At 60.0% G+C, this 114,255-nt stretch carries 102 protein-coding genes, 1 pseudogene and 4 riboswitches (1 of these 107 only partly in view); of the genes and pseudogenes, 52 read left to right on the plus strand and 51 right to left on the minus strand.

The features are described from left to right. Positions 1–175: 175 nt before the first annotated feature. Positions 176–508, minus strand: a pseudogene (locus tag B9Z45_RS05045) (carboxymuconolactone decarboxylase family protein); the annotation flags it as partial. 56 nt (positions 509–564) lie between these two features. Between B9Z45_RS05045 and B9Z45_RS05050 the strand changes: the two are divergent. Continuing rightward, positions 565–1,173: a peroxidase-related enzyme gene (locus B9Z45_RS05050; RefSeq protein ID WP_108406148.1), complete on the plus strand. Its 609-nt coding sequence runs from the start codon at positions 565–567 to the stop codon at positions 1,171–1,173. 84 nt (positions 1,174–1,257) lie between these two features. Continuing rightward, the gene (locus B9Z45_RS05055; RefSeq protein ID WP_108406149.1) at positions 1,258–2,169 is read left to right on the plus strand and encodes a metal-dependent hydrolase; all 912 of its coding nucleotides are present in this window, start codon (positions 1,258–1,260) and stop codon (positions 2,167–2,169) included. On the opposite strand, the gene B9Z45_RS05060 is transcribed toward B9Z45_RS05055, so the two are convergent. After that, entirely contained in the window at positions 2,170–2,592 is a 423-nt protein-coding gene (locus B9Z45_RS05060) for a thioesterase family protein (protein ID WP_108406244.1), read from the minus strand. 10 nt (positions 2,593–2,602) lie between these two features. Further along, a complete protein-coding gene (locus B9Z45_RS05065) occupies positions 2,603–3,385 on the minus strand; it encodes an SDR family oxidoreductase (RefSeq protein WP_108406245.1) in 783 nt (260 codons plus the stop codon). A 153-nt stretch (positions 3,386–3,538) separates the two neighbouring features. Between B9Z45_RS05065 and B9Z45_RS05070 the strand changes: the two genes are divergently transcribed. The 11 genes from B9Z45_RS05070 (at position 3,539) to B9Z45_RS05120 (ending at position 17,872) form a co-directional block, all read left to right on the plus strand. Then, complete coding sequence (locus B9Z45_RS05070; RefSeq protein WP_108406150.1) at positions 3,539–5,230, plus strand: electron transfer flavoprotein-ubiquinone oxidoreductase; 1,692 nt, start codon at positions 3,539–3,541, stop codon at positions 5,228–5,230. 196 nt (positions 5,231–5,426) lie between these two features. Further along, positions 5,427–6,398: a TRAP transporter substrate-binding protein gene (locus B9Z45_RS05075; RefSeq protein WP_108406151.1), complete on the plus strand. Its 972-nt coding sequence runs from the start codon at positions 5,427–5,429 to the stop codon at positions 6,396–6,398. Positions 6,399–6,470: 72 nt separating this feature from the next. Next, positions 6,471–6,965 (plus strand): TRAP transporter small permease, encoded by a 495-nt coding sequence (locus B9Z45_RS05080; protein ID WP_108406152.1) that lies wholly within the window; start codon positions 6,471–6,473, stop codon positions 6,963–6,965. After that, positions 6,962–8,239 (plus strand): TRAP transporter large permease, encoded by a 1,278-nt coding sequence (locus B9Z45_RS05085; RefSeq protein WP_108406153.1) that lies wholly within the window; start codon positions 6,962–6,964, stop codon positions 8,237–8,239. Before B9Z45_RS05080 ends, B9Z45_RS05085 begins: the two co-directional genes overlap by 4 nt. A 9-nt stretch (positions 8,240–8,248) precedes the next feature. Further along, positions 8,249–8,366: riboswitch (glycine riboswitch) on the plus strand. An 11-nt stretch (positions 8,367–8,377) separates the two neighbouring features. Beyond that, positions 8,378–8,506: riboswitch (glycine riboswitch) on the plus strand. Positions 8,507–8,513: 7 nt separating this feature from the next. After that, positions 8,514–9,689 (plus strand): glycine cleavage system aminomethyltransferase GcvT, encoded by a 1,176-nt coding sequence (gene gcvT, locus B9Z45_RS05090; RefSeq protein WP_370445808.1) that lies wholly within the window; start codon positions 8,514–8,516, stop codon positions 9,687–9,689. 96 nt (positions 9,690–9,785) lie between these two features. Continuing rightward, a complete protein-coding gene (gene gcvH / locus B9Z45_RS05095) occupies positions 9,786–10,151 on the plus strand; it encodes a glycine cleavage system protein GcvH (protein WP_108406154.1) in 366 nt (121 codons plus the stop codon). Positions 10,152–10,190: 39 nt separating this feature from the next. Next, positions 10,191–13,109, plus strand: coding sequence for an aminomethyl-transferring glycine dehydrogenase (gene gcvP, locus B9Z45_RS05100; protein ID WP_108406155.1), 2,919 nt, complete (start codon positions 10,191–10,193; stop codon positions 13,107–13,109). A gap of 92 nt (positions 13,110–13,201) precedes the next feature. Continuing rightward, positions 13,202–13,294: riboswitch (glycine riboswitch) on the plus strand. A gap of 22 nt (positions 13,295–13,316) precedes the next feature. Continuing rightward, a riboswitch (glycine riboswitch) is annotated at positions 13,317–13,423 on the plus strand. A 62-nt stretch (positions 13,424–13,485) separates the two neighbouring features. Further along, on the plus strand, positions 13,486–14,760 hold the full coding sequence (locus B9Z45_RS05105; protein ID WP_108406156.1) for a D-amino acid dehydrogenase: 1,275 nt from the start codon (positions 13,486–13,488) through the stop codon (positions 14,758–14,760). 26 nt (positions 14,761–14,786) lie between these two features. Further along, positions 14,787–16,178 (plus strand): L-serine ammonia-lyase, encoded by a 1,392-nt coding sequence (locus B9Z45_RS05110; protein ID WP_108406157.1) that lies wholly within the window; start codon positions 14,787–14,789, stop codon positions 16,176–16,178. Positions 16,179–16,242: 64 nt separating this feature from the next. Beyond that, the gene (locus B9Z45_RS05115; protein ID WP_108406247.1) at positions 16,243–17,298 is read left to right on the plus strand and encodes a low specificity L-threonine aldolase; all 1,056 of its coding nucleotides are present in this window, start codon (positions 16,243–16,245) and stop codon (positions 17,296–17,298) included. Positions 17,299–17,389: 91 nt separating this feature from the next. Further along, positions 17,390–17,872, plus strand: coding sequence for a GNAT family N-acetyltransferase (locus B9Z45_RS05120; RefSeq protein WP_108406158.1), 483 nt, complete (start codon positions 17,390–17,392; stop codon positions 17,870–17,872). Here the strand turns inward: B9Z45_RS05120 and B9Z45_RS05125 are convergent. Further along, entirely contained in the window at positions 17,853–19,010 is a 1,158-nt protein-coding gene (locus B9Z45_RS05125; RefSeq protein ID WP_108406159.1) for a J domain-containing protein, read from the minus strand. The two genes, B9Z45_RS05120 and B9Z45_RS05125, sit on opposite strands and share 20 nt — an antisense overlap. A gap of 118 nt (positions 19,011–19,128) precedes the next feature. Between B9Z45_RS05125 and B9Z45_RS05130 the strand changes: the two genes are divergently transcribed. Next, positions 19,129–21,054, plus strand: coding sequence for a radical SAM protein (locus tag B9Z45_RS05130; RefSeq protein ID WP_108406160.1), 1,926 nt, complete (start codon positions 19,129–19,131; stop codon positions 21,052–21,054). A 26-nt stretch (positions 21,055–21,080) separates the two neighbouring features. On the opposite strand, the gene B9Z45_RS05135 is transcribed toward B9Z45_RS05130, so the two are convergent. The 9 genes from B9Z45_RS05135 to B9Z45_RS05175 all read right to left on the minus strand — a co-directional run bounded on the left by B9Z45_RS05135 (position 21,081) and on the right by B9Z45_RS05175 (position 28,096). Beyond that, positions 21,081–21,779: a short-chain dehydrogenase gene (locus B9Z45_RS05135; RefSeq protein ID WP_370445809.1), complete on the minus strand. Its 699-nt coding sequence runs from the start codon at positions 21,777–21,779 to the stop codon at positions 21,081–21,083. Beyond that, positions 21,776–22,501 (minus strand): SUMF1/EgtB/PvdO family nonheme iron enzyme, encoded by a 726-nt coding sequence (locus tag B9Z45_RS05140; protein ID WP_233252082.1) that lies wholly within the window; start codon positions 22,499–22,501, stop codon positions 21,776–21,778. Before B9Z45_RS05140 ends, B9Z45_RS05135 begins: the two co-directional genes overlap by 4 nt. Before the next feature lie 50 nt (positions 22,502–22,551). Further along, the gene (locus B9Z45_RS05145) at positions 22,552–22,959 is read right to left on the minus strand and encodes a thiol-disulfide oxidoreductase DCC family protein (protein ID WP_108406161.1); all 408 of its coding nucleotides are present in this window, start codon (positions 22,957–22,959) and stop codon (positions 22,552–22,554) included. Continuing rightward, entirely contained in the window at positions 22,956–23,573 is a 618-nt protein-coding gene (locus B9Z45_RS05150) for a histidine phosphatase family protein (RefSeq protein WP_233252083.1), read from the minus strand. Before B9Z45_RS05150 ends, B9Z45_RS05145 begins: the two co-directional genes overlap by 4 nt. A 16-nt stretch (positions 23,574–23,589) precedes the next feature. After that, on the minus strand, positions 23,590–24,246 hold the full coding sequence (locus B9Z45_RS05155; protein WP_108406162.1) for a DsbA family oxidoreductase: 657 nt from the start codon (positions 24,244–24,246) through the stop codon (positions 23,590–23,592). A gap of 114 nt (positions 24,247–24,360) precedes the next feature. Further along, positions 24,361–25,248 carry an alpha/beta fold hydrolase gene (locus B9Z45_RS05160; RefSeq protein WP_233252084.1) on the minus strand — a complete coding sequence of 296 codons (888 nt, stop codon included), beginning with the start codon at positions 25,246–25,248 and terminating at the stop codon, positions 24,361–24,363. 51 nt (positions 25,249–25,299) lie between these two features. Next, positions 25,300–26,481 (minus strand): MFS transporter, encoded by a 1,182-nt coding sequence (locus B9Z45_RS05165; protein WP_108406163.1) that lies wholly within the window; start codon positions 26,479–26,481, stop codon positions 25,300–25,302. Between the two features lie 3 nt (positions 26,482–26,484). Next, positions 26,485–27,582, minus strand: coding sequence for a chorismate synthase (gene aroC, locus B9Z45_RS05170; RefSeq protein WP_108406164.1), 1,098 nt, complete (start codon positions 27,580–27,582; stop codon positions 26,485–26,487). Between the two features lie 46 nt (positions 27,583–27,628). Further along, positions 27,629–28,096 carry a CBS domain-containing protein gene (locus tag B9Z45_RS05175; protein WP_108406165.1) on the minus strand — a complete coding sequence of 156 codons (468 nt, stop codon included), beginning with the start codon at positions 28,094–28,096 and terminating at the stop codon, positions 27,629–27,631. Between the two features lie 116 nt (positions 28,097–28,212). Between B9Z45_RS05175 and B9Z45_RS05180 the strand changes: the two genes are divergently transcribed. The 3 genes from B9Z45_RS05180 to B9Z45_RS05190 are packed head-to-tail and all read left to right on the plus strand — an operon-like array spanning position 28,213 to position 31,642. After that, positions 28,213–29,511: an O-acetylhomoserine aminocarboxypropyltransferase gene (locus B9Z45_RS05180; RefSeq protein ID WP_108406166.1), complete on the plus strand. Its 1,299-nt coding sequence runs from the start codon at positions 28,213–28,215 to the stop codon at positions 29,509–29,511. Beyond that, complete coding sequence (locus B9Z45_RS05185; protein ID WP_108406167.1) at positions 29,508–30,326, plus strand: alpha/beta fold hydrolase; 819 nt, start codon at positions 29,508–29,510, stop codon at positions 30,324–30,326. Before B9Z45_RS05180 ends, B9Z45_RS05185 begins: the two co-directional genes overlap by 4 nt. Continuing rightward, positions 30,323–31,642, plus strand: a complete 1,320-nt coding sequence (locus B9Z45_RS05190; protein WP_108406168.1) for a cytochrome P450 — start codon at positions 30,323–30,325, stop codon at positions 31,640–31,642. Before B9Z45_RS05185 ends, B9Z45_RS05190 begins: the two co-directional genes overlap by 4 nt. Before the next feature lie 56 nt (positions 31,643–31,698). Here the strand turns inward: B9Z45_RS05190 and B9Z45_RS05195 are convergent, their stop codons facing one another. Further along, positions 31,699–32,958, minus strand: a complete 1,260-nt coding sequence (locus tag B9Z45_RS05195) for a YihY family inner membrane protein (RefSeq protein ID WP_108406169.1) — start codon at positions 32,956–32,958, stop codon at positions 31,699–31,701. 21 nt (positions 32,959–32,979) lie between these two features. Between B9Z45_RS05195 and B9Z45_RS05200 the strand changes: the two genes are divergently transcribed. Then, the gene (locus B9Z45_RS05200; RefSeq protein WP_108406170.1) at positions 32,980–33,387 is read left to right on the plus strand and encodes a DUF2069 domain-containing protein; all 408 of its coding nucleotides are present in this window, start codon (positions 32,980–32,982) and stop codon (positions 33,385–33,387) included. 54 nt (positions 33,388–33,441) lie between these two features. Then, positions 33,442–34,884: an FAD-binding oxidoreductase gene (locus B9Z45_RS05205; RefSeq protein ID WP_108406171.1), complete on the plus strand. Its 1,443-nt coding sequence runs from the start codon at positions 33,442–33,444 to the stop codon at positions 34,882–34,884. Between the two features lie 18 nt (positions 34,885–34,902). Here the strand turns inward: B9Z45_RS05205 and B9Z45_RS05210 are convergent, their stop codons facing one another. Beyond that, a complete protein-coding gene (locus B9Z45_RS05210) occupies positions 34,903–35,709 on the minus strand; it encodes a peptidylprolyl isomerase (RefSeq protein WP_108406172.1) in 807 nt (268 codons plus the stop codon). Positions 35,710–36,004: 295 nt separating this feature from the next. On the opposite strand from B9Z45_RS05210, the gene B9Z45_RS05215 reads away from it, so the two are divergent. Genes B9Z45_RS05215 through xth form a run of 4 tightly spaced genes read left to right on the plus strand, consistent with a single transcriptional unit; the run spans position 36,005 to position 38,777 of the window. After that, positions 36,005–36,844: a thymidylate synthase gene (locus tag B9Z45_RS05215; RefSeq protein WP_108406173.1), complete on the plus strand. Its 840-nt coding sequence runs from the start codon at positions 36,005–36,007 to the stop codon at positions 36,842–36,844. 42 nt (positions 36,845–36,886) lie between these two features. After that, a complete protein-coding gene (locus B9Z45_RS05220) occupies positions 36,887–37,375 on the plus strand; it encodes a dihydrofolate reductase (protein ID WP_108406174.1) in 489 nt (162 codons plus the stop codon). Between the two features lie 12 nt (positions 37,376–37,387). Beyond that, positions 37,388–37,963 (plus strand): DUF4337 domain-containing protein, encoded by a 576-nt coding sequence (locus B9Z45_RS05225; RefSeq protein ID WP_108406175.1) that lies wholly within the window; start codon positions 37,388–37,390, stop codon positions 37,961–37,963. Positions 37,964–37,985: 22 nt separating this feature from the next. Continuing rightward, positions 37,986–38,777 (plus strand): exodeoxyribonuclease III, encoded by a 792-nt coding sequence (gene xth / locus B9Z45_RS05230; protein WP_108406176.1) that lies wholly within the window; start codon positions 37,986–37,988, stop codon positions 38,775–38,777. Between the two features lies 1 nt (position 38,778). Here the strand turns inward: xth and B9Z45_RS05235 are convergent, their stop codons facing one another. Genes B9Z45_RS05235 through B9Z45_RS05245 form a run of 3 tightly spaced genes read right to left on the minus strand, consistent with a single transcriptional unit; the run spans position 38,779 to position 43,884 of the window. Next, positions 38,779–39,756 (minus strand): alpha-E domain-containing protein, encoded by a 978-nt coding sequence (locus B9Z45_RS05235; protein WP_108406177.1) that lies wholly within the window; start codon positions 39,754–39,756, stop codon positions 38,779–38,781. An 11-nt stretch (positions 39,757–39,767) separates the two neighbouring features. Continuing rightward, complete coding sequence (locus B9Z45_RS05240) at positions 39,768–41,234, minus strand: circularly permuted type 2 ATP-grasp protein (protein ID WP_108406178.1); 1,467 nt, start codon at positions 41,232–41,234, stop codon at positions 39,768–39,770. 58 nt (positions 41,235–41,292) lie between these two features. Beyond that, positions 41,293–43,884 carry a DNA internalization-related competence protein ComEC/Rec2 gene (locus tag B9Z45_RS05245; protein ID WP_108406179.1) on the minus strand — a complete coding sequence of 864 codons (2,592 nt, stop codon included), beginning with the start codon at positions 43,882–43,884 and terminating at the stop codon, positions 41,293–41,295. Between the two features lie 263 nt (positions 43,885–44,147). Between B9Z45_RS05245 and B9Z45_RS05250 the strand changes: the two genes are divergently transcribed. The 5 genes from B9Z45_RS05250 (at position 44,148) to B9Z45_RS05270 (ending at position 52,377) form a co-directional block, all read left to right on the plus strand. Continuing rightward, a complete protein-coding gene (locus tag B9Z45_RS05250) occupies positions 44,148–47,537 on the plus strand; it encodes a DUF2126 domain-containing protein (protein ID WP_108406180.1) in 3,390 nt (1,129 codons plus the stop codon). Positions 47,538–47,554: 17 nt separating this feature from the next. Next, a complete protein-coding gene (locus tag B9Z45_RS05255) occupies positions 47,555–50,260 on the plus strand; it encodes a circularly permuted type 2 ATP-grasp protein (RefSeq protein WP_108406181.1) in 2,706 nt (901 codons plus the stop codon). A gap of 17 nt (positions 50,261–50,277) precedes the next feature. Next, a complete protein-coding gene (locus tag B9Z45_RS05260; RefSeq protein WP_108406182.1) occupies positions 50,278–51,186 on the plus strand; it encodes a transglutaminase family protein in 909 nt (302 codons plus the stop codon). Positions 51,187–51,361: 175 nt separating this feature from the next. After that, positions 51,362–51,820: a RidA family protein gene (locus B9Z45_RS05265; protein WP_108406183.1), complete on the plus strand. Its 459-nt coding sequence runs from the start codon at positions 51,362–51,364 to the stop codon at positions 51,818–51,820. A 41-nt stretch (positions 51,821–51,861) separates the two neighbouring features. Then, positions 51,862–52,377: a DUF1993 family protein gene (locus tag B9Z45_RS05270; RefSeq protein WP_108406184.1), complete on the plus strand. Its 516-nt coding sequence runs from the start codon at positions 51,862–51,864 to the stop codon at positions 52,375–52,377. 21 nt (positions 52,378–52,398) lie between these two features. Here the strand turns inward: B9Z45_RS05270 and parC are convergent, their stop codons facing one another. From parC to B9Z45_RS05295, 5 genes are read right to left on the minus strand one after another with little or no spacing between them, the layout of a single operon-like run. Further along, positions 52,399–54,780: a DNA topoisomerase IV subunit A gene (gene parC / locus B9Z45_RS05275; RefSeq protein WP_108406185.1), complete on the minus strand. Its 2,382-nt coding sequence runs from the start codon at positions 54,778–54,780 to the stop codon at positions 52,399–52,401. Continuing rightward, on the minus strand, positions 54,777–55,652 hold the full coding sequence (locus B9Z45_RS05280; protein ID WP_108406186.1) for a BRO family protein: 876 nt from the start codon (positions 55,650–55,652) through the stop codon (positions 54,777–54,779). Before B9Z45_RS05280 ends, parC begins: the two co-directional genes overlap by 4 nt. A gap of 54 nt (positions 55,653–55,706) precedes the next feature. After that, positions 55,707–59,423: a restriction endonuclease subunit S gene (locus B9Z45_RS05285; RefSeq protein ID WP_108406187.1), complete on the minus strand. Its 3,717-nt coding sequence runs from the start codon at positions 59,421–59,423 to the stop codon at positions 55,707–55,709. Between the two features lie 43 nt (positions 59,424–59,466). Next, positions 59,467–60,060 carry a plasmid pRiA4b ORF-3 family protein gene (locus B9Z45_RS05290; protein ID WP_108406188.1) on the minus strand — a complete coding sequence of 198 codons (594 nt, stop codon included), beginning with the start codon at positions 60,058–60,060 and terminating at the stop codon, positions 59,467–59,469. A 25-nt stretch (positions 60,061–60,085) separates the two neighbouring features. Then, complete coding sequence (locus B9Z45_RS05295; protein WP_108406189.1) at positions 60,086–62,068, minus strand: DNA topoisomerase IV subunit B; 1,983 nt, start codon at positions 62,066–62,068, stop codon at positions 60,086–60,088. 123 nt (positions 62,069–62,191) lie between these two features. Here B9Z45_RS05295 and B9Z45_RS05300 point away from each other — a divergent pair, with 123 nt between their 5' ends. From B9Z45_RS05300 to bamC, 4 genes are all read left to right on the plus strand, one after another. Further along, a complete protein-coding gene (locus tag B9Z45_RS05300; RefSeq protein ID WP_108406190.1) occupies positions 62,192–63,403 on the plus strand; it encodes an MFS transporter in 1,212 nt (403 codons plus the stop codon). Between the two features lie 137 nt (positions 63,404–63,540). Further along, entirely contained in the window at positions 63,541–64,086 is a 546-nt protein-coding gene (locus B9Z45_RS05305; protein ID WP_108406191.1) for a bifunctional 2-polyprenyl-6-hydroxyphenol methylase/3-demethylubiquinol 3-O-methyltransferase UbiG, read from the plus strand. A 108-nt stretch (positions 64,087–64,194) separates the two neighbouring features. After that, positions 64,195–65,091, plus strand: coding sequence for a 4-hydroxy-tetrahydrodipicolinate synthase (gene dapA, locus B9Z45_RS05310; protein WP_108406192.1), 897 nt, complete (start codon positions 64,195–64,197; stop codon positions 65,089–65,091). Between the two features lie 41 nt (positions 65,092–65,132). After that, positions 65,133–66,230, plus strand: a complete 1,098-nt coding sequence (gene bamC, locus B9Z45_RS05315) for an outer membrane protein assembly factor BamC (RefSeq protein ID WP_108406252.1) — start codon at positions 65,133–65,135, stop codon at positions 66,228–66,230. Between the two features lie 117 nt (positions 66,231–66,347). Here bamC and B9Z45_RS05320 read toward each other — a convergent pair whose 3' ends face one another. Further along, positions 66,348–66,542: a hypothetical protein gene (locus tag B9Z45_RS05320; protein ID WP_108406193.1), complete on the minus strand. Its 195-nt coding sequence runs from the start codon at positions 66,540–66,542 to the stop codon at positions 66,348–66,350. A gap of 182 nt (positions 66,543–66,724) precedes the next feature. Further along, positions 66,725–67,864 (minus strand): JmjC domain-containing protein, encoded by a 1,140-nt coding sequence (locus tag B9Z45_RS05325; RefSeq protein ID WP_108406194.1) that lies wholly within the window; start codon positions 67,862–67,864, stop codon positions 66,725–66,727. A gap of 97 nt (positions 67,865–67,961) precedes the next feature. Here B9Z45_RS05325 and B9Z45_RS05330 point away from each other — a divergent pair, with 97 nt between their 5' ends. Further along, positions 67,962–68,495, plus strand: a complete 534-nt coding sequence (locus B9Z45_RS05330) for a peptidylprolyl isomerase (RefSeq protein ID WP_108406195.1) — start codon at positions 67,962–67,964, stop codon at positions 68,493–68,495. A gap of 20 nt (positions 68,496–68,515) precedes the next feature. Here B9Z45_RS05330 and dut read toward each other — a convergent pair whose 3' ends face one another. After that, the gene (dut, locus tag B9Z45_RS05335; RefSeq protein WP_108406196.1) at positions 68,516–68,965 is read right to left on the minus strand and encodes a dUTP diphosphatase; all 450 of its coding nucleotides are present in this window, start codon (positions 68,963–68,965) and stop codon (positions 68,516–68,518) included. A 46-nt stretch (positions 68,966–69,011) separates the two neighbouring features. Further along, complete coding sequence (gene coaBC / locus B9Z45_RS05340; protein ID WP_108406197.1) at positions 69,012–70,223, minus strand: bifunctional phosphopantothenoylcysteine decarboxylase/phosphopantothenate--cysteine ligase CoaBC; 1,212 nt, start codon at positions 70,221–70,223, stop codon at positions 69,012–69,014. 270 nt (positions 70,224–70,493) lie between these two features. Between coaBC and B9Z45_RS05345 the strand changes: the two genes are divergently transcribed. The 6 genes from B9Z45_RS05345 to B9Z45_RS05370 are packed head-to-tail and all read left to right on the plus strand — an operon-like array spanning position 70,494 to position 75,496. After that, positions 70,494–72,140 carry a CTP synthase gene (locus tag B9Z45_RS05345; RefSeq protein ID WP_108406198.1) on the plus strand — a complete coding sequence of 549 codons (1,647 nt, stop codon included), beginning with the start codon at positions 70,494–70,496 and terminating at the stop codon, positions 72,138–72,140. 23 nt (positions 72,141–72,163) lie between these two features. Continuing rightward, a complete protein-coding gene (kdsA, locus tag B9Z45_RS05350) occupies positions 72,164–73,018 on the plus strand; it encodes a 3-deoxy-8-phosphooctulonate synthase (RefSeq protein ID WP_108406199.1) in 855 nt (284 codons plus the stop codon). Further along, positions 73,015–73,302 carry a DUF1330 domain-containing protein gene (locus tag B9Z45_RS05355; RefSeq protein WP_108406200.1) on the plus strand — a complete coding sequence of 96 codons (288 nt, stop codon included), beginning with the start codon at positions 73,015–73,017 and terminating at the stop codon, positions 73,300–73,302. The genes kdsA and B9Z45_RS05355 overlap by 4 nt, the downstream gene beginning before the upstream one ends. A gap of 51 nt (positions 73,303–73,353) precedes the next feature. Next, positions 73,354–74,637, plus strand: a complete 1,284-nt coding sequence (eno, locus tag B9Z45_RS05360; protein ID WP_108406201.1) for a phosphopyruvate hydratase — start codon at positions 73,354–73,356, stop codon at positions 74,635–74,637. Positions 74,638–74,646: 9 nt separating this feature from the next. Then, positions 74,647–74,922 carry a cell division protein FtsB gene (gene ftsB, locus B9Z45_RS05365; RefSeq protein WP_108406202.1) on the plus strand — a complete coding sequence of 92 codons (276 nt, stop codon included), beginning with the start codon at positions 74,647–74,649 and terminating at the stop codon, positions 74,920–74,922. 34 nt (positions 74,923–74,956) lie between these two features. Continuing rightward, on the plus strand, positions 74,957–75,496 hold the full coding sequence (locus B9Z45_RS05370) for a hypothetical protein (protein WP_108406203.1): 540 nt from the start codon (positions 74,957–74,959) through the stop codon (positions 75,494–75,496). A 9-nt stretch (positions 75,497–75,505) separates the two neighbouring features. On the opposite strand, the gene B9Z45_RS05375 is transcribed toward B9Z45_RS05370, so the two are convergent. Together B9Z45_RS05375 and B9Z45_RS05380 are read right to left on the minus strand one after the other, a co-directional pair. Further along, complete coding sequence (locus tag B9Z45_RS05375) at positions 75,506–76,492, minus strand: Hsp33 family molecular chaperone HslO (RefSeq protein ID WP_108406204.1); 987 nt, start codon at positions 76,490–76,492, stop codon at positions 75,506–75,508. A 79-nt stretch (positions 76,493–76,571) separates the two neighbouring features. Further along, positions 76,572–77,096: a gamma carbonic anhydrase family protein gene (locus B9Z45_RS05380; RefSeq protein ID WP_108406205.1), complete on the minus strand. Its 525-nt coding sequence runs from the start codon at positions 77,094–77,096 to the stop codon at positions 76,572–76,574. Between the two features lie 88 nt (positions 77,097–77,184). Here B9Z45_RS05380 and B9Z45_RS05385 point away from each other — a divergent pair, with 88 nt between their 5' ends. Further along, a complete protein-coding gene (locus B9Z45_RS05385; protein WP_108406206.1) occupies positions 77,185–77,961 on the plus strand; it encodes a ferritin-like domain-containing protein in 777 nt (258 codons plus the stop codon). Positions 77,962–78,054: 93 nt separating this feature from the next. Here the strand turns inward: B9Z45_RS05385 and xerD are convergent, their stop codons facing one another. Both xerD and B9Z45_RS05395 read right to left on the minus strand, forming a co-directional pair. Next, entirely contained in the window at positions 78,055–78,963 is a 909-nt protein-coding gene (xerD, locus tag B9Z45_RS05390; protein WP_108406207.1) for a site-specific tyrosine recombinase XerD, read from the minus strand. Between the two features lie 9 nt (positions 78,964–78,972). Beyond that, complete coding sequence (locus B9Z45_RS05395) at positions 78,973–79,947, minus strand: tripartite tricarboxylate transporter substrate binding protein BugE (protein ID WP_108406208.1); 975 nt, start codon at positions 79,945–79,947, stop codon at positions 78,973–78,975. A gap of 150 nt (positions 79,948–80,097) precedes the next feature. Between B9Z45_RS05395 and B9Z45_RS05400 the strand changes: the two genes are divergently transcribed. Then, positions 80,098–81,003 (plus strand): AEC family transporter, encoded by a 906-nt coding sequence (locus tag B9Z45_RS05400; protein WP_108406209.1) that lies wholly within the window; start codon positions 80,098–80,100, stop codon positions 81,001–81,003. 3 nt (positions 81,004–81,006) lie between these two features. Here the strand turns inward: B9Z45_RS05400 and queG are convergent, their stop codons facing one another. Then, complete coding sequence (gene queG, locus B9Z45_RS05405; RefSeq protein ID WP_370445812.1) at positions 81,007–82,086, minus strand: tRNA epoxyqueuosine(34) reductase QueG; 1,080 nt, start codon at positions 82,084–82,086, stop codon at positions 81,007–81,009. A 57-nt stretch (positions 82,087–82,143) separates the two neighbouring features. Between queG and tsaE the strand changes: the two genes are divergently transcribed. Continuing rightward, positions 82,144–82,668, plus strand: a complete 525-nt coding sequence (tsaE, locus tag B9Z45_RS05410; protein ID WP_108406253.1) for a tRNA (adenosine(37)-N6)-threonylcarbamoyltransferase complex ATPase subunit type 1 TsaE — start codon at positions 82,144–82,146, stop codon at positions 82,666–82,668. Next, a complete protein-coding gene (locus B9Z45_RS05415) occupies positions 82,658–84,061 on the plus strand; it encodes an N-acetylmuramoyl-L-alanine amidase (protein ID WP_108406210.1) in 1,404 nt (467 codons plus the stop codon). Before tsaE ends, B9Z45_RS05415 begins: the two co-directional genes overlap by 11 nt. 30 nt (positions 84,062–84,091) lie before the next feature. On the opposite strand, the gene B9Z45_RS05420 is transcribed toward B9Z45_RS05415, so the two are convergent. The 4 genes from B9Z45_RS05420 to B9Z45_RS05435 are packed head-to-tail and all read right to left on the minus strand — an operon-like array spanning position 84,092 to position 87,245. After that, positions 84,092–84,763, minus strand: coding sequence for a transaldolase family protein (locus B9Z45_RS05420; RefSeq protein ID WP_108406211.1), 672 nt, complete (start codon positions 84,761–84,763; stop codon positions 84,092–84,094). After that, a complete protein-coding gene (locus B9Z45_RS05425) occupies positions 84,760–85,983 on the minus strand; it encodes an ROK family transcriptional regulator (RefSeq protein WP_108406212.1) in 1,224 nt (407 codons plus the stop codon). Before B9Z45_RS05425 ends, B9Z45_RS05420 begins: the two co-directional genes overlap by 4 nt. 18 nt (positions 85,984–86,001) lie before the next feature. Continuing rightward, positions 86,002–86,442, minus strand: a complete 441-nt coding sequence (locus B9Z45_RS05430) for an RbsD/FucU family protein (protein ID WP_108406213.1) — start codon at positions 86,440–86,442, stop codon at positions 86,002–86,004. After that, positions 86,436–87,245: an ATP-binding cassette domain-containing protein gene (locus B9Z45_RS05435; RefSeq protein WP_233252085.1), complete on the minus strand. Its 810-nt coding sequence runs from the start codon at positions 87,243–87,245 to the stop codon at positions 86,436–86,438. The genes B9Z45_RS05430 and B9Z45_RS05435 overlap by 7 nt, the downstream gene beginning before the upstream one ends. Positions 87,246–87,411: 166 nt before the next feature. Here B9Z45_RS05435 and B9Z45_RS05440 point away from each other — a divergent pair, with 166 nt between their 5' ends. From B9Z45_RS05440 to B9Z45_RS05450, 3 genes are all read left to right on the plus strand, one after another. Then, positions 87,412–88,413 (plus strand): sugar ABC transporter substrate-binding protein, encoded by a 1,002-nt coding sequence (locus B9Z45_RS05440; RefSeq protein ID WP_108406215.1) that lies wholly within the window; start codon positions 87,412–87,414, stop codon positions 88,411–88,413. Between the two features lie 68 nt (positions 88,414–88,481). Next, the gene (locus B9Z45_RS05445; RefSeq protein ID WP_108406216.1) at positions 88,482–89,426 is read left to right on the plus strand and encodes an ABC transporter permease; all 945 of its coding nucleotides are present in this window, start codon (positions 88,482–88,484) and stop codon (positions 89,424–89,426) included. 91 nt (positions 89,427–89,517) lie between these two features. Further along, entirely contained in the window at positions 89,518–90,468 is a 951-nt protein-coding gene (locus tag B9Z45_RS05450) for a PfkB family carbohydrate kinase (protein WP_158270382.1), read from the plus strand. Between the two features lie 140 nt (positions 90,469–90,608). Here B9Z45_RS05450 and B9Z45_RS05455 read toward each other — a convergent pair whose 3' ends face one another. After that, the gene (locus B9Z45_RS05455) at positions 90,609–91,247 is read right to left on the minus strand and encodes a DedA family protein (RefSeq protein WP_108406218.1); all 639 of its coding nucleotides are present in this window, start codon (positions 91,245–91,247) and stop codon (positions 90,609–90,611) included. 108 nt (positions 91,248–91,355) lie between these two features. On the opposite strand from B9Z45_RS05455, the gene mutL reads away from it, so the two are divergent. From mutL to B9Z45_RS05480, 5 genes are read left to right on the plus strand one after another with little or no spacing between them, the layout of a single operon-like run. After that, positions 91,356–93,365: a DNA mismatch repair endonuclease MutL gene (gene mutL / locus B9Z45_RS05460; RefSeq protein ID WP_108406219.1), complete on the plus strand. Its 2,010-nt coding sequence runs from the start codon at positions 91,356–91,358 to the stop codon at positions 93,363–93,365. An 8-nt stretch (positions 93,366–93,373) separates the two neighbouring features. After that, positions 93,374–94,588, plus strand: a complete 1,215-nt coding sequence (locus tag B9Z45_RS05465) for a multidrug effflux MFS transporter (protein ID WP_108406255.1) — start codon at positions 93,374–93,376, stop codon at positions 94,586–94,588. Position 94,589: 1 nt separating this feature from the next. Then, positions 94,590–95,579 carry a tRNA (adenosine(37)-N6)-dimethylallyltransferase MiaA gene (miaA, locus tag B9Z45_RS05470; RefSeq protein WP_108406220.1) on the plus strand — a complete coding sequence of 330 codons (990 nt, stop codon included), beginning with the start codon at positions 94,590–94,592 and terminating at the stop codon, positions 95,577–95,579. 2 nt (positions 95,580–95,581) lie between these two features. Next, a complete protein-coding gene (locus tag B9Z45_RS05475) occupies positions 95,582–96,991 on the plus strand; it encodes a hypothetical protein (RefSeq protein ID WP_108406221.1) in 1,410 nt (469 codons plus the stop codon). Next, positions 96,988–98,940, plus strand: a complete 1,953-nt coding sequence (locus tag B9Z45_RS05480) for an acyltransferase family protein (protein ID WP_108406222.1) — start codon at positions 96,988–96,990, stop codon at positions 98,938–98,940. Before B9Z45_RS05475 ends, B9Z45_RS05480 begins: the two co-directional genes overlap by 4 nt. Before the next feature lie 12 nt (positions 98,941–98,952). Here the strand turns inward: B9Z45_RS05480 and flgJ are convergent, their stop codons facing one another. Next, complete coding sequence (gene flgJ / locus B9Z45_RS05485) at positions 98,953–100,068, minus strand: flagellar assembly peptidoglycan hydrolase FlgJ (RefSeq protein WP_108406223.1); 1,116 nt, start codon at positions 100,066–100,068, stop codon at positions 98,953–98,955. A 163-nt stretch (positions 100,069–100,231) separates the two neighbouring features. Between flgJ and B9Z45_RS05490 the strand changes: the two genes are divergently transcribed. Beyond that, positions 100,232–101,509, plus strand: a complete 1,278-nt coding sequence (locus B9Z45_RS05490; RefSeq protein ID WP_108406224.1) for a GDSL-type esterase/lipase family protein — start codon at positions 100,232–100,234, stop codon at positions 101,507–101,509. Between the two features lie 30 nt (positions 101,510–101,539). Here B9Z45_RS05490 and arfB read toward each other — a convergent pair whose 3' ends face one another. The 13 genes from arfB to nuoF form a co-directional block, all read right to left on the minus strand. Beyond that, positions 101,540–101,947, minus strand: a complete 408-nt coding sequence (gene arfB, locus B9Z45_RS05495) for an alternative ribosome rescue aminoacyl-tRNA hydrolase ArfB (protein WP_199221849.1) — start codon at positions 101,945–101,947, stop codon at positions 101,540–101,542. Positions 101,948–102,030: 83 nt separating this feature from the next. Beyond that, entirely contained in the window at positions 102,031–102,570 is a 540-nt protein-coding gene (locus tag B9Z45_RS05500) for a DUF1178 family protein (RefSeq protein WP_108406225.1), read from the minus strand. 11 nt (positions 102,571–102,581) lie between these two features. Further along, positions 102,582–103,166 carry an NUDIX domain-containing protein gene (locus tag B9Z45_RS05505; RefSeq protein ID WP_199221850.1) on the minus strand — a complete coding sequence of 195 codons (585 nt, stop codon included), beginning with the start codon at positions 103,164–103,166 and terminating at the stop codon, positions 102,582–102,584. Between the two features lie 27 nt (positions 103,167–103,193). Next, a complete protein-coding gene (locus tag B9Z45_RS05510; protein ID WP_108406227.1) occupies positions 103,194–103,496 on the minus strand; it encodes a DUF2818 family protein in 303 nt (100 codons plus the stop codon). Positions 103,497–103,512: 16 nt separating this feature from the next. After that, positions 103,513–105,000, minus strand: a complete 1,488-nt coding sequence (gene nuoN, locus B9Z45_RS05515; protein ID WP_108406228.1) for an NADH-quinone oxidoreductase subunit NuoN — start codon at positions 104,998–105,000, stop codon at positions 103,513–103,515. 50 nt (positions 105,001–105,050) lie between these two features. Further along, the gene (locus B9Z45_RS05520; RefSeq protein ID WP_108406229.1) at positions 105,051–106,526 is read right to left on the minus strand and encodes an NADH-quinone oxidoreductase subunit M; all 1,476 of its coding nucleotides are present in this window, start codon (positions 106,524–106,526) and stop codon (positions 105,051–105,053) included. A gap of 22 nt (positions 106,527–106,548) precedes the next feature. Next, complete coding sequence (nuoL, locus tag B9Z45_RS05525) at positions 106,549–108,579, minus strand: NADH-quinone oxidoreductase subunit L (protein WP_108406230.1); 2,031 nt, start codon at positions 108,577–108,579, stop codon at positions 106,549–106,551. A gap of 7 nt (positions 108,580–108,586) precedes the next feature. Beyond that, entirely contained in the window at positions 108,587–108,895 is a 309-nt protein-coding gene (nuoK, locus tag B9Z45_RS05530; RefSeq protein ID WP_108406257.1) for an NADH-quinone oxidoreductase subunit NuoK, read from the minus strand. Then, a complete protein-coding gene (locus tag B9Z45_RS05535) occupies positions 108,895–109,533 on the minus strand; it encodes an NADH-quinone oxidoreductase subunit J (protein WP_108406231.1) in 639 nt (212 codons plus the stop codon). The genes nuoK and B9Z45_RS05535 overlap by 1 nt, the downstream gene beginning before the upstream one ends. Positions 109,534–109,570: 37 nt before the next feature. Then, the gene (nuoI, locus tag B9Z45_RS05540) at positions 109,571–110,071 is read right to left on the minus strand and encodes an NADH-quinone oxidoreductase subunit NuoI (protein WP_370445810.1); all 501 of its coding nucleotides are present in this window, start codon (positions 110,069–110,071) and stop codon (positions 109,571–109,573) included. 22 nt (positions 110,072–110,093) lie between these two features. Continuing rightward, positions 110,094–111,176 (minus strand): NADH-quinone oxidoreductase subunit NuoH, encoded by a 1,083-nt coding sequence (gene nuoH, locus B9Z45_RS05545; protein ID WP_108406232.1) that lies wholly within the window; start codon positions 111,174–111,176, stop codon positions 110,094–110,096. After that, complete coding sequence (nuoG, locus tag B9Z45_RS05550) at positions 111,173–113,281, minus strand: NADH-quinone oxidoreductase subunit NuoG (RefSeq protein WP_108406233.1); 2,109 nt, start codon at positions 113,279–113,281, stop codon at positions 111,173–111,175. Before nuoG ends, nuoH begins: the two co-directional genes overlap by 4 nt. Next, positions 113,274–114,255: the 3' portion of an NADH-quinone oxidoreductase subunit NuoF gene (gene nuoF / locus B9Z45_RS05555; protein WP_108406234.1), read on the minus strand. 395 nt of this gene lie beyond the right edge of the window; only the last 982 of its 1,377 coding nucleotides appear in the window; the start codon falls outside the window, past its right edge — the gene reads right to left on this strand; the stop codon is at positions 113,274–113,276. The genes nuoG and nuoF overlap by 8 nt, the downstream gene beginning before the upstream one ends.

Here is a 114,255-nt window from a genome sequence, read left to right on the forward strand (position 1 = left end):
CCATACTCCTGGGCGATTTGATTGATGGTCTTCATCCCGCCGAGCGCCTCCAGCCCCACCTTGGCCTTGAACTCCGGCGGATGAACTCTGCGTTTTTTTGATTCAGTCATTGGTAACCCGTTTTTTTGGATAGTGTCCCACTTAAACACCTGTCCCAAATTCGGGGTCCACTTCACAGCATCAGTTCACGAATTTCTTCGGGGGTCGCGCCATTGGTCAGTGCGCCACGAATATGGGCTTTCAGCTCTTGCTGCTTGCCTTGCGCGGTCAGCATGGCCACGGTGATCAGGCTGCGGGTTTTCAGGTCCAGGCCGGGGCGTTGCCACACGTTGCCCCAGGCGTTGCGGGTGATGAATTCCTGCATGGGCTGGGTGAATTCGGTGGCGGCGCCCAAGGCCCGGTCCACATAGTCGGCACCCATCACCTGGTTGCGGGTGGTCAGGCCGTTTTGAAAGGCCTCATCGGTGGGCCAGGCTTGGGGCGATGCAGGGGCTTTGGGTGCGGACATGGGCAACTTTCAAGTTGATGGAGAATAGCCAAAGCATAAACACTTCGAGACACGCCATGAGCACACCCACCAAGCCCCGTTACCCCGCCCCCGACATCATGGACTTGCCCGACGACATCAAAGCCAAAGTGCTCGAAGTGCAGGAAAAAGCCGGTTTTGTGCCCAACGTGTTTTTGGCTTTTGCCCGCCGGCCGGCCGAGTGGCGAGCCTTTTTTGCCTACCACGATGCTTTGATGGTGCCCGAGTCGGTGGGGCGCAGCAGCGGCCTGACCAAGGGCGATCGCGAGATGATCGTGACCGCCACCAGCGCCGCCAACAAGTGCCTGTATTGCGTGGTCGCCCACGGCGCCATTTTGCGCATCTACGAGAAAAAGCCTTTGGTGGCCGATCAGGTGGCCATCAACCACCGCAAGGCGGACATCACGCCCCGCCAGCGCGCCATGCTCGACTTTGCGCTCAAGGTCTGCCAGCACTCGGATGAGGTGGAAGAAGCCGACTTTGTGGCGCTGCATGCCCACGGCTTTGACGACGAGGACATCTGGGACATCGCGGCCATTACCGCTTTCTTTGGCTTGAGTAACCGCATGGCCAGCTTCAGCGGCATGATGCCCAACCCCGAGTTCTACCTGATGGGCCGCGCGCCCAAGACCCAGCCCGCTGCGTGATTTTTAAGTGGCCTTTTGCACGGTCTTTTAAAAACCTGAACAATACAGTTTGGTAACAAAATTGGTTATCTCTCACCCACCACCATGAACACCCACCCCGCTGCCCCTTCTGAACTGACCATACGCCGTTTGAGCGTGGACCTGAGCCAGGGGTTTTCGCGCCACTGGAACGGCGGCGATGCGTTTTTGACAGCTTATGCCAACGCCTTGTCGATGAGCTTTCCGGTGGGCGAACAGTCTTTCATGGATGCGGTGAAAGCCGGGGCCACACACCTGCCCGAGACACCCGAGAATGCCGAGCTCAAACAGCTTGCCAAGGGCTTCATTGGCCAGGAAGCCACGCATCGCCACTTGCACGGCCTGTACAACGCACACCTTGAAAAGCAGGGCCTGGTCAACCGTTGGGGCCCCCGTGCCGAGCGCCGCCTGAAAAAAGGGCGTGAAGAATTCTTCAGTAAAAGCGACAAGGGCTATTTGCACGAATTGGCCATCACCGCCGCCTTTGAGCACTACACCTCCATTTTTGGCGACATCACGCTCGAGCGCATGGACCAGCCCGGCGATTGGTTTGCCCATGCCGAAAAGCCGCTGCAAACCTTGTGGCGCTGGCATGCTGCCGAAGAGTCTGAACACAAGTGCGTGGCCTTTGACCTGTACCAACGCCTGGGCGGCAACCACACCTGGCGCATGCGCTGGTTCTGGTTCGTGACCATCCAGTTCATCACCGATGTTGTGCGCCAGACAGTCAACAATCTGTGGCACGACAAGACGCTTTTCAAGCCTTCAACCTGGTGGTCTGCCGCCAAGTTTTTGGTCGGTCGCCACGGCTTGGTCTGGCGCGTGGCCAAACCCATTTGGGCTTACACGCGCAAAGACTTTCACCCCATGCAGGTCGGGCACCCCACCCAATCGCAAGACTGGCTGCAAAGCCATGCCAACCAGTGGCGCGCTGTGGGCCAAGCCCAGGCCAGCGTGCAGGCCCCTGCACAAGCCTGATCAGGGCGTGACCAGCGCCTTGACCCAATCGGGCAAGGGAACAGATTTTTGCTTGGGAAAGTCGACCCAGATCGTGGTGGCGCCGCCAGCGGCAAACACCTCGCCGGGCTGGTCGGTGCGCTCCAGCGTGCACCAGCTTTCAAACGTGGTGCGGCCCGGGTCACTCACATACATGGTGGCCAGGATGTCCCCGGGGTATTCGAACTGTTTGTAAAAGTTACAAAACGCGTTCACGATCACCGGCCCTTCGCCTTGCGGGTTCAGGTCGAAGCCGATGTGGTCAAACCAGTCGATGCGGATGGTTTCAAGGTAGCGAAAGTAAACCGTGTTGTTGACATGGCCCATGGCGTCCATGTCGCCCCAGCGGATGGGGATGACCAATTGGTGCACCTGCTTTTTGATCTCGGGCAAAACGTACTTCATGCCTGGCCCCTCAAACGGCAAAACCATCGTCGGCAGCGATCACCGCGCCATTGATGAAATGGCTCTGGTCGCTGGCCAGCAGCATGAGCAGCGCATCCAGATCCTGGGGCTGCCCGACACGCTTGCGGGGCAGCATGCTGATGAGCTTTTGGCCCTGCTCGGTTTGCCAGTGGTGGTGGTTGATTTCAGTGTCGATGTAGCCGGGGCAAATCGCGTTGACGTTGATGCCGAATCTGCCCCATTCCACCGCAAAGGCCTTGGTCATCTGCACCACAGCGGCCTTGCTCATGCAATACACCCCGATTTGCGGCAGCACCTTCAGCCCGGCCATCGAGGCGATGTTGATGATGCGCCCGCCCGTGAAGCTGCCGGGGGCCGCCCCCTTGGCGCGTGCCAGCATGCGCTTGCCCACCTCTTGCGCGACAAAAAATGCACCTCGCACATTGGTGTCAAAGACGAAGTCATAGTCCTCTTCGGTCACATCTTGAATGCGCTGGGTGGTGCTCACGCCCGAGTTGTTCACCAAAATGTCGATACTGCCCATCTCGGTTTCGGCGTGCGCCACGGCGGCCGCAATGCTATGACGGTCGGTCACATCGAGCTCGACCACATGCGCATCGCCGCCTGCAGCCTCGATCTCGGCGCGCAGGTCTTTGAGTTTCTCGACCCGGCGGCTGGCCAGCACCACGCCCGCACCGGCTGCGGCCAGGGTTTTGGCAAATTGGGCGCCCAGGCCACTTGAAGCACCGGTGACAAAGGCCACGCGGCCAGACAGATCGATTTCGTACGCCATGACAATTCCTTCCAGGGGTTCGTGTTTGCTGCTGAAAACAGCTATCCCCATTGTGCGGGGGAATGGCCCTCAAGACGCATAAAATGAGTCGCCCGCCCGACACGCTGTGTGCACGAGGCCCCAAGCATTCACAACTTCCCAAAAGAGACGTTCATGAGCCCCGAAGAAATTCTCAGCACCTACGGCCCCCGCGAATCCATGCCCTACGACGTGGTCGTGGTGGGTGGTGGCCCCGCTGGCCTGTCGACCGCGATCCGCCTGAAGCAACTGGCCGCCGAAAAAGGCACCGATGTGTCGGTGGTCGTGCTTGAAAAAGGCGGTGAGCCTGGCGCCCACATTTTGTCGGGCGCCATCATGGACCCCAAGGCCCTGAGCGAACTCTTTCCCGACTGGAAAGCCATGGGCGCTCCGCTCAACCAGCCCGTTACCGGTGAAAACTGGAGTTTCCTAAGCGAGACCGGTGCCACCCGCACACCCGACATCTTCTTGCCAGAGTTTGCACAAAACCACGGCAACTACATCATCAGCCTGAGCAATTTCACGCGCTGGTTGGCTCAGCAGGCTGAGAACCTGGGGGTCGAAATTTTCCCTGGCTTTACCGCCGCAGAGGTGCTGTACAACGACGACGGCAGCGTCAAAGGTATTGCCACAGGCAATCTGGGCATTGGCAAGGATGGGGAGCCCACCGAAAACTTCCAGCTCGGCATGGAACTGCACGGCAAGTACACCGTGTTCGCCGAAGGCGCACGCGGTCACCTGGGCAAACAGCTGATCGCCAAGTACAAGCTCGACGAAGGCCGTGATCCGCAAACCTATGGCATAGGCATCAAGGAAGTCTGGGAGATCGACCCTGCCCGCCACACGCCCGGGTTTGTCATGCACACCGCTGGCTGGCCCATGAACAACGACACCTATGGCGGCGCTTTCATGTACCACATGGAAGACAACAAAGTGGCGATTGGCTACGTGGTCGGACTGGACTACGCCAACCCTTGGCTCAGCCCGTTTGAAGAGTTTCAGCGCTGGAAGACCCACGCCAACATCAAGTGGTACTTCACCAACGACAAGGGTGAGGTCAACGCCAAACGCATTGGTTACGGTGCCCGCGCGATCACCGCAGGCGGCCTGATGAGCCTGCCGAAAACCGTGTTCCCGGGTGGCGCCTTGGTCGGCTGCGATGCCGGTTACCTGAACGTGAGCCGCATCAAGGGTAGCCACGCCGCCATCAAGACCGGCATGCTGGCGGCCGAAGCGGCGTATGACGCCATCGTGGCGGGTCGCGAGCACGACGAGCTGAGCGCATACCCCGAGGCTTTCGAGGCCAGCTGGCTGCACACCGAGCTGAACAAGTCACGCAACTTCAAGGCCTGGTTCAAGAAGGGCCTGACGGTGGCCACCTTGATGAATGGCTTTGAGCAGTTTGTGCTGCGCGGTCATATCCCCTGGACGCTGCGCCGTGACAAGCCGGACCACGTCTACCTCAAGCCTGCCGCCGAGTGCGAACAAATTGTCTACCCCAAGCCCGATGGCAAGTTGACGTTTGACCGACTCTCCAGCGTGTTCATCAGCAACACCAACCACGAAGAAAACCAGCCGGCGCATCTGACTTTGAAAGACGCCTCGGTGCCCGTGGGCATCAACCTGGCGAAGTTTGGCGGCCCCGAAAGCCGTTACTGCCCGGCCGGTGTTTACGAGTACGTGAAGAACGAGGACAACAGTGATCGCCTGCAGATCAACGCGCAAAACTGCGTTCACTGCAAAACCTGCGACATCAAGGACCCGACGCAAAACATCGTCTGGGTCACGCCCGAAGGCGGTGGTGGCCCGAACTACACGGGCATGTAACTGCCACTAAGATATTAAAAGAGGCTCACAGAGCCTCTTTTTTAGCCCATTGGGTTCGGCATGACCAGGTCGCCATGGCATCTGCACCCCCGCGAAAACCCGTAGTCAAACCACCCTCACTGCACCCCATAATCAAACTTGTATGACAAATTGATTCCCGATTTGCCATCGTCCATTGATCCACGAGGAGCTACAAATGAAATTGAGCAAACTGATGTTGGGCCTGAGCTTGGCCCTGGGTGTGATGACCATGGCTTCTGCGCAAATCACCATGCGCAACAGCATTTCGATAGGACAGAACTCCCACCAGGGTGAAGCCATCGACACGCTGGCCAAAGAAGTTGAAAAGCGCACCAACGGGCGCATCAAGATCCAGAACTTCTACTCTGGCTCCTTGGGCGGCGAGCGCGAGTCGATCGAATCGGTTCAACTGGGCACCCAGGAACTGGCCACTTCTTCGACAGGCCCCGTGCCCAACTTTGTGCCAGAAGCCCGGATTCTTGACGTGCCTTTCCTGTTTCGTGACAAGGCGCACGCACGTGCCGTACTCGACGGCCCCATCGGCCAGGAGTTGCTGACCAAGTTCGATTCCAAAGGCTTCAAGGCTCTGGCTTGGGGCGAGAACGGTGTGCGCCACATGACCAACAGCAAGCGCTCGGTGAACGAACCTGGCGACCTGAAGGGTCTGAAAATGCGCACCATGGAAAACCCCGTGCACGTGGCCGCCTACAAAGGCCTGGGCATCGTGACCACGCCCATGGCCTTTCCTGAAGTGTTCACCGCCTTGCAACAAGGCACTGTGGACGGTCAGGAAAACCCCCTGTCGGTGATCATGGCAGCCAACTTTGACCAGGTGCAAAAGCACCTGTCGCTCACAGGCCACGTGTACTCACCCGCCATCATCTTGATGAACAAGGCCAGTTACGACAAGTTGAGTGCCGCTGACAAGCAAATCTTCCTGGATGCCGCCAAAGAAGCCGTCAAGGTCAACCGTGCGCGTGTGGACAAGGACGATGCCAACGGTGTGGCCGAATTGCGCAAAAAGGGCATGAACGTGGTCGAGAACGTGGACAAGTCCAAGTTTGTTGCCACTTTGGGCCCCATCAACGCCGAGTTTGAAAAGCAGTTTGGCAAAGCCAACCTGGACCGCATTCGCAACTACAAGTGATCTGATCCCTCTGGCAACGCCCGACCGGTTTAGGCTGGCGGGCGTTTTTCAATTCAGCAATGTGACGGGCCGATGAAACAACTTTTTTTACGCTTTGAGCACTGGACCACCTCATTTTCGATGATGGTCGCCTGCCTCATGATGGCCTTGGCCTCCGGCTTTGGCATCCACCAGATCGTGACCCGATTCATCCTCGAATCCCCCGCTGAATGGACCGAAGTGCTGATCCGATTCAGTTTGATCTGGATGGTGTTTCTGGGCATCCCCACCGCTTTTCGGCAAGGCGCCATGGTGAGCGTGGACATGCTATACCGCATGAGCGGTGAACGCATGCGCCGCGTTCTGGACAGCGTTGTAGCCATCGCGGCCCTGACGCTTTGCGGCATCATTTTGTGGTGGGGCTGGGACTATGCCCACCGGGGCAGCGTGCAGTCGATGATCGGCCTCGAGGGCGTGTCCATGTTCTGGGCTTATTTGTCCATGCCGGTGGGTGCGGTGTTCAGCATCATCGGCATCATCGGTTTTTGGCTCGACCCCATCCGCATGGAAATGGAGACTGCACAATGAGCTTCGTCATGCTTTTCACGATGCTGCTGTGCTTTGCACTCACCATCTCGGTGGCCGTGTCCATTGGTTTGTCGGCGGTGGTCGGCATTCAGGTAGGCAACGCCAACATGCTCATTTCCGTGAAGGAAATGTTCAACTCGATCAACAAATTTCCGCTCGCCGCCATCCCGTTTTTCATCTTGGCGGGCAACCTGATGGAAACCGGTGGCATCTCTCGCCGACTGGTGGAGTTTGCCAAGAGCATCGTCGGCGGCGTGCAAGGTGGCTTGCCCATGACTTGCGTGTTGACCTGCATGATCTTTGCGGCGGTCTCCGGCTCTTCGGTGGCCACAACCTTCGCCATTGGCGCGATCCTGATTCCGGCCCTCATCAAACACGGCTACCCAAGACCATGGGCCACGGCCTTGCAAGCGACCTCTGCGGAGTTGGGGGTGATCATTCCCCCCTCCATTCCCATGATCTTGTTTGGCGTCAGCGCCGAAGTCTCGATTGGTGAACTCTTCGTTGCTGGCGTGGGACCTGGCCTGCTGATTGGTTGCGCCCTCATGCTCTTTGTCTGGCTTTATGCCAAATTCAGAGGCTGGGGCAAGAACGATGGCGATGGCCGTCTGAGTTTTGGCAAAGCCACTTGGCAAGCGGGGTGGGCCTTGATGATGCCCGTCGTTGTGTTGGGCGGTATCTACGGCGGGATATTCACGCCCACCGAAGCTGCGGCCGTGGCGGTGTTTTATTCCTTCATCGTCGGCACCTTGATCTACCGGGAGATCGGATTTCGGGACATGTACAACATTCTGCGCAAATCGGTCATTTCGAGCGCAGTGATCATGTTCATCATCGCCAATGCGGGCTTGTTCGCCTTCTTGATCACCCGTGCTGGCGTGCCTGCGGCCATTGGCCTGTGGCTGGAGGATGTGTTGAAGTCGCCCATCTATTTCCTGCTGGGCATCAACGCGGCCTTGTTCATCATCGGCATGTTCATCGAAACGGGCGCAGCCATCATCGTGCTGGCCCCGATCCTGGTGCCGGTAGCCGTGCACTTCGGGATCGACCCGGTCCACTTTGGTATGGTGATGGTGGTGAACCTGGCCTTGGGCATGATCACCCCGCCCTTCGGCGTGAACCTGTTTGCCGCCTGCACGGTGGCCAAAATTTCGCTCGACCGGATCATCAAAGACCTGATCCCTTTCATCTGCGTGATCCTGGCATGCCTGATGCTGATCAGTTATGTGCCTGAGATTTCCCTGGCTTTGCGCGATCTGGTTTACAACAAATAAAGTTAGAATTTGCATATGTCAGGAGAGCGCCCGACCTGCTTCATCCCCATGAAACAGGTCTGGCCGCCGAAGGCGCAGGCGGTTTGAAAGCTGCTGAACGCTCAGGCAAAAGGACTGACAAAACGTCTTTCTTGAAGGCGTTACCTCACTGGAGAGAGGTGCCGGGCCATCGGGCCACGGCATCCACCGAAGGAGCAACCCGCAGAACGCCCTAGCATACAAGGCTTCCCGGCGAATCTCTCAGGTAAAGCGGACAGCGAGGGCAAGCCACAGCATGTGCTGTGGTTTTTCATTGCCCTTGGAGTTTTTTGTGAACGCTACCGACGACTTGCTCACCACCCCCTTGAACGCCCTGCACATCGAACTGGGCGCGCGCATGGTGCCCTTTGCGGGTTACAGCATGCCGGTGCAATACCCGGCCGGCCTGATGGCCGAACACCACCACACACGCACTGCCGCCGGCCTGTTTGATGTCTCGCACATGGGTCAACTCAGCCTGTCGGGACCTGGGGCAGCGGCCGCTTTGGAGAGCCTGATACCCGTTGACGTGATGGGCCTGGGCATTCACAAACAGCGCTACGGCCTGCTGCTCAACGACGAGGGCTGCATCATCGACGACCTGATGTTTGTGAACCGGGATGTGTCGAATGGGGGTGACTTTTTCGTGATCGTCAATGGCGCCTGCAAGCAAGGCGATCTGGCGCACATCCAGCAACGCATCGGCAGCCGCTGCACCCTTGAGCCGCAATTTGACCGCGCCCTGCTGGCCCTGCAAGGCCCGCAAGCGGTGACCGCCTTGCAGCGCCTCTTGCCCGGCGTCGAAAAGCTGGTGTTCATGACCGGCGCAGGCTTTGAAGTGGGCGGTGCTGACTTGTACGTGACCCGCAGCGGCTACACCGGCGAAGACGGTTTTGAAATCTCGCTGCCCGCGCACGCCGCTGAAGCCTTCGCGCGCCTCCTGCTGGCCCAGCCCGAAGTCAAACCGGTGGGCTTGGGTGCCCGCAACTCGTTGCGCCTCGAGGCCGGACTGTGCCTTTACGGCAACGACATTGACACCACCACCACCCCGGTCGAAGCAGGCTTGAACTGGGCCCTGCAAAAAGTGCGTCGCACGGGCGGTGCCCGGGCGGGTGGGTTCCCGGGTGCGGCCAAAATATTGGCGCAACTTGACGGCACGGCCCCACCACAGCGCCTGCGGGTCGGTCTGGTTGGCCTGGAGCGCATACCAGTTCGCGAACACGTGGCCTTGCACAACGAGCAAGGCCAAATGGTGGGCGAGGTCACCAGCGGACTGCTGGCCCCCACTGCCGACAAACCCATCGCCCTGGCCTATGTGCAGGCAGATCATTCGGCCTTGGGCACACGCCTGAACGCCATGGTGCGCGGCAAAGCCGTCCCCATGGCCGTCAGCCCACTGCCCTTCGTGCCCAACCGCTACCACCGCGGCTAAAAATTAATCGGGGTCAGATCCCAATTAACCCCACTCATTTCCCAAACAATCGGGATCTGACTCCAATTCAAATACCAACCCTCCAGGAGCCCTGACATGATCAAGTACACCGAAGACCACGAATGGTTGCAAATTGACGGCGACACCGCCGTTGTCGGCATCACACACCACGCGCAGGACGCGCTGGGCGATGTGGTGTTTGTTGACCTGCCCGAGGTGGGCAAAAGCTTTGCGGCCAAAGAAGTGGCCGGGGTGGTCGAGTCCGTCAAGGCGGCCGCCGATGTTTACATGCCTGTGGACGGCGAGATCATCGAGGTCAACGAGGCCCTGCGCGCCGACCCCTCACTGGCCAACTCGGACCCTTTGAACCAGGGCTGGTTTTTCAAGGTCAAGCTGTCCAACCACGCGCAAGCCGACGCCCTGCTGGACGAAACGGCCTACAAACAATTCTCCGCTGGCTAAAAAATCACCCCGCGCACCCCGCATCGATCAGGAGCGAACATGCTGATGTCTACCCTCAAGCCCTTGGGCGAACTCGAAAATCCATCCGAGTTCATCGCTCGTCATATTGGCATCAGTGCCGCCGATGAGCAGCACATGCTCAGCGTGATTGGCGAAGCCTCTCGCCGCAGCCTGATCGAATCCATCGTGCCGCGCAGCATCACCCGCGCCCGGCCCATGGATTTACCAGCCCCGGTCACCGAAGCCGCTGCGCTGGCCGAGCTCAAAAGCATGGCGCAAAAGAACCAGTTGCTCAAGAGCTTCATCGGGCAGGGCTACTACGGCACGCACACACCGGGCGTGATCCTGCGCAACATCCTGGAAAATCCCGCTTGGTACACCGCTTACACGCCCTACCAGGCCGAGATCAGCCAAGGCCGCATGGAAGCGCTGGTGAACTTCCAGACCATGGTGACCGACCTGACGGCCATGGACATCGCCAACGCCTCCATGCTCGACGAGGCCAGCGCAGCAGCCGAGGCAATGACACTGGCGATGCGCACCGTCAAAAGCAAGAGCCGGGTCTTCGTGGTCTCGCGCGCCTGCCACCCGCAAACCATCGAAGTGATCCAGACGCGCGCCCAACCGCTGGGCATTGAGGTGCTGGTGCCGCAGAGTGCTGACGCCTTCAGTGCTGCGCTCCAAGCCGAACATTTTGCCGCGTTGGTGCAGTACCCCTGCAGCACCGGGCTGGTGGAAGACCTGAGCGGCTATGCCGCTCAGAGCCATGCGCAGTCGGCCGCGTTCATCGTGGCCGCTGACCTGCTGGCCCTCACCCTGCTCAAGCCCCCTGGCGAAATGGGTGCCGACATCGTGGTGGGCACCACGCAACGCTTTGGCATGCCCATGGGCGCAGGCGGTCCACACGCCGCCTTCATGGCTTGCCGCGACGCCTACAAACGCTCTCTGCCAGGCCGCTTGGTGGGCGTGAGCGTGGACGTGCATGGCAAACCCGCCTACCGCCTGGCACTGCAAACCCGCGAGCAGCACATCCGCCGCGAAAAAGCCACCAGCAACATCTGCACTGCGCAGGTGCTGCCCGCCGTGGTGGCGAGCATGTACGCCGTGTACCACGGCCCTGAGGGATTGAAGCGCATTGCGCGCCGCGTGGCGAGTTACACCGCGATCTTCGCGCAAGGCCTGCAGAGCCTGGGGTACAAGTTGCGCAAAGAGACCGCCTTTGACACGGTATGGATCGCCATCGGCGAGTCCTCGGCCTCGCTCATCGCGCGAGCCCAGCAAGCGGGCATGAACCTGCGCAAGGCTTGCGACAAGAGCGTGTCGATTTCGCTGGACGAAACCACCACGCGCGAGGACATCACCGCCCTGTGGCAAGTTTTCGCCATCGAGTCAACTACCCAGGCCTCAACACTGCCCAGTTTCGAAGTGTTTGAAAAAGGCGTAGAGCCCCTGATCCCGACCGAGCTGCGCCGCACCAGAGCCTTTCTCAGCCACCCGGTGTTCAACCGCTACGCCTCCGAAACCGGCATGCTGCGCTACATCCGGCAGCTGTCCGACAAAGACTTGGCGCTGGACCGCAGCATGATCCCCCTGGGCTCTTGCACCATGAAGCTCAACGCCACCAGCGAGATGATCCCCATCACCTGGCCCGAGTTTGCCAACGTGCACCCCTTCTCCCCGGCAAGCCAGCTGCAAGGCTACGCCCAACTGGACCAGCAGCTGCGCGAGTGGCTGTGCCAGGCCACCGGCTACAAGGGCATCAGCCTGCAGCCCAATGCCGGCTCTCAAGGCGAGTACGCCGGTTTGCTGGTCATCCAGGCCTACCACTGCGCACAGGGACAAGGGCACCGCAACATCTGCCTGATTCCCAGCAGTGCGCACGGCACCAACCCCGCCAGCGCACAGATGGTGGGGATGCAGGTGGTGGTGACCCAATGCGATGCCAATGGCAACGTGGACATGGACGACCTGCGCGCCAAATGCGAGCAACACAGCGACAAGCTTGCCGCGGTGATGATCACCTACCCCAGCACCCATGGGGTGTTCGAGACGCAAGTCAAAGCACTTTGTGAACTGGTGCACCAGCACGGTGGTCGGGTCTATGTGGACGGTGCCAACATGAACGCGCTGGTCGGCGTGGCGGCCCCCGGAGAGTTTGGCGGTGATGTGAGCCACCTGAACCTGCACAAGACTTTCTGCATTCCGCATGGCGGTGGCGGCCCCGGCGTTGGCCCCGTGTGCGTGGTGGAAGACCTCGTGCCCTATTTGCCTGGCCATGCCACAGGCGGCATTCAGGTCAATGGCGTGGGGGCCATTTCTGCCGCGCCCCTGGGCAATGCCGCCGTGTTGCCCATCAGCTGGATGTACTGCCGCATGATGGGCGCCGAGGGTCTGAAGCACGCCACCGAATCGGCCATTCTGGCAGCCAACTACATCAGCCAGCGCCTGGCAGACCACTACCCCACCCTGTACGCCAGCCCAACGCCCGATGGTCGCCACCTGGTGGCCCATGAGTGCATCCTCGACTTGCGCGGCCTCAAAGACAGCTCGGGAGTCATGGCCGAGGACGTGGCCAAACGCCTGATGGATTACGGCTTCCACGCGCCCACCCTGTCCTTTCCGGTGGTCAACACCTTGATGGTCGAACCCACCGAGAGCGAAACCCTGCAAGAACTGGACCGCTTCATCGAGGCCATGATCGCCATCCGCGAAGAGATCCGTCTGATCGAAAACGGCACCTGGCCGCAAGACAACAACCCGCTGAAAAACGCACCGCACACCGCCGACAGCCTGCTGGTTGGCGAATGGAATCGCCCCTATGGCCGCGAGGTCGGCGCAGCGCACGCCCAGCGCGTGCCCGGCAGTGTGAAGTACTGGCCCCAGGTGGGCCGTGTCGACAACGTTTATGGGGATCGCAACCTGTTTTGCAGTTGCATTCCAGTGAGCGATTACGCATGAGGGGGTTCACATCGCGGCCTCTGACCGCGATGAATTCCTTCATAAATGTTTCTCGAATTCTAGAAATACCAGGACATACCGATTAAGATCAAACTCCCGCATCGGGAGAGACTGTCGAAACAACAGACAGCGCCGAAGGAGCAACCACCCCGGAAACTCTCAGGCCAAAGGACCGATGCAGGCAGGCACCCCATCCTCAAATGAGGTGCCACACACTCTGAAGAGCAACCAGGGTTCGTCACCCCGGTTCACCGCAGGAGCAAACTGAACAGCACGTTCGGTGAATCTCTCAGGTTTCAAACAGAGGGGGTCATGCAACACGCATCCGGCGTGCCGCATGCCTTACTGTTTGAGACGTTGATTTGAGAGAACTTGCATGAATCATTCAGCAAAACACATGGTCATCATTGGTGGTGGCATCACGGGCGTGACCAGCGCTTATGCCCTGGCCCAACAAGGCATCCAGGTCACCCTGATCGAAAAAAACCGCTATCCCGGCATGGAAACGTCATACGCCAACGGTGGGCAATTGTCGGCCTCCAATGCCGAAGTCTGGACCCACCCTTCCACGATCATCAAGGGGCTGAAGTGGATGCTCAAAAGCGATGCCCCTCTGTTGATGAACCCCACGCCCACTTGGCACAAAATCAGCTGGATGGCCGAGTTCATCGCCGCCATTCCCAAGTACAAGGACAACACGGTGGCCACCGCGCAACTGGCCATTGCTTCGCGCGAGCACCACTTTGCATGGGCCCAAGCCGAAGGCATTGAGTTCGACCACAAGCGCGAAGGCATTCTGCACTTTTACCGCAATAAAAAAGGCTTCGACCACGCAGGCCAAGTCTCCAAATTGCTGGCGCAAGGCGGCCTGCCCCGACGCGCCGTCACCCCCGCTGAAATGAAGGCCATCGAGCCCACACTGCATGGCGATTACTACGGTGGCTACTTCACCGAAAGCGACTCGACAGGCGACATCCACATGTTCACCTACGGGCTGGCCAAGGCCTGTGAGCGCATGGGCGTGAAGATCCTCAATGAACACGAAGTCCTGAGCGTGGCGGCCAATGGTCAAAGTGCTTTTGTACAAGTGCAACACGCAGGCGAAACCGACACCCTCACCTTTGACGGCATCGTCATCTGTGCGGGCGTGCACAGCCGACGCCTGGCAGCTCAACTGGGCGACCGCATCAACATTTACCCGGTCAAGGGCTACTCCATCACGGTCAATCTGCCGGATGCCGCCAGCCAGGGCGCCGCCCCCCAAGTCAGCTTGTTGGACGACGAAACCAAGCTGGTCACCAGTCGCCTGGGCGATGACCGCTTCCGTGTCGCTGGCACCGCCGAGTTCAATGGCATCAACCTGGACATTCGCGCTGACCGCATCCAGCCTTTGATCCAATGGGTTAACCAGTGCTTCCCGGACATCGACACCCGCCGCGTGGTGCCCTGGGCCGGCTTGCGCCCCATGATGCCCACCATGCTGCCGCGTGTGGGCGCAGGCAAAAAATCCAATGTTTTTTACAACACCGGCCACGGTCACCTGGGCTGGACCTTGTCCGCTATCACGGCGCATCAGTTGGCCGGGCATGTGCTGGCGTGGTCACACGCCAACTTGTCGGTTGCAGGCCCCACAAGCTTGGCGCGAGCCTGATCCCCCCCGACACCAGGAGCGTCCGCATGGCTATTTCGGTATTTGATCTCTTCAAAATTGGCATCGGTCCCAGCAGCTCCCACACCGTGGGCCCTATGCGGGCAGCACGGCTGTTTGTGCAGGATCTGCACAGCCATAACTTGTTACAACGCACTGCACGCGTGCGCTGCAACCTTTATGGATCATTGGGCGCGACAGGCAAAGGGCATGGCAGCGACAAAGCGGTGTTGCTCGGCCTTTGCGGCTATGAGCCGGAAACGGTGCCGGTGGAAGAGATCGAGCCAGCCATTGCGCGCATCCGAGCCGGGCGGTGTCTGCCATTACTGGGTATCCACACCGTGGCCTGGCAGGAGAAGGACGATCTGCTGTTTTACCGCAACCAAAGCTTGCCATTTCACGCCAATGGCATCAAGTTGTTGGCATGGGACGCCACTGGCGCGCTCCTCGCAGAACGCACCTACTACTCGGTGGGCGGTGGCTTTGTCATCAGCCAAGAGTTGGCACAGGACGGTGAGCGCCAAAAACGCTTGATGCCAGACAGCACGGCGCTGCCCGTGGCCTTTCGCAGCGGCGACGAGTTGCTGCAACGCTGCCGCGAACACGCCTTGAGCATCGCGGGCGTGATGCGCACCAACGAGCGGCATTGGCGCAGCGATGCCGACATCGACAAGGGATTGCTGCACCTGTGGGTCACCATGCAAGACTGCGTCGCGGCGGGCTTGCGCAACGACGGCATCTTGCCTGGCGGCTTCAAGGTCAAACGACGCGCCCCCCAGCTGTGGCGCAACCTGACGCACCAGCCCGAGAAGGCCCTGACCGACCCTTTGGCCGTGTTGGACTGGGTGAACCTGTATGCACTGGCAGTGAACGAAGAAAACGCTGCTGGCGGTCGGGTGGTTACGGCGCCCACCAATGGCGCGGCAGGCATTGTGCCTGCGGTGCTGCACTACTACCGTCGCTTCGTGCCTGGCGCTACCGATGCGGGTTTGATCGACTTTTTTCTCACCGCAGGAGCCATCGGTATTTTGTACAAAGAAAACGCCAGCATCAGCGGTGCCGAAGTGGGCTGCCAAGGCGAGGTGGGCGTGGCCTGCAGCATGGCCGCTGGTGCTTTGTGTGCGGTGATGGGTGGCTCGCCCGAGCAAGTTGAAAACGCCGCTGAGATTGGCATGGAGCACCATTTGGGCCTGACCTGTGACCCTGTGGGCGGGCTGGTGCAAATTCCCTGCATCGAGCGCAACGCCATCGCCTCGGTCAAAGCCATCAATGCGGCCCGCATGGCGCTGCATGGGGATGGCAGCCATTTCGTCAGCCTGGACAAAGTCATCAAAACCATGCGCGAAACCGGTGCGGACATGAAGACAAAATACAAGGAAACCGCTCGCGGAGGACTGGCCGTCAACATCATTGAATGTTGAGCCGACGCGTCTGCACATGCCTACGCCCATTGGGCACAGCACCACACACCACACTGAGAAAAACATGCACACCACACCTCAGCAATTTGCCAGTGACAACTACGCAGGCACCTGTCCCGAGGCGCTGCAAGCCCTGCTGGAGGCCAACGCCAGCGGCCACGAGCCGGCCTATGGCGATGACCGCTGGACCGAGCGCTCCACCAACATGCTGCGCGAGCTGTTCGAAATCAATTGCGACGTGTACTACGTCTTCAACGGCACCGCTGCCAACTCCCTCGCTCTTGCCGCCATGTGCCAGAGCTACCACTCGGTCATCTGCACCCCGGTGGCGCACATCGAAACCGATGAATGCGGAGGGCCGGAGTTTTTCTCCAACGGCTCCAAATTGCTGGTGGCCGAGGGTCTGTCCACTGCGGCGCACCGCGGCAAACTCACGCCCGAGGCGATTGAAACCTTGGTCACCAAACGCAGCGACATCCACTACCCCCGACCCAAGGTGGTGTCCATCACCCAGGCCACCGAACTGGGCACGGTCTACAGTGTGGACGAAGTCAGCGCCCTGTCGTGGATGACCCAAAAACACAGCCTTAAATTCCACATGGACGGGGCTCGTTTTGCCAACGCCGTGGCGCACTTGGGCTGCAGCCCGGCAGAGATCACCTGGAAGGCGGGGGTGGACGTGCTGTGCTTTGGCGGCACCAAAAATGGCCTGCCGGTGGGTGAGGCGGTGGTCTTTTTTGACCGTTCGCTGTCGCAGGACTTTGCCTGGCGCGTCAAGCAAGCCGGGCAGTTGGCCTCCAAGATGCGCTTCATTTCAGCCCCTTGGGTGGGTTTGCTCCACAACAACACTTGGCTGTGCAATGCGGGTCATGCCAATGCGATGGCTCAACGCCTGTACGCTGGCATGTTGCAGGTCAAAGGTGTCCAGGTTTTGCACGCCCCCGAGGCCAACGGCGTGTTCGCCCAATTGCCCAAACCCCTGGTAGAGGCCCTGCATGCCAAGGGCTGGAAGTTCTACCAGTTCATTGCCGGGGGTGGCTGCCGCTTCATGTGCGCCTGGGACACGACGCAAGCCTCGGTCGACGCCTTGCTGGCCGATATGTACTGTTTGAACGACTGAGCCAGGACGATCACTCCAGCCCGAGGAGCATCATGGACAGTAAGCATCACGCACACCACTCGCTCATGTGCCTCAGGAGAACAAGACCGCCATGCCCCTCCAAGTCCTACCTGTTGATTATCTAAACCCAGCTCACCGCTCTGCCCTGGTGATGCTGCTGGATGCCTATGCCCAAGACCCGATGGGCGGGGGCGAGGCTCTGGCGCAGGATGTGAAGGCGCGCTTGTGCGATGACCTGGCCGCACGCAGAGATGTGGCCAGCTTCATCGCCTGGCTGGGGGATGCGCCCGTGGGCTTGGTCAACTGCATCGAGGGCTACTCGACCTTCAAGGCACGGCCCCTGATGAACATCCACGACATCGCCGTGCTCCCGGGCCACCGGGGCGCGGGGGTGGGCCAGGCTTTGCTGGCAGCTGCCGAGCAGCACGCCAAGGACCGCCACTGCTGCAAGCTGACCTTGGAAGTGCTACGAGGCAACACGTGCGCTTTGAAAAGCTATCTGGGCTTTGGCTTTGAGCCTTACGCGCTCGACCCGGCAGCGGGCCAAGCCAGCTTCATGCAGAAGTGGCTTTAGCCAGAAGCCACTGCTCTTTGAGCCAGCGCTTGAGTTCGGCGTCATTTTGAATGCGACGCAAATCGGCCGCCAGGCTGTCGGCGGTGTGACGCTGGTCGGCCTGGATGCGCTGCAGTGACAGGCTCAGGACCTCTTCGTCGGCATCGGCGCGCACTGGCAAGCACAACTCTTGGCTCAAACGGCTTTCCAGATGATCCAGATCGTCTTCGAGCGCGGCCACCTGCTCCTTGAGCCACAAAGACATGGCGATCAGCTTGTCGTCGGCGATACGTGCCGTGCCTGCCTTATTTAGGAGGTTGACCTGCGCCACCTGCATTTGCAGGCGCAGCAAGGTGGTCAGGTCGTTTTTTTCATAAGCCGCATTGACCTCGCTCATCAGCCCGGTCTTGCGCAAGCGCTCTGATTCGACGGGCTCGCGGTCAGGATGCAAGGCTCTGGCCAACTGCCTGAATATCGTGCGGATGGCGCTTTTGGCATCGGTCTCGCGCGCCATCGCCGGAGAAATTTCGCCCTTTTCAGCCGCAGCGCTTTTTTGATTCGCTTTGCGGGCTGCGCGCTTGGCGGCCTTGCGGTCGTCGTCGGCCTTTTGCTGGCGTTGCCACTGGCGCATGCCGGCGGCCATCATTTCTTCGGGGGTCTGGTACTGGCTGGGCTTGTCAATCGGCTGGCCCAGGGCTTCTTCAATTCGTTCCCGCAGGCGCTGCGCTGCCTCAGCCTGTTCCTCTGCCGCTTCTTGTGTGTCCTCTTCGCTCACGTACAAATTGGCCAGGGCCTGCACCTGGGGGTCGGCTGTGGCGGCCAGCGCACCGAGCAGACTGCGCAACTTGCCACGGGCCATGCGTTGCTGCTGCACCGTAAAGTCTGCCGTTTGCAAGCGTTCATGCAAAAAGAACAGCAGGTTTTTCCGGTGCGCCTGGGCCTGTTGTGCCGACGCTCTCAAGGCTTGAATGTGGCTGTAACGGTGCCGGTCAGACCAAGCCTCGAGACGCTGAATGTGCCCCGTCAGCAGCTCAATCCGGGCCAGCAATTCGTTGAAGCGCTGCTGGGCAGGCGTGAGCTTGGCTTGTGCCGTAGCCTGCACCGCCAAGGCGGACAGGAAAGACAGGGAATTGGAGGGCGTTTCTGGGGAAGATGTCATCTGAAGAGCATCGTGCGGCAATCAAACCATGCCTCTGGATGTTAACGCCTCACCATGTCGGAGCGACGCCCACGCACCCGTTGATAATCCCCCCACCGATTTGAAATCTGCCCCCCCCATGCCAAGCCCCGCCCCGTTCAAGATTCTGAGCATCATCCCGCCGATGACGCAGCTGAACACGCCCTACCCGTCCACGGCTTACCTGACGGGTTTTTTGCGCGCGCGGGGTTTTGATGCTTTGCAGGAAGACCTGGCGCTGGCCACGGTGCTGGCTTTGCTCAACCGCCAGGGCCTGACCGATTTGCGCGATGCAGCGCTGGCCTTGCCCCTCGAAGACCGCTCAGGGCCGGTCAATTTTTTCCTCGACCATTTTGCAGACTACGCCCAGACCATTGACCCGGTTATCGCCTTTTTACAAGGCCGCGACAGCACCCTGAGCCACCGCATCGCGGGGCGGGGCTTTTTGCCTGAAGGCCCCCGCTTTGTCGCCCTGGATGCCTACGAAGACGATGGCACAGGCGACCCGATTGGCTGGGCCTTTGGTGCTTTGGGGCAAACCGACCGTGCGCGGCATTTGGCCACCTTGTATTTGAACGACTTGGCCGACGTGTTGCGCGATGCCGTCGATGAGGGGTTTGAGTTCGTGCGCTACGCAGAACGCCTGTCCGCCAGCCAACCCAACTTTGACGCCTTGGCCGAGGCCCTGGCACAGCCCGCCCATCTGATCGACACCACACTGGAACGCCTGGCGCTGCAGGCCATTGACAGGCACCAGCCCCATTTGGTGCTTTTGTCCGTGCCATTTCCCGGCTCGGTTTATGCGGCGTTTCGCATCGCCCAATGCATCAAGCGCACACACCCGGACATCCGCATCGGGCTGGGCGGCGGCTTTGTCAACACCGAGCTGAGAGATCTGGCTGACGCCCGCGTGTTTGACCATGTCGACTACATCACCCTGGACGGTGGTGAGCGGCCCTTGCTCAACCTGATCGAACACCTGCAAGGAAAACGCAGCACCCAGCGCCTGGTGCGCACCTTCATCAAGAACGACGCAGGCCAGGTGCAATACATCAACCTGAAAGAGCCCGACATCCCCTTTGAAGAGGTGGGCACCCCCACCTGGGACGGCTTGCCCTTGCAAAAGTACTTGTCGCTTCTGGACATGCTCAACCCCATGAACCGGCTGTGGAGCGACGGCCGCTGGAACAAGCTCACTGTGGCGCATGGCTGCTACTGGAAAAAATGCAGCTTTTGCGACGTGAGCCTGGACTACATCAGCCGCTACGAGACGGCCAGCGCCAGCACGCTTGTGGACCGGATTGAGCAGATCGTGGCCGAAACGGGCCAAACCGGCTTTCACTTTGTGGACGAAGCGGCGCCGCCCAAAGCCCTCAAAGCCCTGGCCGAAGAACTGCTGCGCCGGGGTGTCCAAATTTCGTGGTGGGGCAACATCCGTTTTGAAAAAACCTTCACCCCCGAGCTGTGCGAGTTGCTGGCACAAAGCGGCTGCATCGCCATGTCGGGTGGGCTAGAGGTCGCGTCCGACCGCTTGCTGCAACTCATGCAAAAAGGCGTCTCGGTCGAACAAGTGGCTCGGGTGACCAAAGGCTTTGCCGATGCGGGCGTGCTGGTGCACGCCTACCTGATGTACGGCTTTCCGACCCAGACCGTGCAAGACACGGTGGATGCGCTGGAATACGTGCGCCAGATGTTTGAAAACGGCTGCATCCACAGCGGATTTTTTCACCGCTTTGTCTGCACGGTGCATTCACCCGTGGGCCTGAACCCCGATGCCTATGGCGTCAAGCTGATGCCCTTGCCCGAGGGCCAGTTTGCACGCAACGATGTGGGCTTTGTGGACCCCACTCCGCTGGGCCAGGGCATCGACCACGACCTGCTGGGACAGGGCCTGAAAAAGGCCATTTACAACTTCATGCACGGTGTAGGCGTTGAAAACGACGTGCGCCAATGGTTTGAGCTGCCCAAAGGGCAGTGCCCCAAGACCACAGTACCCCGCCAAAAAATCGCCAAAGCACTGGGCTGAAGCCCTTCGCGCCCCGGGGTATCGCTTCACCAGGCGATGGCTAGCCCTTGGTGGTCCACAAACTGCGCTCGCCCTGTGGGCTGCAAGCCATCCAGCGCGGCCAGCAAACGCCGTGCCGCTTCATCAGGACGCATCGCATCGTCACCTACAAAGGGCTGGCTCAAGCCCGATTGCACGGTGCCAGGCTGCAAAGCCACCACCAGCGCCAGCGGCCTGCGCCGGGCGATTTCGATGGCCGATGTTTGCAGCAGCATGTTGAGTGCCGCCTTGGCCACACGGTAGCCATACCAGCCGCCCTTGCGGTTGTCTTCGATGCTGCCCACCCGCGCCGACAACTTGCCCCAAATAACCCGCTGACCCGTGGCCAGCAAGGGCGCAAAGTGCTTGAGCAACAAGCCGGGCCCCACGGCATTGAGGTGCAGCGCGGCCAGCAGGTGCGAGGCATCCAGTTCGTCCAGGCGCTTTTCAGGGCCGCGCCCGTTCACGGTCAAGGCGCCCGTGGCGTCCAGCACCAAATGAAACGGCCCTTGCGCTGCCAGCGCCAGCGCGCAGGCCTGGATGCTGGGCTCGCTCAGCACATCCAGCCCAGGCATGCTTTGCCGCGACACGCCCAGCACCGACGCACAACGCGGGTCGCTTTGCAACTGTTGCACCAAGGCGCTGCCAATGGCACCGCTTGCGCCAATCACCAGGGCACGGTAGCCCTCAGGCAGGGAATGCATCATGGTCGGGTTTTACTCGGACGTTGCTGTGCTTGGGGGTCTTGCGGTTTGAGGTCGTATGCACAGCGAAAACCGATGTACACCGCATAAAAATCGGCCGGTTTGAAGGCCTGCACATCGGCTTTCATGTTGAACGCGCCGTACCACCAGGAGCCGCCCACGGTACGGCGCTCCGGGCCACGGGCGTCGCTGGTCCATTCCCAGACATTGGCGCCCATGTCGTACAAGCCGTTCACCCCTTGGCGGGTGTCACCGGCCGGCGCAGCGCGTGGCCAGGGGTCGGCATCGCTGGTGTTGGCCCCTTGTGGGCTGTCTCCGGTGGTCCAGGGGTAGGTACGCCCTTTCACCCAAGGGGCCGGAGGTGCATCGCGAAGCTCGGTAAACCCGGCCTTTTGCCACTCGGCGCCCGTGGGCAATCGGCCCCCGGCCCAACGGCAATAGGCTTGTGCTTCGGCAAAGTCCAGGTGCACCGCAGGCAGGTCGGCTCGGGTCGCCGCACCAGCGGCCAGGCCATCGGGATGTCGCCAGGACCAGCCGGGGCGTCGCTCCCAGCCAGCCCCGTACTCAAAGCCACCACCCTCTTTTTCTGCCCGGGTCACGGTGCCGGTGGCCCGCACGTAACGCTCGAACTGGCCAATGGTGACTTCGGTCCGGTCAATGGCCCAGTTGCCCAAAGGCACTTTGTCGCCCACCTGGGCCATCGCCCCGTGCATGAAAAAAACCATGCCAGGCAGCAAGCCACGCAGCCAAGTCGCAGAAAAAAACGGGCCGTATCTCAAGATGACGCCTCCCCCGACCAACGCCGCACCCACTTTTGCAAGTGCGGTCGGATCGGCAAAAACAAGCGGTAAGCCCACTCAAACGCCCAAGACATGGGCGGCCAGACCGACAACCAACCCAGCCAGCGCCAGCCAGGAAACAGCCGCCACATGACAGAGAAAGCCGCGGCGCCGCTGAACAAACGCCCCTGGCTGTCGCGCACATGAAAACGGGCCATGGCCGCCTCGCAGCTGAGCCCGCCTGTGTCCTGCCCTGCACTGACATCAACCCAGGCCATGGACAGGGCTTGCGGCAAGCGTTGGTAAATGGCGATTTCGCGCCGACACAAAGGGCAGGAGCCATCAAAGTACACCGTCAAAAGTGGCAGCGCAGCGGGCAGCACACTTGGCAAGGCTTGGCTCATGCGGCCAGGTCTCCACGCGCCAGCAAGCGCCCTTGGCGGTCCACCAAAAAGCCTTCACCCAGACCGGGGTAGGCACTGGTCAGCCCGGTCATGATGACCTGGTGCGTGACCCACACTTCGATGCGCCCGGCAGGCATGGCCAGCAAGCGCTCGCGCAAAGCCCGGAGCTGTGCGCTTGCATCACCCTGGCCCGCAAAGGTGCTGTTGAGGGCCGACCAATCCTCGTATTGGCCGAAAGCCAGCCGGGCTGTGTCCTGGCAACGGCACCATTGGCTGCTGCGCACGGCATCGGGCTTGAAACCATGGGCCTGCATCGAGGCCGCCAAACCGCGCGAGGCTTTGCGGCCCGCTTCGCTCAGGTTGCGCTGGGTGCTGCACTGGCCCAACACAAAACCCGGCGGGTCGCCCAAACCCGCTTCGGTCGCGGCATGGCGAATCAACAACACGCCCCCCTCACGCCGCCACAGCCGTGCCAGCTCGGCCAGGGCACCCGTATTGGCCGCTTGCGCCCAGACCGGCAAAGCCAAAGAGGCCAGCATCGGGGCCGCCACAGCCGTGCTCAGGCTGGCCAGCATGGCCCTGCGGTGCAAAAGTTGGGCGGTGTGTTCGCTCATGACAAACGCCTGCGGCTCAGGACACTTCGCCCGAGGCGATGCGGCGCAAGGCCTGCTCGAACACCTCGACCGGCTGCCCACCCGAAATCAGGTGCTTGTCGTTGATGATGACTGCAGGCACCGAACGGATGCCCGCTTGCGCGTAAAACTGCTGGCGTTCGCGCACCTCGGCGGTGTGGGCATCGCTGTCCAGCACCGCTTGGGCGGCGGCCACGTCGAGCCCTGCTGCAGCCACAGCCGCGAGCAAGACCTGGGCGTCTTCGATGCACTCTGCGCGGCCTTGATAAGCCTGCAAGAACGCTTTTTTCAGGGCGTGCTGGGCGTCTGCACCCTGGCCTTCGGCCCAGTGCAGCAAACGGTGGGCATTGAAGGTGTTGTAGACGCGGCCTCGCCCGCCGATGTGAAATTCGAACCCGACCTCGGCCCCCCGCGCAGCAATCGTCTGGCGAATCTGTGTCTGCTGCTCGGCAGTCGAGCCGTATTTTTGGGTCAGGTGCTCGCCCAGATCCTGCCCGCCCGGGGGCATGTGGGGGTTCAGCTCAAAGGGCTGGAAATGCAGATCGGCCTGCACATCCCCCTGCAGGCGCTCGAGCGCCATCTCAAGGGCCCCCAAACCAACCGCGCACCAGGGGCAGGCGATGTCGGACACGAAATCAATTTTGAGGGTGGTCATGGGCAGGGTCTTGAAGGGCTAAAAAAATGGGGGCAAACATGGCTATTTTCCACGCGTCAGCCAATGGCCGCTGGCGGTCAGGCGCAAAAGCCCAGTGCCTGCAGGGGCTGGGCCTCACGCACGCAGGATGTCCAGCAATGCGGCATGGAATGGCTCTGGGGCTTCGTATTGCACCCAATGTCCGGCGGCCGGCACGGTGTGCCATTGCCCCCAACGGGTCGACAAGCCTTGCATGGCCGCTTGCAGTTCGGGCAGTCGGCCACGGTACAAGGCATCGTGCTCACCATAAATGGCACTGACCGGCACCTGCAATCGCGGCAAAGTGCGGGCCACGATGTCGGTGGACGACAGGCGGCGGCGCGGCATGCGGTCGCGCTGCACATTGGCCGCGTGCAAGGCCAAGGCCAGGGCGTCCAGGCTTTCGGGCTGCAGCAGCATCAAGGCCATCAAATTGTGCCGGTGCACCTGCTCTTGCGCCTCGGCGGTGGTCAAATGCCGCCACCCCTTGAGCGGGACGCGCTCGGACACTGTCAGGCCCATGCCCGGCGCACCCACCAACACCAAGCGGACGGCATCCTGGGGGTAATCGGCCAGCCACAAGGCGGCCGCCATGCCGCCAAATGAAAAACCCACCAGGCTCACAAGCCCGGCGCAAAACCCACCAGCCTGCAGTTGCAACAGGCCTGCGTGCAAATGGGCGGGCAAAGCGTCCACATCGTTGCAGCCTGTGGGCAAGTCCGAGTCGCCAAAGCCGGGCAAGTCGGGCACCAGCACACGCCAGCCGGTATGGACCAGGGGGGCAATGTTGTGCACCCAGTGCGTCCAGCTGCCGCTGCCACCGTGCAACAACACCACCGTGGGTTGCAGGGGCTCGCCCCAGGCGTGCCAGACCGTGGCAGCGCCGTTCAGGCGGGTTTCCAGACGCTGGGCTTGGGCCAGCGCCAGGCTCAAATCAGGGGGTAGAAAATTGGGCAGCACGGCACAACGCATATCGAAATTCATGGGACTATTCACGGCGAAATCGGTGGCTCAAGCGGCTGGGCGCTGAAAGTACTAAGGGGTCCGCACAAGTCGCGGATGTTGCAAACGCCAAACCTTGTAAGCCGCTGCTGTGGCCACGGCACTGGTCAGGCAGCTGACCCAAAAAACGCTTTGCAGGCCCCAGCGCTCGCTGATCACGCCGCCCAGCAAGGCCCCCAATACGCCCGGAAACCCGTAAGCCGCCACGGTGTACAGCGCCTGTCCTCGCCCACGCAAACGGCCCGGAAAATGGTGTGAAATCAAGGCGATGCACACCGTGTGGTGCGTAGCAAAGGTGATGGCGTGCAGGGTCTGCGCCAGCAGCAACACCCACAAGACATCCGCCCACGTAGCGGTCAGTCCCATGCGCAGCAACATGGTGACCGAACACAGCACCAGCCAGCCAGTCAACGAGACACGGGGCAACCAGCGCGACTGGGTAAAAAACCACACCACCTCCACCGCCACCGACACAGCCCACAGCACACCGATCATGGTTTTGCTATAGCCCAGCGAATCCAGGTAAAGCGAGAAAAACACGTAAATGCCGATGTGCGAGAGCACATGGAAAAATGTGGAAGCGAAAAACCACTGCACCGGTTTTTGACTCAGCACGGGCCCCACCGGTACATGAACATGCACATGGTGCGCGGTTTCCTTGATGTCCGGCATCCACCAGACACTCAGCAACACCGCCCCCAAAGTCAGGACCGTCCAGCCCGGGAAGTGCCGCATGCCAAAAGCCTCGAACCAGGCCCCCGCCAAAAACACCGTCACCAGAAACCCCATGGACCCCCACAAGCGCACACGCCCATAGCGTTTGGTGTCAAAAGCCCCACCCTGACTGACCAGGTGGGCCATGGCCGCTTCACTCATGGGCATCATGGAACTGGTGTGGGTGAACATGACCAGCAAGACCAGGCCCAGCCCCAAAGGGCCCCAGTCCAGAAACAGCAAACAAGCTGTCGCAAAGGCCACGCCAGCCCCAATCCGCAACAACTTCACGCGCTCGCCGGTGCGGTCGCTCAAGGCCCCCCAGGCGTAGGGCGCAAACAAGCGGGTGCCCGCCTGCACGGCCGTGAGCAAGCTGATGGTCAGCAAGCTCAGGCCCATGTCTTTCAGCCACAGGGGCAGGTAGGGGTTGAAAAACCCGATGTGGGCGAAATAACTGGCCGAGAGTGCGGCAAACGGCAAGAGTTGGCGGCGTTGCGTCATGCCTTAAGGCTTGACAGCGGCGATGGGGGCCAATGTGTGCTCAACATCGCCACACTGGGCGCGGTGTTGCAAGGCGTGCTCCATGACCACCAGCGCCAGCATGGCCTCGGCAATCGGCGTGGCTCGGATGCCGACACACGGGTCGTGGCGGCCTTTGGTGATGACTTCGGTGGGCTGGCCATTCGAGTCAATCGAATCGCGGGGGATCAATATCGAGCTGGTGGGCTTCACGGCAATCGACACCTCGATGTCTTGCCCGGTGCTGATGCCCCCGAGCACACCTCCAGCGTTGTTGCCGACAAAGCCTTGCTGCGTCAGGGTGTCACCGGCAGTGCTGCCTTTTTGGGTCACGCAAGCAAAACCGGCGCCTATCTCCACACCCTTGACCGCGTTGATGCCCATCATCGCGTACGCGATATCGGCATCGATCTTGTCAAACAAGGGCTGGCCCAGGCCGACCGGCACGCCACGGGCCACCACGCGCAAGCGGGCCCCGCAAGAATCGCCCGACTTGCGCAGCGCGTTCATGTAGTCCTCCAGCGCCGACACATCGGCGACCGGGGCAAAAAACGGGTTGGCCTGCACATGGTCCCAGCTCTCAAAACCAATCGGCATGTCGCCGATCTGGGTCATGCAGCCCACAAAAGTGGTGCCAAATTTTTCTTTCAGCCATTTTTTTGCCACGGCGCCTGCGGCCACCATGGGCGCGGTCAGACGGGCCGATGACCGTCCGCCGCCACGCGGATCGCGCAAGCCATACTTGCGCCAGTAGGTGTAGTCGGCATGCCCCGGACGGAAGGTCTGCAGGATGTCGCCATAGTCCTTGCTGCGCTGGTCGGTGTTCTGAATGAGCAGGCAAATCGGGGTGCCTGTGGTCAGGCCCTGGTACACGCCCGAGATGATCTGCACCGCGTCGGGTTCGTTGCGTTGGGTGACAAATTTGCTGGTGCCGGGCCGGCGTCGGTCCAGGTCGGGCTGGATGTCGGCCTCGGACAGCGGCATGCCCGGAGGGCAGCCGTCAATCACGCAGCCAATGGCCGGGCCATGGGACTCACCAAAATTGGTGACCGAGAAGAGATTTCCAAAGGTATTGCCGCTCATGGGGTTGGATTATCCCAGAGCGGGGGCTTGGGCTGGCCAGGCACCTTCAGAGTTTGACGTCTTCAGACTCGGGGGCCGAGCCTTCGGGCCAATCGCGGATGTAGGCCTTGAGCATCTTGTTTTCAAAGTTCTGGCTGTCCACCACGGCCTTGGCCACGTCATAAAAGCTGATGACGCCCATGAGCATGCGCTGGTCCATGACGGGCATGTAGCGGGCATGGTGCTCCAGCATCATGCGGCGCACTTCGTTGATGTCGGTGTCTCCAGTGCAGGTCTGGGGTTGGGCGTCCATGGCTTCTCGCACGGTGGTGGCACCCACCTGGCCGCCGTTTTTGACGATCTGCTGGATCACCTCGCGGAAAGTCAGCATGCCCAACAGATCGCCGTTTGCCATGACCACCAGTGAGCCCATGTCTTTTTCGGCCATGTCGTTCATGGCCCGAGACAAAGGTTCATCAGGGTGCACCGTGAACAGTGTGCCGCCCTTGACGCGAAGAATGTCGCTGACTTGCATGGTATGTCTCCTGAGGGTCGATCCGGTTTAGATGAAATTCCAATATAGCCCACAATGAATGCCGAAAGCCAGGCCAAAAGCTTGGCAAACACTTTGTATTTTTTCGGAGACTCCTCATGGCTGGTTACAGCGACCCCGGTTTTGACACCTTGGCCCTTCACGCGGGGGCCGCGCCCGACCCGAGCACCGGTGCTCGTGCGGTCCCCATCCACCTGACCACATCGTTTGTCTTTGAGTCGACCGACCAGGCCGCAGCGCTTTTTAACCTCGAGCGTCCAGGCCATGTCTACAGCCGCATCAGCAACCCGACCAACGCGGTGCTGGAGCAACGCATCTCTGCCCTGGAAGGTGGCATTGGGGCCATCACCACGGCCAGCGGACAAGCGGCCTTGCACCTGACGATCGCCACCCTGATGGGCGCAGGCTCACACATCGTGGCGTCTACCGCTTTGTATGGTGGTTCACACAACCTGCTGCACTTCACCCTGAGCCGCTTCGGCATCAGCACCACCTTTGTCAAACCCGGCGATCTGGACGCCTGGCGTGCCGCCGTGCAACCCAACACCAAACTGTTTTTTGGTGAGACCGTGGGCAACCCCGGGCTGGACGTGCTCGACATCCCGGCCATCAGCGCCATCGCGCACGACAACGGCGTGCCGCTGCTGGTCGACTCCACCCTGACATCGCCCTGGCTGATCCAGCCTTTTGACCATGGGGCCGATCTGGTCTACCACTCGGCCACCAAGTTCCTGTCGGGCCACGGCACAGTGGTCGGCGGCGTGGTGGTCGATGGCGGCAGCTTTGACTGGGACAAGTCCGGCAAGTTTGCCGAACTGAGCCAGGCCTATGCGGGCTTTCACAACATGGTGTTCAGCGAAGAAAGCACCGTGGGGGCATTTTTGCTGCGGGCCCGGCGCGAAGGCCTGCGCGACTTTGGTGCCTGCATGAGCCCACACACCGCCTGGCTGATTTTGCAAGGCATCGAAACCCTGCCCTTGCGCATGGCCAGGCACATGGAAAACACCACCAAGGTGGTTGAGTTTTTGGCCTCACACCCCTTGGTGAGCCGGGTGGGCCACCCCATGCTGGAGAGCCACCCCTCGCACGCGCTGGCGCAAAAACTGCTGCCGCGTGGCGCGGGCTCGGTTTTCAGCTTTGACATCAAGGGCTCACGCACACAGGGGCAAAAGTTCATTGAAACCCTCAAGGTCTTCAGCCACCTGGCCAACGTGGGCGACTGCCGCAGCCTGGTGATTCACCCGGCCAGCACGACCCATTTCCGCATGACCGACGAGGCCCTGGTCGCCAGTGGCATTGGGCCCGGCACGATCCGCCTGTCCATCGGGCTGGAAGATCCGGCCGACTTGATCGACGATCTGAAAAAAGCCTTGAAGGCTGCGGAGAAAGCCGCATGAAAACGTCTGTTCAAGGCCACGACCTCTACGCCTACACCGGCGGCAAGCCCTTCAACCCGGCGCAGCCCACAGCCGTCTTCATCCACGGCGTGCTGAATGACCACAGCGTCTGGATCCTGCAAACCCGCTACATGGCCCACCACGGCTGGAATGTGCTGGCGATTGACCTGCCCGGCCATTGCAAAAGCGACGGCCCACCGCCGCACAGCGTGCAACAGGCCGCCGACACCGTGATCGCCCTGCTCGACGCGCTCCAGGTCGAAAAAGCCGCCCTGATCGGGCACAGCTTTGGCTCGCTGATCGCCCTGGAAGCCGCGGCACGCGACGCCCAGGCCCACCCCGGGCGCATCGGCCACTTGGTGATGGTGGGCACGGCCTACCCCATGCGGGTTTCGCCCGCCTTGCTGGAACAATCGGTCAGCGCCCCATTCAAGGCGATTGACATGGTCAACAGCTTTTCGCATTCCACGCTGGCACCGCCCCCCTCGGCTTTGGGCCCCGGCACCTGGCTTTATGGCGGCAGCAAGGCGCTGATGCGGCGCGTGCTGGCCAGCAACCCCCAGGCCAATGTGTTCAACATCGGCTTCAAGGCTTGCGACAGCTACAACGGCGGCGAAATGGCCATGCCACAAGTGCAATGCCCTGTGTTGTTTGTGCTGGGCGATGCTGACCAAATGACGCCGCCCAAAGCGGCGCAAAGCCTGATCGCACTGTGCGCCAAGCCCAAGGTGGTCAAGCTGCCTGCAGGCCACTCGCTGATGACCGAGGCGCCTGAAGGCGTGCTGCAAGCCCTCAAGGATTTTTTAAAAACATGACCCTCAGCATCACCCCGCCCATGAGCGCCCTGCGTGCGCAACAGATCGCCCAAACACTCGACCTGCGCGCTCTCCCCCCTGATTTTTTGAACAACCCCTACGGGGTGTATGCCGCATTGCGAGAGGCCGAGCCTTTCAAACGCATGCCCGATGGCGCGTATTTCCTCACGCGCCACGCCGATCTGGTGGCGGTGTACCGCGATGCCAAAGTGTTCAGCTCCGACAAGCAGGTTGAGTTTGGCCCCAAATACAACCATGCGCCCTTCAACCAGCCCCCCTTCGCCCCACCGGGTGGCGTGGCCCCGCTGTTTGAGCACCACACCCACAGCCTTGTTTTCAACGACCCGCCACTGCACACCCGGGTGCGGCGTCTGATCATGGGCGCCCTGACGCGCCGCGCCATCGAGGCCATGGAGCCCGGCCTGGTGGAGTTGGTCGACAGCCTGCTGGACAAGATCGAGGCCCAAGGCGGCGGCGACCTGATCGAAGACTTTGCCTCGGCCATTCCAGTCGAGATCATCGGCAACCTGCTGGACGTGCCCCATGCCGACCGTGAGCCGCTGCGCGGCTGGTCGCTGGCCATTCTGGGCGCGCTGGAGCCGACCCTCACCCCCGAGCAAGAAGCCTTGGGCAACCGCAGCGTGAACGAGTTTCTGGCCTACCTGCGCGCGCTGGTCGCCCAGCGCCGCCAACACCCGGGTGATCCAGAGCACGATGTGCTGACCCGGCTCATCCAAGGCGAAGAAGGCGGTGATGCACTGAGCGAAGTCGAGTTGCTGCAAAACTGCGTGTTCTTGCTCAACGCCGGGCACGAAACCACCACCAACCTGATCGGCAATGCGCTCATCAGCCTGCAGGAATGGCCGGCGCAGCGCGATCAGCTCAAGGCCGACTTGCTGGCGGCCGCTTCCAACGAAGAACGAGACCAAGCCCTCAACCTGGCCGTGGACGAATTTTTGCGCTTCGAGTCGTCCAACCAGCTCAGCAACCGACGTGCGCTGCAAGCCACCCAGGTCAACGGGGTCGATCTGCCTGCGGGCGCCTTGATCACGCTGTGCATCGGTGCGGCCAACCGCGACCCCGCTGTGTACGACCAGCCCGAACAGCTCGACCTGCGCCGCACGGGCAACAAGCACCTGGCTTTTGGGTTTGGTGTGCACCAGTGCGCAGGCCTGAGTCTGGCGCGGCTGGAAGGGCGCATCGCCATCGGTCGGTTTTTGCAGCGCTTTCCAGATTACCAGCTGACCCAAGCCCCGGTGCGCGGCGGGCGTGCACGTTTTCGTGGATTTTTAAGCGCCGTCTTTCGCACCGCCTGAGGGCCTTCGGCGAATCGCCTCACCCGGCCCCTCCCGCACCCAGGCTTCGAGGGGCTTTAGCGGCTGGCCTGATTTGCATCGGGCAGCAACTGCGTCACCACAATGCGTTCAAGCCCTGTTTGAAGCCACACCGGGTCGGTGGGCGATGCACGCAGCACCAGCAGCCGCTCAGCCAAAGGTGCCACGCTGGTCTGCGCCGGGTCCATCAGCAACACTTGACGGGCTTGCCCCTGGTCGTTTTGCTCGGTCAGGCGGCCTACCCAGTCGAGGCTTTGCAAAACATCGAGCACCTGCCGCAGCTCGATCGGCTCCACGCGCAAGCGCGATGCCAATTCGTCGGTGCTGAAACCGCGCTGCTGGGATGCTTTGGCGGCATTCAACTCGGCCAACACCTCCAGTGCCAGCCTGAAGCCCCAGCCCGGGCCATCGGGCTTGCGCCAGGTCTGGCGCCCCAACTCGGGCAGACTGGAAGCCAACACCGCACCCAGCAAGACAATCAGCCAAGTCACATAAATCCAGACCAACAAAATCGGCAGCGCTGCAAAAGCGCCGTAGATGACCGAATAAGTGGGCACCTGCAGCAGGTAAACAGCCAATAATTTTTTGGCCAGTTCCACCCCCCCCGCCACCAAAAACCCGGCGGTGATGGCATGGCGCCAGCGCACACGGGTGTAAGGCACATAAAAATACAAACCACTGACACAGGCGGTCAGCAACAAAAACTCAAAGCTGTCGAGCAACCAGCGCACAGAGCCCGGCAACACATCCACCACATCGCGCGAAGCCGTCACCACATAAGAAGTGATGGCCAGACTGGCGCCCAAAAACAAGGGCCCCAAAGTGATGGCAGACCAATACAGCAAGACCCTTTGCGGCAAAGGCCGCTGACGCCGTAAGCGCCAGATTTGCCCCATGGTGCGTTCGATCGTCACCATCAAGGCCACCGCGGTCATCAGCACCGCCACCAATCCGACCGTTCCCAATCGGCTGGCCTTGCGGGAAAACTGCGTCAGGTAACTGAGCACCTGGCGGGCAATGCTCTCGGGCACCAGGCTCTCAATCAGCCAGCGCTGGATCGTGTCCTGAAATTTGCCAAACACCGGAAAGGCCGCAAAGACGGCCAGGCCCACAGCAAACAGCGGCACCAAAGCGAGTACGGTGGTGAAAGTGAGGGAACTGGCGCTCACGCCCAAACGGGCATCGCGAAAGCGTTCAGCCAAAACGCCCGCCATCTGGCGCCAGGGGAAAACCGTCAATTCTTGCCACCACAGCGAGAACTGTGCTTTCCATGTGGACTTCAAGGGGTTTGATTGCATGCCCGGTATGATGCCACCGCAATGAACACCACCACAGAAAACATACCCGCTGGCGTCGATTTCACCCGTTGGATGGCCGTTGGCAGTTTGCTGGGCCTGATCCTTTTGGGCCTGGCCTGGGAGCTTTGGCTGGCACCCCTGCGGGAGGGCGGCACTTTGTGGGCCATCAAGGTCTTGCCCTTGTGCATTCCACTGGCCGGCCTGCTGAAAAACCGCATGTACACCTACCGCTGGGTCAGCATGCTGGTCTGGCTTTACTTCACAGAAGGCGTGGTGCGTGCCTGGGGCGATGCCTGGCCCTCCAACGCACTGGCCGGACTGCAAATTCTGTTGTGCACCACCTTGTTTGTGGCTTGCGCGCTGCATGTGCGCATTCGGTTCAAGGCGGCCAAGGCCACGGGCAATTTTGTGCCCGTGCCCAGAGACTGAGCACCACCGTCCGAAGACGTTGACCCCAAATTGCCTCTCCCAACAAGCCAGACCATGACCGCTCCAAGCACCGCCCAAATCGCATTGATTGCTTTGTTGCGCCAAATCTGTGGCCCAAACCATGTGCTGACCCACCAAGACCCGGCCACCGACTTGAGCCCCTGGGAACAAGACTGGCGCAAACGCGTCAAAGGCCTGGCCTTGGCAGTGGTGCGCCCAGGCAACACACAAGAAGTGGCTGCCGTGGTCAAGGCCTGCGCTGCAACGGGCACGCCCATCGTGCCCCAAGGCGGCAACACCGGTCTGGTGGTCGGCGGCGTGCCTGACGGGTCAGGCAAGCAGATCGTGCTCAGCATGACGCGCATGAATGCCGTACGGGCCATCGACAAAGACAACCTCACCATCACCGTGGATGCCGGCTGTGTTTTGCAAAACCTGCAAACTGCGGCCGAAAACGCTGGCTTTTTGTTTCCCCTAAGTCTGGGGGCCGAGGGCAGTTGCACCATTGGCGGCAACCTGGGCACCAACGCAGGCGGCACGCAAGTGGTGCGCTACGGCAACACGCGTGACCTTTGCCTGGGCCTGGAAGTGGTGACCGCCCAGGGCGACATCTGGCACGGCCTGAGCGGATTGCGCAAGGACAACACGGGCTATGACCTGCGCAATCTGATGATCGGCAGCGAAGGCACGCTGGGCATCATCACCGCCGCAACCCTCAAGCTTTACCCCCAGCCCGCGGCACAGCTTACTGCCTGGGCCGCTGTGCCCACCCTGCAAGCCGCCGTGCAACTGCTGGGCTTGGCCCACCAGCGCCTGGGGCCTGGCCTCACGGGTTTTGAAGTCATGAACCAGTTTGCGCTCGGCCTGGTTGACAAGCATTACCCGCAACTGCGCGTGCCGCTTTGGCAAGCCACGCCTTGGTGCGTGCTGCTCGAAAACTCCGACAGCGAAAACGAACAACATGCCCGCAGCCAGTTCGAAGCCTTGCTGGAAGCGGCCATGGAACAAGCTTGCGTGACCGACGCCGTGGTGGCCGAAAATCTGGCCCAGGCACGCGGCCTGTGGCATGTCCGCGAGAGCATCACCCTGGCCCAGGCCGCTGAAGGCCTGAACATCAAACACGACATCAGCATCCCGGTGTCGCGCATTCCGGCCTTTGTGCTGGAGACCGATGCCCTGCTGGCCCGCGAAGTGCCCGGTGTGCGCATGGTTGACTTTGGCCATCTGGGCGACGGCAACCTGCACTACAACGTGCAGGCGCCTGAGGGCGTGGATGGACATGCCTTTTTGCGTGAATTTGAAGACAAGGTCAACACCCTGGTGTTCGACCAAGTGGCCAAGTTTGAGGGATCCATCAGCGCCGAGCATGGCGTGGGCGAACTCAAGGTGGGCAAACTGCCACTTTACAAAGACCCCACGGCGCTGGCGATGATGCGGGCCGTGAAAAAAGCACTGGACCCGCAGAACCTGATGAATCCGGGGCGGGTGCTGGGCTGAACGCCCAGCCCCAAAGATTCACTTCACAACAGCCGCATCGCTCAGTTTCTTGAGCAAGGCCATGCGGCGGTTCTGGACCACGGCGGTTTGCAGCTGGTTTTTGCTCTCTTCAAAGCCAGGCACCTGGTAGGGGCGTTTGGCGAGCAACTTGACCACATGCCAGTAAGGGCCTACCTGAATCGGCGCTGCCGAGACGGCACCGGCGGCCAGATTGACCACCACATTCGAAATCGCCGGGGCGATCTGATCAGGCAAGAACCAGCCCAACTCACCGCCTTTGTCTTTGCTCGGGTCCATCGACCGGTCCTTGGCCAGCCCATCAAAGGCCTGCCCTGAACGCACAGCCGTCATGACACTGCGGGCATCGGCCTCGGAGGCCAAAACAATGCTCGAGATCTGAAACTGCTGGAGATCACCCGCAGACTTCAGGGCCTTGACCTGCCGTTCGTATTCAGATTTGAGTTCGGCCTCGGTGACCGGGTTTTTGGTGAATTCGTCGTTCAAAAGCAATTCGATCATCAGGTTTTGGCGCAAGCCCTGCAGCGCATCCTGGGTGGCAGGCAACTTGTCGAGGCCACGCTTTTGGGCCTCTTGCACCATCAACTCACGGGCTATGAATTCTTGCCGCAAGGCGGCACGCAGTTCAGGCGTGTCTTTTTGGCCCTGGGCCACATTGGCTTCGATGTTGCGTGCCATCAGTCGGGCTGGAATGCTTACCCCGTTGACCACGGCAAGGGGCGCATCGGCAGAAAATGCTGCACCGGCAAAACACAAAGACAAGGCCAGACCCAACGCGGAAACTGCCCACTTTGATTGAAACTTCATGACTCACTCCAGAAATTGATTGAACCCAGGCAAAGGCTACCAAGGCTTTTTGACAATGCGGACCGATGCTCGGTGGGCGCAATCAGCCAGTTGTCGAAACGGGTTGTCAGTCTGTTCATGATAGGTCAACGGACACCCACTTCGAAACCGGTTGCCAGTCAAACAATAGGCGTTGACTGGACATGTTTTCTTTTGGGTTACAGGCGACCGATTCCAGCAAGAATGTTAACAATGTCGAGCCGACAAGCGCTCCAGGGTGACTGTTTGGAATGCGCTTGGCTTAAACTTGCGCCCCATGAACACCCCTGCCCGCCCCATCCGCAGCCAGTACGAAGACTTCATGCGCCACGTGTACAGCACAGGCGTGCAAAAAGGCGACCGCACGGGGACCGGCACACGCAGTGTGTTTGGCCACCAGATGCGCTTTGACCTGAACGAGGGCTTTCCGCTGGTGACCACCAAGAAGGTTTTTTTGAAGGCCATCATCGTCGAGTTGTTGTGGTTTTTGCGCGGCGACAGCAACGTGAAATGGCTGCAAGAACGCGGCTGCTCCATCTGGGATGAATGGGCGCGTGAAGATGGCTCGCTCGGCCCCGTTTATGGCGTGCAGTGGCGCAGCTGGCCCACCCCGGGCGGCGGCCACATCGACCAGATCAGCGATGTGATGAAGACGCTCAAAACCAACCCCGATTCGCGCCGCATCATCGTGAGCGCCTGGAACGTGGCCGAACTCGACAAGATGGCCCTGATGCCCTGCCACGCTTTCTTTCAGTTCTATGTGGCCCCGCCGCAAAATCTGGGTGAAAAAGCCAAACTCAGCTGCCAGCTTTACCAGCGCAGCGCCGACATTTTTCTGGGCGTCCCCTTCAACATTGCCAGCTACGCTTTGTTGACCCACATGGTGGCCCAGCAGTGCGACATGGACGTGGGCGACTTCATCTGGACGGGTGGTGACTGCCACATTTACAGCAACCACCATGAGCAGGTGGAACTGCAACTGAGCCGTGCGCCCATGGCCTATCCCACGCTCAACATCAAACGCCGTCCAGCTTCCATTTTTGATTACGCCTACGAAGATTTTGAAATGCTGGCCTACGAATGTCACCCCGCCATCAAGGCACCGGTGGCGGTCTGAACCTGTGGATCTGAAACCGCATGGGCCTTTGGGCCAGCCCGAATGAAACTTCACCTGATTTATGCACGCGCCCGAAACGGCGTGATTGGTGCGAACAACACCCTGCCCTGGCATTTGCCAGAAGACCTGGCGCACTTCAAGCGCACCACGCTGGGCCAGCCGGTCATCATGGGCCGCAAGACCTGGGATTCTCTGCCCCCCAAATTCAGGCCCTTGCCGGGTCGGCTCAACATCGTGGTGACACGTCAGGCCGATTGGTACGCCGAAGGCGCCCTCAGAGCCAGCTCTGTCGATGAAGCCATGGCCCTGTGCCCGTCCAACGCCGATGCCTGGGTGATTGGCGGCGCAGAAATTTACGCCCAGGCAGCAGCCCGGGCCAGCACCGCAGTGGTCACCGAAATCGAGCAGGATTTTGAAGGCGATGCCTTTGCACCCGAGTTGGGCGCTGGCTGGCACGAAGTTCAACGCGAAAGCCATACGGCCGCCAACGGCATGGGCTTTTCATTTGTGACCTACCAACACCATTTATAGAGAGACTTCAACATGTCAGGACACGGTTTTCACGTTCACGGTCCGCACGATCACGAGTTGGAGCATGCCACTCAAGGACACGGCGATGGGCACACCAGCAGCATCGCCCTGTTCACTGCCATCATTGCCACGGTGGGCGCACTCTTTGGCTACATGGGTGGGGCCACACAAGCCAACGCGGGCCTTTACAAAAACAACGCAGCCATCAAGAAAACCGAAGCCTCCAACCAATGGAACTACTACCAGGCCAAGAGCAGCAAGCAAAACCTGAGTGAGTTGGCTTTGGAGTTGGCACCTGCAGCCAAAAAAGATTTCTACACCGATGAAATCAAGCGCTACAAGAGTGAGAAATCCGAGATCAAGGTGGCTGCAGAAAAACTCGAAGCCGAATCCAAGTCATGGGATGAACAGTCGGATTCGCAAATGCATTTGCACCACCGCTGGGCCCAGGGCACCACCGTATTGCAAGTGGCCATTGCCATGGCAGCCATTGCCCTGCTGACCCGCAAAAAGTGGCTTGAGTATGTGATGTACGGTGCGGGTGCCATCGGTGTCGTGGTCGGTGGCCTGGCCGCCTTCCACATTTGATCGTTTTATTTTTTAAACCCTCATGAAAATTGCCACCTGGAATGTGAACTCTTTGTCGGTGCGCCTGCCTCAGGTGCTGGACTGGCTGGCCGCGCAAAAAGCCGAAGGCGGCGTGGATGTGCTGGCCCTGCAAGAGCTCAAGCTCACCGACGACAAGTTCCCCCTCGCCGCGTTCACCGAAGCGGGTTACCAGGCGCAATGGTTCGGCCAGAAGACCTACAACGGCGTGGCCCTGATCTCAAGTGCAGCGGGCACTGATGTGGTCAAAAACATCCCCGGTTTTGAAGACGACATGTCGCGCGTGATCGGGGCAACCTACCCCGACGGTGCGGGCGGCCAAGTGCGGGTGATTGGCGCCTATTTTCCCAATGGCCAGGCGCCCGAAAGTGACAAGTTTGTCTACAAAATGCGCTGGCTGGATGCCCTGCGTGATTGGGTGGGCAGCGAGATGCAAAAGCACCCCAACCTGGTGCTGCTGGGTGACTACAACATCACCTTTGACGAACTCGACATGTGGGACCCGGTCGGATTGGCCGGCACCATTCATTGCACCGATGCCGAGAGGGAAAAGCTGCAAGCCCTGGTTGGGCTGGGCCTGACAGACAGTTTCAGGCTGTTTGAGCAGCCCGAAAAAAGTTACAGCTGGTGGGATTACCGCGAGTTTGCGTTTCGCCGCAACCGGGGCCTGCGGATCGACCACATTTTGATTTCCGAGCCGCTCAAGACCCGCGCCACCAGCTGCGTGGTCGATCGGTCACCCCGAAAAAACGAGCGCCCCAGCGACCACGCCCCCGTGGTGCTGACGCTGACATGACTCAGGCCGCCTGCGGCATCAAGAATTCCCGGCTGATGCGGCCACCCAGCACGTTCACGCGCTCCAGAAATTGCGTGAGGTAAGCGTGCAGGCCGGTGGCCAAAATCTCGTCAATGCGGCCAAAGGCCAGCTCCGCACGCAAGCGCCCTGCGTGGCGCAAGGTGTCGCTGTCGGGGTCGTGCGAGACCAGCTTCAAATTTGACAAGACCTCGTTCAGACTGGCATGCAATGAGCGGGGCATGTCGGGGCGAAGGATCAGCAGTTCGGCCACCCGCTCGGGGCGGATCACATCGCGGTACACCTTGCGGTAAACCTCGAAACCACTGACGCTGCGCAAGATCGCGCTCCAGTGGTAGAAGTCGTATTCCTGCGTGACCTCAGCTTCGGCGCCGCTGTAGTTGGGCGCCCCGAAAAAGTCGTTTTGCATGGCATGGAACTTCACATCCACCAGCCGCGCCGTGTTGTCGGCCCGCTCTAAGAAGGTGCCCATGCGCATGAAGTAAAGCGACTCGTCCATCAGCATGGTGCCCACCGTCACCCCGCGTGACAAGTGGGAGCGGAATTTCACCCATTCAAAAAACTGCCCCGGGTCGCGCTCGAATTCACCGCTTTTGAGCATGCGGTTGACTTCCAGCCAGGTCTGGTTTTGCGTCTCCCAGACCTCGGTGGTCAGGGTGCCCCGCACGGCGCGGGCATTTTCCCGCGCAGCACGCAAGCACGAGATGATGGACGAGGGGTTGTCCGAGTCCTTGACCATGAAGGCCATCACTTCTCGGGGGTTGATGGTTTTGTACAGCGCAAGGTAAGAAGGCAGCAACTCGCTGATGGACAAAATGCCTTCCCAGCCTGCTTCAACCGCTGCAGCGGACTGGGGCAGCAGTGAGGTTTCGTAACTCACATTCAGCATGCGGGCGGTGTTCTCAGCCCGCTCCATGTAGCGGGACATCCAGAACAGGTGGTCGGCGGTTCTTGAAAGCATGTGCGTCTCCCTTATTGGTCTTGCAATATCCAGGTGTCTTTGGTGCCGCCGCCCTGGCTGCTGTTCACCACCAAGGAGCCTTCTTTCAACGCCACGCGGGTCAGCCCGCCGGGCACCATCTGCACGGTGCGGCCACTCAGCACAAAGGGGCGCAGGTCGACGTGGCGCGGCGCGATGCCGCTGTCCACAAACGTGGGACAACTTGACAAGCTGAGTGTGGGTTGCGCGATGTAGCCCTCGGGGTTGGCCAGCAAGGCGGCCCGAAAGCGCTCGATCTCTGCCTGGGTGGCCGCAGGGCCAACGAGCATGCCGTAGCCCCCTGCACCGTGCACTTCTTTGACCACCAGGTCTTTCAGGTTGGCCAGGGTGTACTTCAGGTCATCGGGCTTGCGGCACATGAAGGTGGGCACGTTTTTGAGGATCGGCTCCTCGCCCAGATAGAACTTGATCATGTCGGGCACGTAGGGGTAGATCGACTTGTCGTCGGCCACGCCTGTGCCCACCGCATTGCAAATCGCCACATGACCGGCTTTGTAGGCCTCCATCAGGCCCGCGCAACCCAGGGTAGAGCTGGGACGGAACACATTCGGGTCAAGAAAATCGTCGTCGACCCGGCGGTAGATCACGTCTACGCGCTTGGGGCCTCGCGTGGTGCGCATGTAGACAAACTTGTCTTTCACGAACAGGTCTTGTCCTTCCACCAGTTCCACACCCATTTGCTGCGCTAAAAAAGCATGCTCGAAATAAGCGCTGTTGTACATGCCGGGCGTGAGCACCACCACCGTGGGTTCTGCCGTGGTGGCTGGACTGCTGGCGCGAAGGGTTTCCAGCAGCAAGTCGGGGTAATGCGCCACCGGGGCCACGCGGTGCTGACTGAACAGCTCGGGGAACAGCCGCATCATCATCTTGCGGTCTTCGAGCATGTAGCTCACGCCACTGGGCACGCGCAAATTGTCTTCAAGCACGTAGTACTCGCCATGGCCTTGCGCGTCGGCAGCACGCACGATGTCAACGCCGCTGATGTGCGAGTAAATGTTGTTGGGCACGTCCACCCCCACCATTTCAGGGCGGAACTGGGCGTTGTTCTCGATCTGTTCGCGTGGGACGACACCGGCGCGCAGGATCTCTTGGTCGTGGTAAACATCGTGAATGAAACGGTTCAGGGCCGTCACGCGTTGCACCAGGCCCGCTTCCATGCTTTTCCACTCCTGGGCTGCAATGACGCGGGGGATCAAGTCAAAGGGGATCAGGCGCTCGGTGCCCCCTTCGTCCTTGTTGTTGTCTTCGTCCAGCTCGCCATAAACGGCAAAGGTGATGCCCACCCGGCGAAAGATCATCTCGGCCTCTTCGCGGCGAGCCGCCATGGTCTGGCTGTCTTGTGCTTGCAACCAGCGGGCATAGGCCAGGTAATGGTCTCTGACTTCACCGGTATCGCCTGCAGCAGGCAAGCGGCTGTACATCTCATCGAATTGACGCATGGCTCTTCACTCCTGTTAATTCTTTAGCAAGATGCATACCCATCCCGACCGTCGGGCTTCAAGGAGGAATGACGTGGTGCCAATAACGCTTGGCCAGCACCCGCTCGCACTGCACGCGCCCGGGCGTCTGGCTTTGCCACAATGCCGCACCGCAATGGATGGACTCCACCAACACGATACCCTGTTGGCGGTAGCGCGCCACCACTGTCTCGGCCGGATGCGCATAGCGGTTGCGATAACCCGCCTGCACCAGCGCCAGCTTGGGCTCAAGCGCCTGCAAAAAGGCCAGCGTTGAAGACGTCTTGCTGCCGTGGTGAGGCACCAAAAGCAGATCAACCGGAACCAGTCCCTGTTGCACCAAGGCCTGTTCTTGGGGAGCCTCGATGTCACCCGCCAGCAAAGCCGAGGTTTGGCTGTTGCTGATGCGCAAGACGCAACTGACCGCATTGGGTTTGGGCCCTTTGGAGTCCGGCTCACCGGCTTGTGCAGCGATTGGGGCCGGCGGATGCAGCACCTCGAACAACACGCCGTCCCACGCCCAGGATTGCCCGGCTTGGCAACGTGTCCAGCCTGGCCGCAGTCGGTGCAAAACGTGCTCGTCTTCCAGCGACGACCACAAAACCGCTTGGGGCTGCATGGCCAGCACCGCCGCTGCGCCCCCCGTGTGGTCGCTGTCACGGTGGCTGAGCATCAGGACATCGATGCGCTCGCCCATCTGCGCCAGCAAAGGCACCAGCACCCGATGCCCGGCATCGCTTTCGGCCGAATAGCGCGGCCCTGTGTCGTACAGCAAGCTGTGGGTGGCCGTGCGCACCAACACCGCATTGCCCTGCCCCACATCCGCGGCCAGCAGTTCAAACGCGCCAGCAGCAGGACGCGCAGGCGTCCAGAACAACACGGGCCACAGAAGCGGCAGGCACAGCAGCTTCCAGGACAGCGGTACTTTGAGCACCAGGCCCACTGCACCCAGCAGCGCCAGCACCGCAAGACCCCAGGGTGCAATGGCTGTCGACACACTGGCCATCGGCCAGGCCGCCAGCCAAGCCAGAAAGCTGCTCATGGGCTGCAAAGCCCAGGCCGCCAACACCCATGCGCCAGACCAAACCACCCCCAGCATGGCCAAGGGGGTGACCACCAGGGTCACCCAGGGAATCGCCAGCAAATTGGCCAACAACCCCACCAAAGACACCTGGCCAAAAAACAGCAGCGTCAAGGGTGCCAAAGCCAAAGTGACCGTGGCCTGCTCGCGCAACAAAGCCAGACTTTTGTGCAGGACTGCATGACCACTGCCCTGAAAACTGTGCGCACCCAGTCGGTGCATCAATGACAAGCGCAGGCTGCCTACGCGCCATGCCGGTGCATCGCCCTCAGCCCGTTCTGGTGCGTCGGGCCCTTGGGCTTGGCGATGCGAGCCCGATGCCATCAACACCCCGACCGCCACAAAACTCAACCAGAAACCTGGCTGCAGCAAAGCCCAAGGGTCCCACGCAAGCACCACCGAGCCCGCCAGCAACCAGACCAGCGCGCCATGCCAATGGCGGGCCGACACCTTGAGCAAGACCACCACTGCGAGCATCCAAAGCGTGCGCTGGGCGGGCACACCCCAGCCGCTGAACAAGGCATAAAACCCTGCCAACCCCCAACCTGAGAAAGCCCCCACATGGGCTGCTGGCCAGCGCAAAGCCCCCGCAAAACCCCACAAGGCCGATTGGCGCCAGCACCAGGCCACCAGCCCCGAAGCCAGCCAGGCGAACATGGTCACGTGCAAACCCGAAATGCTCATCAAATGCGCCACGCCTGTGGCTCTGAACACATCCCAGTCGCTGCGGTCAATCGCGGCCTGATCGCCCGTGACCAGAGCCGCCACAATGCCTGCCAGTCTGGCGGCGTCCGGGTCCGAGACGGCCCCTGCGCCAGACAAATGGGTCAACAACCGGTCCCGCACCGACTGGCGCCAGGCCTCGATCGGGTGCGCCCATGTGGACGCAAGCCGCACCGGTGCTGGGTCTTTGGCACCCGAGCGCACATAGCCCGTGGCGCGAATGCCCTGCTCCCACAACCACAACTCGTAGTCAAAACCCCGTGGGTTCATGTTGCCGTGCGGCGCCTTCAGGCGCACCCGCAAGCGCCAGCGCTCACCGGCCTTGACGGGCTCGGGCAAGGGGGATGTGTTCCAGCCGCTGTCGTGCGTGCCGTCCTGCCCATACCAGCCCAAATACACCTGCGAGGGCAAAGAGGTGGGCAGGTTCACCACGTGGGCCATACCGGTTTTATCGACTCGCCAGGCTTGCTCGACCTGGAAGCGAAAGCGCCAGCCCAAATCTTGGCGCTGCGGCATGGCCTGCACCACGCCAACCACATCCAGGTCCTGGCCCTCCAGCGCAGGGTCAATGGCGGCCGACCGGGTGTGTGCGTGCAGTCCGGTGAAGGCAAAAGACGCAGCGGCCCAAACCAGGCACCAGGCCGTGGCGCCCAGCCAAGCAGGCTTGGCCATTCGGCGCAGCAGCAGCCCAAAAACCAACGACAAGGCCAGCATGACCGCATAGCCCATGGCAGACCCAAGCGCCTCTTGCTGCAACTGCAGTGCCACACCCGCGCACCAAGCCAGCAAGCCCAGCCCCAAACCCCGGGCCCAACCCATGCTGGCCATCGACCTCATGGAAACACCGGCCACTGGCCTTGCTCGGCACAGGCACACGCCCGCCAGTCACCCTGCGTGCAGCTTCGCTTCATGGACAGCCTCCCTGATTTGGCTGATTTTGTGAACTGTCAATTCGGCGCTCTTTTGTAGGGGGCGGGCCATCCATCACTTCAAGTGACTGTTCTTGACCGCATCCTGGCGCGTGTCTTGCTAGTTTAGAAGGCCCAAGCTGCATTTGTCATGCGTGCAGCCCCTGTTGCGCAATTAAAGATATGTCGATACAAGTTGCCCTGCACCACGTTACCCACTACGAATATGACCGCTCGGTGCAACTCGGGCCCCAAGTCATCCGCTTGCGCCCTGCCCCGCACAGCCGCAGCCGCATCCTTTCTTACAGCCTCAAGGTCGAGCCCGCAGAACATTTCATCAACTGGCAGCAAGATGCCTTTGCCAATTACCAGGCGCGACTGGTCTTTCCTGGCAAAACCACCGCCTTCAAGGTGACGGTGGATGTGGTCACCGAAATGGCCGTGTTCAACCCTTTTGATTTTTTTCTCGAGCCCTCGGCCGAAGAGGTGCCTTTCAAGTATTCGGACACCCTCAAGGAAGAGCTGCAGTCCTATCTGGACAAAGACAGCAAAACCCCGCTGTTCAAAAAATACCTGGCCAGCATGGACCGCAAGCGCCAGCGCACCATCGATTTTTTGGTGCAAGTCAACCAGCGCCTGCACCAGGACATCAGTTACACCATCCGCATGGCGCCGGGCGTGCAAACGGCAGAGGAAACTCTGACTCTGAAAAGCGGCTCCTGCCGCGATTCGGCCTGGCTGTTGGTTCAACTGTTTCGCCACATGAACATGGCGGCCCGCTTCGTCTCGGGCTACCTGATCCAGTTGGCCCCCGATGTCAAATCGCTCGACGGTCCCAGCGGCACCGAAGTCGACTTCACCGATCTGCACGCCTGGTGCGAGGTCTATTTACCCGGCGCAGGCTGGGTGGGGCTTGACCCCACATCGGGCCTGCTGGCGGGCGAAGGCCATATTCCGCTGGCCTGTACGCCCAGGCCCTCTGCGGCCGCCCCCATCGAAGGCGCGATGGACCAGGCCGAGGTCGAGTTTCAGCACGAAATGAGCGTGACGCGCATCCACGAATCGCCCCGTGTGACCCGCCCCTACAGCGACGAGCAATGGGCCGATGTGCTGACACTGGGCGAACAGGTCGACGCGCAACTGGTGGCGCAAGATGTGCGCCTGACCATGGGGGGCGAGCCCACCTTTGTGTCCACGCAAGACCGGGACGGCGCCGAATGGAACACCGACGCCTTGGGCCCTACCAAACGGGGCTTGGCCACCGAGTTGGTGCACAAGCTGCGCCAGCAATACAGTCAAGGTGGTTTTTTGCATTTTGGCCAGGGCAAGTGGTACCCGGGCGAACAACTGCCGCGCTGGGCACTCAGCATTTATTGGCGCGCCGATGGCAAGCCGTGCTGGCAAGACCCCGCCGTGTTTGCGGACGAGCGCGAAGCCAGCCACTGCACCCCTGACGACGCCCTGCGCTTCATGCAAGAACTGACTGCCCAATTGGGCCTGCCGGACGACACGGTGCTGCCTGGTTACGAAGACACTTGGTATTACCTTTGGCGTGAACGCCGCCTGCCCGTGAACGTGGACCCGTTTGACGCCCGGCTGGACGACGAGATGGAACGTATTCGCTTGCGCCGCATCTTCAGCCAAGGGCTGTCACAGGTTGTGGGCTATGTCTTGCCGCTGCAGCCTGTCGACACCGACAACCCGCAAACCAGTACCTGGAAAACCGGCCGCTGGTTTTTGCGCGACGAACGCATGTACCTGATGCCCGGCGACTCGGCCATGGGCTGGCGCTTGCCACTGGATTCCCTGCCATGGGCAGCACCGACCGAACGCTGGCACATGATCGAGCAGGACCCGTTTTCGCCGCGCAACGCATTGCCTGCTGCCCCAGTGACCTTGCAACCGCGCTCGAGCTCCGGCAAGCCGGCAACACCGGCTGCCCAACCAGCCGCCAAATTCGAGTCCGACCCGACTGTTGTGCGCACAGCCTTGTGCGTGGAAGTGCGCGACCCGCGCCGAGCCAATGGCCCCATGGCCGAAGCCGAGGCACAAAACCAAGGCCAAGCATCCGGTGTCCTCTACGTTTTCATGCCGCCACTGGCCAAGCTGGAGGACTATCTGGCACTGGTCAGCGCCGTCGAAGCCACCGCCAGAACACTGGGCATGAAAATCGTCATGGAGGGCTACCCGCCGCCACGCGACCCGCGCCTCAAGCTGCTGCAAGTCACGCCTGACCCTGGGGTGATCGAGGTCAACATCCACCCAGCCCACAACTGGAAAGAGCTGGTTGATCACACCGAATTCCTCTACCAGGCGGCGTTTGAAACCCGCCTGTCGGCTGAAAAGTTCATGACCGATGGCCGTCACACCGGCACAGGAGGCGGCAACCACTTCGTGCTGGGGGGTGCCACACCCGAGAACAGCCCGTTCTTGCGCCGCCCCGAGTTGTTGGCCAGCCTGATCCTTTATTGGCACAACCACCCGAGCTTGAGCTATTTGTTCAGCGGCATGTTCATCGGCCCGACCAGCCAGGCCCCGCGCGTGGACGAAGCGCGCAATGACCAGGTCTATGAGCTGGAAATCGCCTTGCGCGAGATCGTTAAAAACCGGCAAAAATTGGGCGCCGACATGGCCCCCTGGGTGGTTGACCGAACCCTGCGCAACATTTTGGTGGACGTCACTGGCAACACCCACCGCAGCGAGTTCTGTATTGACAAGATGTACTCGCCTGATTCCTCGACCGGGCGCCTGGGTCTGCTGGAGCTGCGCGCCTTCGAGATGCCGCCCCACGCCCGCATGAGCATCGTGCAGCAACTCTTGTTGCGTGCGCTGGTGGCCCGATTTTGGGACGAGCCCTATTCGGCACCCGTGACGCGTTGGGGCACAGAGTTGCACGACCGGTTCATGCTGCCGCACTGGATCCACAAGGACTTTGACGATGTGCTGACCGAACTGGGCGATGCGGGTTTCCATTTCGACCCAAGCTGGTTCGCACCGCATTTCGAGTTCCGCTTTCCGAGGGTGGGCGAAGTGCGCGTGGATGGCACGGTGCTGACGCTGCGCAACGCGCTGGAGCCCTGGCACGTGATGGGCGAAGAAAGTGGTGCGGGTGGAACCGCCCGCTATGTGGACTCGTCCCTGGAACGCATCGAGGTGCATGTGTCCGGCATGAACCCCTCACGCCACACCGTCACCGTGAACGGCAAACCCCTGCCCCTGCAACCGACTGGCGTGGTGGGCAACTACGTGGCCAGCGTGCGCTTCAAGGCCTGGAACCCGCCCTCGTCATTGCACCCCAGCATTGGCATGCACGCCCCGCTCACGGTGGACCTGGTGGACACCTGGATGAAGCGCTCGCTGGGGGGTTGCCAGTACCACGTGGTGCACCCGGGGGGCCGCAGCTACGACAGCTTTCCGGTCAACGCGTACGAGGCAGAAAGCCGGCGACTGGCGCGCTTTTTCCGGATGGGGCATACCCCGGGCGACATGCGCAAGCTGGCCGCACTCGGCCCCAACGCCACGCTGTACGCCAGCCCGGAGTTCCCGTACACGCTCGATCTGAGGCGGGTCTGATCAGCGACAATGGTTTGATGAATGATTCCTCGCCCCACCAGGACAGCGCGCTCGAAGCCGAAGCCATGACATGGCTCCAGCTTCAGCAAGAGCGCGCCCCTGCCGGGCATTGGGACGAGCTGCGGGGAGAGCTCACCCCCTCGATCAAGACACAGACCCCAGGTCAAAAATCAGGTGGTCCCGAGTCGATCAGTAGCCTCTGGAAAACCTTCATTGAACCCTTGGGTTCGCAAAGCAAGGGTCAGTTGTCAGACCTGAACACCCGCATGGCCAACCTGCAGCGGCAAGTCCGTGACAACGGCATCACCTACAACGTGTATGCCGCCGCTGACCAGCCGCAACGCCCCTGGTCGCTCGACCTGTTTCCCCTCATGTTGGGGCCAGTCGACTGGCAACAAATCGAAGCTGGTGTGATGCAGCGCATGGAACTGCTCGAACGCATCATGGCCGATGCCTATGGGCCGCAACAACTGGTGCTCAGTGGCCAGTTGCCGGCGGCCTTGGTGCAAGGCCACCCAGCCTACTTGCCCGCCATGCACGGTGTCGCACCGGTGGGCGGGCGCTATTTGTCTTTGGCTGCGTTTGATTTGGCCAGAGGCCCTGACGGTTGCTGGTGGCTGTTGTCGCAGCGCACACAAGCGCCATCGGGTCTGGGTTATTTGCTAGAAAACAGGCAAATCGTTTCACGGCTTTTTCCGCAAGCCTTCGAGGCTTTACCGGTGCAACGGCTGGCCGAAACCTACAGCACGCTGATCGATGGCATCAAGGCCCGCAGCCCCGCGGGTGCCTCGGCCCACATTGCCCTGCTCACACCCGGACCCTACAACGAAACCTATTTCGAGCACGCTTATTTGGCCCGCTATCTGGGCCTGAGCCTGGTACAGGGCAATGACCTGACTGTGCGCGACGAAAAGCTTTACCTGAAAACCTTGCAAGGCCTGCAACCCGTGCACGGTCTGCTCAAGCGGGTCGACGACGACTGGCTTGACCCGCTGGAGCTGCGTGCCGACTCGACACTGGGTGTGCCAGGTCTGTTGCAAGCTGTGCGCAGCGGCAACGTGCTGGTGGCCAACACGCCGGGCTCGGGTTTTCTCGAATCGAATGCGCTGCTGGGTTTCATGCCTGCGCTGGCGCGAGACTTGCTGGGCGAAGAACTGCAGCTGCCCGCCATTCCGAGCTGGTGGTGTGGCGAATCGGCGGCCCTGCAAGATGTGCTGCCTCGCATTCACAGCTGCGTGATCAAGCCCACCTACCCCTACAACACCGACCGCCAAAGCTTTGAACCCGTGCTGGGCCATCGCTTGTCGCGCAGCCAGAAAGACGAATGGGCCGAGCGCATCTTGCGCGACCCCGATGCCCACACCCTGCAATCGTGGTTGCCGCTGTCACACCAACCCACCTGGCAAACTGGACAAAACGGGGACGATGGGCACGATGGGGGTGCACCCAGCATCCAGTCTCGCCCCGTGGTGCTGCGCGTGTTTGCCGTAGCCGATGCCCAAGGCGGCTGGCAAGTTTTGCCCGGTGGCCTGGCCAGGCTGGGCACCCGCGAGGGCATTGCCTCCATGCAGCGCGGTGGCAGCAGCGCCGACGTCTGGGTGCAATCGACGAGCCCTTCTCAGTCTCAGTCTCAGTCTCAGTCCCAGTCTCAGTCTCAGTCCCAATCCCAATCGCAAAGTCAAAGTCAAAGTCAGTCTGGGAGCGACTCGGCATTGCAACGCCAGCGTCTGGTCACCAGCCGCGCCGCTGAAAATCTGTTCTGGATGGGCCGCTACACAGAACGCACTGAAAACACCTTGCGGCTGGTGCGGCTCTGCCTGGAAATTCTGGGCAGCGAAAACCAGCGCCTGCCTTGCCTGCTGGATTTCATCACCCGCATGGCCACGCGCCATGGTCTGGTGAGGGCGGGCGTACCCGCCGCATCGCAAGCGCATCGGGTGTTCGAGCGCTCACTGGTTGCGGGTCTGTGGGACAAGGCGCTTGCCACCAGTGTCGGTTTCAATTTGCGCTCGGTGCGGCTGTCGGCTGCTTCGGTTCGAGAACGTCTGTCGCCCGAACACTGGCGGCTGCTGGAGCAGGCAGAGTCACGCTTCTTCAATGCCAGCGACCTCGGCGAAGGCCCGCAAGATACGGTGCAAGTACGAGGTCTGCTGGCCGATACCAGCCAGATGCTGGCCGCCCTGACCGGCGCGCAAACCGACCGCATGAGCCGCGACGACGGCTGGCGTCTGCTCTCGATGGGCCGCCACATCGAGCGTCTGGAATTTTTGTCTGGGGCCTTGAGCGAGTCCGTTCAACTGGGCCTGCTCGGTGAGCAGGCCGGGTTTGATGCTGTGCTCGACCTGTTTGACAGCACCATCAGTTTTCACGCCCAGTACCAGCAAAGTCGCACACCGCAAGCCCTGGTCGATTTGTTGGTGACGCACTCCGACAACCCGCGATCACTGGGCTGGGTAGCGCACACCCTGCGTTCACGCTTGCTGCGCCTGGGCCATCTGGCTGAGGGCGCCACTTTGCCCCTGGCCGAACGGGTTCCGCAACTGATTGACCTGTCGCCCGAGTCGTTGTGGCCGCTGTTCCAGAACGCTGCGCCCCCCGACAGCAGCTTGCCACTGCACGCCACACTGAAGCATTGCCAGACTGCGGCCCGCGAGGTGTCTGACGAACTGTGCGGTCTGTTTTTCACCCACAGCGGCGAAGCCCGTTACAGCGTTGGCGCCTGACCGACCGTCCCTCACCCATGCGCCTGGCCATCACCCACGAAACCCGCTACCGTTACAGCCCGTCGGTGCAAACCGCACAACATGTAGCCCATCTGCAACCGTCACAAACGCCTTGCCAAAAAGTCATCCGCCACTGGATGCACGTCGAGCCTGCCGCCTCGGTCCATCACAACATCGATGCTTTTTTCAACCACCGGGCCTACTGGTCGCTGACGAATCCGCACGACGGACTGGTGGTCCGGGCACACAGTGAAATCGTCACCTCGGCCCTCCCTGTAACCGGGGCCACGAACACGAACAGCCAAAGCTGGGAATCGGTGCGCGAGCATTTCCGCTACCGGGGTGGGCATGCGGGTGACGTGCACAGCGGGCTTGTTTTTGGATCGCACCATGCGCCTGTGAACGAAGCTTTCTTGGCCTATGCGCAAAGCAGCTTCACGCCCGGCCGTCCGCTGATGCAAGCGGCGCAAGATCTCAGCGCACGCATGCACCGCGACTTTCGCTACGAATCAGAAAGCACCGACATCAACACCCCCGCACTCGAAGCGCTGGAAAACAAACGCGGCGTGTGCCAGGACTTTGCCCACATCCTGCTGGCCTGCCTGCGCTCGCTGGGCCTGCCCGCCCGCTACGTGAGCGGCTACCTGCTCACCCAACCGCCCCCGGGCCAGCCCCGTTTGGTGGGCAGCGATGCCTCGCACGCCTGGGCTGCCGTGTACCTGCCCGAACTGGCCAGCCATGCCTGCCAGGGCTGGCTGGACCTGGACCCCACCAACAACCGAAGCGGCCTGGCCAGTCCGGGTGAAGACTATGTGCAACTGGCTGTGGGCCGCGATTTTGCCGATGTGTCGCCCCTGCGCGGGGTGTTGCAAGGCGGCGGTTCGCACACCCTCGAAGTGGCGGTCACTGTCGCCCCACTGGCGTAGGTGCGCTGGTCTCACGCTGGCCTGAACTGGCCCCAACCACTTTCCGCTCACCAGAGCAGCCGAAAGAAACCGCCTGGCCACGCAGCTGCCAGCGCCCGGATTCAGCGACAATTCGATGAGATTTTTTTCTCGCCCCCTGCGGGAGTCCTTTTTCAACCCACCCAAGAGACATGCCATGAGCGTTTACGACAAACTGAAATCCCTCCACATCGAACTGCCTCCCGTGGCCATACCTGCCGCGGCTTATGTGCCCTTCGTACAAACCGGCAACCTGGTTTTTCTGTCTGGCCACATCGCCAAAAAAGACGGCAAGGTCTGGGCAGGCCAATTGGGCAAGAACATCAGCACCGCCGAAGGTCAGCAAGCCGCACGCGCTGTCGCCATTGACCTGATGGGCACACTGCATGCCGCCGTGGGCGACCTGAACAAAATCAAGCGCATTGTCAAAGTGATGAGCCTGGTCAACTCGACCGGTGACTTTACAGAACAGCACTTGGTGACCAACGGCTGTAGCGAACTGCTGGGTCAGGTGTTTGGCCCCCAAGCAGGGGCCCATGCCCGCAGCGCTTTTGGTGTGGCTCAAATCCCGATGGGTGCGTGCGTCGAGATCGAGCTGATCGCTGAAATCGGCTGAATCTTTTTAACCCCTTTCATCCACCTTCAAAGAGATCCCCGATGACCATTTCCATGTCCAGCGCCTGTTTGCCCGTGAGCACCCGCATGCTCACCAACCTGAGCCACATCCTGGCCAAGGCCGAGCAATTTGTCGAAGCCAAAAAGATCGACCCCACGGCACTGACCACCTACCGATTGGCCCCCGACATGTTTCCGTTCACGCGCCAAGTGCTGATCGCCTGCGATGCGGTGAAAAACGGCGTGGCCCGCCTGTCCGGCATCGAAGCGCCCAAGTTTGAGGACACCGAAACCACGCTGGCCCAATTGCAAGAACGCATCCAGAAAACCTTGGCCTTCATTGCCAGCGTGCCTGCTGAAAAGCTGGACGGCACCGAAGACAAAGAGATCACCTTCCCAGCAGGCCCAGGTAAAACCCGCACCCTGAGCGGCCAGGCCTACCTGTGCCATTGGATGCTGCCCAACCTGTATTTCCACATCACGACGGCTTACACCATCCTGCGCCACAACGGCGTGGACGTGGGCAAAGTGGACTACCTGATGGGCGCGCAGGGCTGAACGGCCTCAGGCAGGACAGCATCATTCCACCCGCGTCACGCGGGTCGGCTTGAAGCCCAGATCTGCCACCTTACCCTTTTTGGCCCGCGCCACTTTGGCGTTGTTCAGACTGCGAATTTCGAGCGTTTCTTCGCGCTCTTTGCCACCACGGCCGATGCCTGCGATCTTCACGCTGCGGGTGTAGGCCGCAGCACCGGCCAAGGTGTCTTTGGCTTCCAGGTCGATGAGCATCAGGCCCCGACCGCCTTTTTCCATGGTTCTGAGTTCGCTGATGTCAAAGCTCAGCACGCGTCCGCCCGTGCTGGCGCAGCACACGCTGGTGGCAGCGGGCATGCCGGGCTTGTCAGCCGGTACCGTGGCGCTGGAGCCGCTCACATGGCTGGGGGGGCACACGGTTTCGCCCTCGCCCAGGCTGATGAAGGCTTTGCCTGATTTGTTGCGCGAAATCATGTTCTCGACCGAGGCCAGGAAGCCATAGCCGCCAGAGCCGCTCAGCAGCAGTGCGGCGTGGGCTGGGCCGGCAAAGTAGTGGGCGGGCTGGGTCCCGGTTTCGAGCTCAATCAGGGTCGTGATGGGCTGGCCATCGCCGCGGGCGCCTGGCAATGTGGCCACGGGGACGCTGTAAACGCGGCCCGTGCCGTTTTTGGCTGTGCCGAAGATCAGCAGCGTGTCCACCGTGCGGCATTCAAAGGTGCCGTACAAAACGTCACCCGCCTTGAAGGCGAAGCTGGTGGCGTCATGCCCGTGGCCGGTGCGGGCACGCACCCAGCCTTTGTCGGACACCACCACCGTCACGGGCTCGTCCACCACCTTGACTTCGGCCACGGCTTTTTTCTCTTCCTGGATCAGCGTGCGGCGTGGGTCGGCAAAGGTTTTGGCATCGGCTTCGATTTCCTTGACCATCAGGCGGCGCAGTGCAGCAGGGCTGGCCAGAATTTCTTCGAGCTTGCCTTGCTCGCTGCGCAATTCGGAGAGTTCCTGCTCGATCTTGATGGATTCAAGCCGGGCCAATTGGCGCAGGCGGATTTCAAGAATGTCTTCGGCCTGGCGGTCGCTGAGCTTGAAAGCCTCGATCAGTGCAGGCTTGGGCTCGTCGCTGTGGCGGATGATGCGGATCACCTCGTCGATGTTGAGCAGCACCAGCTGCCGGCCCTCCAATATGTGGATGCGGTCGAGCACCTTGTTCAAGCGATGCTGGCTGCGGCGGGTGATGGTGATCTGGCGAAAAGCGATCCACTCCACCAGCATTTGACGCAGCGACTTCTGGATGGGCTTGCCATCGATGCCGACCGAGGTCATGTTGATCGGCGCAGAGGTTTCCAGGCTGGTGTGGGCCAGCAAGGCGGTGATGAGTTCTTGCTGTTCGATGCGGCTGGTTTTGGGCTCGAACACCAAACGCACGGCAGCGTCTTTGCTGGACTCGTCGCGCACCACGTCGAGCACATTCAAAATGCTGGCCTTGAGCTGCATCTGGTCGGTGCTGAGTGCTTTTTTACCGGCTTTGACCTTGGGGTTGGTGAGTTCTTCTATCTCTTCCAGCACGCGCTGCGAGCTGACGCCTTGCGGCAGTTCGGTCACCACCAACTGCCATTGGCCACGGGCCAACTCTTCGATCTTCCAGCGCGCGCGCACTTTGAGTGAGCCACGGCCGGTGCGGTATGCATCGGCAATGTCGCTGGCGGGGCTGATGATCTGGCCACCACCGGGGTAATCAGGGCCAGGAACGATGGCCAGCAACTCACTGTCGCTCAGCTTGTCGTTCTTGATCAGGGCCACGCAGGCGTCGGCCACTTCGCGCAGGTTGTGGCTGGGGATTTCGGTGGCCAGACCCACGGCAATGCCACTGGCGCCGTTCAGCAAGGTGAAGGGCAAGCGGGCTGGCAACTGCCGTGGCTCTTCGGTGGAGCCGTCGTAGTTGGGAATGAAATCCACCGTGCCCATGTCGATTTCGTCGAGCAGCAAACTGGTGATGCGGGACAAGCGCGCTTCGGTGTAACGCATGGCAGCAGCGCCATCACCGTCGCGGCTGCCAAAGTTGCCCTGGCCGTCGATCAGCGGGTAGCGCTGAGAAAAATCTTGCGCCATGCGCACCAGCGCGTCATAGGCGGCCGTGTCGCCGTGCGGGTGGTACCGGCCCAGCACATCGCCCACCACGCGGGCACTTTTGACGGGCTTGGCCGCGGTGTTGTTGTTCGGGCCGCTGTAGGACAAGCCCATGCGGTCCATCGAATACAAAATGCGCCGCTGCACCGGCTTTTGGCCGTCGCACACATCGGGCAAGGCACGGCCTTTGACGACGGACAGCGCGTATTCCAGATAGGCGCGCTGGGCGTAGGCACCCAGGTGGTCGCCTTCGGGCGCGGCAGGTTGCACTGAAGTTTCGGGAGTCAGCAAATCGGTCATTTTTTGGGCGCGTTCTTGGGTTTGCGTTCAGGTGTTGTTGGCAGTTGGGCGGGCATGGATTGGCCGGGCGGCAAAAAGTTACTGCCCGTCACCACTTTCTGCCCGGTGCGTTTTTCCAGGTCGTCTTTGGCGCGTTTGGCCACTCGGCCACCTTCTTTGCCGGCTTTGGCGTTTTGTTTCAGGCCTTGGGCTTCTTCGGTTTCAGCAATCTGGCGGGTGGACAGTTCCGCCAATGCGGTAAAAATGAGCTCCGCCTCGCTCATGTGGTCACGCAGGTTCTGTGTTTTCAATGACTTGAGCGACTTGTGTGCCTGCACGCTCAGGCCTGTCCATTCTTGATGAATGATGTTGGTCAGCAGCGCGAATTCATCCGCCTTTTCCACACCGCTTTCTTTCCAGTAATCGGTCAACTTGTTACGGGTTTCTTGCCCCGTCATGCGCTGCTGAATCCACTTGGTGCTGCGTCCCAATTTTTGCCAGTTTTCACGGGCGCGGTCCAGGCTTTGCGCGGGGTCTGCAATTTCTTGCATCCGTTCATGGCCAACCTTGGCCAGCCAGCGCTTGAACGGTTCGGCCTTGGGCGAGGGGATGGACTGGATCAGGCGCAAGAGTGTGGGCACATCGGCGGCCAGGGTTTTGCGCATGACCCCCGACTCACTGGGCATCGCTACCTGGGGACAGTTTGTCCCCAGGTAGCTGCCCAACGCTGCATCGCGCTTTCGCAGTTTTTTCAAGTAGTCGGTGGGGTTGATGCTGTCTGTCAGCACCTGCACCACATCCACCACCGAGAAATACCACTTCTCCTGCGCGGCGTCCCAATGCGAGCGCACACGGGTGGACTCAAACAGTTTGACAGGTTGGGATGTGGTCATGGCTTGGCAAAGGCGTGTGGATGCGTGCTCAAAGAGCGGTATTGAGGCTGCTGCTCATAAATACTTTTGCAAAATTGCCTGCTTTTGCGCGGGAGCAGCAGCAATGGTGGCTTGGGCTGCGGTGATGGTTTGCTCGATTGCCCTGATTTGCGAGGCAATTTTTTGCTGCACAGCAATAGGAGGAACTGAGACCATCAAATCCTCCAAACGTTTAACAGACAGTCCCGGTTGGGCAAGCCCAGTTGCATACTGATTAAGATTCAACTCCATGAGTTTGTGATACAGCCAAAAGGCATCTACTTGGGCAAATGCATTTACAACAACAGCATGTTCTGTTGCATGAAACTTGCCATGTACCAAACATACATTTCCGCAAAGTGCTCCCTGCCTGCCAATTAAAGGATAGGTTCCTTCGTGTGTGAATGTTTTTGTGTAACCACGAAGACCATTTCCACCGTAGCATGGGTAAAGATCAGTTGCTGGCACGTCCTTAATATCTGACGCAGAAACAAATTTACCCGCATTCATTTCACAAATAGCACCCAATTTTTTATTGATTACAGTTCCATTTGAATAATGCGAAATCGCATCGCCGATTTCATTTTTTGCTTGTTCAATTTTTGCCTTAGCCGCATTTACCAACTGATCGATAGCCTCGCATTCGGCAACGATTTTTTGCTGGATATTAAAAGGTGGGAGCCCAAAAGTGAGGTCTTTTAAACGTTCAACTGATAAACCTGGCTGCGCCACACCCGTCGCGTACTGATTCAAGTCAAGCGAAATGAGTTTGTAGTGAAGCCATTTTTTATGGGCATTTGGGTTTGCAATTACAACTACCGCATGCTCTGTTGCATGAAATTTTCCTTTTGCAAAAAATACGTTTCCGCAAAGTGCGCCTTGACGACCGATCAAGGAGTATTCGCCTTCATGCGTGAAGGACTCAACATAGCCACGCAGGCCATTACCGCCATAGCAAGGATGAGTGCCTTCAAAAAATTCGGGTTTTATTGCATTGGCAGAAACAAATTTACCAGCCCGTAGCTCACTAATATCGGCTAAGCGGACTAGTGGCCATTGACTCGCTACTGTCAGCGATCTCTTGACAGATAACGACAGAACAGCATCAAATTCCACCCGCCCAAACTCCAACAAGTCAACTAGCGGGGCCTGCGTCACGTATCCTTGCAATTCACTCGGGATTTGCAGCACCTCACCAGAAAACGCCTGCCGAATGATATGGCTGATTTTGCTGGGGTTGTTACGGTCTTTGGGGTCAAACAAAGGCGTGGCAATGTCACGCACAGACTCACCATCGAGGTAGCGTATGCCTTCTTTACCTTTTCCCCCGGTCCATTCGTAACCCAAAAACTGCTGCTTATACTTGTTGTCGCTAGGGCCTTTTATCAAGAGCACGGGTGTTGGGTTGTTGGCGGCCAAGAGGTAATAAAACAACTTGTTTTGCTCGCGCTCACGGCAAAACTCCGTGAAGCGCTGAGTCAGTTCTATTTGCTGACTCTCAGGGCTTTGCTTTTGAAAATCTTTGCTGGTGATACGTTTTTTAGTGTCGGTCGCTTCGTCAAAAGCACGGCGATAGTCTTTGAACATGTCCGTTGCCAGCAACTCGGCGCTGGGATGGCCTTGCAACAAGCTGGTGTAGTGGTCAAAAGCGACACCAATATGAGCACAGTACTGGCGCACGGTGTCCAGGTCTTGGTATTCACCGCCGCCAGTTTGGGCTTCGGTGGCCCAGTCTTCAAAGTAATCCTGCACCCGATTAGTCAGATGCTCTGCCGCTTCGGGGCGCAGGCTTTTGCGGCGCATAAAAAGCACAACGGTCTTGGTCTCCGTCTTGCCAAAGGTGCTGCCACCCAGTTCGGTGATGGCCACAAAGTCAAAATATTTAAGCAAAATTTGCCGAGTGGCCACATGCATGCCATCTTTGTTGCTGGGAATGGAATTGGGCACGATAACGCCCATGACGGCACCTGGCTTTAAAAGTTGCTGCGCCCGTTCTAAAAAAAAGCACTCGACATTTTTGTTGCCTAGGTCGTTGGCATTGGCCAACAAGGTGTAACGCTCGCGCTGGTCTTCGGGCACGGTTTGCAAAAAGTCTTCCACTGCAAACGGGGGGTTGGCCACCAAAATATCGTGGCCTGCTTCGGTGATGTCGGGGTGACGTACTAAAGCATCTGCATCCAGGATTTGGATGTCGTTGAAACCGTACATAAAAGCCGACACCTTGGCCACTTTGGCCAAGCGGTCTTCTTTTTCAATGCCATAGATTCCCGCATACCATTTGCTGGTGTTGGCCTGTTGCTTGTGGGCCTGCAAGAGCGCTGGCAATTGGGCCGCGTATTCGGTCAAAAAGTGGCCCGAGCCGCAGGCGTAGTCAATGACTTTGAGCGGTTCACTGGTGTTGGCGATGAGTTGCTCCAACGGCAAACTGCTCACAATGAATTTGCAAATGGGCACAGGGGTGAAAAACTGGCCTTCGCTTTGCTTGATGCCGTTGTCCAGAAAGTACTCAAACATGTCTCCCAAAAATTGGTTTTGGCTGCTGCCAGTGAGGCGGTAACCCTGCCACATTTGGATGATTTCAATCAGGATTTTGGCGTTGCGGTCAAAGTAGGTTTGGTTAAAAACTTTGATGAATTCAAAATCCATGCCTTTGAAAAATTTAAGCTCTCGGAACAGCCGCTTGATTTCGTCTTTGACGGCGTTGCGTTTTTTCTTAACTGGCCAAAAGGCTTGATCAATGTCGGCATTGCTGACATACACGATGTCTTGGTCCAAGAAGCGTTGCATGCCGGTTTTGTAAAGGGCTTGCAGACGGTCGACCAAGTCGTAGTAGTTGTCGTAGGCAATGCCCTTCCAGTAAAACCGCAGGTCGTCAGGGTGCTCCATTTCGTCCACGATTTTGCAGACGAAGAGATTGACCAGCACCTCAAAGGCGTTTTCACGGCGCGACACATTGTGTTTGCGCAAGATGGTGCGAAAGTGGTGGTATTTGCCTTTGATGTCGTTGGCATCCAGTGGCCTTGTATCGTCAGCAAAGGTGTATTTGCTTTTGCCAATTTGGTAAGGCTGTATGTTGTCTTCAAAAATACCGACTTCGGTGAACTCTTGGCGGTACGTGTCTTTCCAGGCTTTGAAACGTTCCTTGGCGTTGGTGGCCTCTTTGAACGATTGCGCCTTGGGCTGGTCAAGCAAAATTTGCGGGTTGTCTTTGACGCTGATGATGCGTTGACTGGTTTTGACTTGGCCCGCTTTGCCATCAAGCTCGCTGGCATAAAGGCAAATAAACTGTGTCGCCTTTTCTTGCTCGACATAGCTGATGAGTTGAGCACCATCTTCAAGCGTGTCTTTCCAAGCTTTTTCAAATTCACGCCCAGCGGTTTTGCATTCAATGATCAGCAGGGCTGCGCCCTGCTGGTCCCGCACCAAAATGTCTGCCCGTCCGCTTTTGCCGCCATGCCCCAGTTTCCACTCGGGCTCTAACTCAATGTGCTGGGGCTTGTAGCCTTTTTCTAACAGCCGATGGACGCATTCCAAAACCACTGCGTTTTCAGACGACGAGAAGTTGCAGGTGTCATCACGGTTGACCTTGAAACCATGCAGTTTCGGGTAATCAATGCTTAGCTTGCTGAAATCAATGCGGATGACCTCACCGTTTTCACCATAGATTTTGTGCAAAACGTCACTGACTTCTTGGGGGTCTGCCGAAAAACCCAAATGCAAGGCCAAGGCGCGGAAATTTTGTGCATCGATCATGTGGTTTTTCGTGTTGACGGTGCGTCTGCCTGAGTGTGCGGATTCATTTGGCCCGGCGCAATTTGGGTTGCAACTTGACCACCGCTTTTTGCAATGCGTCGAAGTCCAGCCAACCCGGTTCGTGTTCACCAAACATTTGCAAGGCCATGTCACGTTCGTGGTGTGATTTGTCGTACCACACGCTGGTCCAGTATTCGGCACCGGGTGGGCCGCCGCAGTCTTCAGGCGGGCAGCCTTGCTGGGCTTTGAGCAAGTGCGGCAAAGGAAGTTCAGTCTCCACCACCGCTTTGAGCGTGATGACATGCTCCCAATCGTCGCCAAAGTCATATAAATAAAGCAACTTGTCTTTGGGTACGGCCATCACATCTTGAAGCTTAAAGCGCGCTTCGTTATGAGCCGGTTCACCCCAATTGACCGCGTTGGGTTTTTCAAAGCGGCGGCTGGCTGGCACACGGTAATAGCGCTCGTTTTTAAGGGGCACCGCAAAACCGTGCATGTGCTCATCTTCCCAACCCATCGCAGCTTGAATCAGCTTGTGCAACTTTGGCAAGGACGTGGCCGGATCGACCAATACATCGCGGTAGATAGCGGGTTTGAAATCGCGCAATTCAATGCGCAACTGGAAAGCGGTAGTCATGGTCTGTTCGTGTTTGCAGTCACCATCACACGTCGATTTCAATCGAGTCACCGTGCAATTCCATCAGCTCGCGGCGCGCTGCAGCTTCGCCTTTGCCCATGAGCTGGGTCATCAGGTTTTCAGTGCCGGCGTTGTCCAGCGGGCCCAACTCGATGGGCAGCAGGCGACGGGTGTCGGGGTTCAGCGTGGTGTCCCAAAGTTGCTCGGCGCTCATCTCGCCCAAACCCTTGAAGCGGCTGATGCTCCAACCGCCTTCTTTCACACCGTCTTTGCGCAATTTGTCGAGGATGGCGGTCAGCTCACCGTCGTCCAGCGCGTAGGCTTTGGAGGCGGGCTTTTTGCCGCGCGCAGGCGCATCGACCCTGAACAGCGGGGGCCTGGCCACGTACAGGTGCCCAGCTTCAATCAGCTTGGGGAAATGCCGGAAGAACAGCGTCAGCAGCAGCACCTGAATGTGCGAGCCGTCCACGTCCGCATCCGACAAGATGCACACCTTGCCGTAGCGCAGGTTGCTCATGTCAGGCGTGTCGTTGGGGCCATGTGGGTCCACGCCGATGGCCACCGAAATGTCGTGGATTTCGTTGTTGGCAAACAAGCGGTCGCGGTCCACTTCCCAGGTATTGAGTACTTTGCCGCGCAGGGGCAAGACCGCTTGGCATTCCTTGTTGCGGCCCATCTTGGCGCTGCCGCCGGCCGAGTCGCCCTCCACCAGAAACACCTCGTTGTGCAGGATGTCCTTGCTTTCGCAGTCGGTCAGCTTGCCGGGCAGCACAGCCACACCGGAGCTCTTGCGCTTTTCGACTTTTTGGCCTGCTTTTTGGCGTGTTTGCGCAGCCTTGATGGCCAACTCGGCCAATTTTTTGCCGTAGTCCACATGTTCGTTCAGCCAGAGTTCGAGCGTGGGGCGCACAAAGCTGGAGACCAGACGCACCGCGTCACGTGAATTCAGGCGTTCCTTGATCTGGCCTTGAAACTGCGGGTCGAGCACCTTGGCGCTCAGCACAAAGCTGGCACGGGCAAACACGTCTTCCGGCATGAGCTTGACGCCTTTGGGCAGCAAACCGTGCAGCTCAATGAAACTCTTGACGGCGGTGAACAAGCCATCGCGCAACCCGCTGTCGTGGGTGCCGCCTGCACTGGTGGGAATCAGGTTGACATAGCTCTCACGCACAGGGGAGCCGTCTTCGGTAAAGGCCACGGCCCAGCTGGCGCCCTCGCCCTCGGCAAAGCTCTCGTGGTTGGCGTCGGCAAAACCTTCGCCTTCAAACAAGGGAATCACGGGCTCGCCGTTCAGCGTTTGCATCAAATAGTCGCGCAAACCGGCTTTGTATTGCCATTGCTGGGTTTCTTTGGTTTTCTCGTTCACCAAAGTCACCGTCACGCCCGGCATGAGCACGGCCTTGCTGCGCAGCAGGTGCGTCAACTCGTTCATGGGCAAGGCGCTGGATTCGAAATACTTGGGGTCGGGCCAGGCCCGCACAGTGGTGCCCTGTTTGCGGTCGCCCTCGATTGCGGCGCGGGCCACCAGGGGCTCAGTCACGTCGCCTCCCGAGAACACCAGACGGGCTACTTTGCCCTCGCGGTAGCTGGTGGCTTCCAGCCGCGTGGACAACGCATTGGTCACGCTCACGCCCACGCCATGCAAACCGCCAGAGAAGCTGTAGGCGCCACCCTTGCCCTTGTCGAACTTGCCGCCCGCATGCAAGCGGGTAAAGACCAACTCAATCACAGGGGCATTTTCTTCAGGGTGCAGGCCAAAGGGAATGCCCCGGCCATCGTCTTCGATGCTGACCGATCCGTCAGCGTGCAGGATCACTTTGATCTTTTTGCCGTGACCCGCAAGCGCCTCGTCGGCGGCGTTGTCCAGCACCTCCTGAATGACGTGCAGCGGGTTGTCGGTTCGGGTGTACATGCCCGGACGTTGCTTGACAGGCTCCAGGCCTTTCAGGACGCGGATGGAGCCTTCGGAGTACTCATTGGAAGTTTTGACGGTAGATTGGGTGGCCATGGTGGCGGATTGTAGTGGGATTTCCCGACGTTTACTGGATGAAAAAACAGTGATTGACGCTGAGGATTGACATTGGATATCTGCGCGACCCCGTCCATCTGCGACATTGGTTAAAGTCCGAGGATGCAACACAAACCCCTTTCCTTGACCCAATTGCTGGCCTGTGGCGCGGCCATTGTCACCCTGTCCATGGGCATTCGCCATGGCTTTGGCCTGTGGCTACAACCCATTACCCAGGCACAAGGCTGGGGACGCGAAGAGTTTGCTTTTGCCATGGCCATCCAGAACCTTTCCTGGGGCTTTATGGGCATTTTTGCCGGCATGGTGGCGGACAAGTTCGGCGCGTTCCGGGTCATCGTGCTGGGCGCCCTGATCTATGGCGTTGGCCTTTTGGGCATGGCCTGGGCCACAGACCCCTGGGTGTTTGCCTTGTTCACCGGGGTCATCATCGGCACCGCCCAAGCCGGGACCACTTACGCCGTGATTTACGGGGTGATTGGCCGCAATGTGCCTGCCGAACGCCGTTCGTGGGCCATGGGCGTGGCGGCGGCGGCAGGCAGTTTTGGCCAGTTTTTGATGGTACCCATTGAGGGGCTTTTGATCAGTCAGATGGGCTGGCAGACAGCGCTCGTCATTTTGTCGGCAGCGGCTTTGTTGATCATCCCCTTGGCCTGGGGCCTGCGCGAACCGGCCTTGAACACGCCCGGTCAGGTCAAGCGCGACCAGACCATTGGCCAGGCCTTGAAAGAAGCCTTCAAGTACCCGAGCTTTCAGTTGCTGATGGCCGGTTATTTTGTCTGTGGCTTTCAGATCGTGTTCATCGGCGTGCACATGCCCAGCTACCTGAAAGACCATGGTTTGGCGCCCCAGGTGGCCAGCTATGCGTTGGCCTTGATCGGCCTGTTCAATGTGTTCGGCACCTACATCGCCGGCACGCTGGGCCAAAAAATAGCCAAGAAAAAGATCCTGGCTTTCATTTACGCTGCGCGATCGGCGGCGATTGTGCTTTTCCTGTGGGCGCCTCTCACGCCCACCAGCGTTTACATTTTCTCGTCTGTGATGGGTTTGCTCTGGTTGTCCACCGTGCCCCCTACCAATGCGGCCGTGGCTCAGATTTTTGGCATTTCCCATTTGTCGATGCTCAGTGGGTTCATCTTTTTCAGCCACCAGATCGGCTCGTTCATGGGGGTCTGGCTCGGGGGCTATCTGTACGACAAAACCGGCAGCTATGACATCGTCTGGTATTTGGCGGTTGCCTTGGGCGTTTTTGCGGCACTGGTCAATTTGCCGGTTCGTGAAAGCCCGATCCGCCGCCACGCCCCGAACGCAGCATGAACATCCCCAAAAAAAGTTGGCTGTTGCTCGCGGCGGCCCTGGGCCTGACGTTTTGGCTTTACGCCAAACCGGAAGTGGTGATCATGCTGTCCGAGCAGTTGTGGTCTTGCTTCTGATTTTTTTTAAAACCACGACTCATGCACGGTACCGAAAACCCCTCTGCCTGGCTGCAACGCTGGGCTCACTTGATCGCCCCTGGCAGCCGCGTGCTCGATGTGGCTTGTGGTGCCGGACGCCACATGCGCTGGCTGGCCGCGCAGGGCCATGAGGTCACCGGGGTGGACCGCAACCCCGATGCCGTGGCCCTGGCGCAGGCTTTTGGCGATGTCACATGCGCCGACATCGAAAACGGGCCTTGGCCTTTCCCTGGGCAAAGCTATGGCGCCGTGATCGTGACCCACTACCTGTGGCGCCCGCTGTTGCCCCTGATCGTGCAAAGCATTGCCCCCGGTGGCGTGCTGATTTACGAGACCTTTGCCGCAGGCAACGAGACCGTGGGCAAGCCTTCGCGGCCAGATTTTCTATTGCAACCGGGCGAGCTGCTGCGGGCTACAGAAGGTTTGCACACGGTGGCCTACGAAGACGGGTTCGAGTCCCCACCAGACCGATTCGTGCAACGCATTGCCGCCGTGCGTCCTGTGCCGACAGCCGATGCAGTGCGTTGGCTTTTGCGTGCAAATTGAACCTGCCCCGGATTTTTCCGGTCACTTCAGGCGGCATTCCACCAAGCCAAGGGAAATAAAACGGTCTGCACTCGTTAGAATGGCTTTTTCTGCTCAGAACCCTCGGACATGACCACAGAATTTCGCCCCATCAAAGGCAGCATTCCTGCCCTGATCACTCCCATGCTCGCAGACGGCAAAGTGGACTACCCCACCTTGCGAAAACTGATCGACTGGCATGTGGCCGAAGGAACCGATGCCATAGTGGTGGTGGGCACCTCGGGTGAATCGCCCACTGTCACGGTGGATGAGCACTGCGAAATCATCCGGGTTTCGGTCGAGCAAGCCGCCAAATGCATTCCCATCATCGCGGGCTGTGGTGCCAACTCCACGGCTGAGGCCATCGAATTGGCCAAATTTGCCCAGAAAGTCGGTGCCGACGCCCAACTGCAGGTTGTGCCCTATTACAACAAGCCCACGCAAGAAGGGCTGTACCAGCACTTCAAGGCGATTGCCGAATCGGTGCCCGGGCTGCCCGTGATCCTGTACAACGTACCAGGGCGCACGGTGGCCGATCTGCAGCACGACACCGTGTTGCGCCTGGCCCAGGTGCCCGGCATCATCGGCATCAAAGAAGCCACCAGCAACATCGAACGCGCCCAATGGCTGATCCGGGATGTGCCCAAAGCATTCGCCGTTTTCTCGGGTGACGATGCAACGGCCGTGGCCCTTATGCTGTGCGGCGGTGCCGGCAACATCAGCGTGACCGCCAACGTGGCACCCCGTCTGATGCACGAATTGTGTGAGGCCGCCACCCGTGGCGACGTCAAAGAAGCCATGCGCATCCAGTTTCAGTTGTTGCCGGTGCACAAGCATTTGTTTGTCGAAGCCAACCCCATCCCCGTGAAATGGGCCATGAACCGCATGGGCCTTTGCGGCCCCACATTGCGCTTGCCCATGACCGAGCTGTCTGATTCCCAGCGGCCGGTGGTTGAGGCTGCACTCAAGGCCAGCGGCCTGATTTGATTTCCATCGAAGGATTGCTTGTGAAATTGCCCCATCGCTCCATGTCTTGCTCCACCTTGCAACGAACAGCCGTTGCAGCTGCACTGACCCTTCTGGTCAGTGCTTGCTCGATTCTGGAAGAAGACAAAATTGACTACAAAAGCGCCGCCAAAGCCCCCACGCTGGAGATCCCGCCCGACCTGAGCCAGTTGCGCAGTGACTCGCTTTATGCGCTTGAAAGCAATTCCGCCACAGCTTCCAGTTTTCAAAGTGCCAACACACGCGTTGCAGATGCTGGCACCGCCGCCAATACACTGGGCGATGTGAAAATGGAACGCCAAGGCAACCAGCGCTGGCTGGTGGTGGCACGACCTGCCGACAAGGTCTGGGAGCCACTGCGAGAGTTTTGGACCAGCAATGGCTTCATCCTGCTCACAGACTCGCCTGACATCGGCATCATGGAAACCGATTGGGCAGAGAACCGGGCCAAAATTCCACAAGACATGATCCGCCGCACCTTGGGCAAAGTACTGGACTCTTTGTACTCCAGTGGCGAGCGTGACAAGTTCAGAACCCGCATGGAGCGCAACGCGCAAGGCGGCGTAGAAATTTACATCACCCACCGCGGCATGGTCGAAAACTACACCAGCGCCCAAAAAGAACAAACCATCTGGCAACCGCGGGCCAGCGACCCCGAGCTCGAAATCGAGTTCCTGCGCCGCCTCATGGTCAAACTGGGTGCCACAGCGGAGACTGCAAAATCTGCCGGCACCGCTGCAGCACCCGCAGCCCTTGCCAATGTGAGCACCTTGGATGGACAAGCCACCATCCAGATCAACGACACACTCGACCGCGCTTGGCGTCGGATCGGTGTGGCCCTGGACCGAACAGGCTTCACAGTGGAAGACCGCGACCGCACCCAAGGCGTCTATTTTGTGCGCTATGTGACGCCTGGCAGCACCGATGACAAAGAGCCCGGATTTTTTGCCCGCATATTCAGCAGCAAAAAAGACGTGACGCCTTTGTCGCGTTACCGAATCACCCTCAGTGGAAAAGGCAACGACAGCAGCATCGTGCGCGTCCTGGATGCCAATGGAAAACCCGAGACTTCAGGCAATGCCGAGCGTATTCTGAAACTTCTGGCCAACGAGTTGCGCTGATTTCGCCCTGTCTTCAAGGGGCACAAGCCCAACTCAAATGGCTGTAGCCCATAAAAAAACCCCGCAAAGCGGGGTTTTTTTATGCATCCCCGGTCAAGCCGGGAAAGCCACCAGCAATTACTTGCCAGCAGGTGCAGGTGCAGCAGCAGGTGCTGGCGCAGCAGCAGGAGCTGCAGAAGCGTCAGCAGCTGGAGCTGGAGCTGGAGCAGCGACAGGTGCTGGTGCTGCAGGTGCAGCGGCTTCTTCTTTTTTGCCGCAAGCGGACAAAGCAGCAGCAGCGATGATGGCAGCCAAAACGAGGGACTTGTTCATGATGATTTTTCCTTGTGGGTTGAAAACAATTTCCGGAAACTGTCGAAAACAACCTTGACGATTGTTCGGACCGAGACAAAAGCACTCGAGCTCTTTTGTCTCAGCGCCGAATTATATCGTTTTCCCTAGTGTGGCGTCTAACCGCCACCCCGAACCTGACGCGAAACATTCAACAAGCCCATTTATACGGGAATATCCTCACGGGGTTTTAACCAATCAGCGGCCATCCAGTCCAACAGGGCTTCTTTGGCAGGATCACTCAAAATAGCGCACGAAGCAGCATTAAGAGCACGCTTATCCGCCAATTGACGCAAAATGCGAGCATCTTTGCCACCCGCCCTGAAGCTTTCGCCGTTGATGAAGATGTGCCGATCGTCGTACATCATTTTGGTGCGCCGATCGAGTCGCACACCCGACCCCAAATCAGGGGCAAACCCTTCTGCGCTTTCAAACCAGACATTTGATTTCGGCTCGGTCAGGTATTCGCCCAGCAAACTGTTCAGCAAGTCAGGATTTTTAAGGGCTTGCGCGACCACTTGATGCGCGAAGCCAACCAAAGCAGCCGGAATGGCAGCAGGACTCGTGACCGCCAGCTGGTTCGGATCGCGGTAAAGGGCCTCGCCCAGGCCGTCAAACGCTTCATCGGCCAGGCCCAGCAACAGTTCACGGGCCAGTTCGCCTTGTTGTGGCACCCTGAAGCCGATCGACCAGGTCATGCACTCGCCTTCGGCAATGCCATCGTGCGCGTATTTGGGTGGCAAATAAAGCATGTCACCGGGGTTGAGCACGAATTCTTCTTCAGGTTCGAAATTTTGCAAAATTTTGAGTGGCACGCCCGGTTGCAAACTGAGGTCTTTCTGGCGGCCAATGCGCCACCGTCGCTGGCCATGAGCTTGCAGCAAGAAAACGTCGTAGCTGTCAAAGTGCGGGCCCACCCCGCCACCATCGGTGGCGTAGCTGATCATCAAATCGTCCAGCCGTGCATCGGGCACAAATCGAAATTGCTGCATCAATGCGTGCACGCCGTCATGGTGCAAGTCGACGCCTTGCACCAGAAAAGTCCATTTTTTCTGACTAAAAGGCGGCAAGCTGCGCTTGGTCAAGGGGCCATGCTTCATGCGCCAGCCTTTGGCCGCATCCACGATCAAGCGCGATTCAACGCCCTCCTGACCTGCGAGCGCCACCAATTCCGTGCGGTTGAGGCAGGGCACAAAACCCGGGATGGCGTTTCTGACCAGCAAAGGTTTTTTCTGCCAATGGCGCTTCATGAATTGCTGGGGCGTCAGGCCACCCAGAAGGGCCAAAACTTGTTCGGTGTTCATTCGGATTCCAGGTCTGGGCCCTGTCAAAATTAAACAGGCCCCACATTTCAAAGCGATGGTGGCCAAAAAGTGGCCTCCAAACTGAGACAATTGTCCTATGGAAATCAAGACACCTTCTGTGGTCGCACTGACCTGGACACTCAAAGACACGCTGGGCGAAGTTCTGGACAAACTGGACGAGCCCGTGGAATTCTTCATTGGCGGCAAAGATCTGCTGCCCAAAATCGAGGAAGCACTGCAAGGCCACGAACCCGGCGCCAAAATCGACTTGCATCTGGAACCCGAAGATGCCTTTGGCGATTTTGAAGAACAGTTGCTGTTCCTGGAGCCTCTGGCCTTGTTCCCCAACGGCATGGAGCCGGGGCTGACGATCGAGGGCGCGGCATTGCCCGAAGGTTGCAACCCTGAGGCACCCCGCAATGTGCTTTACACCGTGACCGAGATCTACCCGGAGCATGTTGTGCTGGACGGCAATCACCCCCTGTCGGGCATTGCGCTGCGTTTGCAACTGAAAGTCGAATCAGTGCGCGAGCCCACCGAAGCCGAGGTGGGCAGCGGCAGTTGTGGCACGGGTTTTTTCAAAATTGAAGTGGGTGACGAAGGCGAACCCACAGCACCCACCCTGCACTGAGCCTGGCTCGCAGGCCTTGCTTAAGTCTTGCCGGTCGAGCCGTAACCGCCCTCGCCGCGTTCGCTGGGTGCATCAAACTCTGTCACGACATGGAATGTGGCTTGCACCACCGGCACGATCACCATCTGCGCGATGCGCTCCATCGGTTCGATGGTGAAGGCCACATCGCTGCGGTTCCAAGCGCTGACCATCAATTGCCCTTGGTAATCGCTGTCGATCAGACCGACCAAATTTCCCAACACGATGCCGTGTTTGTGGCCGAGGCCCGAGCGCGGCAGCAGCATAGCGGCAAAAGCCGGGTCTTTGAGGTGCACCGCAATGCCCGTGGGCACGAGCTGCCAGGCATTCGGTTGCAGGGTCAGCGGCGCATCCAGACAAGCGCGCAAGTCAAGGCCTGCACTGCCGGGTGTGGCATAGGCTGGCAGGTGCTCGAGCATGCGGGCGTCGACGATTTTGAGATCAATGTTCATGTGAAGTTCTGAAGCTGTGAATGGGGGCCCGTTGCTCAAACGCGGATCAACCCAGGCGCTGGGCAATGTCTGCGATCAGTTGTACGGCGAGTTCCTGCTTGCTGGCGTGGGGCAATTCACGGGCACCGTTTTCGTCTACCAGCAGCAGGGCGTTGTCATCTTGTCCAAACGTGGCAGGACCGATATTGCCCACCAGCAAGGGCACGCCTTTGCGTTGCCGCTTGGCCGTGGCATGGGCCAGCAAGTCGTGGCTCTCAGCCGCAAAACCCACACAAAACAGCTCACCTGCCACCGCACGGGGCGAGTGGGCTACGGTCGCCAGAATGTCCGGGTTTTCCACAAACCCCAGTTGTGGCGTTTGGCCCGAGCCGTCTTTCTTGATTTTTTGATCGGCCGCGTTCGCAGGCCGCCAATCGGCCACAGCGGCCGTTGAAATGAAAACCTGGGCTGAGCCCACCTGTTGCTGCACTGCGTCCAGCATCTGGCGCGCAGAACGCACGTCCACACGCGAAACCCCTCGGGGCGTGGCCAAATGGACCGGCCCAGCCACCAAACTCACCTCGGCACCTGCCATGCGGGCAGCACGGGCAATGGCAAACCCCATTTTTCCACTCGACAAATTGGTCAGGCCCCGGACCGGATCGATGGACTCATAAGTGGGGCCAGCCGTCACCAGCACCGCTTTGCCGGCCAGCAGCTTGGGCGAAAAGAACGACTCCAGGTCTTCCAGAATTTCTTCGGCCTCGAGCATGCGTCCATCACCGGTTTCGCCGCAAGCCTGGTCACCCTGCCCGACATCAAGCACGTAGATACCATCCGCACGCAGTTGCGCCACATTGCGCTGGGTGGCCGGGTTGGACCACATTTCACGGTTCATGGCCGGGGCGACCAGCAAGGGAACTTTGTCGAGGGGACGGGCCAAGCACATGAGGCTGAGCAACTCATCGGCGCTGCCATGCAGCAGTTTGGACAGAAAATCTGCACTGGCAGGGGCCACCAAAATGGCATCCGCATCCCGACTGAGGTTGATGTGGGGCATGTTGTTGGCCTCACGGCTGTCCCACTGAGAGGTGAAGACCGGCCTGCCCGACAAGGCTTGCATGGTCACAGCCGTCATGAAGTGCTCTGCGGCCTCGGTCATCACGACCTGAACCGTAGCGCCCGCCTTGACCAAGGCGCGGCAGAGTTCAGCCGACTTGAAGGCAGCAATGCCACCTGACAAGCCCAGAACGATGTGTTTTCCAACCAATGTGCTCATGCGTCGAAATGTAGCAGAGACCACATCTGACCATGAACCAGAACCCTTGCACCGAAGGCGCTGCTGAAGCAAGCCTGGGCCCCAAACCACAGCGCTGCGGGCGGTCTGAGGCAGGCCGAATCGGGCGATTTGGCGAGCGAAGCGCGTGTGAGCCAGACCGGTCTGCCCCAGACTGCCCGCAGATGACGACACCCCACGCAAAAACCCCGAACCCGACTGTCTATAATCACGATTTCCACCTACCGGGAGCTCAAGGCTCCCGCCTTGGACATGACCAAATTTGTCTTCGTCACCGGCGGTGTGGTGTCTTCCCTGGGCAAGGGAATCGCCTCCGCATCGCTCGCCGCCATCCTCGAATCGCGCGGCCTCTCTGTCACCCTCATCAAGCTTGACCCTTACCTGAATGTGGACCCCGGCACCATGTCGCCGATCCAGCACGGCGAGGTATTCGTGACCGATGACGGCGCCGAAACAGACCTGGATCTGGGCCACTATGAGCGCTTCATCAACACCCGGATGAAGAAAGCCAACAACTTCACCACCGGTCAGATCTACAAAAGCGTGCTCGAAAAAGAGCGCCGGGGCGACTACCTGGGCAAGACCGTTCAGGTCATTCCCCACGTCACCAACGAAATCCAGGACTTCGTCAAGCGCGGCGCAGGCTTCGGCACGCCCGAGGCGGTCGATGTGGCCATCGTCGAGATCGGCGGCACGGTGGGTGACATCGAGTCGCTGCCCTTCCTCGAGGCCGTGCGCCAGCTCAGCTTGCGCTTGAGCCCCAACAACGCAGCCTTCGTCCACCTGACCTATGTGCCTTGGATCGCTGCCGCGGGAGAGCTCAAGACCAAACCGACTCAGCACACAGTGCAAAAATTGCGCGAAATCGGCATCCAGCCCGATGCGCTGCTGTGCCGCGCTGACCGCTACATCCCGGACGATGAGCGCGACAAAATCTCGCTGTTCACCAACGTGCAAAGCTGGGGCGTGATCTCCATGCCCGACGTGGACACCATCTACAAAGTGCCCCGCGTGCTGCACGAGCAAGGCCTGGATGGCCTGATCTGCGACAAACTGCGCCTGAGCACACCACCGGCCAACCTCAAACGTTGGGATGATTTGGTGCACGACACGGAACACCCACAGGGTGAAGTGACGATCGCCATGGTGGGCAAATATGTAGAGCTGTCCGACAGCTACAAGTCGGTCAACGAAGCGCTGCGCCATGCCGGCATGCGCAACCATGTGCGCGTGATGATCGAGCACATCGACTCCGAAACCATCACCCCCGAGACTGTGGCCAGCCTGGCCAAGTTCGACGGCGTGCTGGTGCCTGGCGGTTTTGGCAAGCGCGGTGTTGAGGGCAAGATCGAAACCGCCCAATACGCACGCACCCACAAGCTTCCTTACCTGGGCATCTGCCTGGGCATGCAAGTGGCCACTATCGAATACGCGCGCCATGTGGTCGGCATGAAAGACGCCAACAGCACCGAATTCGAGCCCGAAACCCCCTACCCCGTGATCGCACTGATCAACGAATGGAAAGATGCGGATGGCTCGATCCAGAAGCGCGATGCCAACTCCGATCTGGGCGGCACCATGCGCCTGGGCGCACAAAGCTCCGACGTGGCCAAGGGCACACTGGCACACCAGATCTATGGCGACGTGGTCACCGAACGGCATCGCCACCGTTACGAGGCCAATGTGAATTTCCTGGACGACCTGCGCAAAGCAGGCCTGGTGATATCGGCCTTGACCCAGCGCGAGCAGTTGACCGAAATCGTCGAGCTGCCGCAAACCGTTCACCCCTGGTATGTGGGCGTGCAATTCCACCCCGAGTTCAAGTCCACCCCCTGGGATGGCCACCCGCTGTTCAACGCCTTCGTGAAAGCTGCCGTTGCTCACAAGGCTGCGGCCTGACACACCAAGCCACAGGACACCTCATGAAACTCTGCGGCTTTGATGTGGGTCTGAACCAGCCCTTCTTTCTGATTGCGGGCACCTGCTCCATCGAAGGGTTGGAGATGTCGCTGGAAGTGGCGGGCCAACTGAAAGAAATCTGCACTGCCTTGGGCATCCCGCTGATCTACAAGGGCTCGTTTGACAAGGCCAACCGCTCGTCGGGCAGCACCCAACGCGGCGTGGGCATCGATGCGGGCCTGAAAATCCTGGATGAAGTGCGCCGGCAGATCGGCGTGCCGATCCTCACCGATGTGCACGATGCGTCCCAAGTCAACACCGTGGCCAGCGTGGTCGATGTGTTGCAAACGCCCGCCTTCTTGTGCCGCCAGACCGACTTCATCCGCGCCGTGGCGCAGTCGGGCAAGCCGGTCAACATCAAGAAGGGCCAGTTTTTGGCCCCCTGGGACATGAAAAACGTCATCGATAAAGCCCGCAGCGCAGCGCGTGAAGCCGGTTTGCCCGAAGACAACTTTTTGGCGTGTGAACGCGGTGTGAGCTTCGGCTACAACAACCTGGTGGCCGACATGACCAGCCTCGCCGAAATGCGCAAAACCGGCGCCCCTGTGGTGTTTGACGTGACCCACTCGGTGCAAAAGCCTGGTGGCCAGGGCACCAGCAGCGGCGGTGCCCGCGAGATGGTGCCCGTGTTGGCCCGCGCCGGTGTGGCCGCTGGCGTAGCCGGACTTTTCATGGAAACCCACCCCAAGCCCGCAGACGCTTGGTCGGACGGACCCAACGCGGTGCCGCTGGGCAAGATGAAGGCCCTGCTGGAAACCTTGGTGCAGTTGGATGCTGTCACCAAAAAAACCCCATTTTTAGAGGATGATTTTTCATGAGCGGCTACATCATTGCCAATGTCCAGGTGACCAACCCGGTCCAGTACGAAGAATACAAAAAATGGTCGACTGCGGCCATGCAAGTCACCGGCGCAGAAGTTTGTGTGCGCGGCGGCAAGCTCGAAGTACTGGAGGGCGACTGGTCCCCTGAGCGCATCGTGATTTTGAAATTCCCCTCGTTCGATGCCGCCAAAGCGTTTTACGAACTGCCCGAATACCTTAAAGCCCGTGAAGCCCGCGCAGGCGCCGCCATCATGCGCATGGTGGTGGTCGAAGGTCTTTGACCCCTTGGCTATTCAAGCCCCGTTTTATTATTCAATTGAGAAAGTCTGAACATGAGTGCAATCGTAGATATCGTTGGCCGTGAAATCCTCGACAGCCGTGGCAACCCCACCGTGGAATGCGATGTGTTGCTGGAATCCGGCGTCATGGGCCGCGCTGCAGTGCCGTCTGGCGCATCCACCGGCAGCCGCGAAGCGATCGAGCTGCGCGATGGCGACCAAAGCCGCTACCTGGGCAAAGGCGTCTTGAAGGCCGTCGAGCACATCAACACCGAAATCTCCGAAGCCGTGTTGGGACTGGATGCGTCCGAGCAAGCCTTTTTGGACCGCACCCTGATCGACTTGGACGGCACCGAAAACAAAAGCCGCCTGGGCGCCAACGCCATGCTGGCCGTGTCCATGGCCGTGGCCAGGGCCGCCGCAGAAGAGTCCGGCCTGCCGCTGTACCGCTACTTTGGCGGCATGAATGGCAACCAGTTGCCCGTGCCCATGATGAACGTCATCAACGGCGGTGCACACGCCAACAACAACCTGGACTTGCAAGAGTTCATGATCATTCCTGTGGGCGCACCGAGCTTTCGCGAAGCCGTGCGCTGGGGCGCTGAAGTGTTCCACGCCCTGAAAAAAATCATCCACGACAAGGGCATGAGCATTGCCGTGGGCGACGAAGGCGGCTTTGCCCCCAACGTCGACAGCCACGAAGCGGCCATCCAGATGGTGCTGGATGCGATTGCTGCGGCCGGTTACACCGCTGGCGAACAAATTGCCATTGGCCTGGATTGCGCGGCCAGCGAGTTCTACAAAGACGGCAAGTACGTGCTGGCCGGTGAAGGCCTTGAGCTGACCGCTGAGCAGTGGACCGACATGCTGGCCAGTTGGTGCGACAAATACCCCATCATCAGCATCGAAGACGGCATGGCCGAAAACGACTGGGATGGCTGGAAAGTGCTGACCGACCGTCTGGCCAAGAACGTGCAGATCGTGGGTGACGACCTGTTCGTGACCAACACCAAAATCTTCAAGGAAGGCATCGAAAAAGGCATTGCCAACTCGATCCTGATCAAGATCAACCAGATCGGCACCTTGACCGAAACGTTTGAGGCCATCGAAATGGCCAAACGCGCGGGTTACACCGCCGTCATCTCGCACCGCTCGGGTGAGACCGAAGACTCCACCATCGCTGACATCGCTGTGGGCTTGAACGCCGGTCAAATCAAGACCGGCTCCATGAGCCGCTCGGACCGCATGGCCAAATACAACCAGCTGCTGCGCATCGAAGAGGACTTGGGCGAAGTGGCGGTTTATCCCGGCCGCAGCGCGTTTTACAACCTGCGTTAAACACCCGCCATGGGCAACCGTCTCGTTCCCGTTGTGCTGATCGCCTTGCTGGCGATCGTGCAGGCCCAGCTGTGGTTTGGCCGAGGAGGGGTGCCCAACGTGGCTGAGCTCGAGCGTGAGTTGCAGCAACAAAAAGTGGCCAACGAAACAGCCCGCCGCCAAATTGAACAGCTCAGTGCCGAGGTCAACGACCTCAAGGAAGGGCTGAACATGGTGGAAGAGCGCGCGCGCCAGGAGTTGGGCATGGTCAAACCCAACGAAATCTTTGTACAGATCGCCAAATGACGCCGCCATCCGGGATCGATGCCAGCCAGGTGGCATGCGCCAGGTGAAACGCATCGCCATTGTGGGGGCGCAAAACACCGGCAAGTCCTGGTTGGTACAAGCCCTGGCCTCACAGCCATGCACCCAAGACTGGGTGATCTCCGATAACTCGCCCCTCTTGATGGCGGTCTTCAAGCACCTGATGTTTGCCGACGAAAGCCTTTACCCGATGGCTTTGGCGCAGCAGGCTTTGGTCGACACCACCTTGGTCACGGGTCTTGACTTGCCAGAGGTCGGTGGTGGACTGAAAAGCGACTTCCCTCACGAGCGCAGCCTTGTCGACAGCTTGCTTCGGCAGGCACTGGAGCGCGCTGGCATCGCCTACCGGGTGGTCTATGGCCAAGGCCACCAGCGGCTGAACAATGCGCTTTTGGCCTTGGGCCTGCCCGGTGAAGACACTGCTGCACGCCTGGTGCGCGAGCGGGCGCAATTCGCCATCAACCAGGGCCGCACCATCTGGCAATGCAACGAGTGCAGCGACCCCGAATGCGAACACAAACTGTTCACCCGACTGCTTTCCCAGCGTTTGGGTTGAACACCCGTGTCAGTGAACCGAGCCCCCGGGCAGATCGGCGGGCAGACCCGTGAACAGGCCTGCTGCGTCGACCGGGTCAAAGCGGTATTGCGCACCGCAAAAATCACAACCCACTTCGACTTGCCCTTGCTCCGCGATGATGCCTTCGACCTCTTCGGCGCCCAGGCTGCGGATCATATTGCCCACGCGTTCGCGGTTGCAGCGGCAGGCAAAGCGGGGGCCGCTCTCACCGATGAAGGGCTCAAAACGGGCCAGTGGCTCTTCCCAATACAAGCGGTGCAAAATGGTTTCGGCGTCCAGCGTGAGCAATTCTTCGCGCTTGAGGCTTTTGCTCAAAATAGCGATGCGGCTGAAGTCTTCGCTTTGTCCCAGCACCGATTCACGCATGAGCGAATCGACCTGGCCCGCCAAATTGCCCTCTCCCTCAATGGGCAGTCGCTGGATCAACAAACCCGCGGCGACCTTGTCGTCGGCTGCCAACACCAGCACGGTGTCAAGCTGCTCTGACTGCAACATGTAGTGCTCCAGCACCTCGCTGATATTTTCAAGTTTCTCGCCCTGGTCGCCAAACAAGGGCACCACGCCCTGGTAGGGTTGCTGACCAGGCAATCGGTCTAGCGGGTCAAGGGTGATCGCGCAGCGGCCTTCGTTATTCACATTCACCATCTGGCTCAAGCTGGCGTTGTCCGCCACCTCGCCCACCTGGGTGCAGGTGGCGCGCAGGCTCAGGTCAGGTTGCACCTCGACCACGCCCAGCTTGACCGGACCATCGCCAAAAATCTGCAGCACCAAAGCGCCATTGAATTTGATGTTGCCCTGCATCAGCACGCCCGCAGCGGCCATCTCGCCCAGCAATTGGCGCACAGGGGCCGGGTAAGCCCCCGTCTCGGAGTTGGCGGCGCGACGGGCCAGAATGTCCTGCCAGGCATCGGTCAGTCGGACCAGCATGCCGCGAACAGGGAGGCCTTCAAAAATGAATTTATGGAGTTCAGACAAAGTTCAATCAACAACCCCTTGGGGCTGATCCTTAAAAATAGGGTGTGAGCATGAAAAGGCAGAAGAAAGACAGAGAATCTCAGCCGATTTTCTTCAGGCCTGCCTTGAATCGGCGAGCGTTTTCCACATAGTGGCGAGCGCTTTGGTGAAGGCCTTCGATCTGCTCGGCACTCAATTCACGCACCACCTTGGCGGGCGTGCCCATGATCATCGAGCCGTCGGGAAATTCCTTGCCCTCGGTCACCAAAGAGCCCGCCCCCACCAGGCAGTTTTTGCCAATCCTGGCGCCGTTCAGCACCACCGCGCCAATACCCACCAGTGACCCATCGCCGATGGTGCAACCGTGCAACATGACCATGTGGCCCACGGTCACATTTTTACCGACCGTGATGGGTTTGCCATGGTCAGCATGCATCACACTGCCATCCTGGATGTTGCTGCCCTCGCCGATCTCGATGGTTTCAGTGTCGCCGCGAACAGTCACGCCAAACCACACACTGGCATCGGCCGCAATCTTGACCGCGCCCATGACCTGCGCGCTATCGGCCACCCAGGCGCTGTCGGCCACTTCGGGAATGTGTGAATCGAGTTGATAAAGGGCCATGCGGAGTCTCCTGTCGCTGCGGACGTCTGAAAACCTACAATTGTAGGGATCCTCGCGGCACACCATGACTCCCTGATTTTTCATCACCATGCATTCTTTGCGCACCGCAAGCCTGGGGCCCTGGGCAGAAACCGACCCGGTATTGAAGGCCCAGGCCACCTTGGCACTGGACCTGCATCTGCCCGTGGGCGCTGACGACCTGTTGAGCGCACCGAGTTCGGGTCCTGGCCGTGCACCCCGCCCCGCCCTGGTACCCCATACACAACTGAAAGCCAAGTCGATGACCACCGCCGAAGGGCGTGCCATTTTGGTGCATTCGATCGCACACATTGAGCTCAACGCCATTGATCTGGCGCTGGACGTGGTCTGGCGCTTTGCGGGCCTGCCCGAGACTTTCTACACAGACTGGATGCGCATTGCGCAAGAGGAAGCCAAGCACTTTATGCTGTTGCGCAACCACCTGGTGGGCATGGGCTTTGACTACGGCAGCTTTCCCGCGCACAACGCCCTGTGGGACATGGCCGAGCGCACCCAGGGCGATGTACTGGCCCGCATCGGCATCGTGCCGCGCACCATGGAGGCCCGGGGGCTGGATGCCTCACCCGGCGTGAAAAACAAATTGATCAGTGGCGGCGACCACCGAGCCGGCGAAATTCTGGACATCATCTTGCATGATGAAATCGGCCATGTGGCCGCGGGCAACCGCTGGTACCGCTACTTGTGCGCGCAACGTGGACTGGACCCACTGAGCAGCTACGCTGAATTGATCGCCCGCTACGACGCCCCCAAACTGCGCCCCCCCTTCAACATGGCGGCACGGCGTCTGGCAGGTTTTGAAGAGGCCGAACTGGCTGCGCTGCGCTGAACCCAGCCGAATGGCCAGCTGACGTCTGAGCGCCAAATTGGGCTGACCACAAGCGCCTTGGCACAACGAAAGTGCCACTCGAGCTGCTGCCCATCACCCTCTGGGGTGGTGCGCCGCATGCAAGGTCTTGAGCCGCTCACGCGCCACATGGGTGTAAATGGTGGTGGTCGAAATGTCGGCATGCCCCAGCAGCATTTGCACCGCTCGCAAATCGGCACCGTGGTTGAGCAAATGTGTGGCAAAGGCATGGCGCAACGTGTGCGGTGACAGCGGCGCGGTGATGCCCGCCTCGATGGCATAACGTTTGACGAGACTCCAGAACATCACACGCGACATGCCGGTTCCCGGCTTGGGGCCACTGGTGGTGACAAACAGATCTTGGGTTTGGCGCTGTCCCAGCAATGCCGGTCGCGCCAAGCTGAGATAGCGCTGCAGCCATTCACGGGCCTCTTCACCAAAAGGCACCAAACGTTCTTTGCTGCCCTTGCCCATGATGCGCAAAACGCCTTCGTTCATGGAGACATGCAGGGTTTTGAGTTGCACCAACTCGCTCACGCGCAGACCGCTGGCATACAACAGCTCCAGCATCGCGCGGTCACGCAGCCCGAGGTGGGTGGCCGCATCGGGCGCGCACAGCAGTGCATCGACCTGGGCTTCGCCCAGGGTTTTGGGCACACGCAAGGCTTGTTTGGCCGCCAATATGCGCAGCGTGGGATCGGCTTGAACCAGGCGCTCGCGCAGCGCCCAACGGAAATAGCGCTTGAACACCGTGAGCCGGCGGTTGGCCGAGGTGGCCTTGGTTTGGCCATGGCGTTCGGCAAAATACGCTTGCAGGTGGTGCTCCTGGGTGGCGTCCAGCGCCAGCCCTTGGTTCAAAAACAGCCAGTTGGCGAACAACACCAGATCGCGGCGGTAGGCCGCCAAGGTGTTGGCGGCCAGCCCGTCCTCCAGCCAAAGCGCCTCGGCAAAGCGGTCGATGGCGTTCTGGCTGGCCTCGTGCATGCGCTGAACTCAGTCCAGCTTGAGTTTTTGCGCTTCGACCACTTTCTTGTAAACCTCGAACTCGGCCTTGATCTGGGCCGCGAACTCTTCGGGCGAATTGGCCACCACCAATGAACCCGTGTCCTGGATGCGCTTGTTCACGGCCGGGTCTTGCAGGGCTTTTTTCACACCATTGCTGATCTTGTCGATCACGTCTTTGGGCAGGTTTTTGGGGCCCAGAATGCCGTAATAGGCCATTCGGTTGACGGGCTCCAGACCGATTTCCTTGAAGGTCGGCACATTGGGCAACTGGGGCAGGCGCTGGGGCGCTGCCACCACGATCGGCACCAGTTTGCCAGCCTGGATGAAGGGCAAAGCCGAAGGCAGGTTGTCAAAAATGATCGGCACCTGGCCGGCTACCGTGTCGTTCAGGGCCGGGCCTGCGCCACGGTAAGGAATATGGGTAATGAACACGCCCGCCAGACTCTTCCAGAGCTCGGTCTGCAAGTGGCCAATGCCGCCTGTGCCGGATGAGGCATAGGAGTACTTGCCGGGGTTTTTCTTCAGCTCGGCCAGAAAGCCCTTGTAGTCCTTGGCAGGAAAGCTCGGGTGCACCGCAATCACATTGGGCGTGGCCGCAATGTTGATGATGGGCGTGAAGTCGGTGGTGGGGTTGTACGGAATCTTGGTGTTGATCGCAGGATTGGCTGCGGTGGTAGACACCGTGGCCATGCCCAGGTTGTAACCATCCGGCACGGCGCGCACGGTTTCGGTCGCTCCGACCACACCGCCCCCGCCCGCCTTGTTTTCGACGATGACGCTTTGACCCAGCGCCTTGCCCAAAGGCTCCGAGATAACACGCGCCACGATGTCGGTGGTGCCACCCGGGGCAAAAGGCACTTGCAGCTTGATGGGCTTGGAGGGGTATGCCTGCGCCCAAACCGAACCACTGACCATCACGGTTGCAGCCAAACCGGCCACAGAAACCAAATCACGACGCTTCATTCAGAAACTCCTTTAAAGATGCCACATGATATGCAACAAATACCGGCAGGCGTGAGGGGGGAAACCCATAAAAACAACCCAAAGACCCACATCACCCGCAGGTGACAGGCCCGAGCCCGGACCCTGGTCGCTGTCAGTTATCCTCAGGCCGTGAACTTTGCCCAACTGCTCTTTCCAGATTTTTCGCTGATTTTGTGCGGCTACCTGATTTGCCGTTACACCGCCCTGAACCGCCCCGTGTGGCAACAGGTCGAAAGTCTGGTCTATTTTTTCCTGTTTCCAGTGCTGCTGTTTCACTCGATTGTGAAAAGCCCACTCGACCTGAACGCGGCTTCTGGCCTCATCGGTGCCGGCCTGAGTCTGGGCGCTTGCGCCATCGCCTTGTCTTACAGCCTGCCCTACTGGCCTATTTTGGGCAAACGGATTGACCGGCGCGACCACGCTGCCAGCGCCCAGGTGGGCTTTCGCTTCAACTCCTTCATCGCCCTGGCACTGGCCGAACGCCTGGCGGGCCCCGAAGGGCTGCTCATGATTTCGGTGCTGATCGGGGTGTGTGTGCCGCTGTTCAACATCGGGGCCGTTTGGCCCATGGCCAGGCACGCCAAAACTGGTTTTTTGCGTGAACTCTTGCGCAACCCGTTGATCATCGCCACTTGCTCGGGCCTGATGGCCAACTTGCTGGGGTTTCAGATTCCCCAATGGCTGGACCCCAGTGTCAGCCGCATCGGGGCGGCCTCTTTGGCCTTGGGCTTGATGGCTGCGGGCGCCGGCATGCAATTGGGCACTTTGCGCCAGGGCAAGTTGCTGGGCACCAGCGTGTTGCTGGTCAAGCACCTGTTCCTGCCCCTCATTGCAGTGGGCATGTCCCATCTTTTCCGGCTCAACCCCGTGCAAACCACGGTCTTGCTGGCTTTTTCGGCCTTGCCCACAGCATCGACCTGCTACGTGCTGGCGGCTCGCATGGGCTACAACGGTCCCTATGTGGCAGGACTGGTCACGCTGTCCACCCTGGCGGGCATGTTGAGCTTGCCCTTTGCGCTGGGCGTGCTGCGCTGAGCTTTAAGCCCTGGCCAATGACCAGGCCACCTGCTCTTGCACCACAGGGTCGGGGTGCGATGCGTGTGCCAACAAGGCCTCTTGCAGGTCTTCGCGCTCTTTGACATCAAGCAAGCCAGAGGCCAGCGCATTGCCTGCGGCCAGTGCCAGATTGCGCAGCCAGCGGGCGTGGCCAATGCGCCGGATGGCACTGCCTTCGGTGCGGCGCAAAAACTCGGCTTCGTTCCATGCCAGTAAGGCCACTATGCCGGCATCGCCCAAGCCTTCACGGGCTTGCCAGTCGGGCAAGGCGCTGACTTGCGCGAACTTGTTCCAGGGGCAAGCCAGTTGGCAATCGTCACAGCCGTAAATGCGGTTGCCAATCAGCGGGCGCAGCGCTTCATCGATCGGGCCTGCGTGCTCGATCGTCAAATACGAAATGCAGCGCCGTGCATCCAGCTGGTAAGGCCCCACGATGGCCTGGGTGGGACACAAGTCCATGCAGGCGGTGCACTGGCCGCAGTGTGCCGAGGCCGCAGGCGTTTCGGGCAAGGCAAAGTCAACAAACAACTCACCCAGAAAAAACATCGACCCCGCCTCACGGCTGAGCACCAAGGTGTGTTTGCCACGCCAGCCCAGGCCACTGCGGGTGGCCAGCTCGGCCTCCAGCACTGGTGCCGAGTCGGTGAACACGCGGTGGCCAAACGGGCCGATGGCGTGGGCAATCAGTGCTTGCAATTTTTGCAGGCGGCTGCGCAAAACCTTGTGGTAATCACGGCCCCGGGCATAGACCGAGACCACCGCTTGCCCGGGCTGCAAACTGCAGGCGGTTTCGCGGGCCAGCCAATCGGGCGGCGTTTCGTGTGGCAGGTAATCCATGCGCACGGTGATCACACTCACCGTGCCTGGCACCAGCTCGGCTGGGCGGGCTCGCTTGAGGCCATGGGCGGCCATATAGGCCATGCTGCCGTGAAAACCAGCGGCCAGCCAGGCCTGCAATCCGGGCTCTGCCGAGGTCAAATCGATGCCACTCACGCCAATTTGGGACAATCCAAGCTCACGCGCCCAGATTTGAATTTGGGGCCACAGTTCAAGAAGGTCGATTTGAGTACGTTGAGCAGTCACCCGCCGATTGTAGGAAGCCCCGCTACAGCCCCCACAATTTCTCCGGCCACCACCCCGGTCTGGGAGGCACGGTGGCCTGACGAATCCGCCACCCAAGCCTTTGCCACCCAACTGGCGCAGGCCCTGCAAACCTGGCCTGGTGGCCGAGATGCCTGCATCGAATTGCGCGGCAATCTAGGGGCAGGCAAAACCACCCTGGTGCGCCACTTGCTGCGTGCGGCCGGGGTGCAAGGGCGCATCAAAAGCCCCACTTATGCCGTGGTCGAGCCACACCAGGCGGGCTCAGGCAAGACCGCCTGGCCCATCTGGCATTTTGACTTTTACCGCTTCAACGACCCGCAAGAATGGGAAGACGCCGGATTTCGGGACATCTTTGCCGGGCCAGGGCTCAAACTGATGGAATGGCCCGAGAAAGTGGCGGGGCAGCTGCCGCCGCCCGATTGGGCCATTGCGCTCGACGCCCTCGACGAGCATGAACGCCAGGTGCGCATCAGCGCCGGCACACCCAGGGGCCAAGCCTGGCTGCATTCTTGGTTCAAAGGTGCCTCAGATGCAGGCTGACCGCCGCCGATGGGTCAAGGCTGGACTGCTGGCACTCAGTCTGGGGCACGTTCATCTGGCTCGCGGCGCCAGCATGCTGGCCGTGCGCATCTGGCCTGCCCCCGATTACAGCCGGGTCACGCTCGAGTCGGACACCCCACTCAAAACGACACAGACCTTCATCGCCTCCCCGCCCAGGTTGGCCGTGGACATTGAGGGCCTGCGACTGAACGCGGCTTTGCGCGAACTGGTGGGCAAGGTCCAGACATCCGACCCCAACATTGCAGGCATCCGTGTGGGCCAATTCAATGCCAACGTGGTTCGCCTGGTGATCGACCTGAAGCGTCCCATCTTGCCACAAGTCTTCACACTGCAACCGGTCGCAGCCTATGCCCACCGGCTGGTGCTCGACCTTTACCCCAGCGAGCCCATTGACCTCCTGGAACAACTAATTCAAGAGCGGGTGAATGCCAAAGTGCCCCCGGTGCCCAACGGACTGCCGTCGCCCTCGGCCGCAGTGAATGACCCTTTGGGTGAGCTGATTGCCCGGCAGACGCTGCCCGGCTCAGCCCCAGTGCCTGTACCCTCGCCCACCCCTTCAACCCGCCGGCAAGACCTTCTGCCCTACGCTGGCGCATCGATGGACCGACCCGACCACGCGCCCAGAAACGAAGGGGCCGCTTCAGCCACAGAACGGCTGATCGTGATCGCACTGGACCCCGGCCATGGCGGCGAAGACCCCGGCGCTATTGGCCCCGGCGGCACACGCGAGAAAGACGTGGTGCTCAAAATCGCCAAAATGCTGCGTGACCGCATCAACGCAAGCAGCGCCAATGGCAACCCCATGCGCGCCTTCCTCACGCGCGATGCCGACTTTTTTGTGCCCCTGCATGTCCGCGTGCAAAAAGCCCGCCGTGTGCAAGCCGACCTGTTTGTCAGCATCCATGCGGACGCATTTTTCACACCACAAGCCAGCGGGGCCAGCGTGTTTGCACGCAGCCAGGGGGCCGCATCGAGCAGCGCCGCCCGCTGGATGGCGCAAAAAGAAAACACGGCAGACCTGATCGGCGGCATCAATCTGGGCAGCCAGGACGCACAGGTGCAACGCACGATGCTCGACATGAGCACCGCTGCGCAAATCAAGGACAGCTTGAAATTGGGTGACAGCCTGTTGAGAGAAATCGGGGGCGTGGGCCGCTTGCACAAGCCCCGGGTCGAGCAAGCCGGCTTTGCCGTCCTCAAAGCGCCCGACATCCCCAGTGTGCTGGTGGAGACCGCCTTCATCAGCAACCCACAAGAAGAAGAAAAGCTGCGCAGCGAGGACTACCAAAAGCAACTCACCGAGGCCTTGCTGCGGGGTATTCAGCAGTACTTTTCACGCAACCCGCCGCTGGCAAGGAACCGCAGCATTTGAACAACGCCAGGTCGACGTTGAATCGCCAAGCTACAACGCAGCCGAATGGCTCGTCACCACATCCCGGTCAAACTGCGCCATCGCAGCAAGCGTCAAAGGGTCAGTGGCCAGTTCGGCAGCAAACTCTGGCCGCAAGGTGACGGCATGGGCGCCGCAGGCAATCAGGCGCGAGAGCACATCGGCCGACTTGATGCTGGCGGCCAGCAGGTGCAGCCCATCGGCCTGCACAGCCACGCAGGCCTCAATCAGCGACCAAACATCGCGCCCCTCGGCCTGCAGCCGCCCCACATAGGGCGCAACAAAGTGGGCCCCTTGCGCCCGCGCCCACAGCAATTGCATCGGGTTGGACAAACCCGTCAGCAGCGTGGGTACACCCCATGCTTGCACTTCGCGCAGCACGGGCTGCCAATCCGGGTGGCATGGCAGCTTGACGGTCAAGCGCACACGGGCCTGCACGGCGGCAGGCAGCAGCACCTCGAGCCATTGCGCAGCTTCGCCCACATCGGCGCGAGGCAGTTGCAGCATCAACTCAGAAATTTTGGCTTCTCCCGCCTGCGCCACCAGTTGCAAATAGCCGGGTAGGCTGACCGGCAGACCCGCTTGCATCACCAGTGTGGGGTTGGTGGTCACGCCCTGCACGGTCGGGCAGCCTGCGGGCAAGGTCCATTGGCGGGCATCGGCACAGTCAAGGTAGAGCTTCATGCTGCGTCTTGTTTCAGAAAAATATCTTTGTCTGGGAAAAACTGGCTGTGCAGCGGCAACAAGGCCCCGCCCAAAGCGCGGGCATGCGCACCCACCTGCCCGGCCAACAGCTGTGGCTGGTGCATGCCGTCAAAACGGTAATGGGCCAGCGCGTCTTGCGTGGCAGCCATCAGGGCGGTCATGAGCGGCGCACCGAGTGAGCCGTCCATCACCACCGCGTCCAGGTCCAGCAAGGCGGCAGAACTCGCCACGGTCATGGCCAGCGCCTGGCTGGCCTGCGCGATCCAGGGTGCCGTGTACTCGGCGTAGGCCGTGTCCATGATGCTGTCTTGGTGGATCAACAAGGGGTTGTGCCCTGCAGCGAGCAAGGCTTGCTCAAGCTGCCAGCCTGAGGCTTTTTGCAGCAACTGCGGCGGCATGCGCAAGCCCTTGGCCTCGGACGTAGCCAAGCCCACCGGCAGCGAGCCAATGGCCCCGGCGTTGCCTCGCTCGCCGTTCATGATGTGGCCCGACAACACCAGGCCGCCACCGATAAAAGTGCCTACAAAAACGTACAAAAAACTGCGCACACTGCGGCCATGGCCTTGCAGCAACTCGGCCACGCAGGCGGCGGTGGTGTCTTTGGCAAACACCACGGGCAAATGGGTCAGGCGCTGCACCTCGGCCGTCAAGTCGATGTGCTCCCAGCGGGCCAGTGCCTGGGCGGCTTGGCCCCCCATCAAGTCAGCCCATTTGTGCAGCGACAACGGCGCCGTCAGGCCCACGCCCACGGTGCGTGGCCACAAATCACCCATGCGCGTTTGCAGGGTCTCTAGGCCTTGCGCCATCGATTGAAACAACACATCCGGATCGGGGTAGTCATAAAGCACCTCCACCCGCTCAACGGGCTGCCCCGTGAAGTCGGCCACCAGCAACTCCAGATTGCGCCGCCCCACCTGAATGCCCACACTGAACGCCCCTTGCGGATTGAGCGACAGCGGCACCGAGGGCTGGCCGATCTTGCCGCGCACCCGGTCTTGTTTGACCAGCAAACCATCGTCGAGCAAACGTCCAACGATGATGGCCACCGTCTGGGTGGACAACTGGGTCAGCCGAGCCAAGTCGGCCTTGGGAATGGCCCCGTGGTGACGGATCGCCTGCAGCACGGTGCGTTCGTTGAACTGGCGCATTCCGACGTGGTTGGAACCACGCAAGGCGGAAGTGGGGGTTGCGGAGTTCATGGGATATGTGGTCCAAATTCAGAAAAAAATCACGCCCTTACAGAATGCGGCGTTGCCGTAACCCGAGCCCTCTCCGCTTTGCACGATCAGGCTGGCCCCTTTGATTTTCTCGTAAAAAGCAAAGCGTTCCACCGGCTCGACTTGTTCGGCCAGAAAGCCCTCGGCCACTACCAAATCGACAACCGCCTGTTGGGCGGGGGTTCGAAAATCCGGGGCGCTGTGGCTGGCGTGCATAAAGGCCGCAGGCTGGTCCACGTCGGTCGCCAACGGAAACACCGACAACACCGCGCGGCTAACCCGCTCCAGGCTGTTGCCGGGCAGGCGCACCACGGGCTTGCCGTGGCGCAAAAAGTCGGCCGTGAAGTTGGCATCCACCACGGCCACCCATTCGCCGTGGCCCATGGCGCACAGGTGCATCAACAGTTCGGGCGTGAGCAGCGGATCGATGCCTTTCAGCATGTGGCGGCCTCTTGGGCTGCATCTTGGTCTGAATTGGAACGCAGGCTCGCCGGATCAATCGCGCCGGTGATCAGGCCCACGATTTGCTCAGGGCTGGTTTCACGGGTCAAACGGCTGCAGATGATGCGGCCTTGACGGAACACCCAGATGCGGTCCACCAGCTCAAACACTTGGCGCAGGTTGTGGCTGATGATGATGAGCGGGATGCCCTGCCTCTTCAAACCCTTGATGATTTCTTCGACCCGGGCGGTTTCCTGCACGCCCAAGGCGGCGGTGGGTTCGTCCAGGATGATGAGTTTTTTGGCGAATCCGGCAGCGCGGGCGATCGCCACGCACTGGCGCTGGCCGCCCGACATGCCGCGCAGGCTCTCGGACATGTCCTGGATCTTCACGCCAGTGGTGGCCAGCATGCTCGCCGACTTGTCGCGCATGGCTTTGTGGTTGAGGATGGACAGCGGGCCCAGGTTCAGGCGGGTGATCTCGCGGCCCAAAAAAATGTTGGCTGGCACATCCAGATCCTCGGCCAGCGCCAGCGTCTGGTACACGGTCTCGATGCCCTGCTCGCGGGCGTCCAGCGGTGATTCAAAGTTGACCTTTTGGCCCTCCAGCAAGATGTCGCCGGCATTGGGCTGTTCGGCCCCAGTGATCAGGCGCACGAAGGTGCTTTTGCCCGCCCCGTTGTCGCCCACGATGGCAGCATGTTCGCCAGGCAAGAGGCGAAATTGCGCATCGGTGAGGGCTTTGACCCCGCCGTAATGCTTGGTCAGTTGCTGGATTTCGAGAACAGGTGTGGCTGTCGACATGGCGGCTACTTTCACAGTGAATGGTTGCAAGCATCGCGGATTTCAAGATTTACCGCATTAGTAAAACTACTAGGTTTACTTAGTCGGCTTTATCGTTTCCAATCCGTTCGCGGTCAAGAAAAAGCGCTTTCTGGCCGGACCCACCCCCAACAAAGGAGATACAACCATGATCACGAAACGCACAATCGGCCGCCTGGCCTTGGCCGCCACCGTCGCAGCCACACTGATGGCTTGCGGCAAAAAGGAAGAAGCCAAACCAGCCACCGCACCTGCCGCAACCGAATTGACGATTGCTTACATCACCAACGGCAATACCAACGAAGGCTGGACCCTGATCAATGGCGGCGCCAAAAAGGCTGGCTCCGTGCCGGGCGTCAAATTCATCGAATTGGCCGCTGAAAAAGGTGAGTTGTCCAAACAACTGGCCATCGTGGAGGACATGATCACCCGCAAGGTCGGCGCGATTGCCATCGCCCCAGTGGACTCTGCAGGCATTGCCCCCGCTGTGAACAAAGCATTGGCGGCAGGCATTCCCGTGATCGCAGTGGACACCGGCATCACCGGTGCCAACATCACGTCTTACGTCGCTACCGACAACATCAAGGCCGCCAATGTGCAGGGCAAATGGGCTGCAGAACAAATCAAGGACGGCGACACGGTGATTTATGTCACGGGTGACCTGGGTCAATCGACTGGCCAGGAGCGCAAGAAAGGCTTCGTAGATGCCTTGAATGAAGGCCGTAAGAACGTGAAAATTGTCGAAGTGGCCACCACTTGGGACCAGACCATGGCCCAAAACGGTGTGGAAGCCGCACTGCGCGCCAACCCCAAAGCCAAGGTGATCGCCTGTGCATGGGACGGCGGCGCTCTGGGTGCCAAGGCCGCACTGATGGCCGCTGGCAAGAAGCCCGGCAACGTGATGATTGCTGGCTTTGACGGCTCGCCTGGTGGCCTGGACATGATGAAAGACGGCTGGCAACAAGCCAACGCTGCGCAAATGTTGGCCAAGATCGGCCAAGTGGGCGTGGAAACCGCCATTGCTGCGGCCCAAGGCAAAAAGGTTGAAGCCCGTATCGACACCGGCTCCTTCCTGGTGCTGCCGGAAAACGTGGACAAGTTCGCCACCGACTCCGGCGTAGGCCAGTTCATGAAAGTCAAGGCTAAATAAGTCAAGGCCTCGACAGGGCCCACCCGGACCTGCGGGTCCGGGTTTATTTTTGAAACATCGAGAAATTTATGAAATCCATCACCCGACAAGAGTGGTACGGCGCTTTGGTAGCGGTGCTCGTGCTGGGCGTTTTGCTCAGCGTGGCCTCGCCCTACTTTTTGACCACCGGCAACCTGTCCAACATCTTGGTTCAGGCCTCGGTGATTGCCTTGCTCGCGGGTGGACAGACCTTTGTGATCCTGACCGGCGGCGTCGATCTGGCCGTAGGCGCGCTGACCGCGCTGGCGGGTGCCGTGGCCGGTCACATGATGATCAAGTTGGGCATAAACCCTTATTTGGCCATGCTCGTGGCAATGGCCATTGGCGCGGCGGTGGGCGTGTTCAACGGTTACCTGGTGGCCTTTGTCGGTATCCCGGCGTTCATCGTCACACTGGGTGGCCTGACGCTCTGGCGCGGTCTGGCTTTTGACCTGACCGGCGGTTTTGACAACGCGGGCTTGCCCGATCCCCTGCCCTTCATCGGCTATGGCGATGTGCTGGGTGTGCCGATGCCCACCCTGATCACGGGCGTCTTTTTTGTCGTGATGGCCTTCATTTTGTCGAGCACCAAAATCGGCCGCTACGTCTACGCCATGGGCTCCAACGAAATGGGGGCTCGCCAGGTCGGCATCAACATCCGCTGGTACAAGCTAGGTGTGTATGTGATTTCGGGCCTGTGCTGCGCACTGGCGGCCATCGTGCTCATGGCACGCATGGACTCTTCAAGCGGCAAGATGGCGCAAATGTTTGAGTTGGACGCGATCGCGGCCGTGATTTTGGGTGGCACCTCGCTTTTCGGTGGGCGCGGCAGCATCTGGGGCAGCTTGCTGGGCGCGGTGCTCATCACCATGATCCGCAACGGCATGAACCTGATGGAAGTCTCGCAGTTCAAACAAATGATGGCCATCGGTGCTGTAGTCATCGTAGCGGTGTGGATCGACGTGGTGCGCCGCAAGCACCTGCTCAAAAAATAAGCGCCCGCCTCGTCATCATTGGATTTTTTCGTTCGTCTTTAAACCCAGTGGCCTGAACCTCCAGGCGACACCCCGGCTTCTCCTGATGTCCATGTCCACTCCGATTTTTGTTTTAGGCGAAGCTCTGATGGACTGCATAGCCCAGCCCGATGGACGGCTGTTGCCATGCATGGGGGGCAGCCCCTTCAACATGGCCCGCGCTGCCGCCCTGCAAGGTGCCAAGGTGGCTTACCTCAACCCCCTGTCGTCCGACCTGTTCGGCCAAGGCTTGGCCCAATTGATGCAAAAAGACGGCGTGCAGATGCCTGGCGGCACCAGCCGCTTACCGACTTCACTGGCTGTTGTGCAAGTGACGAAGGGTCAGCCAAGCTACAGTTTTTACCGCGAAGGCATCGCCGACCGGGATTACTCGGAGGACGGTGTCTTGGCTTTGCTGCGCCAGCAAAAAACGCCGGGCATTCTGCACACGGGCTCCTTGCTGCTGATCCCGCCGGAGCACAGCAAAGTGGTGGCTATTTTGAAGTCAGCACGCAATCTGGGCTGGACCATCAGCGTGGACATCAATTTGCGGCCCAAAGTTGCGCCTGACTTGGCGGAGTATGTCAAGGCCCTGCACGAGGTGATCCCCCTGACCGACTGGCTGAAAGCCAGCGACGAAGACCTGGAAACCATGGGTTTGAAAGGCGTCGCGATCGGCGAATCAGCCCGCCTGGTGCATGAGTTGCGCGAACTGCGCGAGTTGCATGCAGGTGTGGCACCGAATGCCTTGAGCCGCGTGGCCCTGACCTTTGGCGACGAAGGCGCTTATTTGGACATCGAAGGCCAGACCCACAGCCTGCCCGTGCCGAACATCAGCGTAGCCGATACCGTGGGCGCAGGCGACACCTTCTGGGGCAGCGCCTTGGCCGACTGGGCTATGCGGCCCAATGTGGCCTTGGAGCGCGTGGCCATGACACTGGACCACGCCATGAAAGCCGCAGCCATCAACTGCACCCGCCAGGGCTGCCAGCCGCCAACAAGGGCCGAAGTTCTGGCGTTTTAATCGGTGCTTCTGTTTCCTCAACCGTAACGCCCGCTGGCCTAAGGGCGGCTTTTCTGAAGGGTCTCACCCTTGGTGCCGAATGTGTGCCGGGGCAATCCCGTGCGTTATGCCTTGACACAAGGCCGCTCGCAGGGTCTGCGTCAGCCGGCCTGACGCGCTTTCCAGGCGCCGAACAGGGCAATCAGCCCCGGCACCAGAATCAGTGCCCAGATGATCTTGCTCAAATGTGTCTGCACAAAAGGCAAGTTGCCAAAGAGGTAACCTGCCAGCGTCAGCCCGACCACCCAAATGACGCCGCCCACCACGTTGAAAAAGGTGAATTTGCTGCGGGTCATCTCGGCCACGCCAGCCACAAAGGGCACAAAAGTCCGGACAAAAGGCATGAAGCGGGCCAGGATGATGGTGATGCCACCATATTTTTCGTAAAAAGCATTGGCTTGCAGAAAAGCTTGCCGGTTGAAAAACCGGGAGTCCTCCCACTTGAAGACCTTGGGGCCAAAGTAACGGCCGATCGTGTAATTGGTCTGGTCCCCCAAAATGGCGGCCACCAGCAGCAAGCCCATCACCAGGGGCAAGCTCATCAAGTCGGCCCCACACATGGCGCCCACAATGAACAGCAACGAATCACCAGGCAAAAACGGCATGACCACCAGCCCAGTTTCCACAAAGATGATGAGGAACAGCAAGGCATAGACCCAGGCGCCGTGTTGGGCCACAAAAGCCTCCAGATAACGGTCGACATGGAGGATGAAGTCAATAAGTTGCAAAAGAATGTCCATGTGCCGATTATCCCCATCACTGCCAGACGATCAGGACGGGTGGCGCATCCGCAGCCCATGCGCAAGCTCACCCCGGGATTTGACCTGCACAAGCCCTAAAATCAGGCAGTGACTTCTCAACACACCCCGGCGATCGCGCGCCGCCCTATTCGCGAACTTCCCGATGAACTGATCAGCCAGATCGCTGCTGGCGAGGTGGTCGAACGACCCGCCTCGGTTGTGCGCGAACTGGTGGACAACGCCATGGACGCGGGTGCTCAAAGCATTACCCTGCGCCTGATAGGTGGCGGCACCCGGCTGATTTCGGTAGAAGACGATGGCAGTGGTATCGCCCCGGACGAGCTGTCCGTGGCCCTGAAACGCCACGCCACCAGCAAGATCGGCAACTTGGATGAGCTGGAATCGGTGATGACCATGGGCTTTCGGGGTGAAGCGCTGGCCGCCATCAATTCAGTGTCCGAACTGGTCCTGGTGTCGCGCATGGACGGTCAACCCACCGCCTTCGCGCTGGATGGCCGCACGGGTGAAATCAGCCCTGCTGCCCGCTCCGTGGGCACCACGGTGGAGGTCAAGGAGCTGTTTTTCTCGACCCCCGCCCGCCGCAAATTTTTAAAAAGCGACGGCACCGAGCTGGCGCACTGCATCGAGGCCATGCGCCGACACGCGCTGGCGCGTCCCGATGTGGGTTTTGCCATCTGGCACGAAGGCAAGCTGGTCGAGCAATGGCGCGTCCACCCTGGTGCTGCCGGGCTGGCGCAGCGCCTGGCCGATGTGCTGGGCGAAGAGTTTGTGGCGCAGTCCATACCGATCGAATACCACGCAGGCCCGCTCAAAGTGATTGGCCGCGCAGGCCTGCCTGATGCCGCCCGCTCACGCCCCGATCACCAGTTTGCCTACGTGAACGGTCGCTTTGTGCGCGACAAAGTCGTCATGCACGGCGCACGCAGCGCCTACGAAGACGTGCTGCACGGCCAAAAGCAACCGGCTTATGCGCTGTTCATGCAAATCGACCCGACCTTGGTCGATGTGAACGTGCACCCCACCAAGGTCGAGGTGCGGTTTCGCGACAGCCGAGCCGTGCACCAAGCGGTGAAGCACGCGCTGGAAAACGCCCTGGCAGCGCCGCGCTCGCAAAACCTGGCCGATGCCCCCTCCGATACAGACAGCGACTTTGAACTGAAAACAGTGCCTGCGCCCAAGGCTGTCCCCGAATCGGCGGCCTGGACGCAAGGCGGCATGGCCTTCGAGAGGCCCAGCCCATCCAGCTTCAACGCCCCCGCCTACAAACCGGCCGATTTTGTGCGTCCGCGTGTGGAGGGCGATCGCGCCATGGCCGACCTGAAGGCGCTTTGGAACCCGACCGAGCGCAGCGAAGGCCTCAGCGCCCAAGAGGTACGCCCTGCCGAGTGGCTGTCTCCGCTTGCGGCCAAAGACCGCTCTGAAACCGCCCTACCAGGTGCATTGCAAGAACTCAGATCCCCCACCGAAGTGGCCTTCGAGCGTGACGCCTCAGACAACCCCTGGCCGCTGGGACGCGCCATTGCGCAGTTGCACGGCGTCTACATCCTGGCCGAAAACAAACAAGGTCTGGTGGTGGTGGACATGCACGCCGCACACGAGCGCATCGTGTACGAGCGCCTGAAAAACCAGCTCAACAATGCCGATGGCGAAGGCCCCCGCATCAGCAGCCAGCCGCTGCTGATTCCGGCCACCTTTGCCGCCAACCCCACCGAAGTGGCCACCGCCGAAGCCTGCGCCGAAGCGCTGGAACAATTGGGCCTTGAAATCTCGCCCCTGTCGGCCAAAACCCTGGCCGTTCGCGCCGTGCCCACCAGCCTGGCGCAAGGCGATGCGGTCGAGTTGGCCCGCAGTGTGTTGGCCGAACTGGCCCAGCACGATGCCAGCACGGTGGTACAACGCGCGCAAAACACCATTTTGGCGACCATGGCCTGTCACGGCGCGGTGCGTGCCAACCGCCGCCTGACGCTTGACGAGATGAACGCCTTGCTGCGCCAGATGGAAGAGACCGAACGCTCCGACCAATGCAACCACGGCCGCCCCACCTGGCGGCAAATGAGCATGCGGGATCTGGATGCGCTGTTTTTGCGGGGCCGGTGATGACGGGCATGTCCCCCAAACTGATCGTTCTCATCCTGGCCCTGTTGCTCGGCCTGCAACCCGTCACCACCGACCTTTATCTGCCCGCCCTGCCCGCCATCACCGAAGGCTTTGGGGCCAGCATGGGCCAGGCCCAACTCACCCTGACGGCCCTGCTGCTGGCGTTTGGCTTGTCGCAACTGGTGTGGGGCCCTTTGTCTGACCGGTTTGGCCGACGGCCCATTTTGTTGTGGGGCATGGCCGCCTACACCCTCGCCTCGGTGGCCAGCGCCTTTGCCCCCGACATGGCCTGGCTGATTGCGGGCCGCACCGTGCAAGGCATCGCCATGGGCGCGGGCGTCATGGCCGCACGCGCGGTGGTTCGAGACCTGTATGCACCTGCGCAAGGGGCCAACGTGATGTCGCAAGGCCTGACCGGTCTGGGCATCATCGCTTGCACCTGCGCACCGCTGGGCGGGCTGTTGACCGACTGGCTGGGCTGGCGCTTTGCAGTCCTCATGCTGGCCTTGTTTGGTGCAGGCACTCTCGCCTTGCTGGCCTGGCGCTTTGAAGAAACCCTGGCCCGACCCGACCCCCATGCCTTGAAGGCTGGGCCGCTTTTGCGTGCCAACATCGAGATCCTGCGCAACCCGGTGTTCCTCACCTGGTGCGCCTTGTCTTCGGGCTCTTACCTGGGCTTGTTCACCTTTTTGGCCAGCTCATCCTTTGTTTTCGTCAGCGCAATGGGCTACAGCAAAACGGCTTATGGCTTTCTCATGCTGAGCATGTCGCTGTCCTATATTTTGGGCACTTTCTGGTGCCGCTGGATGCTGCGTCGCACCAGCGTTCACCGAACCGTGGGCGTCGCAGCGGTTCTGACGATCACGGGCGGCGTCAGCATGGCCGCGTTGGCGTATGCCGGTCAGGGCCAGGACTGGTATGGCGCCTGGGCCGTGATGGGCCCGATGTACATCTTCATGGTGGGGCATGGCGTACACCAGCCTTGCGGCCAGAGCGGCGCGGTCGCACCCTTCCCGCACCGGGCCGGCACGGCTTCGGCATTGAATGGCTTTTTGATGATGCTGGGGGCTTTCTTCATGGGAACTTGGCTGGGCAACCGCATGGACCAACCGGTATTTGCCCTGGCCCATGGTTTGTTGCTGTGGGCGTTGGTCATCGCTGTTTTGGCGTGGACGCTGGTGCAGCGGCAAGGTCGCCCACAAATCATTGCGGCCACAGCCTGACATGCCACGCGCCACCGATGCCACCTTCGCCATAGACGCCATCGCCATCGTCGGGCCGACCGCCAGCGGCAAAACCGCAGCAGCCATGGCTTTGGCCAATGCCCTGCAAGCCCCCGGACAAGCGCACATCGGGGCAGAGATCATCAGCATGGATTCGGCCCTCGTTTACCAGGGCATGGACATCGGCACCGCCAAACCGAGCCCCGAAGAACTGGCCGCCGTGCCACACCACCTGATCAGCACCCTTGACCCCTTGCAAAGCTACAGTGCGGCCGAATTCGCCCGCGATGCCACGCAACGGATCCAAGACATACAAGCACGCGGCAAGATGCCCTTGCTGGTGGGTGGCACGATGCTCTACCTCAAAGCCCTGCTGGAGGGGCTGAATGACATCCCGGCCGCCAACCCGCAAGTGCGTGCCGAGATTCAGCTGCAAGCTGCCAGCCTCGGCTGGCCTGCGATGCACGCCTTGTTGGCGCAAGTGGATCCTGGCACTGCCGCCCGCCTGGCCCCGGCCGACAGCCAGCGCATTGGCCGTGCGCTGGAAGTGTGGACTGCCACCGGGCAGACCTTGACGTCTTTCCACCAAAGTGCCAAAGCATCGACCCCCGACTGGCACATCCCGGTGATCAGCCTAGAGCCTGACCACCGCGCCTGGTTGCACCAACGCATCGCCCAGCGCTTTGACCACATGCTGGCTGCAGGCTTCATGGATGAAGTGCGGCGCCTGCGCGCTCGGGGCGACCTGAACCCCGACCTGCCCTCGATGCGCTGCGTGGGTTATCGGCAAGCCTGGCAAGGGCTCGACGAAGGCTGGTCGCAAGCCGAGATCCGAGAACGCGGCATTTTCGCCACCCGGCAACTGGCCAAGCGACAAATCACCTGGCTGCGCAGCATGCCCTCGCGGGTGGTGGTACAAGCCGATGGCCCGCAGGATCCGTCTGAGCGCGTCACGGCGCTGGCTGCAGAATGGGTGAGCTTTAAAGTCTAGACATGCGTTTTTTATTCCTTGTTTTGTGGGGGTGGAGCCTGCTGGCCTGGTCCGCAGAGCCCTTCACACCCTTGCGGCTTGAGCCCCAGCCCCTTCAGATACGCAACGCCGGTGCGCCCGACGTGGCACTGCTTTGCCCACGCAAAGGCCCGAGCAGCGTCCGCCCCTTAGCCCCACCGCCAGAGCCGACCCAAATCCCTGACGAAGACGAGGTGGCGTCTGCTCTGCAAGATGCGCCTGTCGCGAGCGGCTTACAGCCTGTACGCCCTGTGCCTGCCTGGCCGTCCAACCCAGCACGCGGTTGGCGCATTGCGGTATGGGGTGACAGCCACATGGCGGCGGCCTTTTTCAGCGACCAACTGCAGCGCAAGCTGGCGCCTGCCGATGCGCCCGTGAGCAGCCGCTTTATCCATGCCGGGGTGGGCCATGGTGGCGTGCGCGGGCTGGTGCGCAAGACCTGCCTGTCGGGTGAATGGGCCCGCGAGATGGCTTATGCCCATGCCGATGCGGCCAGTGCCCCCGGCCCGGGCATGACCAGCTTGGTGGCCAAGCGGCCCGGGGCCACGCTGGCGCTGGACCTGCGCGATGCCCAGGGCCAAGCCCGCCACACCAGCCTGCAAGTGCTCTACCACGGCGAAGGCGCGGGCAACACGCAGTTGGCCATCAGCGTGGATGGCGAAGCAGAGACGCTGGTCAGTCTGGACCCACAAGTCGGGCCGGGCGCCTTGGCGCTGCAAACCACTGCCCCGCTGTCCACCTTGAAAATTCGTGTGGTGGAGGGAGCCTTCCGTTTTCAGGGCATCAAACTGAGCGAAACCCCGGCGCCTGCCACCCTGCACATGGACCTGTTCGCCTACCCGGGCGCCACCGCCGCGGGATGGGTGCGCAGCGATCTGAGCTACCTAGCCTCATGGTTCACCGACCAAAGCTATGACTTGGCCCTGATCGCCTTTGGCACCAACGAGGGCAATGACCCGCGCTTCAATGAAACCGCTTACCGAGACACGCTCACGCGGGCTTTGGGCCAGTTCAGGCAGGTCTTTCCGCAAACGCAGTGTGTGCTGATCGGCCCGGGCGATCGGGGGGTTCGCGTGGTCAAGTCCAAGGCCGCCAAAACCAGCAAAAAACAAGCGGCTCAAAGCAAGCGTTCTGCCAAGGCAACCTCTTCGGCCAAGCTGCTGAAATACGCACACATCCATGCGCAAATCGGGCAGATTCAGGCCGAGGTGGCCGCTTTGCACGCTTGCTCGGCCTGGAGCATGCAAACGGCCATGGGCGGTGTGGGCAGCGCTTACCCCTGGGCCCGTAAAAATCCACCGCTGATGGCCCCTGACCTGCTCCATTTCACGCCGGCTGGTTACCGCGAATTGGCCAACATCTTTCTGGCCGACTTTGGCCTGAATCCCCCATGAGCGCACTTGCACGCTTGCCGGGCCTGGACGGGCTGCGCGGTGTGGCTGTGCTGGCCGTGATCGGCTACCACCTGAACCTGGGGCACTTTTTACCTGCCGGTTTTCTGGGGGTGGACATTTTCTTCACCGTGTCGGGTTTCATCATCACGGCGCTTTTGTTGCAAGAGCATGCCCAGACTGGGCGCATTGATTTCACGGCGTTTTACGTGCGCCGAGCACGCCGCCTCTTTCCGGTGGCACTTGCCATGCTGCTGGTGTTGGTGGCGCTGTCTCCCCTGCTGCTGCCCACCGCTCTGCCGCGCCTGCGCGAAGACCTGCCTGCAGCTTTCCTGTATGCGTCCAACTGGTGGCAGATCGTGGCCCAGCAGTCGTATTTCGAGGCCATTGAACACCCCCGGCTGTTGCAACACCTGTGGTCTCTGGCCATCGAGGAGCAGTATTACGTGTTGTGGCCGCTGGCCGTGCTGTGGCTTTTGAACCAGGCCAGCCGGCAAGGTCTGGGCGTGGCAGCGGGCCTGATCGCCATCGCCAGCACAGGCTGGATGGCCTGGCTTTATGTCACGCAGATCGATGGCGGTGACCCCAGCCGTGTTTACCTGGGCACCGACACCCATTTGATGGGGCTGCTGTCCGGCTCTGCCCTGGCAGCCTGGTGGAACCCCTGGAAAGCGCGCATGGCCAACAGCGCCAGCGACGGCCTGCTCAACCTGGCAGGCATTGCCGCGTTGGCTGCGCTGGTGGGGGGCATGGCCACCGTGCACGAGGGCATGCCCTGGCTTTACCAGGGTGGCTTTTTGCTGGTGGCCGTGCTCAGTTGCCTGGTGATCAGCGCTGCCACGCGAGAAGGCACCTGGGTGGCGTCACTGCTCTCTGCACGGCCCATGCGCTGGCTTGGCGCCCGGTCTTATTCGCTTTACCTGTGGCACTGGCCCGTGGTGGTCTGGCTGCGCCCCTCTGCACAGGCCGATGTCCTGGAACTGACATGGGTCACCGCCGTGCGGCTCTTGCTCACGCTGGCCTGCGCCGAAGCCTCCTACAGGTGGGTCGAAACGCGCTGGGTCAACGGCTTCGCAGCCATGCCCTGGCGGCGTGGGTCGGCCTTGGGGGCTGCAGCCCTGGTGATGGTCAATGCCGGGGTCTTGGGCTTCATGCCGAACACCACGGCACAACACCAGGACATGGTGGCACCCTTGGCCCAAGACAAGCCCTCACCCAGCAAAAGCCCCCCCGCATCCTCGGCTTCGGCAAACAAGCCCCAAGCCACGCCTTCAACCCCTTTGCACGGGAACCGGGCACAGATGGGAGAAGCCACCTACCATCGGGTCACGCTATTGGGAGACTCGGTTTTGCTGGGTGCAAGCCCGTACCTGCAGCGCCGACTGCCATTTGCATCCGTTGAAGCCAAAGTGGGCCGACAAGGCAGTGAGGGCATCAAACTCGTGCAGAGCCTGCGCGAGCAACATCAACTCGGCGACGCGGCCGTGATCCATCTGGGCACCAACGGCTATCTGGCCGAAAGGCAATTTCGGGTCTTGCTGGAACAACTGGGCGATCGCAAGACCGTGGTGGTGGTCAATGTGTACGGCGCACGGCGTTGGATCGGCTCGAACAACGAGACGATCGCCAGGGTCACCCAAGACTTTGACAATGTGCGGCTGGTGGACTGGCATACCATCGGACAAGCCAACCCAGACTTTTTTGTGCAAGACGGCATCCACCTGTCCGGCACGGGCATCCATGCGTATTACAACCAGATTCGTCTGGCTTTGGGCCTGCCTGAAGTCACACTCGGCGGCCCAACGCGAAAGCCCTTGAAACGGCCCCAAAGACCCCAAGCCGAGACCCCACACCAGGGCTTGTCAGCGCCAGCTTCAACGCCCTCCATCGATGCACCCGCCATCAGCCAGCTGCAGCGCAGCAGCGCTGTGTCCACGCCTGCAAGTGATTAAGGCTCCGCCCGTTCAAGGCAGTGTTTTGGGGCCATCCAGGTAGGCATAGGGTGATTGGCGCCATTGCCGCTGACCGACGAGGGGCGCACCCGCTCCGCCAGGCAAGTTATTGAGTGCACTCAATGGGGCGGCCGCAGAAGGCAGGCCACCGTTGCGCATGTTCAGCATCTGGGCGGTCGTGGGCAGGGTCGAGCCTGCCATCACCGGCACGCTGTCTTGCAAGCGCTGGGTGGTTTGTATGACCGAGGCCAGCACGTTGGCGTAGTTGGGGGCGGTGGCATAACCCGCTTGTTGCAAGGAGGTCGCAAACGCCTGGGGGTCGCCCAGATTGCGCATGGCACTGGCATAGCGAGGGTTTTGGCTGATCAGGCGGGCATAGTCATTGAAAGACTCTTCATAGCTGCCATAGGCCCGAAATTGCCCTCGCACCTTCTGGGGGGCGCCATTGATAAATTCGGTGGTCCAGATCTCGGCCACTGGCCCTTTCCAGTTGGCGCTGGCGCGGATGCCAAACAAATTGTGCGAGGTCTGGCCATCGGGCAAGCGAATTTCCTGTTTGCCCCAGCCGGTTTCGAGGGCCGCTTGAGCCACCATGAAGGTCGCCGGAATGCCGCTGGTCGCCTGGGCTTGGCGTGCCGCTTGGGCATGCCGGGCCAAAAAAGCCTGAGGGCCTGTCAAGGCCTGAGCATCGGGTGATTTGGCCACGCGACTGGCAGAGTTCAAGGGCAAAGGTTTGACCCAGGCCACAGCCGCACCCTCGCCCAACTTGCCTGGCTGCAAAGCTTCGGCCATGGCCGTCGGTTCGACCGAAGACAAGTCAATGCGCTGTTCGGGGTAAATCAGATTGGCATCACCAATGCCATTGTCTGCGGCGACCTTGAGTGCCACGCGGTACAACTGCTGCCCCGACAATTGAATGGGCGACTGGGTGTCTTGCAAGCGCTTTTGGATCAAGCCGCTGAGCGTGTCACCCGGTTTAACCGTGACCTGCGCCCCCACTGGAGCGAGCTTGGACAAGGTTTGTGAAAATGCCGCAACCTGTGAGTTCTGACGCGCAGACGCACCCGCAGGGCGGTCCGATGATTCGGACGCCTTTGGGGGCAAAGTCGTTACAGCGTGAAGGGTCATGGCATCATGAGGTGTCGTTCTGTCGGGCACACAGGTCCCGGTAGGTTGACGGTTAATCCACAGTCAAAGCTTAGTTAGCAATTTTTACGCCTGGCTTCAAAAGGTATCCAAACACAATTTCCACCACCAAAGTGGTACAAAATCCCCCTGGATTTTTTCACGGATGAATTTCTTGACACGGGTTCTTTATCGATTTGCCGTCATTTGGACAGCCCTCTGCCTGTCGGTCAGCGCGCTGGCGGCGCCCGATATCGCCTTGGTTCAGGTGATCGGACAGCGCGACCCGGCCGAGTTCAACTGCCCGAACCAGCGAACACGGGCGACGGCACAAACGCCCCGTTCTGGCGAACTGGCAGAAACCGCCGAGGCACCCTCCCCGCTGACCCAAGGGCCAACATTTCGGGGTGATGCGACCACCCACAAAAACATCCTGAAAATCGGCCTGTGGGGCGACAGCCACACCGCGTCAGGCACCTTTACAGACAGCTTGCTCGAGGCGCTGCGCTTGCCGCGCGCCCAAACCCACCCCAGCTTCATTGCCCCAACTTTCAACCTGAAGGGGATTCGACACCCCTTGCGCCGCGCATGCCTGAGCGATGACTGGCAAACCGCGCTGGCCTACCGCAGCCCCACCGAAGGCCCGGAAACTTACGCCAAGTCCCTGGCCAACATCCGCACTGAAGCCGCAGGGGGATTCATGTGGCTTGACTTCCGGTACCCCGAAGCCCAAACCCGCGTTAAATGGGCCGACATCCACTTTTCCAAGGTCCAAGCCGACCGAAGCCTGGTGCTCGGCATCACGGTGGATGACGGCCCTGAAGCCATCGTCAACCTGGGACTGTCCAGCAGTCGGCGCCTGAGGGTGCAGTCCGAACAAGCATTTGCAACGCTGCGGCTGCGGCTCATTGCCGGACAAATCCGCATCGACGGCATCGCCCCGGTGTACGCCAGCAAACCCCAAATCATCCTGGATGTGTTCAGCATCCCGGGCGCCACCGCCAAGGGCTGGCGTGTGGTGAACACAACCCATCTGCGCCAGCAAGACCCGCTGGGCTTGGGCTACGACGTGGTGATCTTGCAGTCAGGCACCAACGAATCGCTGGACCCGGACTTCAAGATCGGGCTTTATGAGTCGCAACTGAGCGCCAGCATCACCCGGCTGAAAACCGCCTATCCCCAGGCCCGATGCGTGCTGATCGGCCCACCAGATGCCAAACGCTCATCGAACACCCTGCGCCTGATCAACGACAGCCAATACCGACTGGCCAGCGCCAGGGGCTGCACCCACTGGCATTGGCAAAAAGCCATGGGTGGCCCGGGTTCAGCACAGCGCTGGTTGGCCAAAGACTGGATGCAAGCCGACCTGCTGCACCTGACACCAGCAGGCTACGCAGAGAGCGCACGCAGTTTGGTCAGCATGGTGCCGATCAAAGCCCACTGAGGCTGCTGGCTGAACTTGGCGACAAGCCTGCTAGATATCCGTGTCGTTTCGCCGCTTGGCTTTCAGGCGTGACTGGATGGCCTTGCCCTCCAGCCGCCTTTGCACCGAGCCATAAGTGGGCTTGGTGGCTTTGCGGGGTTTGGGCGGTTTGGCATACAGGTCCAGCGTTTCATAGAGCCGCGCCCAGGCATCGACCCGGTTGGCTTCCTGCGTGCGGTGGCGCTGGGCCTTGAGGATGAAAACGCCCTCTTGCGTCAGGCGGCTGTCGCCCGATTGCAACCAGCGCTGCTTGACATCGTCGGGCAAGGATGAGTTGGCCACATCAAAGCGCAGCTGGATGGCACTGGAGACCTTGTTGACGTTTTGCCCCCCCGGGCCTTGCGCCCGGATGGCGCTCAACTCGACCTCGGCGTCGTCAATGTGCAGCGCGTGTTTCATCAGGATTTTGTCTCTTTGAAGGATGGCGAGCGCTGGCACATGATCACGCGGGCCCACCATGCCACTGGGTCTGAGATCTGCGCTTATTGCAGCGGACCCTTGAGATTTTCCGGGATGGGCAAGGGCATGACCTCAATGCCTTCTTCGATCAGCGCTTCGGTTTCTTCGCGCGTGGCCTGGCCCCGGATGTTGCGATCTTCGCGCTCGCCGTAATGGATCTTGCGGGCTTCTTCGGCAAACTGTGGCCCCACATCTTCGGTGTTGGCCATGACGTGGCGCACCATGTTCAGCATGGCCGCTTGCATTTGCGCCAATCGGCCGGGGTTCAAAGACAGATCGGAGCTGCTCAGCGCGGCCATCCGATCTGAAGGGGCTTGTGCATCACCTGTCGGTGCGGATCCTGGCGCGGCGAGCGAGCCTTCGGTCTGACCCGCTGGCAAAGCCGGGGCTGCGCCGTGCCCCAGGTTCAATCGGGGCGCCGAGAGCATCTTGACAATGTCACTGTCGTTGCACACCGGGCACGTGACCAAGCCCCGCGCAAGCTGTGCGTCGTAATCGTCTTGCGAGCCAAACCAGCCTTCAAAGCTGTGGCCCTGCGTACATTGAAGGTCCAGGACTTTCATGGGCGTGTGTTTCAGGACAGGGTTTGCCAGCTTACCGGCCAATGGCCTGCCAGCATATTTTGCAACCAAAGTGCGCCGGTGAGGGTTTTGGCATCGGTCACTTGCCCGTCCCGGCACCAGGCCATCAGTTGTTCAGGCGTGGCGGTGAAAACGTCCAGAAATTCTCCGACGTCCAGTTGCCGCTGGCCCAAGGTCAACTCTTGTGCAAACCAGATTTCGATCACTTCGGTGGAGTAAGAGATCACCGGATGCAAAATCCCTGCCCGTGCCCACTGCCGAGCGGTGTAGCCGGTTTCTTCCATCAATTCACGCTGAGCACACAGCAAGGGGTCCTCGCCCGGATTGAGCTTGCCAGCCGGAAATTCGATCATCACTTGCGCCACGGGATAGCGGTATTGGCGCTCAAGGACCAGGCGCAAACCATGGGGCGTGTGCAGCAGCGGAATAACCATCACCGCGCCCGGATGAACCACAAACTCACGGGTGGCAATGCTTTGGTCTGGCAAGCGAACGGTATCGCGAAAGGCGTGCAAAAAATTGCCGTGAAGCAACTCTTGGTGACTGACCGTGTGCTCGATCAGGTGCTCGTCAGACATGGCAATGGATGTGAAACCGGAAATCGGTCAATGCTTGCGGTGCATGAGGTAGCGGTAAACAAAACCGGGGAACGCCAGCGTCACAAACATGGTGCCTGTGACCGCATAAAACTCCCAGCCTTGTGGCGCGATCTGGCCGGCATGGCTTTCAAGCGCAAGGCCAACACCGCCCACCACAAAATACAGCGCCACCAATTCTGCAAGTCGCCAAACCAGGGGTTTGGAGATGCGCTGAGGCCCTAAAAACAAAATGCGCTGATTGGCAAACGGCAAGTTGGCCGCCAGCAATGCCAGCACCACCAAAAAGCCGATTTGTGCAGAAGTGGACATGGCCTGAAAACGCCAATCAGATGGCCAGCATGCGGGCGATGGCGTCTGCGCACAGCGCCATCAGGGCACCCGGCACGATGCCCAGCACAAGAACCAGCAAGCCGTTCACAGACAAGACCGCGCGCACATCCAGGGTGGCAGACACGGTGGTGGCGGTCACGGGCTCGTCAAAGTACATGACCTTGACCACACGCAGGTAATAGAAAGCACCGATCAGCGACATCAGCACGGCATAGATTGCCAGACCCAGATAAAAGCCCTGACCCGAGACTATCAGCGACTGCAGCACGGACAGCTTGGCATAAAAGCCCACCATCGGTGGAATACCCGCCATGGAGAACAAACAAATCGCCATCACGCCGGCGTACAACGGGCTGCGCTGGTTGAGACCTGCCAGGTCGGTGATTTCTTCGCTTTCAAAACCTTGGCGAGCCAACAACATGATCACGCCGAAGCTGGCCAGGGTGGTCAGCACGTAAGACACCATGTAAAACATGGCCGAGCTGTAGGCATTGGCGGCCAATGTGGTTTGACCGTTGATGACACCGGCCACAAAGCCCAGCAGCACGAAACCCATTTGCGCGATGGTCGAGTAGGCCAGCATGCGCTTGAGGTTGGTCTGTGCAATGGCGGCCAGGTTGCCGACAGCCAGCGAGGCAATGGCCAGGAATGCCAACATTTGCTGCCAGTCAAACGCCAATGGCAACAAGCCCTCGACCAGCAAACGGACCATGATGGCAAAGGCTGCCAGCTTGGGGGCGCCACCGATCATGAGGGTCGCGGCAGTCGGTGCACCTTGGTACACGTCGGGAATCCACATGTGGAAAGGCACAGCCCCTATTTTGAAGGCCAGTCCGGAAACGATGAACACCAAACCGAACACCAGCACCTGGTGGTTGACCTGACCCGTCTGAATGGCCTTGAAGACGGCTGACAATTCGAGACTGCCAGTGGCACCGTACATCATGGACATGCCATACAGCAAGAAGCCCGAAGCCATGGCACCGAGAACAAAGTACTTCATGGCGGCCTCTGTGGCCTGGGTGTGGTCACGGCGCAGCGCGACCAGGGCATAACTCGACAAAGTGAGCAGCTCAAGGCCGAGGTAAATCACGATGAAGTTCTGCCCCGAGATCATGAAGCTCATGCCCAGCAGGGCGAACATGCTCAGGCTGAAAAGTTCTCCGCCACGCAACATGTCGCGGTCAGCCGCATAAGGGCGCGAATACACCAAGGTCACCATCACGGCAATCGTGGCAAAGCACTTGAGCCAATGGCCCATCGGGTCACTGACCACCAGACGACCGAAACCGTAAAGCGTCTGGCCGGCATCGGCGTACATGGCGTGCAACCAGGCTACGCCGCCCAAGGACAACAAGGTCATGACATAGGTGGCCGTGCGCTTGGGGCTTTTCACGAAGAGGTCAACCAGCGCAATCACGCAGGCCATGACCAGCAACACGATCTCCGGATAAACCGTCATCCAGCTGGAGTTGTCAATCATGTGTGTTCTCTCAATTCTTCAAATCAGGCTAAACGTTCCGTGCCTGCTGCTCAAGGCAGCTTGGACAGGGCCACATGCTTGAGCAAGTCGGCGACCGAGGTGTCCATCACATCGGTAAAGGGTTTGGGGTACACGCCCATGTAGAGCACCGCTGCAGCCAGCAAGGCCAGCATCAGAAACTCTCGGCTGTTGATGTCGACCAGGGCCTTGACGTCTTCATTGGCCACAGGGCCAAGGTAAACGCGCTTGTACATCCACAAGGTGTAGGCGGCACCAAAAATCAAGGCCGAAGCCGACAGCACGCCAATCCAGAAATTGAACTTCACGGCACCCAGGATCACCATCCACTCGCCCACAAAACCGGCTGTGCCAGGCAAACCGCAGTTGGCCATGGCAAAGAACAGTGCAAATGCCGCAAACTTGGGCATGGTGTTCACCACACCGCCGTAGCTGGCGATCTCTCGCGAATGCACGCGGTCGTAAAGAACCCCGATCGACAAGAACATCGCAGCCGACACAAAACCGTGGGCGATCATTTGCACAATGCCGCCGGATACGCCCAGAGGATTGAAGATGAAGAAACCCAGGGTCACAAAACCCATGTGTGCGACCGATGAATAAGCCACCAGCTTTTTCATGTCTTGCTGCACCATCGCCACCAGCCCCACGTAGACCACGGCGACCAAAGACAAAACGATGATGAGCATGCCCCACTCACGCGCCGCATCGGGTGCAATGGGCATTGAGAAGCGCAAGAAGCCATAAGCGCCGAGCTTCAGCATGATGGCTGCCAACACGGCCGAACCGCCTGTGGGGGCTTCGACGTGCACATCGGGCAACCAGGTATGGACTGGCCACATCGGCACCTTCACAGCGAAGGCCGAAAAGAATGCAAAGAACAGCAAGGTCTGGACCGTGCCTGACAAAGGCAGTTGGTGCCAGGCCAAGATGTCAAAGCTGCCGTTGGATGCGGTGTACAGGTAAATCAGCGCCACCAACATCATCAAAGAGCCGAGCAAGGTGTACAGGAAGAACTTGAAGGCCGCGTAAATCTTGTTCGGGCCGCCCCAGATGCCGATGATCAGGTACATCGGGATCAAGGTGGCCTCGAAGAAGACATAAAACAAAATGCCGTCCAGGGCACTGAACACGCCAATCATCAGACCCGACAGGATCAGGAAGGCGGCCATGTACTGGTTCACTTTGCGGGTGATGACTTCCCATCCCGCAATGACCACGATCACGTTGATGAAAGCGGTCAGCAGCACAAGCCACAGTGAAATGCCGTCCAGCCCCAGGTGGTAGTGCACATTGAAGCGCTCAATCCAGGATGCTTTTTCAACAAACTGCATGGCCGAAGTGCCAAGCTCAAAGCCCGCATACAAGGGCAGCGTGACCAGGAAACTGGCGATCGAACCGACGAGTGCAAACCAGCGCACGGCGCGGGCTTGGCTGTCATGACCGAGGGCCAGCAAGACGACACCGAAAGCAATCGGCGTCCAGATGGCAAGGCTTAACAATCCCATTTTTATTTTGTCCTCAAAACCATTAAGCGAGCCAGACGAAGTACGTCATCAGCACGAACACACCCAGGATCATGACCAGGGCGTAGTGGTACAGGAAACCGGACTGGAACCAGCGCACCACGCCGGACACCTTGCCCACAAGTTTCCACGAGCCATTGACCAACAAGCCGTCGATGATGGCGCGGTCGCCCACTTTCCACAGACCCAGACCCAGACCACGGGCACCTTTGGCCAGGATGTTTTCGTTGATCCAGTCCATGTAGTATTTGTTTTCCATGACCACGATCAGTGGGCGCAAGGCGCGAGCAAAGAAGGCAGGAACCTTGGGATTGATCAGGTACATGTACCAAGCCGTCACCACACCCGCAAAGGCCAGCCAGAACGGTGCAGTGCTCAGGCCATGCAAAGCCATGGCCACCGGGCCGTGAAAGGCTTCAGCCAGCTCTTTCATCGCGGGGTGCTTGACCGCGTCAATCAAGATCGAGTCCTTGAAAAACTCGCCATACAGCATGGGCTGAATGGTCATGAAACCGATCACCACAGACGGAATCGCCAGCAGAACGAGCGGCACCGTCACCACCCAGGGTGACTCGTGAGGTTTGCTGTCGTGCCCATGCTCATCGTGGCCATGGTGTTCGTCGTGGTGGGCGTCTGGATTCTGGTCGTAACGCTCCTTGCCGTGAAAGACAAGAAAGTACATGCGAAACGAGTAGAAGGCCGTCACAAAGACACCCGCCAAAACGGCGAAGTTGGCAAAGCCAGCGGCCGGCAAGTGGCTCAGGTGCACAGCTTCGATGATGCTGTCCTTGGAGTAAAACCCCGAGAACAAAGGCGTGCCGATCAAGGCCAGCGAACCCAAAAGCGACGTGATCCAGGTGATGGGCATGTACTTGCGCACGCCACCCATCCAGCGGATGTCCTGGTTGTGGTGCATGCCCATGATGACCGAACCTGCGCCCAGAAACAGCAAGGCCTTGAAGAAAGCGTGCGTCATCAGGTGGAACACCGCGACCGAGTAAGCCGATGCCCCCAAAGCAACGGTCATGTAACCGAGTTGGGACAAGGTGGAATAAGCCACCACGCGCTTGATGTCGTTTTGGATGATGCCCAGAAAACCCATGAACAGGGCAGTGATGGCACCGATCACCATGATGAAGTTCAAAGCGGCTTCAGACAGCTCAAACAAGGGGGACATGCGGGCCACCATGAAGATACCCGCCGTCACCATGGTGGCGGCGTGGATCAAAGCGGAGATGGGTGTGGGGCCTTCCATCGAGTCAGGCAACCAGGCATGCAACGGAAACTGGGCCGACTTGCCCATCGCGCCGATGGACAGGCAAATGCAGATCACGGTGATCAGCATGCTGTCCAAGCCAAATATGTACCAAGGAAAGTTGATGGTGGCCAGCTCGTTGGCTTTGGCAAACAGCTCGGTGTAGTTGAGCGTGCCGGTGTACGCCACGATCAGGCCAATGCCCAGGATGAAACCGAAGTCGCCCACACGGTTGACCAGAAAGGCCTTCATGTTGGCAAATATGGCGGTCGGCTTGTTGTACCAAAAACCGATCAGCAAGTAAGACACCAAACCCACGGCTTCCCAACCGAAGAACAGCTGCAGCAAGTTGTTGCTCATCACCAGCATCAGCATGGAGAAAGTGAACAGCGAGATGTAGGCAAAAAAGCGGTTGTAGCCTTCGTCCTCTTCCATGTAGCCGATCGTGTAAATGTGCACCATCAGTGACACAAAGGTCACCACGCACATCATCATGGCGGTGATGCCATCGATCAAAAAGCCCACTTCCATTTTGAGACCACCCACCACCATCCAGGTATAAAGGGTCTCGTTGAAGCGGGCACCGTCGATGACACTTTTTAGCGTCATGACCGACAGGATGAACGCCACCAGCACACCCAGAATGGTCAGGGTATGTGACAGGCGGCGGCCGATCCAGTTGCCACCAAATTGGGTGCCAAAAACACCCGCCAATAGCGCACCTGCCAGAGGTGCGAGTGGCACGGCCAGCAGCGTGCTTGCGTTAAGGGTTTGACTCATATTCTTGTTAACCCTTGAGCGAATTGAGTTCGTCGACGTTGATGTTGTTCTTGTTGCGGAACAACAGCACAAGAATCGCCAGACCGATGGCCGATTCGGCCGCTGCCACGGTCAGGATGAAGAACACGAACACTTGTCCATGCATGTCACCCAGGTAGTGGGAAAAAGCCACAAAGTTCATGTTCACGGCCAGCAGCATCAGTTCAATGGACATGAGCAAAATGATCAGGTTCTTGCGGTTCAAAAAGATCCCGATCACGGCCAATGCAAACAGCATCGCGCCAAGTGCCAGGAAGTGTCCCAGGGTCAATGTCATCATTTGCTTTCCTCCGCAGCCGTTGCGACAGGCGCAGGTGCCTCTTGGGTGGGGGCCATCTTGACCAGCTGCATGCGGTCAGATGCGCGCACCCGAACCTGTAGGGAGGGGTCAATGGCCTTGCTGTCCTTGCGCTCGCGCAATGTCAGGGCAATCGCCGCGATCATGGCCACCAGCAAAATGGCTGCAGCAATCTGAATAGGCATCAGGTACTCGGTGTACAGCAGGATGCCCAAAGCTTTGCTGTTGTCCACGGGCACAGCACCGGCAGCCATGACAGGCGCCTTGGCCAGGCGAAAACCTGACAGCAATACGGCCGCCATTTCAAGCGCCACGACTGCCCCCAGCGTTGCGGCAAGCGGGAAGTTTTTCCAGAAACCCTTGCGCATGTTGTCGATGTTGATGTCCAGCATCATCACCACAAAAAGGAAAAGCACCATCACCGCACCCAGGTAGACCAGCACCAGCACGATGGCCAGAAATTCGGCATTCAGCAGCAACCAGATGGCCGAGGCTTGAGAGAAGGTGAGCATGAGAAAAAGCACCGCATGCACAGGGTTGCGCGCAGTGACAACCCGGAAGGCTGAAAACAGCAGCACCACCGAGAAGAGGTAGAAGAAACCGGTCTTGACGTCCATAGGTCTGTCTTTTTAAATGTTCAGGACTGGGCTGCGTTCAACGGTAAGGAGCGTCAGCGGCCCTGGCGGCAGCGATCTCTTTTTCGTAACGGTCACCTACGGCCAGGAGCATGTCTTTGGTGAAATAAAGGTCACCGCGTTTTTCACCGTGGTATTCAAAAATATGCGTCTCGACAATCGAGTCCACCGGGCAGCTTTCTTCGCAGAAGCCACAGAAGATGCACTTGGTCAGGTCGATGTCGTAGCGCGTGGTGCGGCGTGAGCCGTCTTCGCGCTGGCCGGCCTCGATGGTGATGGCCATCGCGGGGCAAACCGCCTCACACAGTTTGCAGGCAATGCAGCGCTCTTCACCGTTGTCATAACGGCGCAGCGCGTGCAGGCCACGAAAACGGGGCGAAAGCGGGGTTTTTTCTTCAGGAAACTGAACCGTCACCTTGCGGGCGAAAGCGTAGCGTCCGGTCAGGGCCATGCCCTTGAGCAACTCCACAAGCATGAAGCTCTTGAGGAAGTCCTTGATCGAGAAAGAAGAAGCAGTCATTGTTGTCATGGTCGTTAACCGCTTAAAGCCAGATGTTCCACGGCGAGTGCAACCACGCGCCGACGATCAGCAGCCACACCAAAGTGACGGGAATAAAAATTTTCCAGCCCAGACGCATGATCTGGTCGTAACGGAAACGCGGAAAAGTTGCACGAATCCAGATGAACATGGAAACAACCATGAACGTTTTCAGACCCAGCCAGATCCAGCCAGGCACCATGTTGAACAAGGCACTGTCTATGGGTGACAACCAGCCGCCCAGGAACATGATCACGGCCAATATCGACACCAACCACATGCTGGCGTATTCGGCCAAGAAGAAGATGGCAAATCCCATGCCGGAGTACTCGACCATGTGACCTGCCACGATTTCGGCTTCGCCCTCAACCACGTCAAAAGGATGACGGTTGGTCTCGGCCACGCCCGAAATCAGGTAAACAATGAAGATCGGAAACAGCGGCAACCAATTCCACGAAAAGAGGCCCAGCCCCATATCGGCGGCAGCGCCCTTGCCTTGTTCAAGGACAATCGCCGTCAGATTCATGCTGCCCGAAACCATCAGAACGACGAGGAAGCAAAAGCCCATGGCAATTTCGTAACTGACCATTTGGGCCGAGGCACGCAAGGCACCCAAAAAGGCGTACTTGGAGTTCGATGCCCAGCCCGCGATGATCACGCCATAAACCTCGATGGAGGTGATGGCCATTACCAGCAGCAAGCCCGCGTTGATGTTGGTCAGCGCGACTTCAGGACCAAAAGGAATCGCCACCCATGCCGCCAGAGCCGGCATGATGGCCATGATCGGCCCCAGACGGAACAGACCCATGCTGGCGGCTGTCGGGTTGATCAACTCCTTGGTGAGCAACTTGAGCGCATCAGCGATCGGCTGCAACAGCCCCATGGGGCCCACTCGGTTAGGACCATGGCGCACCTGCATGAAGCCCAGCAACTTGCGCTCCCACAGAGTCAGGTAAGCCACGGCACCCATCAGTGGCGCCAGGATGGCCACGATCTTGATGAGAATCCACAGCACAGGCCAGACCATCGCAGCCCACCATGAGGCGGCCACCAGATTCAGGCCGCCGTTGTACAGTGCATCAATCATGCGGTCACCCCCTGGCGTGCGTCAGCGGTCAGCTGCAAGGACGGCGCGCGGCGAACCATGCTGTCAAGTTGGTAAATCGAAGCGACTGCAGGCGCAGCGGTTGAAGCGGACAAGTCAATATTGGCTGCCGTGCGGTTGGACGCTTCAAGCGGCTTGGCTGTTGCGTGGGCCAGCACTTCTTGCGAAGTTTCGAAAGACACACCCGGGATGTCCAGCAGGTTGGCCAAAACACGCAGCACTTTCCAGGCTGGACGGGTTTCAGCCAGAGGCTTGACCACGGCATGGAAGCTTTGCAGACGACCTTCGGCATTGACAAAGGAGCCAGAAGTTTCAGTGAACGGTGCAATCGGCAGCAGGACATCGCTGAAGGCCATGTTGGCCTTGAAGGGGCTGAGCGTGACGACCATCTCTGCCTGCCCCAGGGTCTGGGCAGCGGCAGCACCCGCAGCGCTGTCGAATTCGGGTTCGGTATTGAGCAATATGGCAGCTTTCAAACCGCCGGCCAGCATCTGGGCGGCGTTCTTGCCACCCGTCTGAGGTTGTGCAGCCACCCACTGGGCGCCCACGGTGTTGGCCGCTTCGGTCAGGTAACCGACGCTTGCGCCGGTTTGCTCAGCAATCCAGTTGGCCAGCGCCAACAGGCTCGATGCATTCGCTGCGTGCGCTGCGGCATTGCCCAGCAGCACTGCTTTGCGATCACCGCCCAGCAAAGACTTGGCGATGGCTTGGGCTTGCGGCGTGGCGGTTCCTGCGCACGGCGCTGAAACACCTTTGTCTGCGGCAATGGCAGCGGCGACATCGGCCAGGCTTTGTGCCCAAGCAGAAGCCTCCCCCAGCAGGGTTTGCGAAGCGGGCATGGCCCAGGCGTCATCGTGGCTGAATGCAGCTGGCGATGTGATCAGATTCAACTGCGCACCATGACGCACGGCGTGGCGCACGCGAAGGGCAAACAGCGGGTGGTCTTTGCGCAGGTTGGAGCCCACGACCAAAACACGCTGCAAGGTGGAGAGCGAGGCGATCGAGGTGCCCAAGGTGCGAACTCCATCGGCTGCGGCAAACTCGGCATGGCGCAGGCGGTGGTCGATGTTGTCAGAACCCAAACCGCGCATCAAGGCGCCAGCCAGGGACAACTCTTCTACCGTGCTGTGCGGGCTGACCAGTGCGCCTATGCTGTTGGCACCGTGGTCACGCTGGATGCTTTTCAGGCCATTGGCCACGTATTCCAAAGCGGTCTGCCAGTCGACCTCTTTCCACTCACCACCCTGCTTGATCATGGGTCGGGTCAGGCGGTCAGGGCCGTTCAGGGCTTCGTAAGAGAACCGCTCACGGTCGGCAATCCAGCACTCGTTGACTTCTTCGTTTTCCAGGGGCACGATGCGCATGACCTGGTTGTTTTTGACCTGAACGATCAGGTTGGCACCCGACGAGTCGTGGGCTGCCACCGACTTGCGGCGCGAGAGCTCCCAGGTTCGGGCGTGGTAGCGGAAGGGCTTGCTGGTCAAGGCGCCAACAGGGCAGATGTCAATCATGTTGCCCGACAGTTCGGAGTCGATCGTCTGACCCAGGAAGGTCTCGATCTCGGCATGCTCGCCGCGGTGCGACATGCCCAACTCCATGGCGCCAGCGACTTCCTGGCCAAAACGCACGCAGCGTGTGCAGTGGATGCAGCGGCTCATCTCTTCCATGGAAATCAGCGGGCCGACTTCCTTGTGGAACACCATGCGCTTTTCTTCTTCGTAGCGCGATGTGGTGCCGCCATAACCGACAGCCAGATCTTGCAACTGGCATTCACCGCCCTGGTCGCAGATCGGGCAATCCAGCGGGTGGTTGATCAGCAAAAACTCCATGACCGACTTTTGGGCGGCAATCGCCTTGTCGCTCTTGGTGCGCACGATCATGCCCTGCGTCACCGGGGTGGCACAGGCGGGCATGGGCTTGGGGGCCTTTTCGACCTCGACCAGACACATGCGGCAGTTGGCCGCGATGGAGAGCTTTTTGTGATAACAGAAATGCGGGATGTAGGTGCCGGCTTTTTCAGCGGCATGCATCACCATGCTGCCTTCGGCAACTTCCACTTTCTGACCGTCGAGTTCGATTTCAACCATGGGTCTTCACCGCTGTTGTATCGGCACCGACCATGGAGGTCTTGTGCTCGATGAGGTGTACAAATTCGTGACGGAAATGCTTGAGCATGCCGCGAACGGGCATGGCTGCGGCATCGCCCAAGGCGCAAATAGTGCGACCCATGATGTTGCCCGCCACGCTGTCCAGCATGTCGATGTCACTGGGTCGGCCATGGCCGTTTTCGATGCGGTCCACCATGCGCCACAACCAGCCCGTGCCTTCGCGGCAAGGGGTGCATTGGCCACAGGACTCATGCGAGTAAAAGTAAGACAGTCGGGCCAGGGCCTTGACCATGCAACGCGTCTCGTCCATCACGATCACGGCGCCTGAGCCCAGCATGGAGCCGCCTTCTTTGGCGATGCTGTCGTAGTCCATGGTTAGCTTCATCATCAAATCGGCAGGGACCACGGGAGAAGACGAACCACCGGGGATGACGGCCTTGAGCTTGCGGCCACCGCGCACGCCACCGGCGAGTTCGAGCAGCTTGGCAAATGGCGTGCCCATGGGCACTTCGTAGTTACCGGGGTGCTCCACGTCACCGCTGACAGAATAGATCTTGGTGCCGCCGTTATTGGGCTTGCCGCATTCGAGGTAGGCATGGCCGCCATTGCGAATGATCCAGGGCACGGCCGCGAATGTTTCGGTGTTGTTAATGGTGGTCGGCTTGCCATACAGGCCAAAGCTGGCCGGGAAAGGCGGCTTGAAGCGTGGCTGGCCTTTTTTGCCTTCGAGCGATTCCAGCAAAGCCGTTTCTTCACCGCAGATGTAAGCACCAAAACCATGAGAAGCGTGCAACTGGAAGCTGAAGGTACTGCCCAGGATGTTGTCGCCCAGATAGCCGGCAGCGCGGGCCTCTTCCAGAGCCACTTCAAAACGGTCATAGGTGTGGAAAATTTCGCCGTGGATGTAGTTGTAGCCCACGCTGATGCCCATGGCGTAAGCAGCGATGGCCATG

Source organism: Limnohabitans sp. 2KL-17, assembly GCF_003063415.1.
GTDB lineage: Bacteria > Pseudomonadota > Gammaproteobacteria > Burkholderiales > Burkholderiaceae_C > Limnohabitans_A.

Bases quoted from the DNA above. Each gene is read 5' to 3' on its own strand.
- B9Z45_RS05050 (WP_108406148.1), top strand. From the start codon at position 565: ATGAGCACACCCACCAAGCCCCGTTACCCCGCCCCCGACATCATGGAC.
- B9Z45_RS05055 (WP_108406149.1), top strand. From the start codon at position 1,258: ATGAACACCCACCCCGCTGCCCCTTCTGAACTGACCATACGCCGTTTG.
- B9Z45_RS05060 (WP_108406244.1), bottom strand. From the start codon at position 2,592: ATGAAGTACGTTTTGCCCGAGATCAAAAAGCAGGTGCACCAATTGGTC.
- B9Z45_RS05065 (WP_108406245.1), bottom strand. From the start codon at position 3,385: ATGGCGTACGAAATCGATCTGTCTGGCCGCGTGGCCTTTGTCACCGGT.
- B9Z45_RS05070 (WP_108406150.1), top strand. From the start codon at position 3,539: ATGAGCCCCGAAGAAATTCTCAGCACCTACGGCCCCCGCGAATCCATG.
- B9Z45_RS05075 (WP_108406151.1), top strand. From the start codon at position 5,427: ATGAAATTGAGCAAACTGATGTTGGGCCTGAGCTTGGCCCTGGGTGTG.
- B9Z45_RS05080 (WP_108406152.1), top strand. From the start codon at position 6,471: ATGAAACAACTTTTTTTACGCTTTGAGCACTGGACCACCTCATTTTCG.
- B9Z45_RS05085 (WP_108406153.1), top strand. From the start codon at position 6,962: ATGAGCTTCGTCATGCTTTTCACGATGCTGCTGTGCTTTGCACTCACC.
- gcvT (WP_370445808.1), top strand. From the start codon at position 8,514: ATGTGCTGTGGTTTTTCATTGCCCTTGGAGTTTTTTGTGAACGCTACC.
- gcvH (WP_108406154.1), top strand. From the start codon at position 9,786: ATGATCAAGTACACCGAAGACCACGAATGGTTGCAAATTGACGGCGAC.
- gcvP (WP_108406155.1), top strand. From the start codon at position 10,191: ATGCTGATGTCTACCCTCAAGCCCTTGGGCGAACTCGAAAATCCATCC.
- B9Z45_RS05105 (WP_108406156.1), top strand. From the start codon at position 13,486: ATGAATCATTCAGCAAAACACATGGTCATCATTGGTGGTGGCATCACG.
- B9Z45_RS05110 (WP_108406157.1), top strand. From the start codon at position 14,787: ATGGCTATTTCGGTATTTGATCTCTTCAAAATTGGCATCGGTCCCAGC.
- B9Z45_RS05115 (WP_108406247.1), top strand. From the start codon at position 16,243: ATGCACACCACACCTCAGCAATTTGCCAGTGACAACTACGCAGGCACC.
- B9Z45_RS05120 (WP_108406158.1), top strand. From the start codon at position 17,390: ATGCCCCTCCAAGTCCTACCTGTTGATTATCTAAACCCAGCTCACCGC.
- B9Z45_RS05125 (WP_108406159.1), bottom strand. From the start codon at position 19,010: ATGACATCTTCCCCAGAAACGCCCTCCAATTCCCTGTCTTTCCTGTCC.
- B9Z45_RS05130 (WP_108406160.1), top strand. From the start codon at position 19,129: ATGCCAAGCCCCGCCCCGTTCAAGATTCTGAGCATCATCCCGCCGATG.
- B9Z45_RS05135 (WP_370445809.1), bottom strand. From the start codon at position 21,779: ATGATGCATTCCCTGCCTGAGGGCTACCGTGCCCTGGTGATTGGCGCA.
- B9Z45_RS05140 (WP_233252082.1), bottom strand. From the start codon at position 22,501: ATGGTTTTTTTCATGCACGGGGCGATGGCCCAGGTGGGCGACAAAGTG.
- B9Z45_RS05145 (WP_108406161.1), bottom strand. From the start codon at position 22,959: ATGAGCCAAGCCTTGCCAAGTGTGCTGCCCGCTGCGCTGCCACTTTTG.
- B9Z45_RS05150 (WP_233252083.1), bottom strand. From the start codon at position 23,573: ATGAGCGAACACACCGCCCAACTTTTGCACCGCAGGGCCATGCTGGCC.
- B9Z45_RS05155 (WP_108406162.1), bottom strand. From the start codon at position 24,246: ATGACCACCCTCAAAATTGATTTCGTGTCCGACATCGCCTGCCCCTGG.
- B9Z45_RS05160 (WP_233252084.1), bottom strand. From the start codon at position 25,248: ATGAATTTCGATATGCGTTGTGCCGTGCTGCCCAATTTTCTACCCCCT.
- B9Z45_RS05165 (WP_108406163.1), bottom strand. From the start codon at position 26,481: ATGACGCAACGCCGCCAACTCTTGCCGTTTGCCGCACTCTCGGCCAGT.
- aroC (WP_108406164.1), bottom strand. From the start codon at position 27,582: ATGAGCGGCAATACCTTTGGAAATCTCTTCTCGGTCACCAATTTTGGT.
- B9Z45_RS05175 (WP_108406165.1), bottom strand. From the start codon at position 28,096: ATGCAAGTCAGCGACATTCTTCGCGTCAAGGGCGGCACACTGTTCACG.
- B9Z45_RS05180 (WP_108406166.1), top strand. From the start codon at position 28,213: ATGGCTGGTTACAGCGACCCCGGTTTTGACACCTTGGCCCTTCACGCG.
- B9Z45_RS05185 (WP_108406167.1), top strand. From the start codon at position 29,508: ATGAAAACGTCTGTTCAAGGCCACGACCTCTACGCCTACACCGGCGGC.
- B9Z45_RS05190 (WP_108406168.1), top strand. From the start codon at position 30,323: ATGACCCTCAGCATCACCCCGCCCATGAGCGCCCTGCGTGCGCAACAG.
- B9Z45_RS05195 (WP_108406169.1), bottom strand. From the start codon at position 32,958: ATGCAATCAAACCCCTTGAAGTCCACATGGAAAGCACAGTTCTCGCTG.
- B9Z45_RS05200 (WP_108406170.1), top strand. From the start codon at position 32,980: ATGAACACCACCACAGAAAACATACCCGCTGGCGTCGATTTCACCCGT.
- B9Z45_RS05205 (WP_108406171.1), top strand. From the start codon at position 33,442: ATGACCGCTCCAAGCACCGCCCAAATCGCATTGATTGCTTTGTTGCGC.
- B9Z45_RS05210 (WP_108406172.1), bottom strand. From the start codon at position 35,709: ATGAAGTTTCAATCAAAGTGGGCAGTTTCCGCGTTGGGTCTGGCCTTG.
- B9Z45_RS05215 (WP_108406173.1), top strand. From the start codon at position 36,005: ATGAACACCCCTGCCCGCCCCATCCGCAGCCAGTACGAAGACTTCATG.
- B9Z45_RS05220 (WP_108406174.1), top strand. From the start codon at position 36,887: ATGAAACTTCACCTGATTTATGCACGCGCCCGAAACGGCGTGATTGGT.
- B9Z45_RS05225 (WP_108406175.1), top strand. From the start codon at position 37,388: ATGTCAGGACACGGTTTTCACGTTCACGGTCCGCACGATCACGAGTTG.
- xth (WP_108406176.1), top strand. From the start codon at position 37,986: ATGAAAATTGCCACCTGGAATGTGAACTCTTTGTCGGTGCGCCTGCCT.
- B9Z45_RS05235 (WP_108406177.1), bottom strand. From the start codon at position 39,756: ATGCTTTCAAGAACCGCCGACCACCTGTTCTGGATGTCCCGCTACATG.
- B9Z45_RS05240 (WP_108406178.1), bottom strand. From the start codon at position 41,234: ATGCGTCAATTCGATGAGATGTACAGCCGCTTGCCTGCTGCAGGCGAT.
- B9Z45_RS05245 (WP_108406179.1), bottom strand. From the start codon at position 43,884: ATGGCCAGCATGGGTTGGGCCCGGGGTTTGGGGCTGGGCTTGCTGGCT.
- B9Z45_RS05250 (WP_108406180.1), top strand. From the start codon at position 44,148: ATGTCGATACAAGTTGCCCTGCACCACGTTACCCACTACGAATATGAC.
- B9Z45_RS05255 (WP_108406181.1), top strand. From the start codon at position 47,555: ATGAATGATTCCTCGCCCCACCAGGACAGCGCGCTCGAAGCCGAAGCC.
- B9Z45_RS05260 (WP_108406182.1), top strand. From the start codon at position 50,278: ATGCGCCTGGCCATCACCCACGAAACCCGCTACCGTTACAGCCCGTCG.
- B9Z45_RS05265 (WP_108406183.1), top strand. From the start codon at position 51,362: ATGAGCGTTTACGACAAACTGAAATCCCTCCACATCGAACTGCCTCCC.
- B9Z45_RS05270 (WP_108406184.1), top strand. From the start codon at position 51,862: ATGACCATTTCCATGTCCAGCGCCTGTTTGCCCGTGAGCACCCGCATG.
- parC (WP_108406185.1), bottom strand. From the start codon at position 54,780: ATGACCGATTTGCTGACTCCCGAAACTTCAGTGCAACCTGCCGCGCCC.
- B9Z45_RS05280 (WP_108406186.1), bottom strand. From the start codon at position 55,652: ATGACCACATCCCAACCTGTCAAACTGTTTGAGTCCACCCGTGTGCGC.
- B9Z45_RS05285 (WP_108406187.1), bottom strand. From the start codon at position 59,423: ATGATCGATGCACAAAATTTCCGCGCCTTGGCCTTGCATTTGGGTTTT.
- B9Z45_RS05290 (WP_108406188.1), bottom strand. From the start codon at position 60,060: ATGACTACCGCTTTCCAGTTGCGCATTGAATTGCGCGATTTCAAACCC.
- B9Z45_RS05295 (WP_108406189.1), bottom strand. From the start codon at position 62,068: ATGGCCACCCAATCTACCGTCAAAACTTCCAATGAGTACTCCGAAGGC.
- B9Z45_RS05300 (WP_108406190.1), top strand. From the start codon at position 62,192: ATGCAACACAAACCCCTTTCCTTGACCCAATTGCTGGCCTGTGGCGCG.
- B9Z45_RS05305 (WP_108406191.1), top strand. From the start codon at position 63,541: ATGCACGGTACCGAAAACCCCTCTGCCTGGCTGCAACGCTGGGCTCAC.
- dapA (WP_108406192.1), top strand. From the start codon at position 64,195: ATGACCACAGAATTTCGCCCCATCAAAGGCAGCATTCCTGCCCTGATC.
- bamC (WP_108406252.1), top strand. From the start codon at position 65,133: ATGTCTTGCTCCACCTTGCAACGAACAGCCGTTGCAGCTGCACTGACC.
- B9Z45_RS05320 (WP_108406193.1), bottom strand. From the start codon at position 66,542: ATGAACAAGTCCCTCGTTTTGGCTGCCATCATCGCTGCTGCTGCTTTG.
- B9Z45_RS05325 (WP_108406194.1), bottom strand. From the start codon at position 67,864: ATGAACACCGAACAAGTTTTGGCCCTTCTGGGTGGCCTGACGCCCCAG.
- B9Z45_RS05330 (WP_108406195.1), top strand. From the start codon at position 67,962: ATGGAAATCAAGACACCTTCTGTGGTCGCACTGACCTGGACACTCAAA.
- dut (WP_108406196.1), bottom strand. From the start codon at position 68,965: ATGAACATTGATCTCAAAATCGTCGACGCCCGCATGCTCGAGCACCTG.
- coaBC (WP_108406197.1), bottom strand. From the start codon at position 70,223: ATGAGCACATTGGTTGGAAAACACATCGTTCTGGGCTTGTCAGGTGGC.
- B9Z45_RS05345 (WP_108406198.1), top strand. From the start codon at position 70,494: ATGACCAAATTTGTCTTCGTCACCGGCGGTGTGGTGTCTTCCCTGGGC.
- kdsA (WP_108406199.1), top strand. From the start codon at position 72,164: ATGAAACTCTGCGGCTTTGATGTGGGTCTGAACCAGCCCTTCTTTCTG.
- B9Z45_RS05355 (WP_108406200.1), top strand. From the start codon at position 73,015: ATGAGCGGCTACATCATTGCCAATGTCCAGGTGACCAACCCGGTCCAG.
- eno (WP_108406201.1), top strand. From the start codon at position 73,354: ATGAGTGCAATCGTAGATATCGTTGGCCGTGAAATCCTCGACAGCCGT.
- ftsB (WP_108406202.1), top strand. From the start codon at position 74,647: ATGGGCAACCGTCTCGTTCCCGTTGTGCTGATCGCCTTGCTGGCGATC.
- B9Z45_RS05370 (WP_108406203.1), top strand. From the start codon at position 74,957: ATGCGCCAGGTGAAACGCATCGCCATTGTGGGGGCGCAAAACACCGGC.
- B9Z45_RS05380 (WP_108406205.1), bottom strand. From the start codon at position 77,096: ATGGCCCTTTATCAACTCGATTCACACATTCCCGAAGTGGCCGACAGC.
- B9Z45_RS05385 (WP_108406206.1), top strand. From the start codon at position 77,185: ATGCATTCTTTGCGCACCGCAAGCCTGGGGCCCTGGGCAGAAACCGAC.
- xerD (WP_108406207.1), bottom strand. From the start codon at position 78,963: ATGCACGAGGCCAGCCAGAACGCCATCGACCGCTTTGCCGAGGCGCTT.
- B9Z45_RS05395 (WP_108406208.1), bottom strand. From the start codon at position 79,947: ATGAAGCGTCGTGATTTGGTTTCTGTGGCCGGTTTGGCTGCAACCGTG.
- B9Z45_RS05415 (WP_108406210.1), top strand. From the start codon at position 82,658: ATGCAGGCTGACCGCCGCCGATGGGTCAAGGCTGGACTGCTGGCACTC.
- B9Z45_RS05420 (WP_108406211.1), bottom strand. From the start codon at position 84,763: ATGAAGCTCTACCTTGACTGTGCCGATGCCCGCCAATGGACCTTGCCC.
- B9Z45_RS05425 (WP_108406212.1), bottom strand. From the start codon at position 85,983: ATGAACTCCGCAACCCCCACTTCCGCCTTGCGTGGTTCCAACCACGTC.
- B9Z45_RS05430 (WP_108406213.1), bottom strand. From the start codon at position 86,442: ATGCTGAAAGGCATCGATCCGCTGCTCACGCCCGAACTGTTGATGCAC.
- B9Z45_RS05435 (WP_233252085.1), bottom strand. From the start codon at position 87,245: ATGTCGACAGCCACACCTGTTCTCGAAATCCAGCAACTGACCAAGCAT.
- B9Z45_RS05440 (WP_108406215.1), top strand. From the start codon at position 87,412: ATGATCACGAAACGCACAATCGGCCGCCTGGCCTTGGCCGCCACCGTC.
- B9Z45_RS05445 (WP_108406216.1), top strand. From the start codon at position 88,482: ATGAAATCCATCACCCGACAAGAGTGGTACGGCGCTTTGGTAGCGGTG.
- B9Z45_RS05450 (WP_158270382.1), top strand. From the start codon at position 89,518: ATGTCCACTCCGATTTTTGTTTTAGGCGAAGCTCTGATGGACTGCATA.
- B9Z45_RS05455 (WP_108406218.1), bottom strand. From the start codon at position 91,247: ATGGACATTCTTTTGCAACTTATTGACTTCATCCTCCATGTCGACCGT.
- B9Z45_RS05465 (WP_108406255.1), top strand. From the start codon at position 93,374: ATGTCCCCCAAACTGATCGTTCTCATCCTGGCCCTGTTGCTCGGCCTG.
- miaA (WP_108406220.1), top strand. From the start codon at position 94,590: ATGCCACGCGCCACCGATGCCACCTTCGCCATAGACGCCATCGCCATC.
- B9Z45_RS05475 (WP_108406221.1), top strand. From the start codon at position 95,582: ATGCGTTTTTTATTCCTTGTTTTGTGGGGGTGGAGCCTGCTGGCCTGG.
- B9Z45_RS05480 (WP_108406222.1), top strand. From the start codon at position 96,988: ATGAGCGCACTTGCACGCTTGCCGGGCCTGGACGGGCTGCGCGGTGTG.
- flgJ (WP_108406223.1), bottom strand. From the start codon at position 100,068: ATGACCCTTCACGCTGTAACGACTTTGCCCCCAAAGGCGTCCGAATCA.
- B9Z45_RS05490 (WP_108406224.1), top strand. From the start codon at position 100,232: ATGAATTTCTTGACACGGGTTCTTTATCGATTTGCCGTCATTTGGACA.
- arfB (WP_199221849.1), bottom strand. From the start codon at position 101,947: ATGAAACACGCGCTGCACATTGACGACGCCGAGGTCGAGTTGAGCGCC.
- B9Z45_RS05500 (WP_108406225.1), bottom strand. From the start codon at position 102,570: ATGAAAGTCCTGGACCTTCAATGTACGCAGGGCCACAGCTTTGAAGGC.
- B9Z45_RS05505 (WP_199221850.1), bottom strand. From the start codon at position 103,166: ATGTCTGACGAGCACCTGATCGAGCACACGGTCAGTCACCAAGAGTTG.
- B9Z45_RS05510 (WP_108406227.1), bottom strand. From the start codon at position 103,496: ATGTCCACTTCTGCACAAATCGGCTTTTTGGTGGTGCTGGCATTGCTG.
- nuoN (WP_108406228.1), bottom strand. From the start codon at position 105,000: ATGATTGACAACTCCAGCTGGATGACGGTTTATCCGGAGATCGTGTTG.
- B9Z45_RS05520 (WP_108406229.1), bottom strand. From the start codon at position 106,526: ATGGGATTGTTAAGCCTTGCCATCTGGACGCCGATTGCTTTCGGTGTC.
- nuoL (WP_108406230.1), bottom strand. From the start codon at position 108,579: ATGAGTCAAACCCTTAACGCAAGCACGCTGCTGGCCGTGCCACTCGCA.
- nuoK (WP_108406257.1), bottom strand. From the start codon at position 108,895: ATGACATTGACCCTGGGACACTTCCTGGCACTTGGCGCGATGCTGTTT.
- B9Z45_RS05535 (WP_108406231.1), bottom strand. From the start codon at position 109,533: ATGGACGTCAAGACCGGTTTCTTCTACCTCTTCTCGGTGGTGCTGCTG.
- nuoI (WP_370445810.1), bottom strand. From the start codon at position 110,071: ATGACTGCTTCTTCTTTCTCGATCAAGGACTTCCTCAAGAGCTTCATG.
- nuoH (WP_108406232.1), bottom strand. From the start codon at position 111,176: ATGATTGATGCACTGTACAACGGCGGCCTGAATCTGGTGGCCGCCTCA.
- nuoG (WP_108406233.1), bottom strand. From the start codon at position 113,281: ATGGTTGAAATCGAACTCGACGGTCAGAAAGTGGAAGTTGCCGAAGGC.